The organism is Rhizobium acidisoli, assembly GCF_002531755.2.
In the GTDB taxonomy this organism is placed as follows: Bacteria; Pseudomonadota; Alphaproteobacteria; order Rhizobiales; family Rhizobiaceae; genus Rhizobium; species Rhizobium acidisoli.
In genome coordinates this window covers 2,712,432-2,822,981 of record NZ_CP034998.1, presented here as the reverse complement: position 1 = coordinate 2,822,981, position 110,550 = coordinate 2,712,432, and the positions used below count along the sequence as shown (strand labels likewise).

Here is a 110,550-nt window from a genome sequence, read left to right as displayed (position 1 = left end):
TGCTTTCCGACAATGCCGCTGGTGGCTTCGTCAGCGTCGCCAGTCTCTGGGAAGTTGCCATCAAGACGAGGCTTGGCAAATTGCAGCCGGGATTGCCTCTGGAGACCATTCCCATCTATCTGCGGGAAGTCGGGCTGACGATCCTGTCCGTCGATGTCCCGCACGTCGTCACCGCCGCCGACCCAGAGCCGGAGACGCGCGATCCCTTCGATCGCCTGCTGCTGGCGCAATGCAAGGTCGAGGGCTTGCAGCTCGCGACGGTCGATCGATTGCTCGTCGATCATCCCCTGGCGCTGCGACTCTGAATCAGGCTGACATCCCGATTCAAGATCTTGCGGCATTGATTCCGCTTTGGCTCGCAAGTCGTTGAATTCCGATTCAAATCGTGACGGGGAGCGTCGGTAGCGCGGGTGATCTCAGGTTGCGGGCAGCCTTCAAACCAACTAGATATCCGGCATCAAGTTCAAGTTGCCGCTTCGGGAGGCCGGATTTTGCAGAGTAGTGCCGTCATCGTATGTTCTGACGTCAACATGCTGCCGGCTGCCTGCTGCACGCTGCTATCCGTCAAGCGCAATCTCGACGGTCCTGGCGTGGAGTTCCTGCTTCTCGGCATCGACCTCAAGCCGAACGAGATCGCCGAGGTCGGCAATTTCGCGAAGCTGCACGACATGGCGATCACTGTGCTGCCCTATAATACCCCGGATACGGCAAAGCAGGCCCGGGGCCGCTGGTCGGGGGCGACACTGGCGCGGCTCTACATGGATCTGCATATTCCCGATCATATCGAGCGCCTGCTTTACCTCGACGCCGACGTGCTCGCGGTAGCGCCCGTCGACGAACTCTTCACCAGGGATCTCCGAGGCAAGGCGCTTGCTGCGGTCGACGATTATGTCATGGCCTTCCCAGAGAAAGCCGGAGCACGGCAGCGCAAGATTGGCATGGGCGAGGGCGGACGCTATTTCAATGCCGGCGTGCTGCTGTTCGACTGGTCGGCCTGCCGGGCGAAGGGGCTTTTCGCCAGAACCCGGGAAATCTTCGAGGAGCGGTCGCATCTTTTCGAAAATAACGACCAGGATGCGCTAAACGTCAGTTTCGACGGCGACTGGCTGGTGCTCGATCCGCGCTGGAACACGCAGACGGGGCTTTTACCTTTCGTCGATCGGCCGGCCATCTTTCACTTTACCGGCCGCAAGAAACCGTGGCAGGCGACCGTTCCCTGGGTGCATCGGCGGATGGCCAGGCAGTATGTCGAGGATCTCCGGAACACGCCCTGGGCCTCCTTTTGCAGGCAGCCGTCGGCTGCGGGCCGGATCGGTGGATTCTTCTCGCATGTAGGAAAGCAGATCGGCGGGCTGGCGCGGCTTGCACGGATGCGCGCCTATTTCAGCAACAGCTAGCAAGGCGCGTCCTTGGAAAGTGCATGTGAGCCGATATGGAATCGATCCCCAGTGATACGCAGAGGTTAGCCGCCGCCGATAGCGGCTTCAATTTCCTGACGCCGGAAGCGTGGAAGGCGCTGCTGTCGCGCTATTCCCACATCGTGCTGGTGGCAAACAGCGAAGCGGTCGATTTCGAGCGGCTGCGAAGCGAGCTGCCGGAGACAACGCTCTACGTCTTCTTCAACAATGTCTACAAGGTGCTCGACGAATCCTTCACCGGACATGCAGTGCTGGTTGCCCGCAGCGGCGTGATGGGTGCCAATATCGTCCACCGGCGCGAGGTGGCGGATGTCCTGCGCTTCTTTGCCGGCGATGATTTTCTGGGTGTGGTCAACATCCGCGTCTCGCCCGAGGAGAACTTCAGCGAGGAGAGCCGCTTCGATGGCACCGGCACCCGCCATCTCGATCTGACGCAAATGATCGGAGATCTCTATCCAACAGGCAAGATCGCGACGAGCGGCTTTGCGATGGCGCTCTGGCTTGCCGACCTGCAGCTGCCGGGCAAGATCCTGCTTGCCGGCTTTTCGGCAAAGAGAAGCGAGAAGTGGAAGGTCTTCGACGTGCACGATTGGACGTTCGAGCAAATCTTCCTGCGTCTCTTCGCCAGGATGGGTACGATCTCGATGATGGGCGGCGTCGATGCCAGCCCCTATGCGGCGCTCGCCAAACGCTTTCCCCAGGTGCCGCCGGTCGAAATAGCGATGACGGCGGCCGAAGTCCTGTCCGAGCGGCTTCACAATGCAAACAGCCAGATCGACAGGCTGATGTCCGTTACCAAATCCATCCGCGCCGTCGAAAACTTCTTCCGCCGTTTCAAACCGAAAACCCGTAAAGAGCGCTTCCTGGAAAAATCGAAAGAATGACTGTCGCAGGCTCCCGCCACCGGGCGTGACCTGCCGAGAGAACTCCTTTCGAGATCGAAAGCAGCGCCATCTTCAAAGCCCCAGCGCCGTCAGCATGACGAAAGTGGCAAAGAGGATGAAGTGCGTCATGCCTTCGATGGCGTTGGTCTCGCCGTCATTGAGGTTGATCGCTGCGGCAATCAGCGTAATCGTCACCATCACCGTCTGCACCGGGGTCATCGCCATGATGAAGGGTTGGCCGGTATAGAGCGCGATCGCCTCCATGACTGGCACCGTCAGGATCACGGTCGAGAGTGAGGCGCCCATGGCTATGTTGACGGTCGCCTGCATGCGGTTCTTGAGGGCCGCCTTCAAGGCGGTCAGGATCTCGGGGGCAGCTGAAATCGCCGCGACGACGACGGCGGTGACGGCGATCGGCGCGCCGCTGTCGCGCAGACCCTCGGTCATCAAGGCCGACATGAACTCGGCCAGCAGGCCGATGATGACGACGCCGACGAGAATGGTGGCGATCGATATCGCGGCCGGCTCGTCAGCGCCGTGCGCGTCCGGAGCCCCCTTCTTCCGTTCGGAGCGCGGGTAGCTGTAGCTGAAAAAATAGCTGTGCTGGCCGACCTGCATGCGCAGGAAGAGGCCGTAGAGCGCAATCATCGCGACGATGGTGAAGGCGGAATAATAGTGCCATTTGTCGCCGGGCACGAATTCCGGCACGATCATCGAGATGCCCATGGCGGTGAGGATCATCACGCCGTAGGTCTTGCCCGAATTGTCGTTGTAGGGCTGTTCGCCGTGCTTCAGGCCGCCGAGCAGGGCGGCGAGACCCAGTATGCCGTTGATATCGAGCATCAGGGCCGAATAGATCGTGTCGCGCACCAGTGTCGGCGAACTCTCTCCGCTCATCATGATGGCGAGGATGATGACCTCCACGGCAACAGCCGCCAGCGTCAGGATCATCGTGCCATAGGGGTCGCCGACCTTGACGGCGAGCAGTTCGGCGTGATGGGCAACGCGGATCGAGGCGAGAACGATGGTGCCGACCAGGGCGGCGGCGGCGATCAGCGCGACGCCGCGTCCCATCTCGATCACCGTGTGTTCCAAGAGATAGGCGATCGCTGCAACGGCAAGTGCGGCGACCAGAAACTTCTCTTCTTTTAAGCGTGATGCAATCGCCAAGTTTCAGCTCCTGTCCCGATTCATGCGTTTTATCTAAGTCACTGATTTCGCATATCAAGAAAGCCGCGGTCTGGTGCCATTTGCAGTCTTTGGCGTTTAATGGAATACTGAACGTCATCGGGGCCGGAAAGCAGATCGCGGCGTCCTCGAATTCTTGTCAAGCGGCCGCGATGATCCGGATCCTGTCCGGAAGCGTGCGAATGCGCAACAAGAAGATGAGGAGACGGATGCATGATCAAGGTGGTCTACGAAGTCGTGCCGCATGACGGCGGTTGGGCTTACAGGCTCGGAGGCGTCTATTCCGAGGCATTCCCGACTCATGCCGAGGCGCTCGAAGCTGCGCGCATCGTCGCGGCCGAACAGCAGGTCGGCGGCGATTCCGCCGAGATCAGTTGGCAGGACGAGAATGGCAAGTGGCATGAGGAATATGCCGAAGGCGGTGACCGGCCGGAAACCGAGGTGGTGGACGGTCAGTGGAAGGACCGCGGGGCCGGAGCCTCGCAAGGCATTTGAAGTCAGCGATCGTCCGCCAATGCCCGCGCGACGATCGCGTCGACGAATTCGCGCTTATGCGCGGTGTAACCGTTGCCATCCATCCTGAATTCGCCTGCAAGCCTGCGTTTAAGCGCGGCATATTCGGCCGCGGCCTCGGGATGCGCGATGAGATGATCCCGGAAAGCCAGCCTGTTTCGATGCGTGCCATTGCCGGCAGGACAAAGGTAGACCCGCTCCCGCGGCACCAAACCTCTCGATAAAAACGCCCAGACCTCGTCGTCATAACGATTGCCGCGCGGTTCGTAACCTTCGGCCAGAAGCACATCGGTGGCAGCCTCGATATGCCCGAGGCTGGGAAGAACGATGTCGATATCGATCAGCGGCTTGGCAGTCATGCCCGATATGGACGTGCTGCCAATGTGATCGATGGAGAGCGCCTGCGGCAGCAAGACGAGCAACCTGTCACGGATGCGCCTGAACGCCTGCGGCCATTGCGGATCGTAGGGCACGAGTTCAACCGGATCGTGGCTCATCATTTTCTCCCGCTGCAGCGCCGTGCATCCGACAGGACAGCTTTCGGGTGCTCTCTTGCGTTGAAATTTGCGCATGATTCTCTTCGGAAATCGATTCCCGATTCGAGGCTATGTGCCGGTCGAATATCGGTGATAGTCCTGAAGCCCTTTGACCAGTGCGTCGAAGGTGGCGCGGCAGCGTGGCGAGGTCTTCAGGCTCTCATGCATCGCCACCCACGTGGCGAGCGGGATGTTGAACGCATCGGGCAGGAGGTGCACCAGATCGGGATTATCACGTGCGAGCCCGATTTGGCAGAGACCGATGCCGACGCCGGCGCGGATCGCCGCAAGCTGGGCAAGATTGCTGTCGGTCCTGTAGGAGAAGTCGACGCCCGGCACTTCATAGCGTTTTGTTACCAGGCGGACATAGGCCGTCTGGCGGTCGAAGCCGATGAGCCGGTGGTCTGCGAGGTCAGCCAGGGTTTGCGGAATGCCGTGTCGTTCGAGGTAGCGGCGATGGGCGTGGAAACCAAGCGGGATATCGCCGATGCGGCGCACGACGAGCGCACCCTGCTGCGGCTCGGCCATGCGCACGGCGATATCGGCCTCGCGGTTCACCAGATCCTCAATCGCATCGGAGGCCGAGAGTTCGATCTGGAGTTCGGGGTAGGCGTCCTGCAGCGGTCCGAAAATCCCAGGCAGTACTTCGACGGCGATGACCTCGCTGGCGCTGACCCTGACGGTTCCGGCGACGCGCTCGCGCTCACCGGATGCGGTGCGCAAAAGCGCGGCGGTGGTTGCCGCCAGCGTCTCGGCATAGGGCTTCAGCGCCAATGCGGCATCGGTCGGCAGCAGCCCGTTCGGGGATCGGGTGAAGAGTTCGGCGCCGATTGCCGTTTCCAATGCGTCGACATGGCGGCCTATGGTCGGCTGCGTCAGCCCCAACTCGCGGGCGGCGGCCGAAAGCGACCCTTGCTGAAGCACGGTCAGGAAAGCGCGGTAGAAATCCCAGCTGGGTTCGGTACTCATATATTTTTGTATAGCAGATGCATTTATTTCGTCAATTTTGTTTATTTAGGGCCGGTGGCATAGTCCTTCCATTCAAGCGAAGGAGATGATTGTCATGAGCAACGAAATGAAGAAGACGGCCCTCGTTCTCGGCGCCACCGGCGGTATCGGCGGCGCGGTTGCCCGCAAGCTGCTTGCGCGCGGTTGGCGCATCCGGGCGCTCAACCGTGACGCCGCCAAGGTGTCGAGGCGTGAGCCGGCTTTCGAATGGGTGCAGGGCGATGCAATGAATGCCGGTGACGTCCTGAGGGCGGCTGAAGGCGTCAGCCTGATCGTCCACGCCGTCAATCCGCCCGGGTACCGCAACTGGGAAACGCTGGTGCTGCCGATGTTGGACAATACCATTGCCGCTGCCCGCACCGTCGGCGCCCGCATCGTACTGCCTGGAAACGTCTACAATTTCGGTCCGGACGCCCTGCCGGCGCCGACGGAGGAAAGCCCGCAGCATCCGCTGACGAAGAAGGGGGCGATCCGCGTCGAGATGGAGAAGCGGCTGGCAGCGGCATCTGAAGCTGGTGTTGGCGCGATCATCGTCAGGGCAGGGGATTTCTTCGGCCCGGGCACGACTGGAAACAGCTGGTTTTCATCGGGTCTGGTCACGCCGGGCAGACCCGTCGGCACGATCAAGAATCCGGGGCAGCGCGGCATCGGCCATCAGTGGGCCTATCTGCCCGATATGGCGGAAACCATGGCCCAGCTCATCGAGCGCGCCGATCGGCTGCCGCCCTTTGCCGTCTACCATATGGAGGGGTTCTGGGATGCAGACGGCATGCAGATGGCCGAAGCGATCAAGCGTGTGGCCGGCGGCAGGGCGAAGATCGGTAGCTTCCCCTGGTGGATCGTGCCGCTCGCTGCGCCCTTTATGCCGATCATGCGGGAGATCAAGGAGATGCGCTATCTGTGGAAGGTGCCGCTCAGGATGCGGAACAGCAGGTTGACGGCCGAACTCGGCAAGGAGCCGCAGACGCCGATCGATGATGCGGTGAGGGCCTCACTCGTGGCACTCGGCTGCCTGCCGGAACCGCATCGTGACATGGCGGCGGCCTTGATCGTACCTTGGTCCGAGAGTGCAGGTTAAGCCTCGAGTTCGGCCAGCGCGATCCGGGCGACCGTCAAGGCGGTCTCGGCCTGCTTTATGTTCGGGTCGCCGAGGAACCAGGCGGCGGAAAGGCCGGAATAGGCGGCGATCCATTGTAGCAGCCGCTTCGGCTCGATCCCGGCTTCGGCCGAGACGATGGCGAGCTGGCGGCGGAAACGAGCGGGGTCAGTGTTAACAGGCAGTTCCGCGTTGGCGAAGATGTTGGCGAAATCGAAGCCGCGCTCGCCATGCAGCCGCTTCGGATCGATCGCCAGCCAGCCGCGCGCCTCGAAATCGAGGATATTGCCGTGGTGGATGTCGCCGTGGAGGACGGTGAGGTCACGCGGATCGGCAAGCAGCGCATTGGCAATCGCCGAGCATTCGGCCAGCGTGCCGCCATGTTTGCCTGCCGCCGGCTCGAGATCGCGGAACCAGCGGGTGAGGGGGATGGGATCGGGAAGCGGTTTTTCGCGCGGCGCATGCAGCCGTGCCGCCGTTCGGCAAAGGATGCGGCTTGCCTCGTCGTCCTCGCCGTTCATCGCCATGGCAAGCAGCGAGCGTTCTCCCATCGCCCGTTCCAGGAGCACCGCGTCGCCCTCATGAGCATAGACATGGGCTGCGCCGTCGCCATCCCACCATTGCATCAACAGCGCGCCGTATCGTTCGTCGACATCGACGGCCACTTTCAGCATGGCAGGTTTCTCCTGCCAGAGGACCGGCAGCAGTCGGCTTGAATGGGTGATGATGGGCTCGCCGTCCGATATCAGCGACCAGCGATCAAGATGGGCAGCGAACATAGGCACACCCTACAAAGATGCGCGGGAAATGAAAATCCCGCCTTCAGGCGGGATTCGCAATGTGTATTCGAAAGGTTCAGGCGACCTTTTCGAGAGCGGGATAGTCGACGTAGCCCTTGGCGGTGCCGCCATAGAAGGTCGACTGGTCAGGCGTGTTGAGCGGCAGGTTCTTCGCCAGCCGTTCGACGAGATCGGGATTGGCGATGAAAGGCTTGCCGAAGGCGACGAGGTCGACGCGGCCGCTTTCGACGGCGTCGATCGCCAGATCGCGGTCATAACCGTTATTGACCATCCAGTCGGCCTTGCCGCCGGCAGTTTCATAAGCCTGGCGCAACGCCTTGTAATCGAAGGAAGGATTGTCGCCCTGGCGGTAGTCGCGATCACCGCCGGTCTGGCCTTCGATCACATGGATATAGGCGAGATCGTATCTGGCCAGCCCCTCGACGACATGGGTGAAAGTCGCCTGCGGATTGGAATCGTAGCTTTCGCCCGACGGTGTCACCGGCGAGATGCGGATCGCGGTGCGGCCTGCGCCGATTTCGCTGACGACGGCATCGACGACATCGAAGGTCAGGCGCGCGCGGTTTTCGATCGAGCCGCCATATTGATCGGTGCGGTCGTTGACGCCGTCGCGGATGAACTGGTCGAGCAGGTAGCCGTTGGCGCCATGGATCTCGACGCCGTCGAAGCCGGCGTCGATCGCCGCACGCGCGGCCTTGCGGTAATCTTCGATGATACCGGGGATTTCAGCGGTTTCTAGGGCGCGCGGCTCGGAGGTGTCGGCAAAGCTGCCGGTGCCGTCGCCATTGACCAGGTAGGTCTTGGCCTTGGCGACCCGGTCGGTCGAGGAGACGGGTTTGCCGCCATCCGGCTGCAGCGTCGTGTGCGAGATGCGGCCGACATGCCACATCTGGACGACGATCTTGCCGCCGGCCGCGTGAACGGCTTCGGTGACGCGCTTCCAGCCGTCGAGAGCCTCTTTGCTGTAGAGACCGGGGACGTTGGCGTAACCCTGGCCCTGATGGGTGATCGCGGTCGCTTCGGTAATGATCAGGCCTGCCGTGGCGCGCTGGCGATAATATTCGACATTGAGGTCGTTCGGGATGGCGCCCGGCGAGCGGTTGCGGGTGAGCGGCGCCATGACGATGCGGTTCTTGACTGTAATGTCGCCAACCTTGGTGGGTTCGAAAAGCTTGGCCATGATGGTCCTTTCTTTTGCGGGAGGATCACTCGGCAGGGGCGAGGGCGGCTCGGCCCCTGGCGGAGAGATAGGTGAGCGCCGTCGCGCCGAGGCCGATCAGGGCCATCAAGGCTGCGGCGAGCGGGACGCGGGTAAGATCGAAGCCGGCATCGATGACCAGACCGCCAACCCAGGCGCCGAGCGCGTTGCCGGTGTTGAAGGCGCCGATATTGATGGTCGAGACGAGGTTCGGGGCGTCCTTGCCGAAGCCGACGACGCCGACCTGGAGCGCCGGCACGGCGGCAAAGCTTGCTAGGGCCCAGAGGAAGAGCATGATCTCAGCCGGGATGAAGAAGCGGCTGGTATAGCTGAAGGCGATCGACGTGACGGCGATGGCGGCGAAGACGCCGGCGAGCGTCGCGCCAAGCCGCCAGTCCGCCAGTTTGCCGCCGATGAGATTGCCGATGGTCAGCCCGAGGCCGATCAGGAACAGCGTCCAGGTGACGCCTTCCGGCGAAACGCCGGTGACGTCACGCAGCAGCGGGGCGATATAGGTGAAGAGGGCAAACATCGAGGCGGCGAAGAAGACGGTGGTGGACAGCGCCAGCCACAGGCCGCCATTCCGGAGTGCGGCGATCTCGCGCAGGATACTGCCGTTTTCCTGCTGCCTGTCCCTGGGCAGGATGGCGATCAAGCCTGATATGGTGACGACGCCGATGACGGTGACGATACCGAAGGTGGCGCGCCAGCCATAGGCCTGGCCGATGGCGGTGCCGAGCGGCACGCCAAGAACATTGGCGAGCGTCAGGCCGGTAAACATCAGGGCGACGGCGCGGGCCTTGCGGTCTTCGGCGACCAGGCCGGCGGCGACGACCGAACCGATGCCGAAGAAGGCGCCGTGGCAAAGCGCGGTCACGATACGGGCGATCATCAGTACCCAGTAGTCGCTTGCCAGCGCGCAAAGCAGGTTGCCGGCAATGAAGAAGGCCATCAGCGCGATCAGGGCGGTGCGGCGCTTCAACTTGGCCGTCGAAATAGCCATCACCGGGGCGCCGATTGCGACCGCCAGTGCATAACCGGTTACCAGCCACCCGGCCTGGGGGATCGTCACCGAGAGATCGGCGGCGACCTCGGGCAGAAGACCCATGATGACGAATTCGGTGGTGCCTATCGCAAACGAGCTCAAGGCAAGGACGAGAAGGGCGAGGGGCATTTTAAAGATCCTGCGTCAGCTGCTTGAGGAATGCAGCGATCGTTTCTTCGTTGCGCTTGTAGAAGATCCACTGTCCCACGCGTTTGGTGGTGACGAGGCCGGCGCGATGCAGCGTTCCCAAATGAGCCGAGACCGTCGACTGCGACAGGCCGCAGCGCTCGAACTGGCTGGCACAGACACCCATTTCGAACGGATGCTCCTGCGAGGGGAAATGCTGCTCGGGATTTTTCAGCCAGTTCAGAATGTCCATCCGGGTGGGATGGGCGAGTGCCTTGATAATCTCGTCTTTGTCCATCGTCGCTCGCCGAACTATAAATCGTGTTTGTTCGATATATTGATCGTCAGGCGTCGATATGCAAATCACGGAGGCGTGAGGCCGTGCGTTTTATTGAGTGAGCAAAATTTGGGCAAAAAAAGAGGGCCACCGGAAAACCAGGGCCCTTGTAATTGTGAAGGTCAAAAACCTCCAGAGGGGAACAGCTAATGCGGTGGTACTGGGAGAGAAACCACAAGATGCATCAGCTGAGATAGATATGGTGCTTCCTTGGGCAGGTTTCAATGCTTTTTTGTGCATGCCTGCTATGCGCCGCACAATTTTTTTGCGGCGCAGCATTCTCCGGGCGCGTAAGGCAAAAAAAGAGGGCCACTGGAAAACCAGGGCCCTTATAAGTGTGAAGGTCAAAAACCTCCAGAGGGGAACAGCTAATGCGGTGGAACTGGGAGGAAAAGCCACCATGTGCATCAGCTATGTGCGATATGGTGGTTTAATGGGCAAACGGCAACCCTTATTTGTGCATGCCAGTCATGCGTTCAATGCATAGTATGGAAAACATTCCATAAATCTGGCCTAGGTGCGGATGATCTAAGGCCGATCCGGCCGAAAATCATCCGGATCTAATCAGAGCAGGTGAGCATGATGTCGTCCGACAACCGCTCACACTTTTCGGCATGATGTTTTAGAAATTCCAGTTTCTGGCCTTGCTGACGATGAAATCACGGAAGGCCTTCAGCTTGGCGGCGTTCTTGATCTCATCGGGATAGCAGAAATAGGTGTCGAAGGAGGGAACGTCGGCATTGATCGCCAGCTGAATCAGCCCGGGATCGCGGCCGACGATGTAATCCGGCAGGCAGGCGACGCCGATGCCGAGCAGGGCGGCGCGCTTGATCGAGGTCTGGCTGTTGATCTGCAGATGCGGGATGCGCTTGTTGTCCGACGAGCGGCCGGCGACCTCAAGCCAGTTGACGTCGAGCAGGTAGCTCGGCGCCGGCTCGCCGAAGGTGATGATGCGGTGATTGTCGAGATCCTCGATCTTCTGCGGCTCGCCATGGCGGTTGATGTAAGAGGGAGCGGCATAGACGTGCATGTGCACGGTGAAGAGCTTGCGCTGGATGAGGTCGGATTGCTGCGGCTGGCGCAGGCGGATCGCGCAGTCGGCATGGCGCATGTTCACATCCACTTCCTCATTGTCGAGGATCAGCTGGATCTGCACATCGGGATAAAGCTGCAGGAATTCCTGGATCTTGTCGGTCAGCCAGCCCTGGCCGAGGCCGACTGTGGTGGTGACGCGCAGCTTGCCGGACGGTGTTTCGTTGGTTTCCGTCAACTGCATCTTCACGGTTTCGAGCTTCAGCAGCACGTCATGGGCGGTGCGGTACAGCAGCTCGCCCTGTTCCGTCAGGATCAGGCCGCGCGCATGGCGGTGAAACAGCTTGGTGCCGACATCCTGCTCCAGCGCGCTCACCTGGCGGCTGATGGCGGACTGGGACAAATGGAGTTTATCCGCCGCATGGGTGAACGAACCCGCTTCGGCAGCTGCGTGAAAAATACGCAGCTTATCCCAATCCAATGGCATTCCCCCACCCCTCATGCCGATCTTACTCCGCGGCTACGGCGACGGGCATGTGACCCGTCAGATAGCGCTCGGCTTCAAGCGCTGCCATGCATCCAAGACCGGCGGCAGTGATTGCCTGACGGAAGGTGTCGTCGGTCACGTCGCCGGCGGCATAGACCCCTTCCAGGCTGGTCGCGGTCGAGTCCGGCGCCGTCCAGAGATAGCCGTTGTCCTTCAGCTTCAGTTTGTCCTTGAAGAGCTCGGTTGCCGGCGCATGGCCGATGGCGACGAAAACGCCATCGATTGCCATCTCGGTGATCGCGCCGGTTTTGACGTCGCGCAGTCGTGCGCCGGAGACGGATTGCGGCATCGGAGGCTTGGCCGGCGTGCCGGTGATTTCGGCCACTTCGGTGTTCCACAACACCTTGACGTTCTCCTTGGAGAACAAGCGTTCCTGCAGGATCTTTTCTGCCCGGAAGAAGTCGCGGCGGTGGACCAATGTCACCGACTTGGCGATGTTGGAGAGGTAGAGCGCCTCCTCGACGGCGCTGTTGCCGCCGCCGACCACGATCACATTCTTGTTGCGATAGAAGAAACCGTCGCAGGTGGCGCAGGCCGAAACGCCGAAGCCCTGGAAATGCTGCTCGCTCTCGATGCCGAGCCACTTGGCCTTGGCGCCGGTGGCGATGATCAGCGTATCGGCAGTCCAGACCTGGCCGCTGTCGGTGCGGGCGACGAAGGGGCGCTGGTTCATGTCGACTTCGGTCACCAGATCGTTGACGATCTCGGCGCCGACATGTTTTGCCTGCTGCAGCATCTGTTCCATCAGCCAGGGGCCCTGGATGGGATCGGCAAAGCCCGGATAATTCTCCACATCGGTGGTGATCATCAGCTGGCCGCCCTGTTCGAGACCGGCGATCAAAACCGGCTTCAGCATGGCGCGCGCGGCATAGACCGCGGCGGTATAGCCTGCGGGTCCGGAACCGATGATGAGCACCTTGGTATGGCGGGCGGGCATGTCATTTCCTTTCGACTGGCAGGAGGGCGGCGGCTAAGTGGCGATTACGGCCGTTTCGCGGTCCCTGCGCCATTTATGAACGTCCAATGCTTTTATTCAAGGGCAGCCTTGCGTTACCAACAAGGCAAATCGGCCGGATGTGCAAGAATCCGTCATCGGCGTGAAACATTCTTGCGTATTCCGCGGCTTTATATAGAAGCTCCCCGCGGAGAATTAAAGAAAGGCCATGATGTGGGTCGCGCCGAACTCGACGTCATCGACATAAAGATCCTCCGGGAATTGCAGGCCGACGGCCGCATGACCAATGTGGAGCTGGCCGACCGCGTCGGCATCTCGGCACCGCCATGCCTGCGCCGGGTGCGCAAGCTCGAGGAAGCGGGCATCATCGAGGGCTACCATGCGATGCTGAACAGCCCGAGGCTCGGCTTCGACCTCGTCGCTTTCTGCATGGTCGGCCTCAAGCATCAGTCGGAAGGCAATCTCAAGTCCTTTGCCGCCGCCACCGCCGAATGGCCGCTGGTGCGCCAGGCCTGGATGGTTTCGGGCGACAGCGATTTCCTGCTGCATTGCGTGGCTGAAAATCTCACCCACTTCCAGGATTTCGTCATCGAGGTGCTGACGGCGAACGAACATGTCGATACCGTGCGCACCATGCTGACGATCCGGCAGGTGAAGAAGCTGGGACTGGTCGAAGTCTGAAGCTGTCTAAAGCGCGTCGCGATCTTTCACATTCGCTCGTTGCGCTTTAGGTTTTTTACGCATGTCGTTGCCGCAAAACCGCTGCACACTTTTGCGCGACATGCGTTATTTGCGCGCGGAATAGCCGCCGCGGTTGATGCCGTGGCGCTGGAGCTTGTCGTAAAACGTCTTTCTCGGAATGCCGAGCGCCTCGATGGTGCTGCGCACGTCGCCGTCATTGGCCGTGAGCGCGTCGCGGATGATCTCCGCCTCGTAACGCTCAAGCCGTTCGGGCAGTGTGCCGCCGGTCGGCTGGGCAGGGACGGGTGCGGCTGCGCCGCCTTCGACACCCAGGACCACGCGTTCGGCATAATGCGAGAGCTCGCGGACATTGCCCGGCCATGCATGCGCGGCAAAGTGGCGGCGCACCTCGGGCGAAAGCTCCGGAACATCGCGGCGGAAGCGCTCGGCGGCGCGGGCGGCGAAATGGGAAAACAGCAGCGGAATATCGTCGCGGCGCTCCCTCAGCGGCGGAATGGAGATCGTCACCACATTCAGCCTGTAATAGAGGTCCTCGCGAAAATCGCCGCGCAGGTCGGGATCGCCGAGATCGATCTTGGCGGCTGCGACGACGCGCAGATCGACCGGGCGTACTTCATTGGTGCCGAGCGGGGTGATTTCACGCATCTCCAGCACCCGCAGCATCTTGACCTGGGTGGCAACCGGCATGCTCTCGATCTCGTCGAGGAAAAGCGTGCCGCCGCTTGCATGTTCGATGCGGCCGGTGCGGCGCTTCTGGGCGCCGGTAAAGGCGCCGGCCTCGTGGCCGAACAGCTCGCTTTCGATGACGGTTTCGGGGAGCGCGCCGCAGTTCAGCGCCACGAAATTGCCCTTCCGGCGGTGGCTCCACTGATGCAGGATCTGGGCGACGACTTCCTTACCGCTGCCGGTTTCGCCGGCAACGAGCACGTCGACATCGGTATCGGCGATATGGCGAAGAATCTTCCGCAAATTTTCCATGACCGGCGTCTGGCCGATCAACGGTGAATTCTCCTGCGCATCCTCGGCAGCTTTGCGCAGCAAGCGGTTTTCCAGGATTAGCCGCCGCTTCTCGCTGGCGCGACGCACGCTCTGGACGAGCCGGTCGGCGGCAAAAGGTTTGGCAATGAAATCATAGGCGCCGTCCTGGATTGCCTGAACCGCCATCGGAATATCGCCATGACCGGTCATCAGGATCACCGGCAGGTCGGCGTCCATGCCCTTGAGCATGGCGAACAACTGCAGCCCGTCGATCTCCGGCATGCGGATATCGGTGACGATGGGGCCGGCAAAGTCGGCTGAAAGGTCGGCAAGCGCGGCCTTCGCTCCCTCATAGGCGAAAACCGAGAATCCGGCGAGTTCGAGCGTCTGGGCGGTGGCGCGGCGCAAATCCTTGTCGTCGTCGATCAGCGCAACGGGCATCGGTGTGGCCATGATCTCAAGCCTTCCTCAGATGAACGACGAACCGGGTCCCGCCGCCGTCGCTGTCAACCTCCATCCGCCCGCCGTAATCGCCGACGATGTCCTTGGAGATGACCAGCCCGAGGCCGAGGCCGCTTTCCTTCGAGGTGTTGAACGGCGTGAACAAGCCCTTGCGGATTTCAGGTGAAATGCCGGGGCCGTTATCGGCGACCGTCAACGTCACCATGTCCCCTTCGCTTGACGTCCTGACCTCGACACGCGCCTCGTCGGCCTTCGGCGCCACCGCTTCCAGCGCGTTCTGAAGCAGGTTGATCAGCACCTGTTCGAGGCGGATCCTGTTGCCCATGACCTGCAGGTCGGGCGGCGGCAGGTCGATGTCGAGCGTGTCCATGCGGCCGGCAAAGCGGCTGCGCAACAGCATCACCGCCCCTTCGATCACATCCTTCAAGCCTGTCGGCTCAGCGCTGCCGCGGCCTTTGCGGGCAAAGCTCTTCAGCTCCTCGGTGATCGAGCCGATGCGTTCCGTCAGCGCCGCGATGCTTTCGAGATTTTCACCGGCCGGCGCCGTCTGGCCGCGGTCGAGAAAGGTGCGGGCATTATCGGCATAGGCGCGGATGGTGGCCACCGGCTGGTTGATCTCATGGGCGACGCCGGCGGCCACCTGGCCGAGGATTGCCAGCCGGTTGGCCTGCACCAGATCCTGCTGCACCGCCTGCAATTTCTGCTCGGTGCTCCTGTGGCCGACGATTTCGGCCTGCAGCCGATCCCGCGCCTGGCTGAGATCCTGTGTCCGTTCGGCGACACGCCGTTCCAGTTCCTCCCGCGCCTGCTGTTCGCTCAATATCCTGAGAGTGACAGCCTGGCGGCGGCGCAGCAGGAAGGCGGCGCCGGCCAACAGCGGCAAGAGCGTCAGCAGCGCCAGCATGCGGGCCTCGCGAATGCCGGCATCGACGGACGGACCCAGCGCCACGAGATGCTGCAAATGCCAGGCGGTCGCGGGAACCGGCATTCCGACATCGAGAAAGCTGGTTTTCCCGGCGCCGCCCGGCATGACGATTTCGACGACGTCGAGGTTCTCGCCCAGACTTCGCCCGGTATCGAGCGGCAGCGGCTGCAGCGGCGCGTCGCCGAATTGCAGGCTTTCGCGGATCGCCGTCAACTTGTCGTCGGCAATCCGCCCGATCGTCATAAATCGCCAGGAGGGAATGCTGGTGATGAGGACGATACCGCGGTCGTCGATCACATAGGAGGGGGCGTCCGTGGCGCTCCAATCCGCCTCGACGTCGTCGAACTCGACCTTAACCACGACGACCCCGAGCAGCCCGGTGCTGCCTGATATCCGCTCGGAGATATAAAGGCCGGGTTTCTTGCTGACGGTGCCGAGCGCGAAGTGCTCGGCCTGTCCTTCAGCGACCGCACCCTGAAAATATTCCCGAAAACGATAGTCGTTGCCGACAAAGCTCGTCGGTTCGCGCCAGTTGCTGGCCGCAACCGCCATGCCGTCCTTGTCGATGACGTAGATGACCGCCGCCTTGGTGCCCGCCGCCAGCATCTCCAGCTTCTGGCTGAGCCGCTCGAAGGTGCCGGCATCGTTTCCCGCAAGCGCTGCGGCGAGTGCCGTATCCTGCGACAGCACGAAGGGTAGCGCCCGGTATTTTTCGAGAACCGTGCGCAGCAATGCCGCATTCAGCCTGGCATCGGTGCGGGCCTGTTCTTCGAGAGCCGCCTCGGCATGGCGCCGGCCGATCTCGCCGCTTGCCCACAGGCCGAGGGCGGCGGCAACAAGCGCGATCACCGCATAAGCCCACCACATCCGGCGGATGCGGTGCCGCAGGGGCAGGGAAGGCCACAGCGATGACAGAGACAGGGACATGGCGGATTTGTGCATTTTTCTGCACTGGTTGCAAATAGATTTGTGCGGATTTCCGCATTTCTTAATGGGCTGTCAGCGGCCTTAAAAATTTTTATTGAATAAAATCAATATTTTGGATGCGGACGCCAAAACTGGCACGGTGATTGCGAAGGAGATGGCAACAACGGCTGAGCTGTTGGATTGAAGCGAACGGCTCGGGAGGCCGGAGTTCGTTCCGGACGAGCCTTAAGGAGGACATCATGATCGCAGCACCATTCGATGCAGTCGCAGACAGCACGGGCAAGAAGCCCTTTTATTCCCATCTCTACGTTCAGGTTCTCGCCGCCATCGCCGCGGGTATCCTTCTCGGCCATTTCTATCCCGAGCTCGGCGCGCAGCTGAAGCCGCTCGGCGATGCCTTCATCAAGCTCGTCAAGATGATCATCGCTCCGGTGATCTTCCTGACGGTGGCGACCGGCATTGCCGGCATGAGCGACCTGAAGAAGGTCGGCCGCGTCGCCGGCAAGGCGATGCTGTACTTCCTGACCTTCTCGACCTTGGCGCTAGTCATCGGCATGGTCGTTGCCAACGTCGTCCAGCCCGGCGCCGGCATGAATATCGATCCGGCGTCGCTCGATCCGACCGCCGTCGCCACCTACGCTTCGAAGGCGCATGAGCAGAGCATCGTCGGCTTCCTCACCAATATCATTCCGACGACGATCGTCGGTGCCTTTGCCGATGGCGACATTCTGCAGGTGCTGTTCTTCTCGGTGCTCTTCGGCATCGCGCTTGCCATGGTCGGCGAAAAGGGTGAGCAGGTCGTCAATTTCCTCAACGCCCTGACGGCTCCGGTCTTCAAGCTCGTCGCCATCCTGATGAAGGCTGCCCCGATCGGCGCTTTCGGCGCCATGGCCTTCACCATCGGCAAGTACGGCATCGGATCGATCGCCAATCTCGCCATGCTGATCGGCACTTTCTACCTCACCTCGCTGCTCTTCGTTCTCGTCGTTCTCGGCGCCGTCGCCCGCTATAACGGCTTCTCGATCCTGGCGCTGCTGCGCTACATCAAGGAAGAGCTGCTGCTGGTTCTCGGCACCTCGTCGTCGGAGGCCGCACTTCCGGGCCTGATGAACAAGATGGAAAAGGCCGGCTGCAAGCGTTCGGTCGTCGGCCTCGTCATCCCGACAGGCTATTCCTTCAATCTCGACGGCACCAACATCTACATGACGCTGGCAGCGCTGTTCATCGCCCAGGCAACCGGCATCAACCTCTCCTGGGGTGACCAGATCCTGCTGCTCCTGGTGGCGATGCTGAGCTCGAAGGGTGCCGCCGGCATCACCGGCGCCGGCTTCATCACCCTTGCCGCCACGCTCTCCGTCGTGCCGTCCGTGCCGGTCGCCGGCATGGCGCTGATCCTCGGCATCGACCGCTTCATGTCGGAATGCCGGGCGCTGACCAACCTCGTCGGCAATGCCGTGGCGACGATCGTCGTGGCACGCTGGGAAAACGAACTGGATACCGCGCAGCTCGCCAGAGCCCTGGGCGGCCAGGCAGAAGAGAGCGCTCCGGCCGGACTGCAGCCTGCGGAATAATCAGCGATTGCTGGCAATCTTTGCAGCGGCCCGTTATCTGACGGGCCGTTCGCTTGTTTATAAACTCGATCTCTACTCGACGTCATCCTGGGCGTTGTGCCGCTGCTGACCGGGAGTATGTCATTGCTTGGGGACACGAGCAGGGGCACAACGTCTACCCAACATCACGGCCTAGGAGATCGGTGAGGGCCGCCCCTCATCCGGCTGCCGCCACCTTCTCCCCGTAAACGGGGCGAAGGGGACAAGCCGCGACCTCGGCCTCATCGGCCCGGACGGCCGCTTCCGTCGCTTCGCTCCGCCGCGTCCGTCCAGGCCGATGAGGCCCGAAGCAGCACACACGACAGAATGAAAACTGTCAGGCATCATCCCGGTCCAAAGTGTCGACCATCAATCCGGTCGTTCAATCAGCATCAACCGGACAGCCGCGGGACAAGCTCGAGTATGACTGCTGCTCAACGGGCTGTTTTAGCCGCGGTTGTCACCGAGAAGGCGATCGTAGACTGCGCCGATCGCGTTTGCTTCCTTCTCCAGCGCAAAATTCGCTCTGACATGGCGCAGCGCATTCTCGCCATGGGCAATCGCCAAAGCGGGATCGGCGATATAGGGGGCGATCGCCTGTGTCAGTGCTTCACTGTTGCCGGCAGCCACCACCGAGCCGGTCTCACCTTCGGCAATGAGTTCGGCATAGGCGCCGGCGTCGGATGCCACCACCGCCGTTCGCGACGCCATGGCCTCGAGCGGGGTCAGGCCGAAACCTTCGTTGCGGGAGGGGGCGACATAAAGCGTCAGGCGGCGGTACCACACCTTGATATCGGGCACTTCGCCGAGGAAGAGGATACGGTCGCTGAGGCCGGCGGCGGCGACATCCGCTTTGAGCTTGTCTGCGAAGGCGGTGTGCTCGGCCGTCACCCGGCCGGAGACGACCGCCGTCCATTCCGGGTGCTGCGGCAGGAGTTCGATCATTGCCCGGACGAAAAGATCGGTGCCCTTCTGATGGCGCACGCGGCCGAAACAGCCGACCAGATGGCGGCCGGGCAGGCCGGTGGCGGCAATGCCGTCTTCCGCCGTTTCCGGCGGATGGAACAGCGAAAGGTCGACGCCGTGCTGGATGACCGTGTGGGGCACCTCGAGGAACGAGCCGGAGCGGTCACTGGTCGCGATCACTGCGTCCATGCGGCGGATCAGCCATTTCGTATAGGCGGTATGGCGGCGCTGCGCGGCCGAAGTGAAGAGGAGCTTCAGCGGCATGCGCAGGAGATAGCGAAGCAGGATGCCGACGGCCATCTCGTTGTTGCGGCGGGCGTGCCAGACACGCCGCCGCCGGCGCGCCGGCGGGCGCCAGAGGCCAAGGAGCTGCGACCATCTCAGCTTCGCCAAGCCTTCCGGCAGGCCGGGGCCGAGCGTTGCGATCCTCATGCCGAGCCGGATCTGGCAGGGGATGAGCTGGACGATGGTCGACGTGACGCCGGAGAGCCGGCGCTTGAAATTGGGCGCGATGATCTCGACGTCACGCAAATCAGGCAAGGGAGGGGTCTCGTCTGTGGCGGGCGATCAGCCCCAGGAAACCTGGAGGATTTCGTAGGCCTTGGAGCCACCGGGCGCATTGACCTCGATGGAATCGCCGACTTCCTTGCCGATCAGCGCGCGGGCGATCGGCGAGGAGATGGAGATGCGGCCGGCTTTGACGTCGGCTTCCTGATCGCCGACGATCTGGTAGGTCTTTTCTTCTTCGGTATCTTCGTCGACGAGCTTCACCTTGGCGCCGAACTTGATCTTGTCGCCGGACATTTTCGTCAGGTCGATGACCTCGGCGCGCGCCGTCAAATCTTCCAGCTCGCTGATGCGGCCTTCATTGTGACTCTGGGCTTCCTTGGCGGCGTGATATTCGGCGTTTTCAGAAAGGTCGCCATGGGCACGGGCTTCGGCGATCGCCTCAATGATTCGAGGGCGCTCCTCCTGCTGACGCCAGCGCAGTTCTTCCTGCAGCTTGACGAAACCACCCGGTGTCATTGGTACCTTTTCAACCATTTTTCTGTCCTTCACTCCTTGTATCCACGCAGTAGGCGCGAACACAAAAGAAAACAGGTCCCGAAGGGGAGCTTCGGAACCGTGCCACAATCCTAGTTAAGTGCTTATAGCAGATCGCCAAGGCCGATTTCCAGAAAATTCGCATGAACGGAAAAGCGAGCCACCGCGATACCGGGTCATCAGGCCCAAAAACGCGGTTGAGGCAGGATCGCCGCGATTGACTTTGTCCGCAAGAACATATAGTGAACATACTAATGAAGAAATCGCTAACAGAACGCTTGGCCATCCTTTCCGATGCCGCCAAATATGATGCTTCCTGCGCTTCCAGCGGCACGGTGAAACGCGATTCGGCGGCAAGCGGCGGGCTCGGCTCGACCGAGGGGTCCGGCATCTGTCATGCCTATGCCCCGGATGGGCGATGCATTTCGCTTCTGAAAATACTGCTGACCAATTTCTGCATCTACGACTGCGCCTATTGCATCAATCGCTCGTCGAGCAATGTCGAACGGGCGCGCTTCACGCCCGAGGAAGTGATCTGGCTGACGCTGGAATTCTACCGCCGCAATTATATCGAGGGCCTGTTCCTTTCCTCGGGCATTATCCGCTCGTCCGATTACACGATGGAAGAGATGGTCCGCATCGTCCGCGAACTGCGCGTGACGCATAATTTTCGCGGTTATATCCATCTGAAATCGATCCCGGAGGCATCGCCGCGGCTGATCGAAGAGGCGGGGCTTTTTGCCGACAGGCTGTCGCTCAATATCGAGTTGCCGACGGATAACGGCATCAGCCGCTTTGCGCCGGAAAAGAAGCCCGCCAATATTCGCCGATCGATGGGCGATCTGAGGCTGAAGATCGAGGCCGCCGGCGAGCCGACGCTGCGCACGAAGAAGCGTCAGCGCTTCGTGCCGGCCGGCCAGAGCACGCAGATGATCGTCGGTGCGGACGGCGCGAATGATGCGACGATCCTTGCGACCAGCGGCCGGCTTTACAGCAGCTACGGCCTGAAGCGTGTCTATTATTCCGCCTTCAGCCCGATCCCGGATTCATCGAAAAACCTGCCGCTGATCAAGCCGCCGCTGATGCGCGAACACCGGCTCTATCAGGCAGACTGGCTCTATCGGTTCTATGGGTTCGGCATCGACGAAATTACTGCCAGCCAGACCGGCGGCATGCTCGACCTCAACCTCGACCCGAAGCTTGCCTGGGCGCTGGCGAACCGGGCCGAATTTCCCGTCGATATCAACAAAGCCGAACGTGAACGCCTACTGCGCGTTCCCGGTCTCGGCACGAAGACGGTCAAATCAATCGTTTCGGCTCGACGCTTTCGCCGGCTGCGGCTCGACGATCTGTCGCGGCTCGGCATCTCGATCAAGAAGGTTCAGTCCTTCATCTCGGCGGAAGGCTGGTCGCCGCGCCGGCTGATCGACCGCCCGGACCTTCGCGCCATGTTCGAGCCGAAACCTGAACAATTGTCGCTGCTATGATGCGCCGGGTCGTGCTTGCGGGACGGGGCGATCTTGCCGAATGGCGCGATGCCGCGCGCGCCTTCGCGGCCGCCGGCATTTTGCCTGAGGAGATCGACTGGCGGGAAAGAAGCGCAGAGGCGGATCTTGCCTTTCAACGCGACGCCATGCCGCCGGCGCCGGTGACACGCAAGCCGATGACGGTGCCGCCCGCCTTTATCGAGCTTGCCGAGACGGTTCTCTGCCACTCCGACCCGGCGCGCTTCTCCTTGCTTTACCGCCTGCTCTGGCGGCTGCAGCTGGACCGGCAACTGCTCGAAGTGGCCTCCGACGAGGATGTCGTGCGGGCTCGCCTGATGGCAAAAAATGTCCGGCGCGACGCCCACAAGATGACGGCTTTCGTCCGTTTCAAAGAGGTTGGTGCGGCAGCGGCGGGCCGTCGAAAATTCATCGCCTGGTTCGAGCCGGACCATCATATCGTCAGGCGCACGGCGCCATTTTTCCAACGGCGCTTCACCGATATGGACTGGCTGATCGCCACGCCCAAGGGGTCGGCGGCCTGGGACGGTGCGCGGCTGACGCTCAGCGACGCGCCCTGCGAGAAGCCCAATCTCACCGATGCCACCGATGATCTCTGGCGCACCTACTATGTCAGCATCTTCAACCCGGCGCGGCTGAAGCTGAAGGCGATGCAGGCGGAAATGCCGAAAAAATACTGGAAGAACCTGCCGGAAGCCGATCTTATCCCTGGGCTGATCGCATCCGCCGAGAGCCAGGTGCGGGCCATGGCCGCGCGCGAGGCGACGCAATCGCTTCCCTTTCACGACCGGCTTCAGGAGGCCGCCCGCAACCTTCCCATAGAACCTGAAGCGCCGGCCGGCACGCTTGAAGCGCTAAGCGCCGAAGCTGGCGCCTGCACCCGCTGTCCGCTTCATGCCAAGGCGACACAGACCGTCTTCGGGGAGGGGCCGCGCGATGCGGAGGTGATGTTCGTCGGCGAGCAGCCGGGCGATCAGGAGGATATCGCCGGGCGCCCCTTCGTCGGCCCGGCCGGCAAGCTGCTCGACCAGGTGATCGCGGACGTCGGCATCGACCGTTCGGCGCTCTATGTCACCAATGCCGTCAAGCATTTCAAATATGAGCCGCGCGGCAAACGCCGCATCCATCAGAAGCCCAATATGGGGGAGGTGAAGCATTGTCGCTGGTGGCTGGATCTGGAACTGGCGCTCGTTAAGCCGAAGCTGATCGTTGCCATGGGGGCGACCGCGCTTGCGGCGCTGACCGATGTGAAAGAGCGCCTGCAGGACGTCAGGGGAAAGGCAATGGCGATCGAAGGAGGACGCACGCTCTTCGTGACGGTGCATCCCTCCTATCTGCTGCGCATTCCCGACGAGCGGTTGAAAGCGGAGGAGATGGTGCGATTTCGCAACGATATGCTGGAGATTCAGCGGCTTATGGCGTCCGCCGGATAAAGTGATTCCGGTGAAGCGGCGCCACCGCTCACCGAGCGATGGCGCCGCTGGAATTGCTCTATCTCAAGCGAAGTAGCTCTGCAGCGGCCGCACTTCGAGATTGCCCGCCTTCAGCGCCTTGATCGCCTGGGCCGCGGCTTCGGCGCCTGCCATGGTGGTGTAATAAGGCACCTTTTGCATCAGCGTCGCGCGGCGCAGCGACTTCGAGTCCGAGATCGCCTTGTTGCCGTCGGTGGTGTTGATGACCAGCTGGACCTGGCGGTTGCGGATGGCGTCCTCGATATGCGGACGGCCTTCCAGCACCTTGTTGATCTTGGTGGCGGTGATGCCGTTTTCGCCGAGGAAGCGGGCCGTGCCGCCGGTCGCCAGCACCTTGAAGCCCTGTTCGACGAGGATGCGGATCGCCGGCAGCACGCGCGGCTTGTCCTCGTCGCGCACCGAGACGAACACCGTTCCGTCACGCGGCAGCTCGACGCCAGCGCCGAGCTGCGACTTGGCGAAGGCCAGCGCAAAATCGGTGTCGAGGCCGATGACTTCGCCGGTCGAGCGCATTTCCGGGCCGAGCAGCGTGTCGACGCCGGGGAAGCGGGCGAAGGGGAAGACCGCTTCCTTGACGGCGATATGCGTGAGCTTGCGCGGATCGGGCTTTTCGCCATAGGCGGCGAAGGTCGCGTCGAGTTTTTCGCCGGCCATGACGCGGGCGGCGATCTTGGCGATCGGTGCGCCGATGGTCTTGGCGACGAAGGGTACGGTGCGCGAGGCGCGTGGATTGACTTCGAGAACGTAGACGGTGCCATCCTTGATTGCGAACTGGACATTCATCAGGCCGCCGACATTGAGCGCCTTGGCCATCGCCTTTGCCTGGCGCTCCAACTCGTCGAGCAGTTCGACGGGTAGCGAGCGCGGCGGCAGCGAGCAGGCGCTATCGCCGGAATGGATGCCGGCTTCCTCGATATGCTCCATGATGCCGGCGACATAGACGTCGGTTCCATCGCAGAGGCAGTCGACGTCGACTTCGATGGCGTGGCTGAGGTAGCTGTCGAAGAGCAGCGGGTTCTTGCCGAGCAGAGTGTTGATCTGGCCGGTCTTGTCGTTGGGATAACGCTGCTTGATGTCTTCGGGCACCAGTTCCGGAACCGTGTCGAGCAGGTATGTCTGCAGCTGGCCTTCCGAATGCAGGATCTGCATGGCGCGGCCGCCGAGCACGTAGGACGGGCGCACGACCAGCGGGAAGGCGATTTCGGCGGCGACCAGGCGGGCCTGCTCGACCGAGTAGGCGATGCCGTTGTTCGGCTGGTTGAGATCGAGCTTCATCAGAAGCTTCTGGAAACGGTCGCGGTCCTCGGCAAGATCGATCATGTCGGGTGCCGTGCCGAGGATCGGGATGCCGTTCTTCTCGAGCGCCTCGGCAAGCTTCAGCGGCGTCTGGCCGCCGAACTGGACGATGACGCCGACGACTTCGCCCTTTTCCTGCTCGGCCCGCAGGATCTCGATCACGTCCTCGGCCGTCAGCGGCTCGAAATACAGGCGATCGGACGTGTCGTAGTCGGTCGAGACGGTTTCCGGGTTGCAGTTGATCATGATCGCTTCATAACCGGCATCCTTCAGCGCGAAGGCGGCATGGCAGCAGCAATAATCGAACTCGATGCCCTGGCCGATGCGGTTCGGGCCGCCGCCGAGGATGACGACCTTCTTGCGGTCGGAAACCTCAGCTTCGGAGCGGGCGACGCCGACGAAGGGCGTCTCGTAGGTCGAATACATATAGGCGGTCGGCGAAGCGAATTCGGCGGCACAGGTATCGATACGCTTGAAGACCGGGCGGACGTTGAGGCTGTTGCGAAGTTCGGCGACCTGCTTGGGGCGCTTGCCGGTCAGCGTCGCCAGACGCGCGTCGGAAAAGCCCATGGCCTTCAGCATGCGCAGGTTCGCGGCATCCTCGGGCAGGCCGTGCTCGCGGATGCGCGCTTCCGTGTCGATGATATTCTTGAGCTCGGCGATGAACCAGGGGTCGATCTTGCAGCCCTCGTGCACCTCTTCGATGCTGAGGCCCATGCGCAGCGCCTGGGCGACCATGCGCAGGCGATCCGGCGTCGGCGTGCCGATGGCGGCGCGGATGGCGTTGTGGCTGGATTCGCCTTCCTCGGAATCGGGGATCTCGATCTCGTCGAGGCCGGTCAGGCCGGTTTCGAGGCCGCGCAGCGCTTTCTGCAGCGATTCGGCGAAGGTGCGGCCGATCGCCATGACTTCACCGACAGACTTCATCGCGGTCGTCAGCACCGGCGAGGCGCCGGGGAATTTCTCGAAAGCGAAACGCGGGATCTTGGTGACGACATAGTCGATCGACGGTTCGAAGGAGGCAGGCGTTGCGCCGCCGGTGATGTCGTTGTCCAGCTCGTCGAGCGTATAACCGATGGCGAGCTTGGCGGCGACCTTGGCGATCGGAAAGCCGGTGGCCTTGGAGGCGAGCGCCGAGGAGCGCGAGACGCGCGGGTTCATTTCGATGACGACCAGGCGGCCGTCCTTCGGATTGACGGCGAACTGGACGTTCGAGCCGCCGGTTTCGACGCCGATCTCGCGCAATACCGCGATCGAGGCGTTGCGCATGATCTGGAATTCCTTATCGGTCAGCGTCAGCGCTGGCGCGACGGTGATCGAATCGCCGGTGTGGACGCCCATTGGATCGATGTTTTCGATCGAGCAGATGATGATGCAATTGTCCGCCTTGTCGCGGACGACTTCCATTTCATATTCCTTCCAGCCGAGCACCGATTCCTCGACCAGCACTTCGGTGGTCGGCGAGGCGTCGAGGCCACCGCCGACGATCTCGAAGAATTCCGAGCGGTTGTAGGCGATGCCGCCGCCGGTGCCGCCCATGGTGAAGGAGGGGCGGATGATGGCGGGCAGGCCGACGTGGTCGATCGCCTGGGCGGCAATCGCCATGGCGTGGCTGATGTAACGCTGCTTGCGATCGCTCTCGCCGAGGTTCCACTGGTTTTCCAGTTCGTCCAGTGCCTTGTCGAGATCGGATCCGGAGAGGCTGTCGCGCAGTTTGTTGCGCTCGGCCTCGTGCGTCTTGCGGTCGAGGTCCTTGATGTCGGTGGCGTTCGCCAGCATCGAGCGCGGCGTTTCAAGCCCGATACGGGCCATCGCCTCGCGAAACAGCGCCCGGTCCTCGGCCATGTCGATGGCGGCGGGCTTGGCGCCGATCATCTCGACATTGTAGCGGTCGAGCACGCCCATGCGCTTTAGCGAAAGCGCGGTATTCAGCGCCGTCTGGCCGCCCATGGTCGGCAGCAGCGCATCCGGGCGCTCCTTGGCAATGATCTTGGCGACGACCTCGGGGGTGATCGGCTCGACGTAAGTTGCATCAGCAAGGCCCGGATCGGTCATGATCGTCGCCGGGTTGGAGTTGACGAGGATGACGCGATAGCCTTCCTCCCGCAGCGCCTTGCAGGCCTGGGTGCCGGAATAGTCGAACTCGCAAGCCTGGCCAATGACGATCGGTCCCGCGCCGATGATGAGGATCGATTTGATGTCTTGGCGCTTCGGCATGGGCGATATCCATTGTCTGGCTGCGCAAAAAGCCGGCCAGGGTGGGAGATCACCGGGTCGGGTCGCGCATTGAAGGTCTTTTCAGGCTAGAAGCGGCTTATAGGCAAATGTATTTGCAAACGGAACCCCATAAATCGCGGAATCGACAGGAATCCAACACGGCGTGACAGCCTATCTCCGCCCGGGCACGACGAGCACCCGTATTTCGCCGACGCGCGTCGGACCGGCGAGGGCGACCGTTGTCGCCTGAAGCCCGATCCGCCTCTATATCAGCGGCTCAATCTTGCACTCGCGGCCGGCGGTGTTGCGGCGCTTCACGGCCCTGGCGCAGGCTGGGGCCTCAGCTGCCCGATGAAGCCGCTGGAATTCCCTTCGCCGACGGATATATAGATTCGTTAAGGTGCAAGCACAGGCATTGCCGGGGAGAGCGAAGATGGAATGGAGAGGCCGGCGTCAGTCCGACAATATCGAGGATCGCCGCGGCGATCCGGGCAGCGGCGGTTTCGGCCGCGGCGGTGGCTTCAACTTTCCCTCCGGCGGCGGCGTTCGCCGCGCCGGCGGCGGCTTGAGCATCGGCACGATCATCTTCCTCGTCGTCATCTATTTCATCTTCAAGATGATGGGCGTCGACCTGCTGCAGGTGCTCGAGGGCGGCGGCATGACGAGCGGCCCCGGCTACGAACAGAGCCAGTCGGAAGGCACGCGGACGCCCGCCAATGATGAGATGACCGCCTTTATGCGGACCGTTCTTGCCGAAACCGAGGATACCTGGACGGGCATCTTCCAGGCGCAAGGCCAGACTTACGAGGAGCCGCGCCTCGTGCTGTTTTCGGGCTCGACGGCATCGGCCTGCGGCTCCGCATCGGCGGCAACCGGACCGTTCTACTGCCCCGGTGACCACAAGCTCTATCTCGACACGGATTTCTTCCAGGAGCTTTCCAACCGGTTCGGCGCGTCTGGCGATTTCGCCGAGGCCTATGTCGTCGCTCACGAGGTCGGCCATCACGTGCAGAACCTGCTCGGCATCCTGCCGAAGTTCAACCAGGCCCGCCAGCGCATGAGCGAGGAAGAGGCCAACAAGATGTCGGTGCGCGTCGAGCTGCAGGCCGATTGCTTCGCCGGCATCTGGGGCAAATATACCCAGCAGAAGGGCTTGCTGGAGTCCGGCGACCTCGAGGAGGCGCTCAACGCCGCCCAGCAGATCGGCGACGACACGCTGCAGAAGCGGTCCCAGGGTTACGTCGTGCCCGAGAGTTTCAACCACGGCACTTCGGCGCAGCGCGTCAGATGGTTCAAGCGCGGCTTCGACAGCGGGCAACTGTCGGCTTGCGATACGTTCTCCGGGCCGGTTTGAGGTTGCTTAGCTAAGGTTTTCGTGTGTCGCCCCCTCATCCGCCTGCCGGCACCTTCTCCCCGCTGGGGCGAAGGGAGTCGGTCGCCGCAGCGTCTCGACTCCCTCTTCTCCCCTCGGGGAGAAGGTGCCCGTAGGGCGGATGAGGGGGCTGCACGGCAGGACGTTTCAGTACCTTTGACCTAACCTTATCTCTCACTATCCATATGCTGCAGCATATGTTCGGGATAACGCCCGCCGGCAGCCGCATCCTTCGGGACGGCGCGTTCGATCGCGGCGAAATCGTCTGCCGACAGATCCACCGCGCGTGAGCCGAGAGCCTCGGTCAGCCGGTCGCGGCGGCGGGCGCCGATGATCGGGACGATATCCTTGCCCTTGGCGGCGACCCAGGCGATGGCGATCTGGGCGACCGAGACGCTCTTTGCCTCCGCGATCTCCCGCAGTTTTTCCACCAAAGCGAGGTTCTGCTCGATATTGCTCGCTTGGAAGCGTGGGCTATGGGTGCGGAAGTCTCCGGCCGCGGCCTGGCCCTTTTGCCAATGGCCGCTGATCAGGCCGCGCGAGAGCACGCCGTAGGCGGTGATCGAGATGCCGAGTTCGCGTGTCGTCGGCAGGATCTTCTCTTCGATGCCGCGCGAGATCAGCGAATATTCGATTTGCAGGTCGACGATCGGGGCAACGGCGGCGGCGCGGCGGATGGTGTCGGCGCCGACTTCGGACAGGCCGATATGCCTGACATAACCCGCTTTGACCATGTCGGCGATCGCGCCAACCGTATCCTCGATCGGCACGTTCGGATCGAGGCGGGCCGGGCGGTAGATGTCGATATAGTCGACGCCGAGACGCTGCAGCGTGTAAGCGAGGAAGTTCTTCACCGCGCCTGGGCGGGCGTCGATGCCGCTCCAGCCGCTGGCGGGATCGCGGAGCGCGCCGAATTTGACGCTGATGACGGCATCCTCGCGCCTGCGACCCTTCAACGCCTCCCCAATCAGCATCTCATTATGGCCCATGCCGTAGAAATCGCCGGTGTCCAGCAGATTGACGCCGGCATCGAGCGCGGCATGGATCGTCGCGATACTTTCGGCGCGGTCGGCAGGGCCGTACATGCCCGACATGCCCATGCAGCCGAGGCCGATGGCCGAAACATCGGGTCCGGTCTTTCCCAAACGATAGGTCAGCATTGTCTTCTCCCTGATCCGCGCCCGAGCGGCGCTGCCGGATGCCGCTTTTACAGCCTTCGCCCCTGCGCGATAATCCGGATGGTCTCGAACGGGCCGTGCGGAGAGGCGCACAATGAATGTTCATTCCCCGAATGATCTGGACGTCGTCAATGCGATTGCAAGGGAGCCAACGATCACGTTGCCGCGCCCAACGGTTGAGACGGTTCACAAATTTCCCGGTCAGAATTATCAAAAACTTTGAAATGTTCACGGATTGTTTCGGTTTCTTTTCTGGGCTATGTCAGTTTCTCGGCGACGAAATCGTCTTTTCAGAAGCAACCGCTGTAGAGATGCCTCATGCTTGACCCCAAATTCGTCCGTCGCGGCCTTTTCCTGGTCTTCATCATCCTCTTCCTCGACATTATCGGCATCGCCATCATCATGCCGGTGCTGCCCGCTTATCTGGAGCAGTTGACCGGCGGCGGCGTCAGCGATGCGGCGATCGATGGCGGCTGGCTGATGCTCGTCTATGCCGGCATGCAATTCCTGTTCGCGCCGCTGCTCGGAAACCTGTCCGACCGGTTCGGCCGCCGGCCGATCCTTCTGCTGTCGGTGTTGACCTTTGCGATCGACAATTTCATCTGCGGCATCGCCACCAGCTTCTGGATGCTGTTCGTTGGCCGCGTGCTTGCCGGCATCAGCGGCGGCAGCTTTGCCACGTGCTCGGCCTATATCGCCGATATCAGCACCGAGGAGAACCGGGCGAAGAATTTCGGGCTGATCGGCATCGCCTTCGGCGTCGGCTTCACGATTGGCCCCGTCATCGGCGGTGTCCTCGGCGAATTCGGCCCGCGTGTGCCGTTTCTCGGTGCGGCCGCACTCTCGTTCGTCAATTTCATCGCCGCCTGCTTCCTGCTGCCGGAAACGCTGGAGGCCAGGAATCGCCGCCGCTTCGAGTGGAAACGCGCCAATCCGCTCGGCGCGCTGCGGCAGATGCGTCACTACCCGGGCATCGGTTGGGTCAGCCTCGTCATGTTCCTGTTTTTCCTCGCGCATGCCGTCTATCCGTCGGTCTGGTCCTTCGTCTCGACTTATCGCTACGGCTGGAGCGAGGGACAGATCGGCCTGTCGCTCGGTATCTACGGCATCGGCGCGGCACTGGTGATGGGACTGGTATTGCCGCGTGTCGTGCCTCTGCTCGGCGAATGGAAGACGGCGCTTCTCGGCCTCTGTTTTTCGGCTGCGGGGCTCACCGGCTATGCCTTCGCCTGGGAGGGCTGGGTGGTCTATGTGGTGATTATTGCGACCGTCATGGAAAACGTCGCCGATCCGCCGCTGCGCAGCATCGCCGCCGGCAAGGTGCCGCCCTCAGCGCAGGGCGAGCTGCAAGGGGCGCTGACCAGTCTCAGCAGCATCACCACCATCATCGGGCCGCTGATCTTCACGCAGTTGTTCAGCTATTTCACCCGGCCAGAGGCGCCCGTCACCTTTGCCGGGGCGCCCTATCTGACTGCTGCCCTGTTCATCCTGGTGGCCGCCGGCGTGTTCCTCGTGCTGGTTCGGGTCCGTCAGCCGGCGGAGGCGCTGGAGGCGGCGGGTTGATCGATCAGAAACGGTGATACGATGATGAATTTTTCATCATCTGCCTGTTTAGGGTGGTTCTTTGCTGGGGTTTGATCTAAATCCCGATGATATTTCTCCGCAGATTGCGCGGCGACCCATATTTCAATCACAGGACTAGGTGTCATGGACACGCCGATCGACGCGCGCAGGCTTGCGCCGACAACCGATAATCGTTGGGGCGCACATTTCCGTGCAACGCTGGCGCTCGGCATTCCGCTGATCGGCGCGCAGCTCGCCCAGCTCGGCATCAACACCACCGATGTGATGATCGTCGGCCGCCTCGGCGCCGAGCATCTGGCGGCGATGGTGCTGTCCGCACAGTTCCTGTTCACCATCCTGATCTTCGGTTCGGGCTTTGCCATCGCCGTCATCCCGATGGTGGCGCAGGCCTATGGCCGCGGCGACGTCGTCTCCGTGCGCCGGGCGCTGCGCATGGGTCTCTGGGTGGTGATCGCATATTGGGTCATCATGCAGCCCGCCTTCTTCAATTCGGAGCAGATCCTTCTCTTTGCGCAGCAGAAGCCCGAGGTGGCCAAGCTCGCCCATGGCTACATCATGATCGGCCAGTTCGGCGTGCTGCCGGCGCTGCTCTTCAACGTCATGCGCGCGCTGGTCAGCGCCATCGGCAAGGCGGGCATCATCCTCAACGTCACCATCGCCACGCTGGTGCTGAACGCGATCTTCGCCTATGCCCTGGTGCTCGGCCATTTCGGCTTTCCGGCGATGGGGCTCGAGGGTGCTGCGATCGTGTCGGTCGTCGTACAGACGGCAGGCTTCCTCTTCATCCTGGCCTTCGTGCAGCGGCGGGAGGAGACACGGCGCTACGAGATCTTCGTGCGGTTCTGGAGGCCCGACTGGCATGCGCTGCTGGAGGTCCTCCGGCTCGGTTTTCCGATCAGCGTCACCGTGCTTGCCGAGGTCAGCCTGTTTACGGTGGCCTCGTTGCTGATGGGTTATATCGGCACCATCGAGCTCGCCGCTCACGGCATTGCCCTGCAATGGGCTTCGATCGCCTTCATGATCCCGCTCGGCCTCAGCCAGGCGGCGACGGTGCGCGTCGGGATCGCCCACGGGCAGGGCGATTACCGCGGGCTGGTGCGGGCTTCGATCATGGTGCTCATCCTTGCCTGCGCCATTTCGGCGGTGGGCTCGGTGCTGTTTGCCACCATGCCGCAATTCCTCGGCAGCTGGTTCCTCGACGTCAATTCGCCGGAGGCGCCCGCCGTGCTTGCCTATGCCGGGCCGCTGATCGTCGTCGCCGGGCTTTTCCAGCTGGTCGACGGGTTGCAGGTGGTCGCCAACGGATTGCTGCGCGGCCTGAAAGACGCACGTGTGCCGATGATCATGGCACTGATTGCCTATTGGCCGATCGGCTTCTTCCTTGCCTGGGCCTTTGCCTTCCCGCTGGGCTTCGGCGGCATCGGCATCTGGTTCGGTTTCCTCGTCGGGCTGGCGGCGGCCGCCGTCATGCTCTGCTGGCGGTTCTATCTTCTGCTTCGCCGGGAAGGAGCGATGGCCGGCGCCTGAGCCGGCCATCCTTATCCTCAAGCCGCGACAGGCTTGTAGCTCGCCATGTCGGCGCGAATGCCGAGACGCGCGAACATTTCCTGCGGGTCGAAATTGGCGGCCTTGTGGGCGGCTGCGACAGTTGCCCGCACACGCTCGACGACCTCGGCGCTTTCCCATTGGGCAATGGTCACGAAGTTGAACTCGCCGGGACCGGCGACCTGTTCCAGCACCTTGTGATCGATGAAGCCGTCCTGTGCCTCCAGCAGTTTGTGGGTCATCATCACATTGACGAGAAATTCCTCGCGCGCCGCGGCCGGCACAACGAACTTATCGACTCGAAAGAAAGCTCCGCTCATCCATTTTCTCCTGCATCAGATATCTGCGGGCAATTCTGTAATTCCTTAACTTAAGTTGAGGTCAATATGCGGAGCAAAGAAAAGGCCCGGTCGACGGGCCTTTCTTGAAATCGATGTTGGCTGAAATCAGCGTTCGGCGAGCGCCGGTTCGCCCTTCTTCTCGCGCACCATGTTGATGAAGCGGCGGAAGAGATAGTGGCTGTCCTGCGGGCCGGGAGAGGCTTCCGGATGGTGCTGGACGGAGAAGACCTGCTTGCCGAGCACGCGCAGGCCGCAATTGGTGCCGTCGAAAAGCGAAATATGAGTCTCTTCAACGCCATCGGGCAGCGACTTCGAGTCGACTGCGAAGCCATGATTCATCGAGACGATCTCGACCTTGCCGGTCGTATGATCCTTGACGGGGTGGTTGGCGCCGTGATGGCCCTGGTGCATCTTCTCGGTCTTGGCGCCGAGGGCAAGGCCGAGCATCTGATGGCCGAGGCAGATGCCGAAGACGGGGATATCGGTTTTAACCAGAGTCTTGATCACGGGCACGGCATATTCGCCGGTCGCCGCCGGATCGCCCGGGCCGTTCGACAGGAAGATGCCGTCCGGCTGCATGGCGAGCACGTCTTCGGCGCTCGTTGCCGCCGGCACGACGGTCACCTTGCAGTCGAGACCGGCGAACAGACGCAGGATGTTGCGCTTGACGCCGTAATCGAGGCAGACGACGTGGTATTTCGCGTCCGCTGCGGCGAGTTCGCCATACCCTTCATTCCAGACCCACGGCGTCTCGGTCCATTGCGAGGATTGGCCCGACGAGGCGATCTTGGCAAGGTCGAGACCTTCGAGGCCGCTCCAGGCCTTGGCTTCGGTCTTCAGCGCCTCGATATCGAAGACGCCGTTCGGATCGTGAGCGATCACCGCGTTCGGGGCGCCATTCTCGCGGATCCAGGCGGTCAGCGCGCGCGTGTCGATGCCGCAGAGACCGATGACGCCGCGCGCCTTCAGCCATTGGTCGAGATGTTTGGCGGCGCGGTAGTTCGAAGGGTCGGTGATGTCGGCCTTGAAGATGACGCCGACGGCGCCGTGGCGGGCAGCAGGCGTCAGATCCTCGATGTCTTCATCATTGGTGCCGATATTGCCGATATGCGGAAAGGTGAAGGTGACGATCTGGCCGAGATAGGAGGGGTCCGTCAGGATCTCCTCGTAGCCGGTCAGCGCCGTGTTGAAAACCACTTCGGCCTGGACCTTGCCGGTGGCACCGATGCCCTTGCCTTCGATGACCGTGCCATCGGCAAGAACGAGGAGGGCGGTCGGCTTTTCGATTGTCCAGGGTGCTGTCGCGGTCATCTTCATCCCGTTTCCGGCGGCCGGCGCGCGTTGCCGCGCTCGTCGCCATTTGATCTCGCAGGCGTGTGGACACGGCAATGCCGCGCGCTTCAGGCCTGATCACGAATTTTGGTGCAGGTGGCGGTAAATAGCCACGCAATCGCGTAGCGTCAATCTTTGTTGCGGAGATTGCCGCCGTTTTCCTGCGCTTTATCGCGACGACCGCGCAATTTATTTGATCCGCCGCATCAGCGTGGTTTATGAAGCGGCATCAAAACAGGAGTGAAGACCATGCTGCGCGATCAACTCGCCACCCAGCTGAAAGAGGCGATGAAGGCCAAGAATGCGGAGCGGCTTTCCACCGTCCGGCTGATTCAGGCCGCGGTCAAGGATCGCGATATCGCCAATCGCGGCACCGGCAAGGAGCAGGCGAGCGACGACGAGATCCTGCAGATTCTGGCCAAGATGGTGAAACAGCGCGACGAATCGGCAAAGATCTACGAGGAGAATTCCCGGCCGGAGCTTGCCGCCAAGGAGCGCGCCGAAATCACCGTCATCCAGGATTTCATGCCGAAGCAGCTTTCGGATAGTGAGGTGCGCGCCAATGTGTCGGCGATCATCGCCGAGACCGGCGCTGCCGGCGCCAAAGACATGGGCAAGGTGATGGCCGCGCTCAAGGAGCGTTATGCCGGCCAAATGGATTTCGCCAAGGCGTCGGCGACCGTCAAAGAACTTCTGAGTTAATGCATGCCGCCCGGAAGCGTGCAGCGGTTCCGGACAACGACATGCATCAAAATAAAGGGCTAAAGCGCAAGGAGCGAATCTGAAAATCGCGACGCGCTTTAAGCCGGCTCAGACCATTCGTCTTGCCTGCGGTTCATCAAGGACCGCAGGCCCGAGCACCGCTTCAGCCGCGGCATCGATGATGGCGAATTTCGCCGCCTGATAATTCCAGTATTCGAGAATGAAGCGGCGCGACAGCCAGAAGTCGCCCTTGCGGGAGGGTTCTGTCCAGCCGACGCTTTCCATGGTTGCGGCTTGCGTCAGAAGCCGCTTCAAGTGGGTGTTTGAGATCATGAACTGTTCGCGGATTTCTCTCAGCGACAGAGGGCCGACCACGACACGTTCGGCCGTGCGGGGAAATTCCGGAAGGCGCGAGATCAGGTAGTCCATCACCAGCCCGCCGGTATTTGCCCAGTTGAAGAGGTTGAAGGTGGGGCCGGGATTGCGCACCGCTTCGCTCCCGATGATCGCCCTGGCGATGCGCGGCTGGATCGCTGCCATCATCGCCGAGGGGTCGGCGCTGACCTTGCCGGCGCGTTCGCCGCCATCGAGGCTGTCGAGGATCATCAGATGGGCGACGAGCCATCGGGTGAAATGCTGCTCGGCGGTTTCCGTGGGCTCCAGATAGCGCGTGCGCTTGTCGGGGCCGGGAACCGGACGCAGGAAACGATAGGCCAGCATTTCCTGCATGAAGGCCGCGGCCGTATTGCGGCTGGCGATGTCATTCCTGACCGCGAAATCGATGAAGCGGCCGGAATAGAGACCGCTCTTGCCGTCGTCGGGATGGCCGTAATGAAGCGCAAAGCCGGCATGGGCCATCAGCCAGCGCTGCTGTGCGGCGAAAATCGAGGCGATGCGCGGGCTCTCACGATAGATCGTGAGCATCTGATCGGCGCAATGCAGGATCGCAGCGAGAAAACGATCGTCTGCTGCAAGAGTTTCAGCGGTAGAGGCCATATGGAAGGGTCCAGGGAATTCGGCGCATACTTCTTTCACGCAAGCGCCGCCTGTCAACGGTTTTGTCAATAATCGGTTAATTTCAAAAGGGAATTTGTATCAGGGGAAGCCAAAATTTAAGAAGGCAGGAGCTGGGGGCGCTCCTGCCTTCTTGCTCTTTGCTTCCGCCGGCAAACGCAGGGCCGAGGCCCAAGCCGGAGGGTATTTGCAAAGGCACCCTTGCGAAGCGGCGCCGGGGGTAGGGATGGTGCTTCGCTCGGGGATCGCTTTGTTGAGATCGAACCTATTGCGGTGCGGCGGCTTATTCAAATTACAAAAAAATAATGATTGCCGAAAACGTCGTTTTTGGCGGCTTCGAAGCGAAGGCTCGCGGGGCGGCGCCGGGATAAGGCTGCGCCATCAACGCAGGTGATAAGCACCTGTTTTGAAACGATTTAACTTGGCTCCCTCAAAGGCCGCCACTCTTGCCGAGACGTTTGCGATGGTGGAATTTCAGCGCTTGAAAGACAATAATGTCGCACCCTGTCGCAGGGGGCGATAACGCGTTTTTGATTGGATAACTGACGCCATCGAGGACGGCTGCACTTGCCTGTGAATAGCGGGTTTTCATGACAAGTTTCGTGGCATGACGCGGCAAAGCAGCTTATATGGAGGCTGGCCAAGAGGTATAAATGCGCTTTTCCAACACTTTTCTCGATGATATTCGCGACCGCGTTCCGATTTCGAACGTGATTGCGCGCCGTGTCAGCTGGGATAAGCGCAAGACCAATGTGTCGCGCGGCGACTACTGGGCCTGCTGCCCGTTCCACGGTGAGAAATCCCCGAGCTTCCACTGCGAGGACCGGAAGGGCCGCTATCATTGCTTCGGCTGCGGCGTCACCGGCGACCATTTCCGCTTCCTCACCGAGCTGGAGGGCTTGAGCTTTCCCGAGGCGGTGCAGCAGATCGCCGATATGGCCGGCGTTCCGATGCCGCTTGCCGACCCTGTGATGGAGAAGCGCGAGAAGGAACGGGGCTCGCTGATCGACGTCATGGAAATGGCGACACAATTTTTCCAGGATCAATTGCAGACGGCGAATGGGGCGAGGGCGCGCGCCTATCTGCGCGACCGCAGCCTGACCGGGCGCACCATCGAGACCTTCCGTCTCGGCTATGCGCCTGACAGCCGCAATGCGCTGAAGGAATTTCTCGCCGGCAAGGGCGTCACCAAAGAGCAGATCGAGGCCTGCGGCCTGGTCGTTCATGAAAACGTGCCGGTGTCCTACGATCGCTTCCGCGACCGCATCATGTTCCCGATCCTCTCGTCGCGGGAAAAGGTGATCGCCTTCGGCGGCCGCGCCATGTCATCAGATGCGCCGGCGAAATATCTGAACTCCAACGAGACGGAGCTCTTCCACAAGGGCAATGTCCTTTATAATTTCGCCCGCGCGCGCCGCGCCATCCAGGGGCCGGGCCGCAGCGATGCCCAGGACGACAATGCGAGCGGCACCATCATCGCCGTCGAAGGCTATATGGACGTGATCGCGCTCTATCAGGCGGGCATCGAGAATGCCGTCGCGCCGCTCGGCACGGCGCTGACCGAAAACCAGCTCGAGCTGCTCTGGAAGATGGTGCCACAGCCGGTGCTCTGCTTCGACGGCGACGGCGCCGGTATCCGCGCCGCCAACCGTGCCGCCGAATTGGCGCTGCCGCATCTGAAGCCCGGCCGTTCCGTCCGCTTCGCGCTTCTGCCGGATGGCAAGGACCCCGACGATCTCGTGCGCGACGATGGCCGCGCCCCCTTCGACAAGGTGATGAGCCAGGCCAAGCCGCTGTCGGAGATGCTGTGGAGCCGGGAGGTCAATACCGGCAAGTTCGACACGCCCGAGGCGCGCGCCGAACTCGAGGCGCGGCTGAAGCAGCTGGTCGCCGTCATCGCCGACGAGAATGTGCGCCGTCATTACCAGCAGGATATTCGCGACCGGTTGAACGCCTTCTTCCAGCCGCAGTTTCAGAACCGCAACAATGGCGAGCGCCGCGGTTTCAGCGGCAATTCCCGCACCGGCCGCGACAATACGGGTAAGGCAGGGCCGAAAAGCCCCAGCCTCATTTCCGACCGGCTCGCTCGCTCAGGCCCGGTGCGCGGCCACCGGGACAATACAGCGCTGCGCGAAAGCGTGCTGGCGCTCACTATCGTCAATCATCCATCGCTGATGATCGACGATTATGACGAGATCGCCGCGATCGATTATGACAGCCGTGAGTTGAAGCAGCTCTGGTCGGCTGTGCTTGGGGCAGCGGCTGCCGTCGCCGGCCCACATCTGACGCGCGAATATCTGACCGAAAGGTTGGAATTTGAAGGCTTCGGTCCGCTGATCAAGAGCCTCGACCAGCAGGTGCGCAATGCCAGACTCTGGACGGCGACCGAGGAGGCGGCGATGGAGGATGCGCGTGAGGGGTATCGCCAGGCGCTCGCCTTCCACAAACGGGCAAAGGCGCTGCGCCGGCAGAAAATGGAACTCGAACGCGAGATTGCGCTGGCGACGGAAGCCGGCGACGGCGAGGCGATCGTTCAACTGATGCGAGCGCAACAGGAAGTGCATTTCGAAGGTGTGCGGCTTGAGAACCAGGAGGCGATCATCGACGGCTTCGGCGTGCTCTCCGGCCGCGTCAAAGGGGCGGCGAACCACTGATGCCGCAGACCGAACGGAACGAACCGGGCTTTTCCGCCTCCGATGCGCTGTTTTCCGCCGGCCGTGCGCCGCTCGATATTCTCAAGCAGGTCTATGGCTATTCCTCCTTCCGCGGCAAGCAGCAGCTGGTGGTCGAACATGTAGTCGCCGGCGGCGATGCTGTGGTGCTCTTCCCCACAGGCGCGGGCAAATCGCTGTGCTTCCAGATCCCGGCGCTCTGCCGTGACGGCGTCGGCATTGTCGTTTCGCCGCTGATTGCGCTGATGCGCGATCAGGTCGAGGCGATGAAGCAGCTAGGCATCCGCGCCGCCGCGCTCAATTCGTCGCTGTCGCGCGAAGAGTTCGTCGAAGTCCGCCGCGCGCTTTCGGCAGGAAAGCTCGACCTTCTCTACGTTACACCCGAGCGCATTCTGACCGATGGCTTCCGCGAGCTGATTGCCAACGAGAAGATCGCGCTGTTTGCCATCGACGAGGCGCATTGCGTTTCGCAATGGGGTCATGATTTCCGGCCGGAATATCGCGCGCTCGGCCAGCTTGGCGAACAATATCCCGGCGTGCCGAGGGTGGCGTTGACGGCGACGGCCGATCCGCATACACGCGACGACATCATCGAGCGGCTGGGGCTCGACGCTGCCGAGATCTTCACCACCAGCTTCGACCGGCCGAACATCGCTTACGAAATCGTCGAGCGCGACCAGCCGCGCCAGCAGCTGTTGCGCTTCCTGTCCGGCCACAAGGGAAACAGCGGCATCGTCTATTGCCTGTCGCGCGCAAAGGTCGAGGATACGGCGGAGTGGCTGAATGGGCAGGGCGTGCGCGCGCTTGCCTATCATGCCGGCATGGACCGGGCGGTTCGCGACGCCAATCAAGATGCCTTCCTGAAAGAGGAAAACCTCTGCCTGGTCGCCACCGTCGCCTTCGGCATGGGCATCGACAAGCCGAATGTGCGGTATGTCGCCCATCTCGACCTGCCGGGCTCGGTCGAGGCCTATTATCAGGAGACCGGGCGCGCCGGCCGTGACGGCCTGCCGTCGGAGGTCTGGATGGCCTATGGCATGGCCGACGTCATCCAGCGCGGCCGGATGATCGACGAGGGCAGTGCTGCTGCGGAGATCAAGCGGGTCGAGCGCGCCAAGCTCAATGCATTGCTGGCGATTTGCGAGACCGCCTCCTGCCGCCGCCAGGCGATCCTTGCACATTTCGGCGAGGCGCATGCCGGACAATGCGGCAATTGCGACACCTGCCTGAAGCCGGTCGAGACCTGGGAGGGCACGGAAGCGGCGATCAAGGCGCTGGCCGCGATCTACCGTACCGGCGAACGTTTCGGCGCCGGCCACGTCATCGATGTGCTTGTCGGCAACGTCAACGAAAAGACCGAGCGTTTCGGCCATGTCGATATGCCTGTTTTTGGCGCCGGCAAGGATATTCCATCGCGCACCTGGCAATCCGTCTACCGCCAGCTGCTCGCCATGGGGTTGATCCGTGTCGATCACGAAGCCTATGGCGCGCTGAAGCTGGAGCCGGAGGCGCGCGCCGTCTTCAAGCAAGAGCGGCAGGTGTTCTTCCGCAAGGACCGCCCGGCCTCGGAACGGCGCGCCAAGAAGGCTGAACGCAGCGAGCGCAAATCGGGATTGTCAGGCGCCGACGGCACCCTCTTCGACGCGCTGCGGGCCGAGCGCATGGCGATCGCCAAATCGCTCGGCGTGCCGCCCTATGTGGTCTTTCCCGATACGACGCTGATCGCCTTTGCGACGGAACGGCCGAGGAGCCGCAAGGAACTGCTTGCCATATCGGGCGTCGGCCAGGCGAAGCTCGAGCGTTACGGCGATGCGTTCCTGGAAATCATCCTGGCGCAGGACGGCTGAACGGGCCGGCCGATGTTCCTGCTGATCTCGGCCCAGCGGTGAAGAAGACAAGCCGGCGGCGATATGCTAACCCGAGTGCTATAAAAAACATCAGGAAGGGCCGCCCATGACCTCGCCATTTCTCTCCCATCTCAGGGCCGAAATTTCGGCGCTGAAGGATGCCGGCCTCTATAAATCCGAACGGGTGATCAGCTCCAAGCAGGCAGGCGAGATTGCGATTTCGACCGGCGAGCGGGTGCTGAATTTCTGCGCCAACAACTATCTCGGCCTTGCCGACAATGAGGAGCTGGCCGCCGCCGGCAAACAGGCGCTCGACCGTTATGGCTACGGCATGGCCTCGGTGCGCTTCATCTGCGGCACGCAAGAGGAGCATAAGCAGCTCGAAGCGCGCATTTCCGCCTTTCTCGGCATGGAGGACACGATCCTCTATTCCTCCTGCTTCGACGCCAATGGCGGCCTGTTCGAAACGCTGCTCTCCGAGGAAGACGCGATCATCTCGGATGCGCTGAACCACGCCTCGATCATCGACGGCGTCAGGCTGTCGAAGGCCAAGCGCTTCCGTTATGCCAACAACGATATGGCAGCCCTCGAAGAGGAGCTGAAGAAGGCCGAAGGCAGCCGCTTCAAGCTGATCGCCACCGACGGCGTCTTCTCGATGGATGGCATCATCGCCAATCTCAGTGGGGTCTGCGATCTCGCCGAGAAATATGGCGCCATGGTCATGGTCGATGACAGCCATGCGGTCGGCTTCGTCGGCAAAAACGGCCGCGGCTCGCCCGAATATTGCGGCGTCGAAGGCCGGATCGACATCATCACCGGCACGCTCGGCAAGGCGCTCGGCGGCGCCTCGGGCGGGTATACCTCGGCAAAGGCAGAGGTCGTCGAATGGCTGCGGCAGCGCTCGCGGCCCTATCTGTTTTCGAACACGCTGGCACCAGTCATCGCCGCCGCCTCATTGAAAGTGTTCGACCTCATCGAAAACGGCGATGCCTTGCGCCAGCGCCTGTCCGACAATGCCGATCTTTTCCGCACCGAGATGACCAAGCTCGGATTCACGCTCGCCGGCGAAGGCCATCCGATCATCCCGGTCATGCTCGGCGACGCCAAGCTTGCACAGGATATGGCGGGGCTGATGCTGAAGAAGGGCATTTACGTGATCGGCTTCTCCTTCCCCGTCGTGCCGAAGGGCCAGGCCCGCATCCGCACGCAAATGTCGGCTGCGCATTCCAGGGCGGATGTGGAGCGGGCGATTGCGGCCTTTGCGGAAGCGGGGCGGGAACTGGGTGTGATTTGAGAATGAGGCTGCCCCTCACCCTAACCCTCTCCCCGTAAACGGGGCACGTGCCCTGCGAGATGATGGTGGGGACGGAGAGGTCGCCGCTTGTCTCCTTCGCCCCGCCTGCGGGGAGAAGGTGCCGGCAGGCGGATGAGGGGCCGAAACAGGCACTGACCAAGGGATACAGATATGTCGAACATGATGAAGGCGCTGGTCAAGTCGAAGCCGGAAGTCGGGCTCTGGATGGAGAATGTGCCGGTGCCCGAGGTTGGGCCGAACGATGTGCTGATCCGGGTTAGGAAGTCGGCGATCTGCGGCACCGACGTCCATATCTGGAACTGGGATCAGTGGGCGCAGAAGACCATTCCGGTGCCGATGGTCGTCGGCCATGAATTCTCCGGCGAGATCGCCGAGATCGGTTCGGCGGTCACCCGCTATCATGTCGGCGAGCGGGTTTCCGGCGAGGGCCATATCGTCTGCGGCAAGTGCCGCAACTGCCGGGCGGGCAGGGGGCATCTCTGCCGCAACACGCTCGGCGTCGGCGTCAACCGGCCGGGTTCGTTCGGGGAGTTCGTCTGCATTCCCGAAAGCAATGTCGTGGCGATCCCGGAGGATATTTCCGATGAGATCGCCGCGATCTTCGATCCGTTCGGTAATGCCGTGCACACCGCACTCTCCTTCGATCTCGTCGGCGAGGACGTTCTCGTGACCGGCGCCGGCCCGATCGGCATCATGGGGGCGCTCGTCGCCAAACGGTCCGGCGCCCGCAAGGTCGTCATCACCGATATCAATCCGCACCGGCTGGCGTTGGCGCGCAAGCTTGGCATCGACCACGTCGTCGACGCTTCGAGCGAAAACCTGGCCGACGTGATGAAGTCGATCGGCATGACGGAGGGTTTCGACGTCGGGCTCGAAATGTCCGGGGCCGCACCCGCCTTCCGCGACATGATCGACAAGATGAACAATGGCGGCAAGATCGCCATTCTCGGCATCGCGCCGGCGGGTTTCGAGATCGACTGGAACAAGGTGATTTTCAAGATGCTCAATCTGAAGGGCATCTATGGCCGCGAGATGTTTGAGACCTGGTACAAGATGATCGCCTTCGTCCAGGGCGGCCTTGACCTTGCGCCGATCATCACCCACCGCATAGGGATCGATGAGTTTCGCGACGGCTTCGAGGCGATGCGGTCGGGCAATTCCGGCAAGGTCATAATGGATTGGATGTGAGGAGAAAGACATGCTTTATGAGGGAAGCTGCCATTGCGGCAAGGTCGCATTCGAGGTCGAAGGCGAATTTACCGAGGCGCTGGACTGCAACTGTTCGCTCTGCCGCCGGCGAGGCGGGCTTCTCGCCTTCGTGCCGCGCGACAAGCTGGTGCTGAAGACACCCGAAGACGATCTCTCCACTTATACTTTCAACAGGCATGTCATCCGGCATCACTTCTGCGCCAACTGCGGCATCGCGCCGTTCGGCGAAGGGGTGGGCCCGAATGGTGCAGCCATGGCCTCGGTCAATCTGCGCTGCATTCCCGCAGTCGATCTCGGCGCGCTGAAGGTGACGGCCTATGATGGCGAGGCAAAGTAGCCAATATTCGTCCGGACAGAGGCGAATAGACCAACCATAGGACCGCAAAAATGCCGCGAACAACTGGCATGGCGGCCAATATCCATGCTGCCCTTGTCTTTTGTTCGCCGCATCTTAAATAAGGGTTCGCAATCGCTGCCGCGGTTCAAAGCCTGTGGATAAGGCTTTTTCCGATCTTTCGTGAGCTTTTTTTGTAGAAAAGCTTGACGAGAACAAAAAATGTGGGAATCACCGTTCGACTTGTTGAAACGGTGAACTGGGTCAAGGCGGATCGCGCAACCATGGCCGGAAATCCAAAAGCAAAAAAGCTTTGCTGTCCGGTGCCGGCGATCGTGGTTAATCAGGCTTTAAATGTCATCCCGTTAGGTGGGCAAAGGTGATTCTAGGGCGGCGCGAGCGACGTGTCAGGCCCTGAGACGGCCCATTCACCGTAGCGAGATTGGATAGCGTCAGGAAGGCGACGATATAAATGGCAACCAAGGTCAAAGAGAACGAAGACGCGGAAGTCGAACGCGACGGCGCAAGCGACGGCCCTCTTCTCGATCTTTCCGACGACGCGGTCAAGAAGATGATCAAGGCCGCCAAGAAGCGCGGCTATGTGACGATGGACGAGCTCAACGCGGTCCTGCCGTCTGAAGAAGTGACGTCCGAGCAGATCGAAGACACGATGTCGATGCTGTCGGATATGGGCATCAACGTCATCGAAGATGAAGAAGCTGAGGAAGCCGGTGCTTCCGGCGGCGGCGATGACGACGATGCCGGTTCCGACGAGGAGAGCGAAGGCGGCGAACTCGCACCTTCGAGCGGCACCGCGCTTGCGACCGCCAAAAAGAAAGAACCGACCGACCGTACCGATGACCCGGTGCGCATGTATCTGCGCGAGATGGGCTCGGTGGAGCTGCTTTCCCGCGAGGGCGAAATCGCTATCGCCAAGCGTATCGAGGCCGGCCGCGAGACGATGATCGCAGGTCTCTGCGAGAGCCCGCTGACCTTCCAGGCGATCATCATCTGGCGCGACGAACTTAACGAAGGCACGACGCTGCTGCGCGAGATCATCGATCTCGAAACCACCTATTCCGGTCCTGAAGCCAAGGCTGCGCCGCAGTTCCAGAGCCCCGAGAAGATCGAGGCCGACCGCAAGGCCGCCGAAGAAAAGGAAAAGACCCGCCGCGCCCGCTCCGGCGACGACGACATCACCGATGTCGGCGGCGAAGGCCTGCCTCCCGAGGAGGAGGAAGAGGACGAGGACGAATCCAACCTTTCGCTGGCCGCGATGGAAGCCGAGCTTCGCCCGCAGGTGATGGAGACGCTGGATACGATCGCCGAGACCTACAAGAAGCTGCGCAAGCTGCAGGACCAGCAGGTCGAGCAGCGCCTGTCGGCGTCCGGTACACTGTCTTCAGCCCAGGAGCGCCGCTATAAGGAGCTCAAGGATGAACTCATCAAGGCCGTCAAGTCTCTGTCCTTGAACCAGAACCGCATCGACGCCCTGGTCGAACAGCTTTACGACATCAACAAGCGCCTCGTTTCCAACGAGGGCCGCCTGCTGCGTCTGGCCGAATCCTACGGCGTCAAGCGCGATAGCTTCCTGGAGCAGTATCAGGGCGCCGAGCTCGATCCGAACTGGATGAAGTCGATCGGCAATCTAGCCGCCCGCGGCTGGAAGGAATTCGCCCGCGGCGAAAACACGACGATCCGGGATATCCGCCAGGAGATCCAGAATCTCGCGACCGAGACCGGCATTTCGATTTCGGAATTCCGCCGCATCGTCCACATGGTGCAGAAGGGCGAGCGCGAAGCGCGCATCGCTAAGAAGGAAATGGTCGAAGCGAACCTTCGCCTCGTCATCTCCATCGCCAAGAAATATACGAACCGAGGCCTGCAGTTCCTCGACCTCATTCAGGAAGGCAATATCGGCCTGATGAAGGCGGTCGACAAGTTCGAATATCGCCGCGGCTACAAGTTCTCGACCTATGCGACTTGGTGGATCCGCCAGGCGATCACCCGTTCGATCGCCGACCAGGCCCGCACGATCCGCATTCCGGTGCACATGATCGAGACGATCAACAAGATCGTCCGCACCTCGCGCCAGATGCTGCACGAAATCGGCCGTGAACCGACGCCGGAAGAACTGGCCGAAAAGCTCGCCATGCCGCTCGAAAAGGTCCGCAAGGTCCTGAAGATCGCCAAGGAGCCGATCTCGCTCGAAACCCCGGTTGGCGACGAAGAGGATTCGCATCTCGGCGATTTCATCGAGGACAAGAACGCGCTGCTGCCGATCGACGCCGCCATCCAGGCGAACCTGCGGGAAACGACGACCCGCGTTCTCGCCTCGCTGACGCCGCGCGAGGAACGCGTGCTCCGCATGCGCTTCGGCATCGGCATGAACACCGACCATACGCTCGAAGAAGTCGGTCAGCAGTTCTCGGTCACCCGCGAACGTATCCGCCAGATCGAGGCGAAGGCGCTGCGCAAGCTGAAGCATCCGAGCCGCTCCAGGAAGCTGCGCTCCTTCCTCGACAGCTGAGGCTTCGATACCGTACTGATTGGAAAAGCCGGGCCTTGCGCCCGGCTTTTGCTTTTGTGATTAACACCAATGAGTGTTGCGGTTTTCTTGTCCCCTCATGGTGACAGGGTTATAATCCGGCCACGGGGGAAGGGACCGATCGCGACGCGCGAGAGAGGTCGATATAGCCTTGCGTAGGCGGATCCTCCGGTAGGAGGTGCGACATGACCACTTACATTCTTTTGATCGATTGGACGGATCAGGGCATCCGCAATGTTCGCGACTCGGCCAAGAGGCTGGACGCGGCGAAGAAATTGCTCGCCGGCGTCGGCGGTTCCTTCAACCAGTTCTATCTGACGATGGGCGGGCATGACATGGTCGCCGTCTGCGAAGCGCCGGATGACGCGGTGATGGCGCATTTCACGCTGTCGCTGGCCATGGGCGGCAATGTCCGGACCGAGACGCTGAAGGCCTTTCCGGAGGCCGCCTATCGGGATCTTATCGGTTCGCTCGGCTGAATGCAATTTTAGATTGCGTATTTTATGTGTTGCAGAGCTTCGGCTGTGCTGGCACTGTCGCGCCGTGCTTCAATTTCCGCGGCAGGGCTCCCGGCCCGATTTTTCCGGCAAGTTCCATGATGAAAGCGCGCCTCAGTTTCATGATCTCCGCCGATCGTCCGACAGCGGCTTTCTGACCGATGGAACTGGCGGCGGGCAAATGGGATGACGGGATCCAGTGGGGCGCGGCGGCGTCCTTCGCCTTGCATGTCGCGGCGATCCTGGCGCTCCTGCTGTTGTTGCCGAAGGCCGAGCCGCTGCTGACATTGCCCGATGACGGTCTCTCGGTGGAGATCGTTCCGCAGCCCGCGGGACCACCGACAACGCCAGAGCCGGCCAGGACGCCATCGGCAGAGCCGGCAAAGCCAGAAGCCGTAGCGCCCCAGGCCGAAAGGCCTGCGCCAGCTGCCGATAATGCGCCTGCTGCGGCAATGCCGTCTGTGATGCCGATCGCTCCACTGGTGCCAAGGCCGGCCGAATTCGCCACGGCAAGCCGGCTGTTCTCCGACAAGGTGCTGGCCGATCCGCGCAGCCGGGGCGCCCGCCAAGCGCTGCGCGGCCTTGCCGGCAGCGAGCGCAATCTGCAGCTTTGCGACCTCGAGGCGCTGGAGCAGGCCCGCCGCGCGCGGCCGGATATGCGGCCCGATGCGCTCGCCCCCTATGCGATGGCGCCGGAGAAGGTCGGCGGTAATAGCGTCGAGGTCAGGGGCGGCGCCTTCCGCAGCAAAGGCAAGTGGTACAACATCCAGTTCAAATGCGGGCTCGATGCCGGATCCGGCAAGGTCATGTCCTTCGCCTTTCTCGTCGGCGATGCCATTCCTCAAGGCGAATGGCAGGCGCATGACCTGGTGGCCGATGACGGGGCATCCGACCAATGACGCCAATCGCTGCGGCGATCACGCGGTTTTTTTCTTTTGTGGCTTGATGCTGCCGGTTTTAAAGGCCACATCGCTGCTGTGACGGAAGAAGACGTGGCACCAGCGGAAACGCAGCACGAAACGGGAAAACAGTGGCCTGAAATCCGCTGGGGTGTTGTCGTGTCCGTGCTTCTGCATGTCCCCCTTGTCGCGCTTCTGATCTTCGGGCTGCCGAAGATCGAGCCGAAACCCGCCGAAGACGAGAGCGTCAAGGTCGAACTCGTTCCGCCGCCGGAAGAGAAGAAGCCGGAGCCCAAGCCCGAGGAAAAACCGCCGGAGCCGAAGCCGCCGGAACAGGCGAAGAAGGCGCCGCCTCCACCGCCACCACCTCCGCCTCCACCGCCGCGCCCCGCTGAAAATAAGCCATCGGAGCAAGCCAAGTCCGCGGCCCCCATGCCGAGCCTGAATCCTGTCTTCGAGTTCGGCGACAGGGACAGCGGACCGAAAAAATCGACGTCGGGGAATTCTTCGCAGGGTGAGGTAAAGTCCGCGACGACGGCGCCCCAGCACGGCGCAAAGCCGGAACAGGCGCCTGCGGAGGCCTCTGGAGAAAAGCCGCAGACCGAAACGCCTCCGGCACGGCCGGTTCCCGATGATATACAGCTTCCCGAGGTTGCTGCGACCGACGTCTCTCCCGAGCGCAATGCGCCTCTTGCAGAAGCGACGGGTGAAGCCAAGACCGATATCGAGGCGCTCAAGCCGCCCGAACAGAAGCCTCCTGAGCCGACGAAGACGGACGCAGCAAAGGACGATCTCGTGAAGGCAAAAACCTTGTTTTCGCAGGCTTCCGATGACGATCCCGTGGCGAAAATCGCGATGAATGGCGTGCCACGCCCTAAACGTGTTGCCCAGCTTTGCAGTAACGAACTTCAGCAACAGCTGATTCACGCTTCGCCAAGCTTTCAGCCAATTATTGTACCCAGACAGGATTTGTCACGCGGCACCGTTCTCGACCTTCGAGCCGCCTTCCGCACAGCTGAAGGCTGGTACGATGTGCACTTTCGTTGCGAAGTGGATGAGGACGCTACGAAAGTTGTCTCTTTTGCTTTTGATGTCAGCGGAGCCATTCCGCGCAGCCAATGGAAAAGTCGGGGGCTTCCTGGGAATTGAATTTGGAAACTCGATGCCAACAAGCCACACGCAAGGAACCGCATCTAGCCTCTCCTCATGGCCGTGATGATACGGTGAGAGAGGACAATGATATGTCGAACGAGATCGAGCATTTTCTTGAGCGTCAGGACGAAGCCGTGAGCGCGCTGTTCCTGGAACACAAGGGCGACGAGCTGACCGATATTCTGGTTGCGGCCCTGGAAGAAGCGTTCGAAATCCTGCTCGAAGCCGCGCCGGCCGAAACCGTTCATTGACTTAGCGACGCGAGGTCTGTTGCATAATTTTCCTGCAGTCGGAATGCGATTTCCCGCCCGTCGGAACGAGGCGCCCAGATGTCCCAACAGGATCAACCGCTGCCGGCGGGTGCGCTCGATGCGCGTCTTGCCGGTTACCGGTTCGAACGCGATGCGCTGGGCCGTTCGGCTGCGAACGTCTTCCGGCTGGAAGCGGGCGGATTGCCGACGCTTTATCTGAAGGTCGAAGAGGCCGGCGCTTTCGGCGAGCTTGCCGATGAAGCAGCGAGGCTTGACTGGCTCAAGGCTTCCGGTCTGCCCTGTCCCGAGGTCATTGCGCGGGAAAGCGACGGCGGGCGCAACCGGCTGCTGATCAGCGCCCTGCCAGGTGCTGATCTCGCCAGCGCGTCGACGCTGACGCCGCTTCTGCGGGTCGAATTGCTGGCTGCGGCGCTTCTCGAGCTGCATCGACTGCCCATCGCATCCTGCCCCTTCGATCACCGGCTGGAGAAGCGCATGGCGGTCGCCAAAGCGCGGATGCAGGCTGGCATCATCGACGAGACCGATTTCGACGAGACGCGGCTTGGCAAAAGTGCCGAGGCGCTGTTTGCCGAACTCGAAAGCAGAAGGCCGGGCCGCGAGGACCTCGTCGTCACCCATGGCGATGCCTGCCTGCCGAATTTCATCGCCTGCGAAGACGGGTTCTCCGGCTATATCGATTGCAGCCGGCTCGGCGTCGCCGACCGCTATCAGGATATCGCGCTCGCCTGCCGCAGCATCACCTATAATTTCGGCGAGGCGCTGGTGCAGCCCTTCCTCGATCGTTACGGGCTGACGGCTCTGGATCCGGCAAAGCTCGATTATTTCCAGCTGCTCGACGAATTCTTCTAGCCGTTGCGCCATCTCCCTCCGGCTGGCAGAGTGGCCGCAATCGAACCTGCGGACGGACGATGGCGAAGAACCAGATCAGGATGCTGCGCTCGGCGCTGGCCGGCGTCGAGGCGGTGGAAGCGGAAACGCATCACAGCTTTTCCCGGCACACGCATGAGCAGTTCGGCATTGGCCTCGTCTCATCAGGGGCGCAGAAATCGCTGAGCGGGCGCGGCATGGTGGAGGCCGAGGCCGGCGATATCATCACGGTCAATCCGAACGAGGTGCATGACGGCGCGCCGATCGGCGAAGAGCGATCGTGGCGCATCCTCTATTTCGATCCCGAGATCGTCGCCGGCCTGTCGCGAGAGATCGGCGAGGGTGGGGCAGGGCGGCAGGAAATCCCCCATCCCGTCATCCGCAACAGGGCGATCGCCGCCCGCTTCGAAACATTGTTTGGCGCGGTGACCGAGGCCAAGACGGCGGACGGGCTGCTCCGCGAGCAACTGCTGCTGCAGCTTGTGGCCGATGTCATGCGGGAGCGCGGCGGCAGCGACGAGCGGCCGCCGGTGCCGGCGTCGATCCGCGCGGCCCGGAATCTGATCGACGACGATCCGCTCGCCGCCGTCTCGCTCGCCGATCTCGCCGGGCAAAGCGGGCTCAGCCGCTTCCAGGTGCTGCGCGGTTTTGCCAAGGCGACGGGCCTGACGCCGCATGCCTATCTCGTCCAGGCCCGCATCCATATCGCACGGCGGCTGATCGCTCAGGGCATGCCGCTTGCCGAAGCCGCCTTCGCCAGCGGCTTTGCCGACCAGAGCCACATGACGCGGGTCTTCGTGCGCAAATATGGCCTGTCGCCGCGGCTCTATGCCGGTGCCTTTCTCTAAAGACCCGGCGCCTGCAATTTCGTTCAAGACCGCGAGACGCCCCTGTTGTTTCCTCGGCGTTCCAACAGGAGGCGTTGAATGTCGAGGCAGGTTCAAGGGTATGTCTATCTGGCGCTGGCCATGCTGACGGTCGGAAGCACCGTCATCGCAAGCAAGCTCATCGCATCGGGCCTGCCGCCATTTACCGCAACCGCCCTGCGCTTCGCGCTGGCTTTTCCGGTCTTGCTGGTGCTGATGCGGGCAAGCGGCGTCCGGCTGCCGAAGCTCTCCGGGCACGATCGCCTGATCCTCGCCGTTCAGGCGGGCGCCGGCAGCGTCGGTTATACGACGCTGCTGATCTCCGGCCTCAGCCTCACTTCGGCCGCCGATGCCGGCGTGGTCATCGGCACGCTGCCGGTGGTCTCGGCTGGTATTTCCATCCTGCTGCTACGCGAAAGGCCTGGGCGCGGCCTGCTTATTGCCGTGGCGCTTGCGACGGCGGGCGTGCTTTCGATCGCTGTCACGCCGGGTGCGGCCGGCGGGTCGCTCACCGGCAATGGCCTGATCTTCTGCGCCGTCGTCTGCGAGGGGCTGTTCATCCTGCTGAACAAAAGGCTTCGGGCAGAGATCCCGCCGCTTGCCCAGTCGACGCTGATGGCAGGCATCGGCTTCGCCGTCGCCGTCATCCCGGCGGTTTTCGAGGCGCCCCTCGCACAGGATATGTCCACAAGCGCCGTCGTTGCCGTCGTCTATTATGCGCTGGTGCCGACCGTCGGCGGCTTCCTGCTCTGGTATGCGGGGGCGGCACGGGTGAGCGGCACGGAGGCTGCACTCTTCACCGCGGTCGCTCCCGTCTCCGCCGTCATGCTTGCTTTCCTGATCCTCGGCGAACCGATCGGGCTCAACCAGATCGCCGGCATTGCCTGCGTGCTGGCGGCCATGCTCGGGCTTGCCTTTGCCGGCAGCCGGGTGGCGCTAAATATATCCGGAGGCAGATAGGCCATGCAGTTCCGTCATTCCGATGCGATATGGCAGGCGTTTCCGGAGCTTCGCGCCGGAGCGCTTTACCTGGACGCTATCCATGCGGATGCCGATGTCGAGACGGCGATTGCGGCCTTCAGCACGATTGCCGAGGCCCGGCTGTCCCTAGCGCAAGAGGGCGAATTTCCCGAAATCCAGGCGTGGCGGCGCGGCTTTTCCCGCATGGGGCTGAAGCCGACGCAATATCGCTCAGCTTCCGAGGCGCTGTTGCGCCGCTTCCGCCAGGAGCATGGCCTGCCGCGCCTGCATCCGCTCGTCGATCTCTGCAATGCGATTTCGCTCGCCTTCGCCATTCCGATTGCCGCCTTCGACACCGAACAGATCACAGGCGATCTCGAGGTTCGGCGGGCCGGCGGCCACGAGACCTATCTGACCTTCGGCGGCGAAATCGAGCATCCGGAAGTAAACGAGGTGATCTTCGCCGACGGTGCGGAGAGGGCGCATGCGCGGCGCTGGACGAACCGGCAGAGCGGGCTTTCGGCGGTGCGGCAGCAGACGCGCTCGGTGCTGATCGTCGCCGAGGCGCTGCATGCTACTGCCGGCGAGGATATCGGCAGGCTGGTCGCAACACTTTCGGAGGCGCTGGCGCATCACTGGGCGGTTCAGCCGAAAACCGCCATGCTGAGCCTGGCATCGCCGCGTTTCGAATTCTAATGCATGTCGTCCGAAAGGCCTTGGGTCGGCGGCATGCCCGACCTATCTCAGTGAGATCGATATCTCATGGAGACGAACCTCATGTCAGACAAATCGATCAAGATCCCGGGCCCGGACCATCCGATCACCGTCGAGCACAATCCCTGCCGCGTCGTCGTCACGCTGGATGGCAAGGTGATTGCCGACAGCCGCGATGCTCTGACGCTGCGCGAGGCCTCCTATCCGCCGGTGCAATATATTCCGCGCAGGGACGTCGACATGTCGCTGCTGCAGCGCACCGATCATACCAGCCATTGCCCCTATAAGGGCGACGCCGCCTGTTACAGCATCATTGCGGGCGGCGAGCGCTCTAGGAATGCCGTCTGGACTTACGAGGCGCCGAATGCCGCCGTCAGCAACATCAAGAACCATCTCGCCTTCTATCCCGACCGTGTCGACGGCATCGAGGAAATGGCCTCTCCTGAGGCCGGCACCTTCTGACCAAGGCAGATAGGACATATCTGCGGCCGGGAACATGTTGCCTGCGGGATCGTTAGACTGATCTAGCGGGGGATGTGTCGTGCCGAAATTCTACTTTCAGCTCCTCGACCGTGATGGCGTCGGGGCGACCGAGACGGGATATGAATTCGCCTCCGTCGACGCCGCGAAAGCGGAGGCCCGGCGCGTGCTGGCGGAGATGGCCGCCGAAGGTCTGCCGGCGGAACCTCTGAACATGCTGTCGGTGGAGCTCTTCGACGAAAGCCGGCAGCCGCTTGCGGAAATCCGGCTGATCCTCGAGGAAATCCCCAAATAGCCGCAGCCGGCAAGCCGCCTGCGATGTTGCTCCAAGCAATGGCGAGTATGTCAAATTTAATTGCCGGCTATGAAGGCGGGTCTTAATGCATAGCGCCCGGAAGCGTGCAGCGGTTCCGGGATGACGACATGCATAAAAAGAGCTTAAGCGTCGCGGCGACCGAGTCGGATTCATACGGCAGAGACCGGCGGCAAACCTTGAACGGCGGCCTATCGGAAAACGTCGAGCCATTCATTGTTGAAGACGAGGCTGGCAACCGTAATCGGGTCGCCGCTTTCGTCGCGAACGGTGACGGCGATGATGGTGCGATCTCCCGCCGGCAGTTCGTCACGGGCCACATCCAGCAGGATGCGGGTCACCTCTTTCGGAATGTCCGCGCGCGATCTGAGCTCGGTGCCGTGCTCATCGCGTGTGGGACCTTCGCCGTTATGCAGATCGAAAAAGTAGCGAGCCATGTTTTTTCCTGTGCGTCACAGGGGGAAATTACAGATGAAGACAATTGTTCCCGAGGCTAGGCATTGATTCTTATAGAAAATACAGGTCGCATCGTCATGATCTCCCCTTGCGCTATCGGTGGAAAAGCCCGTGATTGAAGCCCTGCTGCTCAATCTTGGAAGCCGCGATGTGCTTTCGGCGGAGGAGGAGAACCTTCTCAGGTCGATTTTGGTCAAGGACAGGCATTTTGTTGCCGGAGAGGATATCGTCCTCGAAGGCAGCCGGCCGCCCTACAGCACGCTGCTGCTCGATGGTTTCGCGGCGCGCTACAAGGTGATGGCCGATGGCAGCCGGCAGATTACCGCGCTGCATGTCGCCGGCGATTTCGTCGACCTGCATGCCTTTCCCGTCAAGAAGATGGATCACGGCATCGTTGCGCTGTCGACCTGTCATGTCGCCTTCGCCGATCATGCCGATCTCAGGGCGATCACCGAGCGCATGCCGCATCTGACCCGGCTGCTCTGGCTCGATACGCTGGTCGATGGCGCCATTCACCGCGAGTGGATCGTCGCCATGGGCCGGCGCTCCAAACGCGCCCATATCGCCCACCTCGTCTGCGAGCTTTTCGTGCGGCTGCAGGTCGTCAAACGGACGCGCGGCGCCAGCTTCCAGTTTCCGTTGACGCAGATCGAGATGGCCGATGTGCTCGGCGTTTCCGTCGTCCACCTGAACAAGACGCTGCAGGCCCTCAGGCGCGAGGGCGTCTTCACCTGGGAAAACCGGACGATCACCATCGTCGACTGGGAGCGCCTGCAGGAAATCGCGGAATTCGACCCCGCCTATCTGAACATCTTCAAGGAGCCGCGCTGACGCCAGACACGCGGGGCCAGACACGCGAAACCTGACACGCGATGCCGGAAGGCGCGACATCATATCCGCTCGCTGCAATTGACAAACCGCTCATCGGAGCAGAACACCGTTCTGACATTCACGAAAACCTTCTGAAGGCCGCGGCCTCCCATCGCCGGCCGGTGACATCGCAAATGGACATATCCCAAGGCCCGCGGAGCGTTCTTCGCCACCCCGGCTATCTGAACTTCGCTGCCTCCCGCGTCTTTTCCTCGCTTGCCTTCCAGTCCATCAGCATCGCCATGGGCTGGATGATCTATGATCAGACGCACAGCGCCTTTGCGCTCGGCCTTGTCGGCCTCTGCCAGTTCCTGCCGATGGCGGTTCTGACCTTTGTCGTCGGCCATGTCGCCGACCGGTTCGACCGGCGGCGTATCGGCCTCATCTGCCAGCTGATCGAGGCGGTGACGGCGCTGGTGCTGGCGGTTGCCACCTGGCAGCAATGGCTGACGCCTTCAGGTATCCTTGTCGCCGTCACGGTGCTTGGCGCCGTTGTCGCCTTCGAGCGGCCGACCATGGCGGCTCTGCTGCCGAACATCGTGCCGGCTTCGATGCTGCAGAAGGTGGTCGCCACCTCCACCTCGCTGATGCAGACAGCGCTGATCATCGGCCCTTCGCTCGGCGGCTTGCTCTACGGTCTCAATCCTGTGGCGCCCTTCGCCGTGTCGGCACTGCTCTTTGCCGTCGCGAGCTTCAACGTCATTTCGATCCGCATGCAGTGGGCGCCTTCCAAACGCGAGCCGGTGACGCTAGCCTCGGTTTTTGCCGGCGTCTCCTTCATCCGCAGCCGGCCCGTGATGCTCGGCACGATCTCGCTCGATCTCTTCGCGGTGCTGCTCGGCGGCGCCACCGCGCTGTTGCCGATGTTTGCCCGCGATATCCTGAATGCCGGCCCGTGGGAGCTCGGCCTGTTGCGCGCCGCACCGGCGATCGGCGCGCTTGCCATGTCGATCGTGCTCGCCCGCCGGCCGCTCGAGAGCAATGTCGGCCGCAAGATGCTTGCCGCCGTCGCCGTGTTCGGCCTCGCCACCATCGTCTTTTCGCTGTCCACCAATATCGTGCTTTCGGTCGCCGCCCTGCTTGTTGTCGGCGCGTCGGATACGGTCAGCGTCGTCGTGCGCAGCTCGCTGGTGCAGCTTCTGACGCCGGATGAGATGCGGGGTCGCGTCAGCGCGGTCAATTCGCTGTTCATCGGCACCTCCAACCAACTCGGTGAATTCGAATCCGGCATGATGGCGGCCGCACTCGGCCCGGTCGCCACCGGCATTGTCGGCGGGCTCGGCACTGTTATCGTCGTGCTTCTGTGGATGCGGCTCTTCCCCGATCTTACCAAGGTCAAGACGCTGCAGGGCTGAAACATGCAAGGTGCGTTGAAAGTGGGAGGCGGTCCCGTTAGGGTCCGCGCCGCGCCAACGATTATTCGGCGGGGGCCGCGTGACGAAAACTTTTCTATCCTATGTCCTGGCGGCGATTTTCGCCTTGTCGCCAGCCGCCGCACGGGCCGAATGGCAGGCTGTGGAAGAAGTGCGGCCCTATTCGATATCCGGCAAGACCGGCGCCGAACTCTACGAATCGATCGGGGCGCGGGGGCCTGAAGTCGGCGAGGGCCGGGTGATCGCGCATACGACCTTCAAGCTGACCTGGACGCGGAAATACGAAGCGCAAGGCGCCGCCTGCGTGATCACCACCAACCGGCCGAAACTGATCATCACCTATACGCTGCCGAAACCCTCGACGGCGCTGCCGCCGGCCGTCCAGACCAGTTGGGAGAGCTTTATCACGGGCGTGCAGGCGCATGAGCGGGTGCATGGCGCGACCATCAAGGAGATGGTTAGGGAAATCGAGACGATGAGCATCGGCCTCACCGTTGCCGACGATCCCGATTGCAAGAAGATCCGCATCGAACTGACGCGGCGCCTCGGCGAGATCTCGGCAAAACAGCGTCAGCGTGGCCGCGACTTCGACAAGATCGAAATGGGCGGCGGCGGCAATATCCAGCAGCTCATCCTCAAGCTGGTCAACGGACCCTGATTGCCGCTGTCGGCGCCTCATCCCTGGACCTGCCCGGCCTGTTTCCTATCTCTCCCCCCCACGCGAGAATGTGGAGGAGGCGTATTATGTCCTATATCGACGGTTTCATCGTGGCAGTGCCGAAGGAGAATATCGAGGCCTATAAGAAATTCTCGACCTTCGCCGGCTCGATCTGGAAGGAATATGGCGCGCTCGAATATGTCGAATGCATCGGCGACGACGTGCCCTATGGCGAGCTGACCTCCTTTCCCCGCGCCGTGCAGGCCACGGAGGACGAGGTGGTGATGTTTGCCTGGATCGTCTACCGGTCGCGGCAGGGGCGCGACGATATCAATGCCAAGGTGATGGCCGATCCGAGGCTCAAGGGCGACCAATGGCAGATGCCCTTCGATGGCAAGCGGATGATCTATGGCGGCTTCGAGACGCTGATCAAACTCTGAACTCATCCAGGTATTGACTTGCCCGTCATGACGCGCCACCTCGCGGCGATAACATTCCGAGACGGGAGAGCGCCTTGCCCCAGACGATCCTGAGCCTGTCCACACGCGGACAGGGCCTTTACGAATTCACCGATCAGGCGGACGCCTTCGTGCACCAATCGGGGCGGGAGGAGGGGCTTCTCACCGTCTTCGTGCGCCACACATCCTGCTCGCTGCTGATCCAGGAAAATGCCGATCCCGACGTGCAAACCGACCTGCTTTCCTTCTTCCGCCGCCTCGTGCCGCCGGCCTCCGACCCGTCAATGGGCTGGGTCGTGCATCGCGCCGAGGGGCCGGACGACATGCCGGCGCATATCAAGGCGGCGCTGACGCAGGTCTCGATCGGCATTCCCGTCGCCCGGGGCCGGCTGGTGCTCGGCACCTGGCAGGGTCTTTATCTCTTCGAGCATCGCGACCGGCCGCACCGGCGGGAAATCGTTCTGCATCTTGGCTCGTGAAATGATTAATCCTTCTGAATGAAAACTGAATGGCTGGTTCGAACACCATTCAGTTTGCAGCGTTTACTGTCGGGACAATCCCTGAAGGGAGAACCCAGCATGTCGCGCGATAACGACATGCGTAAAGACCAATCGACGGAGACGCCCCATGACACATTTTCTCGCTAAGGCCTCGCTTGCCGCATTGCTCGCCCTCTGCGCCGTCCCGGCCACTGTCACCACCGCGGCAGCCGCTGGACCGCAGACGAATTTCGTCGTCGAGGCGCAATATCATCGCCCGATCCGCGCCTGCTCGCCGATGCATGCGGTGCGCAAGGCACGTGATTTCGGCCTGCGCGATGCCCGCATCACCCGCATGTCGCCGCGCGTCGTCGTCGTTGCCGGCCGCGACCGCCGCGGGTGGGACAGGATCACCTTCGCGAATGTCCGCGGCTGCCCGCTGATCCGGCGCTGAGGACTGCGCCGGCAAGCGCCCACCGGCCGCTTTTGCCTTGACGGCGACACTTTCAGCCGTTTCTTCTCTGACCCGTATGGGTGATTCCCGCATGACGCTTCGGCGGAGGGCGGAGTAACAAGGCAGGCCGCTCGGCCGCACCGACTTTGAAACGAAAGGTTTTTCGATGATGCAGTTTTTGGCAAAGGCGGGTCTTGCCGTCATGCTGACCGCCGGCACCCTTGCCGGCACGGTGGCGCCCGCCGCCGCGCAGTTGAATATCATTATCGGCGATCAGGACCGTGACGCGCCGCGGGATTACCGCCGTCCGCCTCCGGGCTACGACCGTCCGCCTCAGGGCTACGATGGCCGCCGTCCGCGCGGCTGCGATCCGCGTCTGGCCCAAGATATGGCCCGCGATTACGGCTTCCGCCGCGCCCGCGTCGTCGACATCACGCCCCGCCGCGTCATCGTCCAGGGTTGGACGCGCCGCGGCCCCGACGAAATGAGCTTCGGCAACGTCCGCGGCTGCCCGGCGCTGCGCCGCTGATATAGATTAGAATACCGCCACGTCTCCCCGATGCGGCGGCCAGAACCGCCTTTTGCCAGTCTCCCCGGATCGGCAGGGGCGGTTTTCTTTTTGTAGGATTTTCTGCGCTCGGCAGACCCCTCCCCAACCCCTCCCCACAAGGGACTCTTGTGGGGAGGGGTTTTCGCTGCCGCCGGCGTGATTTCACTGCTCAATCGCAAAAGTCACCGTCACGCTGACAGTGTAATTGTTCTCGCCGCTCTGGACGGGAACGGCCGCATCGGCCTCCTTCATCATCGTGGCGCGATAGGCCGGCTGCGGCATCGGACGAGGCACATTCTCGTTGATCTCGATGATGCGTCCGAGCTTGACGCCGGCGGCTTCGCTCAGCGTCTTCGCCTTCTTCACCGCCTCGGCAACGGCATTCTTGCGTGCCTCTTCGAGGGCTGCTTGCGGCTTGTTGTTGGTGAACTGGATGTCGCCGCCCTGGTTGATGCCGAGGGTGACGGACTGGTCGATCACCTGGCCGAGCTTGGCGAGATCGCGCAGCCTGATGGTGATGGAATTGATGGTCTGGTAGCCGATCAGCTGCGGCTGCTGCTGCTGACCATCGACCGGCTGCGGATAATTATATTGCGGCTGGATGGAGAAGCCGGAGGTCTGCAGATCGCGCTCGGCGATGCCGCCGTCCTTCAGCGCCTTCAGCACCTCGTTCATCGCCTTGTTGTTCTCGTCGAGCGCTTCGCGGGCGGTCTTTGCCTGCTTGACGACGGCGAGATTGACGACGGCCATATCGGGCGCGAGGGCCGATTCACCATCCCCCGTCACCGAAATCACCGCCTCACGCGGCTTTGTCTCCTGCGCCAACACTGGCGCTGCGCTGCCGAGCGGCAGGGCCAGAAGGGCAGTCATCAGAAGAGTCTTGGAGAGAATCGGCGCCATGTTTCATTCCCTAGTTGTCGTTTCCCGGATGAACTTTCTGTCGGTTGATTGTGAAGCTATTGCGGCGGAAGAGAAGGGCGAGTGCGTGCGGAGAGAAAAATGTGAAGGTGCCGGTGTGGAACCAGCATGGAGAGGCTGTGCCGTGGCCGCCCCCCTCTGCCCTGCCGGGCATCTCCCCCACAGGTGGGGAGATTGGCTGGGCGCGCTGGCTTCCCCAAACAATTGACGTCACAGCACGACGAAACGCTCGACGGACGCGAAGGTTTGGCCACTTGCGATCTCCCCACCTATGGGGGGTCCGAAGGGCGGGCGAGACCCGTGGCTCGCCCCGGGCCCGGCAGGGCAGAGGGGGCTGGCACGGTACAATCTCTCCACTCCTGCGTGTTCGTGATCGTAAAGCCCACCACCTTCCCAAATCCCGCAAACCTGATAGCAAAGACGGCGGGTTAAGAAACAGGGGCGGGCACGCCGTGCCCGGCAACGGGGCAGCATGCGCTTCATAACAATTCTTTCGATCAGCCTTGCTATCGGCCTGGCGGGCTGCTCTCAGGTGGCGGAAAAGGCTGAAAGTGCCGCCAACCGGTCCTACACCAGCTATGCGCTGGGCAAACCCTATACGCAGATCGCCAACCTCGGCCAGTCGCCGATGGCGCAGCTTTCCGGCTCCGACGCGACCTATGGGCCGATGATCGGCGCGACGCCGTTGAAGAGGCATGACGATCTATCGGCATATGACGCCCGCCGCCAAGACGGAGACCGGCACGAATTTCGTCGGCCTGGTCGGCAGCTCCACGGTGTCGCAGAACAACCGGCTGTCCTATTTCCTGGTGGGCGCCGATGGGATCGTCAAGGATTGGGCGACGGGCTCGGTGCAGGGCAGCGCCAGCGACTGCGTGCAATATATCGGCGGCATCATCAACCGCTGCAACGACATGCGGCAGCTTGAGGCTTCGCTCGCGCTCTATGATGTGAGGGTGGCAACCAAGGCCGGTCAGCCCATATCGAGTTGGGGAGAGCCGGCAGCGCCCGCAGTGAACTGAGGGCGCGCGCCAGCCAGGATAAGGTCGTTTGCCTTACCTGCGGCCAGCGGACACATTGCAGATTTAAGCGCCGAAATCATCCATAAAAGACGGATGGATCGCCGGCTTGCGCTCTTCGCGCGCGTCGCGAAAACGCTGGGGAACCGCGCCGAGACCAGTCACGAAACGGGTTAGGAGGTTGCGGTTGAAAAGTCTATGCAGGGCCCTCATGGCAGTTCACTCATTCTTTTTTTTGTTAGCCGGCAGCATATATTTTGCCCAGGCTGCCATCGCAATGGGCAATTTTACATGACAGTTATGCGACAGTGCATGGCTTGGGAGATCACATTGGCGTTATGAGGACCGCCCAAGGGCACTCTCACACCATAAATCCTCGCGAACATACGGGATCGCGTGGTAAATTCTCCGTTCGGGCCAAGCCAAGGCCCTCCGAAGGAGAAGCTCAGATGAACCGATTTTTCGCATTTATCGCGACCGGAACGCTGATCAGCCTTGCCACGATCACGTCGGCCTGCACCTCATCCGGAAATCTCGATCAGACTTCGTCGATCGGCGGCGGTTATTATCGGGAAGAGCTGCCGCTCAACCCGGCCTGCGGCGGCGGGTTCAGACCCAGCGACGGTCGTTCCTGCAGCTATTAAAGGCCGGCTCGAGCATTGGCAGAAAACAACCAAGCCCGGAACCGAGATAGTCGGTTTTCCGGCTTGTGACGTGCCGCAATGCACATCACCGCTTTGGACCCCTGCCTGGCGTTCAAGCGTATCACTCAGTGAAGCCCTTGCAGTCTGTTCCGCCGCTCTGCCAGCAGTTCATTTTGAACCAAATTCCTGGCATTGTCCGAAAGACCATTCGGCCCCAGCAGACCAAGTTCGGTAAACCGCGCTTCGATTTCTTTCGGAATGCTATCCGCTTCGTGTTGGCAAAGGCGCACAAGCCACTTCCATTCGTCGCTCGTCATATCCCTGTGCACGACCATGAATTGCTATCCCTCCCGACAACAACGACATCCACTAAAAAGTACCACAACTTCTATCGAAACGCAGGTGGTTTGACGGTTGGGCCGATCATGCATGTGCCAGTGAAGATATCCTAGTGATTCCCGATCGCTCAAGGCGGCGGGACCCTGCATGGCTATGGCATTAAGCCTGACCGCAAGAGTTGGTTGAAAAGCACCCGGGCAACGGTCTAATCTCCAGACAACTGGGGATATACTGATGGCAGCCGTGTTTCGCGTAATCTTGAGCGCTCTGTTTTCCACAGTCCTTGCTTCCACATGTCTTGCCGACGGCCCGACGTCATCAGGGACCGGCTTCGCAGTAACCACGGATGGATGGCTGCTGACCAATGCGCACGTCGTCCAAGCTTGCAAGCGCATCGAGGTGAAAGGCAAGGGAGACGCCACCGATCCCCGCATCGACGCCACGAATGATTTGGCGTTGGTGAAGGTCAACGCCGTGGAGCCGTTGAAGCCTCTTGTCTTCCGCCACGCTCCAACGCGGGTCGGCGAGGACATCGTTGCCATAGGCTACCCGCTGGCGACGTTGCTGTCGGATTCGGTCAAGGTCACCACAGGCAACGTGAACGCGCTGGCGGGGCTTCGAAATGACACCCGGTACATACAGATTTCCACACCGATCCAGCCCGGCAATTCGGGTGGCCCGGTCGTTGACCGCGACGGCTTTCTTATGGGCATCACCAGTGCGACGCTGTCGAAAGGCATCGCGGATGAGATCGGCATCACGGCGCAGAACGTGAACTTCGCTATCCGTGCCTCGGTTGCCGACCTCTTTCTGCAGTCTCAGAGCATCACAGGGCAATCCGGCGACAAGGCAGCAGACCAGCAGCTGATCTCGACAGCCGACTTGGCGGACAAAATCACGCCCTCAGTGTTCCAGATTCTCTGCTACGGCGAGGAGCAGGAGCAGGAACAGACCGCCACGCCAAGCGCTACGACCAATCTGCCTGCGCAACCAACCGCTTCGTTCATGGATGCTCGTGGCTACGACGCGATCGGCTTCGACTACCGAGCCGTCAAGAACGTTACATATTCGGGGTGCCGCGAGATTTGCGAAGGCGATAGCCAATGTAAGGCGATTACCTACAACACCAAGCACAGCGTTTGCTTTCTGAAGGATAATGTTGTCGCCCTGATACGGAATTCGGATGCGGTCGCGGCCTATACATCGTCAAAGGCAGCCGATGTGATCGTGTCTGATTTCACGAGCTATTCGGGCATCGATCTTCCCGGCGGCGACTACAAACGCCTAAGAGGCAGCAACTATTTGCAGTGTTTCACCGCTTGTATCGGCGACAATGCTTGTAAGGCTTTTTCCTATGTTCCTAAGAAAACCGAATGCTGGCTCAAGGACACGATCGGTCAGCCTAAGGTGACTAAAGGTGTGGAGTTAGGGATTAAGTAAAACGGTGAACGCCCTTACTGAGCAAAACTCGCGCGCAACGCGATGACGAAGTTGCCGCGATAATTGTCTATCAAGATTGTTGTCGGACACAGTAACCGAAAAATGTGGGAATCTCCGGGATTAACTGGGAGTGATAGGCGATCTAGACGCTGCTTCCGACGAGACAAAACTGTCGCCAAGTAATCGGCTACGGAGGACAGTAACTATGCCCGAGACGGCGGTCCGGCCATTTAAGCTTCTTGACTGATATGTTCGCGAAGTGCGCTCTCCAAGTCCACCGGGAGCGACATTGGAAAGGTGACGCGGGGTGCTTCCCCTATCACCTCGAAATCGTATTCATCCGGGATCCGATCGAACACCGAAGACCTATTGCCAGTATAGTGCGTTAAAACCTCCAATACCTGATCTACCCCGCACCAGGAGGTTTCACCCAGTGAAGGCAACTGATCGTCAAATGGCCGAGGCGCGGCAAACATTTTGTGTGATCCGGGAAACCAGCGATCAACGACCAGTGTATCGTCGATGTGGCTCACGTAGTAGGCAGCGTCAATTTTGCTAAAAGTGTTGCCGACAAGCGAAACATTGTCCACATCCTTACGAACGTCATTTTGCTCGCCGACATCCCAATAGTCGCGAAATACGATTAGCACACGATCCAAATTGACGAATGAACCATTCTCGCTTCCTATGAATTCGAATGCGCCTCCAAACGCATGGTCGAGATGTCGGCCTTGGCGTTGTTGCCCAAGGAGGAAGCGCGCTTGAGCGGCTATTGTGCGTTTAAAAAAGGTTAAACCGTCCGTCTCGGCGGCGCTGTCCAAATTCAACATCTCTCGGAATGTTCGCGCCCCGGAACCAGCAACTAGAATGCCACCGCTCTCTTCCTGGGCCACTCTCTTCATATTGTGGCTAAATTCCACCAACCCTCGATCACTCGTAAACGCGTCGATGAACCAAGCTGAATCCTGATCACGCGGAAGGCCCGCTTCACTCAAGATATTCTGCAATTCCGGCAGCGATCGATGATCATAAAGCCCAGATGCGTAAAGATACCGAAGTGCATGTTCAAAATTTGCCATCGGCCCGCTCCACCCGAAGACGATATGAGGACCGATTGTGAAAACCTTCCTCGCTAGGCCAGCAACCCAGCGACCACTTCCATCCAGTTGCTCGGTTTCATTGGGGAGGTCTCGTGTGGGTATGGGGGTATCTTCGTATGTTTTCTTCGGGGTGGTGACCAACGTGTCTCCAAACGCAAAGTAGGTCTGCCTCCACTTGAAGCTCGCGATCAACGTCATCGTTCATACACCCCAGTGATATTGCGGATTGCCTCTCTGGCCATTCCGTTTCGAGTGGCGATCTATAAAGGAAATTGCTGTCTGTGACGATCACTACATGGTCAAACGACCATCGCAATTTTTCGGGGCGGAATGACATTGAGGATGGTTTGAGGCAGCTTCAAACGAGCTTTGAGAGGGCCTCAAGAGATTTCCAACAATTCCGGAACCTCGTGACAAAATTCCGGATTTTCGCGTCCGGCTATACCTCTTGAAATATATGGTGGGCCCGGAGGGACTCGAACCCCCAACCAAGCGGTTATGAGCCGTAGGTGGTTCTGTTTCTTCATGTAGCACCGCGTTTCATTCTTCGCAACATCCCGCTGAAAAGCTTGATTTATTCGCGCTCCGATGTTTCACTGCGTATCGCGATGTTTCACCAGATCCCGCGCATTCTGTTGCCCCGACGTTGCCCAATGGAGATTGCCGTTGCCCCGCGAAAATCTGACCGATAAGCGGCTTCAAGCCCTCAAGGCTGCACCCAAGGGAGAGCGGTACGACATCACCGACGGCATAACGCCCGGTCTCGCGGTCCGTGTGACCGACAAGGGAACGAAGACATTCGTGCTGGTTGCCCGATTTCCGGGCAGCTCGAATCCGACGCGGAGGGCGATCGGCGAATATGGTGCACTGACACTCGAAGGCGCGCGTGAAACTGCCCGGAAGTGGTTGCAGCTCATTCACCGCGGCCTCGACCCCAAGGTGGAAGAGCAGAAGGAGAGGGAGGAGGCCGCCCGCAAGCGCGAGAACACTTTTGAGGCGGTGGTGGGGGACTACCTCACAGACATTCCCACGCGCAAACGCAACCGCCATGTGGAGCAGGATGAGCGCGAGGTCCGGCGCGAGCTGCTACAGCGTGTCGACAAAGATGGCAAAGTGGTTTGGCGGAACAAATGGGCAAAAAAGCCGATAACTGATGTGACCGATGCTGATATCGCCGAGCTCATCGGAGAGATCCGCGATCGGCCGGCGCCGGGTATGGCCTACAATGCTTGGGGTCATGTGAAGGCGATCTTTTCCTGGGCGATGTGGCCCGAGCGCCGGCAGGGATATGGGCTGACCGTCAATCCGACAGCACACCTTCAGCCGAAGCACTTCAAGCTCACGAAGACGGTCAGCACACGCGTTCTGACCGACGATGAGATCCGCGCCTATTGGGCGGCGGCGGACGCAACGCCTTATCCTCTTGGCCCATTCTACAAGATGCTCATTCTGACAGGGCAGCGGAAGGCTGAGGTGGCCGAAGCGGAGTGGCCGGAATTTGCGGGGGCAAATAGGGCCCTCTGGACGGTTCCTGAGGAGCGTTTCAAATCCGGTCAGTCGCACATCGTCCCCATCGCCGATGATGTTCAGGCGATCCTGGATTCCTTGCCTCGATACAAAGGCGAGAAAACGGGCAAGTTTCTCTTCAGCACCACATTGGGATCGAAGCCGATCAACGGCTTCAGTCGAGCGAAAGAAGCTTTGGACACTGCGATGCTTGCCGAGCTGCGCAAGGCCGACCCGGATGCGGAGCTTCCTGAGTGGGTTTTTCACGATATCCGCCGGACGGTGCGCACGCGCCTCTCTGGTCTCCGTGTGAATTCGGATGTTGCCGAGATGGTGATCGGCCACGGAAAGACCGGCCTACGGCGGGTCTATGATCAATACGAGTTCGAACCGGAGATGCGTGAGGCTCTTCAGCGCTGGGCTGTGGCCTTGAAGCAGATAGTCGCGCCAACTGGTCCTGAAAATGTCGTCACATTCGAGAAAAGAGCCGGTTGACGAAGTGTGATTTTCAGGGCTGATGCTTCACACGATCTCACTGCGTTTCAGAGAAGTTCAAAATAGGAGGTGCCCGCGGAGTTTGGCTTGAGCGCGATGCCTGTCGCATTGCGCAGCAAAAGTTGAGGCAAGCAATGCGGTTCATCTCTTCGGAAGAGCTGAAGGCGAAGGGCGTGACGATCTCGCGCGCCACCCTTTGGCGGCTGATCAAGAAGGGTCAGTTCCCCAAACCTATAAAGCAGTCACCATCCCGTAACGCCTGGCTTGAAAGCGAGGTGGATGAGTGGATGCGGTCCCGTGTGGATGCGCGTGACAGGGTTGCGCAATGACCCGGCGCGACTTCTCTAAGCTCAAGAGCCGGGAGAACGTTGCGAGGCGAGGGCATGAGCACGTTCAAGGCGGGTTGCCGATTGATGGCTCGCCAAGGCGCCCGCGCCCGTCGCGGGCCGATCTCCGACTGGAAACCAGCAATCTACTGGACGCCGCGACGTTGATCACCCGCGTGTTCCATTGCTCGCGTTGCCGGCTCCAATTTCATGCTCGGCAAGCGATCGTGCCGACCGACCCGATGCTGTGCATCCGCTGCGGGAGGCCGGTATGACGACTGAGGCGCCGGAAAAGGTGCCGGTTTCTGAACGGTTTTTCGCGATAGACCGCAATGTCTGGGCTCGCGTTTGCGATCTGGGTCTCAATGAGGCGGTCTCTTATGTCGTGATCGCGGCCGGAACCGGGAAGAGCCACACCGTGTCGAATTGGTCGGCCGAGGCGATCGAGAAGCGCACCGGCATGCATCATACTCGTGCGAAAGACGCTATCGGTAGGCTTGTCGAGCACGGGCTTATGACAGTCACGCCGAAGGGCAAATTGCGCCGATATGACCTGAACATAAGCGAGGAGCCGGCCTTTATTTGGCTGCCACTTTCTATTGTCGAAGGGATTGCCGGCCAGAGGTCTCCTCTTAAACTCCTCCGAAAGGCTCAATGTATCAGCGCTGTTCGGCTGTTCATTGACCTCTACTTCTTCCACGATCTCGCGGGAAATGGCGGCTGTGAATGGAGGCGGGGCATTGGTATCAGGATCCCGTTCGAACGGCGCTCAGAAGGCAGTCAGGGTTGTCACAATGTGTGGAGTTTTTCTCCGCAGCTGCGGCCCGATGGCGGCATCAAAATAGAAACTTGGGAACAAGCTGAATTTGTTTTCCCAGACATCTTTCAAGGGTTTTCAATTCTCCAGCGAGCGGGCTTGATCGAGTTCGTGGAGCATCTGGTTGATAGCGACACAAGAGAGGGCGAAATCATTCATCCGCTACCGATTGGGGATAAGGGTGAGCCCGGCGAGAGAGCGATCACGAGAGCTGCCTGCGCCGCTGGCTGGAAGATGGCTCCTTCGTGGACGCCAGCAAGACCTGAAACCGTCATCGTGCCGGTTGAGGCGATAGCCCAAAATGTCCAGCTCATCGGCATAGCTCGCCTGCTGTTCAAGCCGCATGTGAAGCAGACGAAAGCTTGGATCGCGCAATCCTCAGAGTGGGCAAACCTCGCGTGCGGTTTCATGGATCTGGCTTCCGGTATCAAGAGGGCGACGAATTCCGGTATCAAGGATATCTCAAGGAAGGATCAAGGATAGTTCAAGGAGGGATCAAGTTCTTGCTCCCCGTTACTATCACGCGCTCATTGCCGCGCAGCTAGTCCTCATTGCCGGACCGGCTAGTCCGACCTTCGTTCGGCCACCGATTTTCGAATAAACAACTCTCAAGCGATGGAGAAAACGAAATGACCAGATTTGAAGATTGCTTTCCACCCGACATCGTGAGGGCGGTCTATTCCCGTCTCGAGCGCAAGGAGACGAGCAGGGATGACGAACAGCGACCAGTCAGCAGCAACGTGATCTCCTTCCATGAATACCGTCGTAAGGCGATGGTTGAAGAGCATCAGGTGGTGTCTTAAGCGGGCAGGGGAGCGAGCCCCAGCATTTCGCGAGAGCGGCCGTGGATGCATCGTGAATGACCAAGCGGTTGTTAGCCGTGTGGTCAATGTGTCGATTTCTCTTGAATGTCGTTGAAATATAAGGGATATGAAGAGTCGCGTGGTGCAATGAAACGGCGTCGATACTGCTTCTGGGCAACGCCAGGGCAACGTGAGGCGCCGTTTCAGCTACGATTTTGCCGGAGCGATGGCCGGAGAGACCGAGAAAACTACAACCGGAGCCTCTCAAATGCTGCCCAAAGTGCCCGCATATCATCGTAATGGTGACGTCGCCGATCTTCCCGAAATCGATGCGAAAGCCGCCGCGACCAATCACCCCGACGAATGGTCTCTTGAGCCGTGGAGCGCCGGGCAACGGCGTGCCTACGACCTGCAGAAGGCGGAAGAGCGCCAGGCGGCATCGGCAGCCGTGAGAGAGCGCGCCGCCGATCAGGTGAATGGGAAACTGCTCATCCGGTCGCCGGGTTAGCCATCGTGTCGCTTGCTGTGGCGGACTGGTGTCCGTCGAGCGGCCCCCACCCCCTTCTTCCTGTCATCGCTCCACAGCGAGGGGGGTGGGGGCAAAACTCGGCGGTAAATTCCCAGTTCCACCCTCACACGCGCCTCGCACTATCCGGAAGACCCGGCTTGAATTTTTTCACCATCACGAGGAATTCCCGATGCCCCTATCGAACCCTTCGCCCCTCCCGTCGGTCCTGCCGCACCGGGCGGTTCCGCTCGATGTTGCCACGGCCTTTGCGGTAAGCCCGCAGACGCTGACCGCCAGTGGCTACGTGAACAGCCAGCAGGCTCAGGTCGATATCGGCAACGGCTTGTGGGAGGGCCGGCTCACGCTCGAATTGTCCGCCCTCGATCTTTCGTCGAATGATGAGACATATCGGCTGATGCTACTCGGCTCGAACGACGCGGCGTTTGGGAACGGCAACGTGGACATTCTGGCGACCCAGGACTTCGCCGCGGCGTCGGCCGGCCGACTGCTGCCGACGGTGGCGCCGGCTTCGAGCTCCGTTCCGCCGGCGGGCCGGCAGTCCGGCCGCTTCGTGGTGCCGGTGACGAATTTGCGCGGGCAGTTCCTGTTCCGCTATTTGCAGCTCTATGCGCTGCTTGGGGGCACCACTCCCTCGATCACGTTGTCGGCCTGGCTGGCAGCGGATGAGGGCTGACGATGGCGGCGCGGCACGATCAAAACCCATTAGCATTGCTGAAGGCTCAGGAGTTGAGGGCTCCGAAGCCGAAGCCGAACCACGGTTTGACGCCGCGCATCCGCAAAGCCGTCGACTTCATGGTTTTCGGACATCCGGAGCGGCCCGGCGAAAACTTGACCGGCCAGCAGGTTGCCGGACTTGTTGGGCTGACCTGGCGCACGCTACGCGAGGCATTGGCGAAGCCGGTGGTCAAACGATATTTCAACGACTGCTATAACTCGCTGCGCGAGGCGGAGAAGCCAGCGAGTGTGCGCGTCGCGGCCAACGTCCGTGATGATAAGACCCTCAACGGAAACGCCGCCGGCCGGCGAACGCAGCTCGAGGCTGCGAAGCTCCTTCTTCATGAGCCTGCAAACACTTCTGTGCAGGTGAACCAGCAGTTCAACACGATTACCGGGCAGCCGATCGTGCCGGGCTACACCATCGATCTCCGCAAGGATAAGTCGAGGCTGGGCGTCCAGCGCGGCGCTGCGCTTGTCGACGATGGCCCGGTGATTGATCACAATTCAACGGAAGGTGTTTCATGAGCATACAGAATTGCCTCGCGCGTCTCGTCCAGGCAAACCGGATCAGCCAGAAGGCGGCGGATGACGCCCTCGCGCTGCACGAAGGCATTCAGGGCCGGCTCTATCCGTCGATGGGGCCCGCCTCTGCTGACGCAGCCGGCGCGCTCGAGGCGGCCCGGGTGATGATGCAGGCGGCGCAAGAGCGGAAGCTGATGGCGGCGAAGATGGCAATTCGCCAATCTGAAATCCGGCAGCGGATGGAGCTTCACAGCAAGGGTAAGGTTTCGGGTCTCTTTTCTGCTCTGACACGCGATATCTGGGACGACCCAAACTTACCGGACCGGATCAACGTCGAATCCCACGGTGAGGCGATCACCAAGGAACTGATGAAACGAGCCTATGGCTTGGTCGAGGCCTACGGATCGAAGCACGCGGGATTGAGCCAGGACACCGTATCTGTCTGGAACGTCGTCGATGAGCTCTATGGCGTCGACACCGGTGACGATGTTGCCAAGGCGGCGGCGAAGGGTTGGCAGGACGCTGTGACCTATGCCGTCGATCGCATAAAGCGTGAGGGCAAGCCGCTCTCTGTGAAAGATGACTGGCGCCTGCCGCAGTTCTGGGACACCGCACGCGTGCGTCAGTTCAGCCAAGCAGAATTCACCAACGACCTTATGGCTGAGTATCAGGCGGGCAATATGCGTGTGCTTGACACCGCCGGCAATGGCGAGGCGCCCGTTGCCGCTGTCCCTGGTATCATCGCCAACGCCCATCGTGATATCAGTCTCGGAATGGGTCAGGGAGCCGGAGGCGGCTTCGCGAGCCAGCTTCGAGTGTTCAATTTCGAAAACCCGGACACCTACAAGCGGCTCATGCAGAAGTATGGCGCCGGGTCCGGTGGGCTTCACAAGATGCTCGTCGGCCACCTGTCGTCGATGTCCCGCGAGATCGCATTCACCGAAGTTTTCGGGCCGAACTACGACGCGACATTCAAGAAGCTGCTCGTCGAGGCGCGCGAGGACGACATCGCCCGTCGCATCAACGAGACCAAGGGCCAGAAGGTCAAGAACATCGTCGTCCGTCCTATCAACTCGCCTGCGGCGCTCGATCGCGCATACCGATACATGACGGGCCAGCTCGGCATCGTCGAGAGCGATACCATGGCTGGGTTCTTCGGTGCGCTGCGCAATATCCAGACCGGCGCCCGGCTCGGCAGCGCGATTGTGTCTGCGATCCCTGGGGACAGCGTGACCGCCGCGCTCGCCTCAAATGCCAACGGCATTCCTGCAGTCGCAGTGCTGGCTCGTGCCGCTCGCGATCTGGTCGGGGATAAAGAGTCCGAGGCGATTGCCCGGCAACTCAATCTCACCGCTCACGCCGTGATGGATTCGGCACTCGGAGCGAAGCGGTTCGAAGATGACATCCTCGGCCCCAACATCACCGGCCGCATCGCGGAAACCGTTATCCGGGCTCAGGGACTTCAGGCATGGACGGAAGGTCTCAAGCGTGCGTTCTCGATGGAATTCATGGGGCTGGCGGCTCGTCAGGCCGAACATCAATTTGACGCGCTAGACCCGACGTTCCGTGGATTCCTGCAGCGATATGGTTTCACGCCGGCGCAATGGGACAGCCTGCGCTCAACACCTCAGCTCGAACATGATGGCGCCCGCTTCTTCGATGTGTCGGCGGTGGAAGATCGCCGGCTGGGCGATCGGCTAATGTCTGCGATCCTCGACGAACGTCAGTTCGCCGTCATCGAGCCGAATGCCCGGATCAAGGCGATCACCACCGGTGGGTTGCCGCGCGGCACGCTCTGGGGCGAACTCGCGCGATCGACGATGATGTTCAAGTCCTTCTCGATGTCGATCATGGCAACCCATATGCTGCGAGCGGCGACGCAGGGAACCGTCGGGCAGCGTGCGACACGTCTCGGCGGGTTCGTGCTGTTGTCGACGATCGCTGGCGCCGTGACAGCCCAGATGCAGACGATCATCGCGGGCAAAGATCCGCAGCCGATGGATACCCCGCAATTCTGGGGTCAGGCGCTGATCCGTGGTGGTGGTCTGGGGATGTACGGCGACCTTGTCTATTCCGGCCGCACGCGCGGCGGCGAAGGGCTCGGCGAGCTGTTCGGTGGTCCGGTGTTAGGCGGACTTGTCAGCGGAGCTGGGTTCGTTCTGGGCGGCGAGAAGGTGACCGGCAAAAACCTTGCGCAGTATGTGAAGGGTTGGACCCCTGGCTCCACACTCTGGTATGCGCGCACTGCTGCGGACCGGCTGATTTTCGATCAGATCCAGACGCTGGTCGATCCGAACTATCGAGCCTCATTCGCCCGCTACGAGCGTCGGATCACGAAAGAATTCGGCCAGTCGTTCTGGTGGGCGCCCGGTGATGGGCTGCCCAAGCGTGCTCCGGATTTTGGGAACGCCGCGACCAAGCGCTAATAGTCGTCCATCTGCAGCAAAACCATGTGCACAGGCTCGACCGTTGTCTCGACGGATCAATCGTCGCGTGCAATTCTCGCGCGATTCTTTGTTGTTGCCGCACTCATGGAGGTTTGATGGGCCAGCATCAGATTACCGTTCACAAGGTATCAGACCAGCTATTACTCAATTTCTTCAAGGAAGCCGCCGAAGCGATCGGCTCCACCACGATTTCGGTAAATGTAGTCGGCAATACACAGCCTATTCAGATGAATTGGAGCGAGCAAGCTTGGTCGATTCAGAAAGAATTTAGTTGGCTCCTCAAATCGGACGATTACTCGATTGAGTATGTTTCGACAGCAAGACCCGGAATCCAGGTGAACGGTGACCGCCGGACGTTTTCAGGGAATGTTCTCTACGACCAGTTGACAATAAGTAGCGACGTCAACCAGACCGGTGGGCAGCCTCCGCTGTCTGGCGATCGCATCCAATTACTCAACGATCTGGTGTCGACATATCTGATGGCGAACCTGAGCGCAGCCTCACTTGCCTTCAACAGCCCACAGACCGTTCAAAGCCTACTCAAATCTCACCAAACGATGGTAACGAGACTTGAAGGAATGGTCGTGGATATCGGAGAGCGGGCAACACGCGCGCGGATCGAGCTCGATGAAGAGTTTAACGCGCGCAAGAGTGAGCTGGAACGTCAGTTCGCTGAGCGGCAGACCGACGCTCAGCGCACTATTGAAGAGCAGAAGCGGATACTCAACGAACAAGACGAAGAGCTCCGCACACGCGCGAAACTCCTTGATGACCGTAACAACACTCATGCCCGCCGCGCGTTGCATGAGCAGTTAAAAAATCGTCTCGCGGACCGCTTTAAGAATCTTGATCTGACGCCTCAAACGAAGTCCTCCCGCACTCCAATCCATACGGCTGTCGTTCTCGCATCGATCATCCTTGGGATCCTGATTGCCGCATTTACCTATGAAGCGATCACTATATTGGGAAGCGCGGAGAGCACGTTATCTGAGCGGTTACTCGTCATCGCCAAATCAGCGACTGCCTCGCTGGGATTTCTCGGAATCATCACTTGGTATTTGAGATGGCTGAACAGGTGGTTCGAGCGTCTGGCAGATGCCGAATTCCAGTTGAAGCAATTTGAGTTGGATATCAATCGAGCGCAGTGGGTCGTTGAAACCGCATTCGAGTGGAAGATCACCCAGAACGCGCCAATACCGGATCCCTTGCTCGAGAACATATCCCGTAACCTATTCTCGAAATCGGAGAAGGACGAGAATGCTGACATGCATCCTGCAGATTTTCTTGCGTCTGCGATCCTCGGCCGTGCTTCCGCAGTCAATCTGAAGATTCCTGGCGGCGGCGAAATCTCACTGGATAACCGAGGCATTCGGAAGTTGCAGAACGGAGGGGCAGCCGAGTAATAGAGCCAGTGCTTTGTGGCTGGAAAAGATGCCGGGGATACTCCCCGGCATGAGCACGGCCACGCCCGACGATCGCATCTCGACCTATAACCCTGTCGTCGCGACCACGCAGTTCGCGGCGGGTTTCCCAGTTTTTGACAATGCAGATATCGGCGTCACGGTCGATGGCGTCGAGCGCTTCGATTTCACCGTTACCGCGACCTATACCGCCGGGATCTCGACCGACGCGAAAGCTGTTTTCTCGCCCGGCATCGTCGGCGACGTTGTTGTGTTCGGCAAGCGAGCACCTCGCCGATCCTCTCGCTTTATAAACGGCAGCCCGCTATCAATCCCGGATCAAAACCTGGCGCTCGATACTCTCGAAGCCGAGGCGCAGGAAGCCGCGCGTGAAAACCGCCGCGCGCACAAAGCTCCCTATGGCGAGGAAGGCGGCGTGTTTACCGCATCAGATGTGGGGAACGCGCAAGCCAATGCGGCGAGTGCTGCGGCATCGGCTGCTCTGGCGGCGAAGTGGGCGGAGAACGGTGACCTCGATGTCACGCCTGGAAAACGCGCCTCTGAATATTGGGCCCGCAAGGCGCAGGAATGGGCTATCGGTGGTGTTGCCGGCGTCGGCTCATTCAACAGCCGCACCGGGCCGGTCACGGCACAGAGCGGCGATTATTCGTCAGCTCAGATTTCCCGAGGCGGCGGCAGCGTCGAAACTGCGCTCGCTGCGATCGAGGCCGACATCACGGCCACCAAGGGATTGCTGCTTTCCGGTATCGAAGACCTTCTCTTAAGCAACAACTCCGGCAATCCAAACACCCATATCGATATCGGAACGGGCAAGGCGCGCGTCGGATCTGTGGTTGTCGCCAACCTGGCAACGCTGACCAAGCGCATCAACGCCACTTGGGTTGCCGGCAGCGGAAACGGCGGTCTCGACACCGGTGCCGTCGCGGCAAACGGCACCTATTTCCTTTATGCGCTGCGCAAGGTTTCCGATGGGAGCTTTGAGGCTGTCTTCTCAACCTCGGCAACGATCGCCGGCGTCAATGTCTCGCTGCTGGCTGGTTATACCATCGTGAAATGCATCGGCGTGGTGCTCACCAACGCGAGTTCGGTTATCCGGCCTTTCATCATGTACCCGCGGGATGAATATGCCTTTGTTGGGCCAATCGCAGAGGTCACCAACACCACTATTACGACGACCTCGGCACTGCTGGCGATCACTGTGCCGAACGGGGTGAGGGTCAAGGCAAACTTGCGGTTTATGTTTTCATCTAGCGCAACGACTGCTTCCGCTCTTTTCTCTGACCCGGCACAAGGGGTTCTCGTTGCCGGTGGCAACAATGAGGGCGGCAACGTTGGAACTATACAAGTAGCGAGCGGCTTCGCATGCGGGAGCGACGAAATCTGGACTAACACCAGCAAGCAAATCCGCCGAGTGTCTGGCGCCACTGGCAATATGTGGGTTTGGAACGATGGTTTCCATTTCCCATGCGGGAGGAACGCATAATGCCTTATGTATCTCGATCAAACGGCGCCATCGATGGCGTGTTCGAGCAGCTGCAGGAGGGCCTTGCAGAAGAATTCCTGCCCGACACCAATTCTGCCGTCGTCGCGTTCCTCGACGCCCCGCCAAAGGTGTCGTCGGTGTCGGCTCGCCAATTTCGGCTGATGCTGCGGCGTGCCGGCCTGCTCGACCAGGTGAAGGCATGGGTAGCGCAGCAGGATGGCGAAACCCAAGATGCCTTCGAATACAGCGGTACCTTCGTCAAAGACAGTCCGATGATGACCGCCGGCTTTGCGGCAATGGGCTTCACCTCGCCGCAGATCGACGCCTTCTTTTCGGCCGCGGCAAAACTCTAACGGATATCAGACATGACCGAGAAACTCGCAGCGCTGCAGAAACGTGAGTCGTCAATCCAAGCCGAAGTCGATGCACTGGTGGCGGCGGACGTCGAGGCGGTAACCGCTGGCGCCGAACCGGCGAACAGTGACAAGATCCTTCGGCTCACCCAGGATATCAACATCATCAGCACTGCACGCGAGCGCCTCCGCTCCGCCGACTGACCTGTGCTTTGTCTGCCGATGGCAACTCATGGCAACTGATGCCCGGTCTCAACATCGCACGTCAGAGGAAAAAAATGCAGTCGAAGCGCGAACGCCATCAAGCCCTTCTCAAGAGCAGGGAAGCCCTCATTGAAAACCTTGCCGGCCTGCGGGCTGAGCAGTCCATCGCCCTGATCGACGGGATGGAGTTTACCCGTGGCGCCGACATCCGCGCGCTCACGGATGACCTCCAGGCGCTCGACGCGGCGATCGATGTTGCATCGGCCGCTGCGGATGCGGAAGAGGAGCGGCAGCGAGCCACTTCAAACGTCGAGCGCCGGCAGCAGGACCTTCAACAGTTCGATGGGAACTCCGAGCGCTGGCTGACGATCGTCGCTCATATCGAAGCTGCCGTCGGTTCCGTTGTTGCATGGCTAGCCGAGCTTCACACCCTTGCTTCTGAAATGGAATCCTTCGCCCTGCCGGTGAGTGGCGAGCGAGTGCTTCCGTCCCTCAACCATCAGAACATCGGGATCCGAATGTCGGAGCGCATAGCCCGCGCACTTGCACCCCTCGATCCTGCATCAGTCGGCGCGTTCGGCATCATCCGCTGGCAGCCGCAACCGGGTCGGAAAGAGGATTGGGTCGCTGAAGAGCGCGCGCAACTCGATGGCCTCATCGGTCATCTCCGGCGCGTGAGCGAGCAATACATCGCTGAGCAGTCAGCGATTGCGAAGGAGGAATAGAGCATGCCAGCGATGGGCAGCCCTTATCTCGATAGCCAGGAAGTTTGCGAGCGGTATCGGATCTCGGAGCGGACGCTTCACCGGTGGGCGCGCAACAAGTCCTTGGAATTCCCTCAGCCGTTCCGGATTAACCGACGGTTCTACTTCAAGCTGGGCGAGCTCGACGCGTGGGATGCGAAGCAAGGCGCCCCCGCTGAGGCTCCGGAGACGGCAAAGGGCATGCCGATCGTGTCCGAGGTGATCAGAACCTACGGCGACTTCGTGAAGGCCATGACTGCGCGACGCGCCGAACTGAATATGACCGCCATCGAGCTCGACGCCAGATCGGGAATGCAGGAAGGTTACTCGAACAAGCTTGAGCACTGGCAGAAATCCGTCCATGGCCGCGGCATGGGCGCCGACACCTTCCCGCTGTGGCTGGGCGGTCTTCGTGTCGGGATCATCCTCGTCGATCTGCCTCGACGCCCCTACGTCAAACGCAAGGCTCGGCGGGTTGACGATGCTGCAGCAGCATGAATGATGACCCCGCCAACGAGCGGGGTTTTCTTATGGCAAGATCAGATACTCTTTTCATCACAGACGGCGAGCTCTCCAGGCGCCTCGGCCTTACGCTCGACCAGTTGAAGATCGCGCTCCCGGGCGCGATGAAGGCCGGCTTTCCGGCGCCGGATGAACTGTTTGCCAACCGTCGCTATTGGCCGGCGTGCGTTGCCTGGCTGGATCGTCGCTACGGCCTTCGCGCGGATGGCGCCGGCGGGCCGTATGTGCCAGATGGTCAAGAGAACTGGAACAACTGAGCTTCAGCCGTGCTTATATGCGGTGAACTTGTGGTCTAAGAGGAGGATGTGGAAGGTGCGTCCGTCTCGATAGCCGATCATGGCTTTTTTGCCATTGAACCGAAGCACCAGAAACGTGACGTCCTCCGTCACCGACGCTGGTAAAGGTGCCTTAATGCTTCCCCGCTCCATCTTTTCCGTGCCAAGCCCGTGCCGGTGGGCGGACTTGATATCTCTCCACGACAAACGAGATAGTGCGAAAAGCTGCCGAGCAAGGGCGGCTTGATCGTCATTCTGGCAGCAATTCACGCTGTAGCCCGTATCAGCAACCATCATCTCGAAAGAAAAGATCGGCGGTTGCGCATCTGTGTTTTCACTGGTAGCGGCGCCCAGACGAGCCTTAAATGGGCTTTTCGAGTCCTTCCTATCGGGCTTCATGATAGGATTTCACGTAATCCTGGTCGATCTCGCTCATGAAGAATTCTTTGAGTTCGGCAGTGGTGATGACCTTGTTATCGCGCGCGAACGCGGCTTTCCAAGGCGCCTCATCGTGCGTCATATTGCGAAGCTTCCAAGCGGAATACTGACCATAAAAGTCATAGACATTATCGAGCACCATGCGGTCGCGAGCTTCAATCTGGTCCGTGTTGAAATCCTCAACAGGGGGTATTGCATCAGCTCCAAGGTGTTTGAAGCGGCCGTACTGAGCCGGAACAACAGGGCCATGTGTCCATGCTTCGATACGGTCAGAGAAAAGCGGCCGCCCATCGTCCTGGCGTACTGCGGCCATAATGCCGGCGCCGTAATAGCACAGCTTCTGCAGCTTCAGATTGGAGAGAATATCCCCGACATCTGGATTTGCGCGAGACCGAAAGAAGTCCGCGATGACGTTAGATTGATAGATTTGCATTCTTCACCCCTAGAACGCGATTGTGGTCATCGTATAGCGCGAGTCTTTCGAAACGAATAATCACATTATCTACTGAGACAGGCGACAATCCCATTTTTGCCTCTTATCTTCATAGCTGAGCCTGATACGATTTCGCTCATCGAACCATTCCCCGAAGCTCCTGACGCGCCTATCGTTCATGAGCATGTACGGCTTGAACAGGTCGGCGATCGACTGGCGTTCCAAGCTCAGGGCCTTCACACCGTCCCATTTTTCTTTCACTAGTCGAGGGTGGTCTTCGGAGATTGTTTCCATCTCCGCCTCTGCCGTCTCGATCTTGATGATCACAGCCAAAAGCTCGTCGAGACGCCCGGCAACCTCGGCGCCGAAAAGAAACTGTGACTCTCGCCAAGCCTCGAACATGTTCTTGAAAGCGGCGGTGCCCTTCGATCCGCCATGCGCGGCTATGAGAACGAGTGAGGCTTGAACGTTCTGATACACGGCATAACGCTTTTCGAAGAGATCAAGGTTAAGTTTCGACCTCGCTGTGCGCCACTGTTGAAATGAAATCCAGGCGACCGCCAAGGCAATCGTTGGGGTTAGAAGCGCGGCCAGGACCTCAATCATCGCTTCAGCCTCACGCCGATCCCACCGTCTACCGTGGCACCATCAGCCAGGAAGCTTATGCCGGCTGCATCGAATGCCTCAGTTATGGCTGCGATCGTCCGCTCCTGCGCAGAAAGGGCGCCAGGCTGCCCCTCCAATCGTTTGATCGAAGGCAGTGACACCCTTGATGCCTCTGCCAGATCCTTTTGCTCCCACCGAAGGAGAGCGCGTGCTGCACGTATTTGCTCACTTGTGATCATAAAAGTGTTCCAAAATGATACTTGGGGTATTGAATATTCCTGTGGTATCATATAATACGTAAGGTATCGAATAACACAAGATGGAGAAGTGAAATGCCGAACACATCAGTTCCGGCCGCCGCCGAAGGTGCGCCTATATTCCAGGATCCACTTCTGATCCTCATTCGCGAGTACCGGCTCGCTCTCGCCGACTTCGAGCGGAACCATCCTCGCGAAGATGTTGCAGGGGCGGATGCTTACGCCGATGCGACGTACGGGCCCTTCCTTGCTCGGCTGCAACAGTGGTGTGGGCCGGCAACCAGTATGGAAGGCGCCATCGAAGCCCTTCGGCTATGTATGGAAGATGAGTTTGCCATCAGAAGGACGGACACCGTTGACCGGATGGTAGCCGCAGCTCTCGCATTCTTAGAGAAGCAGGCGACACGGCATGGTGACCAAGCCAAGCAGCCGATGACGTACGGAGACCTGGAGAACCCGATCTGTGAATTGGTCAGTATGGCGCGTGTCGCCGAAGAACTTCTCGACCAGGTGTTCGAAGCGGCGCCACCAAAAGGGGGTTTCATTACGGTGAGCCTCAATCGAGATCAGATCGACGCATATTCGTTCGCTTACAAAAACGTCTTGGATCGAGCGATCGACCTTAAGCAGGCCTTCTATGCGGCTGCCTATGCTCGCCATTGGTCATGAGCGAGCTATTCGATCACCTCAATTAGCTCGGCTATTCGCTTATCGGTCACGACGATCGAACTGTTAACGGCGTGTCGAAAGCGGAAGACGGCGCGCCGCTCCGCCTCTCCCTCGAAGGATTTGGGCTTACAAAAAACAGAAGGAAGCTCCGCCAGTTTAAGTAACTCCTCGGAGTGCTTATCAAATAGGGTAACCAACCCTTTTGGATCCAGGTTCCCATCGTCCTTGCCAATAATAAGATCGGCGATTTCGGAAGCGATGGCCGTCTCATGAGAGTAGACTTTGACGTCTGAGTACTGAACATCCTTCAGTTCGTAATCTACTACATCCAGGTGACGAGCTATGACTTGCAAAAGAGCGTGGGTATCGGGAAAACGAACAAGCCTCTCTCCAAATTTCCCCTTCATTTCAGCTCGATTCTCGGATGGGCTTGCACCAGTGAAGCACATCACGCCGCAGTTCACACCCGCCCCAGCCGCAAAGTAAGCAGCCGTCCGTCCGTCGTGGAGGTAAAAGGCTCCGAGACCCTCTTGTTCATCTCGGGCGAATGCATTCTCCATCTGTCGATATACTGACACCGGCGAAATCTGCGCTCGGCCCGCCAGCCAGTGCGAGAGCGCGGTGTCGGACATGTACTTGTAGACGGCGCCAGTGTCGTAAGACTGCGGCACGTCCATGATTCTCGAGCGGCTTTTCCAATCCTCGAATCGCCGATTGAGCTCTTCCTCCGACAGTTCCGGCAACCCTGCGTTTTCCTCTTCCAGTGATAAAAGGTAATCCTTCAATGCGGCCCCGATCGTGACAAGTTGCTCATCCGTCAGGCCCTCTTTGAATATGGCGATGTTGTTGATCGTTATCTGTTGTCCATCCTTGGTGAGCCGCCATCCGCTGAAAGGGAGATATTCGTATTCGGTCATTCAAGCACTCTACTGCTGGAAGCTTCGTCAATGTGTTTGAGCAGGCAGTCTATGAGATTCCGCGCAATCAACAACGCGAATCCCACGCTCTCAAAAAATTCTGGACCTGGTGTCAAAATCCCGGTTCGCGCGGGCGGACTAAAGTTGCCCCAAATGTTGCCCGGAAATGCGAAAGGGCTTAGCCGACCAATGAAAGTATCGACTAAGCCATTGAAATCTTTGGTGGGCCCGGAGGGACTCGAACCCCCAACCAAGCGGTTATGAGCCGCCGGCTCTAACCATTGAGCTACAGGCCCTTGACGCCGATGGTGGGCGCCTTGGCGCCGGAGACCGGCACCGTGATGCCGGGGCAATGGTTCCCGCAGCATCGGTTCGCTCTAACGCAAATTGCAGGGAGCCACAAGCGCAGAGCGCAAGCATCTGTGGACGATGCATATTTCATCGGTTCCTGCACTGGAACCTTCTCGCGCGGACGACAATTACAGAGATTGGATTCGATGAAAGAGGGCGATCGCAGATGGTGGCGTTGAACAGTGCCGTGGTGCTTATCGTCGAGGATGAGCCGCTGATCCGGTTCAATGTCCTCGATGTGCTTGAAGAGGTCGGCCATGTGGCGCTGGAGGCGGCGAATGCCGACGAGGCGATGGTGGTGCTGAAGGGCCGGCAGGATGTCGATATCCTGTTCACCGACGTCAATATGGCGGGTACGATGGACGGGATCCAGCTTGCCAAGCGGGTGAGGGCGATGCGGCCGAATATCGGCATCATCATCACCTCGGGCATGGTGCGGCTCGACCCCATGGCGCTGCCCGCCAACACCGCCTTCCTGCCGAAACCCTATATGCACGACGCGCTGATCTCGACGATCGATTCCCTGATGACGTGACGGCAATCCCCTGATGACATGAAGGGGCGCGCAGCCGCAAAACGGGGACAGGTTTTGCGGCTGCGCGCGAGGCGCCGGGAGACATGCTCGTCTTCAGGCGTGCGGAGGGGGTCGCGCCCTCAGCTGAAGCTGCTCTTCAGCGCCTCGTTCTCGTGATGAGCCTTCTTCTCGTAGATCGTGAACAGCGCCATCGAGAGGAGATAGGAGAGGAAGGGATCCCCGATCTGCGTGGCGATGTCGCGGGAGGCGAGCACGTGGCGCTCCAGGGCGCCGATATCTTTCTGTATTGCGGTTTCAGCGAGGCGGTTCATGCTGCCATCTCCAGGAATTGGGTCACGACCGAGCGGGCCGGAACATGTCTGATATAGAGGGGTAGGGTCAGGCCGAGGGCGGTGCGCATCTTGCGCAGCACGCGGTCAGACACTTCGAAGGCGCCGCAGCAGACGGGGTATTTGCCGTAGCCGTCTGCGCGGCCGAGTTCTTCCACTTCGGCGCCTGCGCGCTTGTAGACGCGCTTGAGATAGGGCTCGTAGTTGGAAATCATCGTATGAATGCCGTGATCGAGCGCGCATTCGCAAAGCGCAAGCAGCATCATCGAAAAGGCGCGGCCGGCATCGATCTGGGGGAAATCCCTGGCGATCGCCTCTTCGTCGATGCACATGCGCGTGCCCTCCCAGATGCCCGGCGCGATGAGATCGGCGGCATCCGGAAACGTCTCACGGAAGACATCGTAGAGAAGGGTCGGGCCGGTCGTCGGCATCAGGCGCATGCCGCCGTAAAGACGTGTGCGGCTGTCGTTACACCAGACGAGGTAGGCAGGAGCCAGCGCATCGTAGCTGTCGCGTTCGTAAGGGCCGATGACGGGAACGTCCCAGCCGAGCGTATCGGCGAACACCTTCTTGCGCAGGCGAAACATCTGGTCGAGTACGGCAGCGTATTTCTGATACTCATGTGCCTGAATGATAACGAACATTTTGCCCTCCAGCGTTTACAAGTTCGTGGAGAGCAGAATGGTTCAGGCAGGCCCGATCGGAAATTCCCTCAGATGGGCCCCCTCAGATGAGGGGATTAGCCCAAAAGTATGACGACCGACGTCACGAGATGCGCCGGCCGAAGACTATGGATTGATGATGCGCAATTGCACGGCCCGCGAGGCGGCGGCCGAGATCGTGGCGCAGCCGAGCTTGAAGCGGGCAGTCTTCAGATAATCGCGCGTGGTGTGCTCTGATATGCCGAGGATGACCGAGATATCCTTGTAATCCTTGCCGAGTGCCGTCCAGTGCAGGCACTCGATCTCGCGCGGCGACAGGGCCGGCACGGGGTCGTTCTCGCCATGCAGCTCGTAGACGGCCTTGCGATGGATCAGATGGGCGATTTCGATCCATTCGTTGCGGCAGCGGCGGACAAGCTCGGTCCATTCCTCGACCGGGATGCGGGCATTCACCGACAGCAGCGCGCGGCGCTGTGCCTTGTCGGCGACCGGAATGGAGTAGCCGTTGCCGCCGATGCCGTGCTTCTGGGCGTCGACCAGCATGGCATAGGCCTCGGGCGTCGGCTCGACCTCGCTCCAGTCGAAAGGCAGCTGGCGCTCGAAGCCCTGTTTGACGATCGGGTCGACCTTCACATAGCTGTTCAGCAGGTAGCGGGAGACCCAGGCATCCGGATAGGTGGTGCGCACGAAGGGCGAATCGATCTTGCTGGCGATCGTCTGGGCGAGATGGTAGGTGACGAAATCGAGGCCATATTCCGCCTGCAGAATGCGGATGGCCGCATCCACATTGGCCGCCGCCTTGATCTGTTCGAAGGCGGGTTCGAACTTATCGCTATAGGTATTCTCGATCATTTCCACTGCCCCAATTCCCTCAATCCTACCGTGAGGACCGTCACAAATACAAGGCATCCCCACATATGCGGGGAATGACAATCCCGGCGCCGCCTGCTAGCGCCTTTCCACGAGGAGACCTCATATGGACAGCAAGCGACCCTTCGAGATTGCCGAATGCCAACAGGCCGCCAAGGGCCTGAAATCCAGCTGGCAGGACATGGCAGGCTCCGAAGCGCTGATCCGCGCGCTCGTTGCCGAACGCAACGGCGACACCCCGCTGGCACTGTTCTGGACCGAGGTCCACAGGGCGCTTAGCGTTGATAATAACGTTTTCTGACACGGCCCGCCCCGGCGGGGCTTTCAGGCTTTTCCCGATATTATAGCACCGACCGGGACATCGGGATCGGCCACGACGAGATGAAATCCGCGTCCTGCGACCGACCACGTTTTCATTCTCATCCGTTTCCGATTTTGCGAAGAAAGTGTCGAGCGGCAATGTCACGGGCCGGCAGACGGAAAGCCGGTACTCCATGGGTTTGTGCCAATATGCTTGATGAATGGTTTCCAGCGGCGGCGCTGGTGTCTCAGGAAACGGCTAGACTGTGCCATTGCTGACGCTCCTCTTCTCTCCACCTCATCCTGAGGTGCCCCGTAGGGGCCTCGAAGGACGAGGTGGCCACCGCTATCTCCTCCGGCAATGGGGGCTGAGGCTATCACCCGCCCCCGTCCTTCGAGGCTCCGGCCTTTGGCCTACGCACCTCAGGATGAGGGCTGATCGTGGTGCCGTGTGGCTGGTGGCGGATGTTATACCGTATGGCTTGGAGGCGATCGATGTGTCGGGTCGCGGTGTGGGAGATCTGGGTGCCGTGCCATGCGGAGCGCGCTATTGGCTTGCCCCTCCGCTCTCCGGTGCCACAAGCGGGACCCTCTCTCCGACCTCATCCTGAGGTGCCCCACAGGGGCCTCGAAGGACGGGGTCGGCCACCGGTGTCTCCTCGGTAAATGGATGGAGCGGTAGGCGCCCATCACCCGCCCCCGTCCTTCGAGGCTTCGGCCGTTGGCCTACGCACCTCAGGATGAGGGCTGATCGGTGTGCCGTGTGGCTGGTGGCTGATCGTTTGCCGTATGACTGGGGAGCGATTGGTGTGCCGGGCGGCTGGTGGGAGATCGGGTGCCGTGCCATGCGGAGCGGCTGAGCGGCACCGGATAATCTGACCGTTGGCTGCCGTTCCGCTCTCCAGTGAGCCACAAGCCGCACCCTCTGTCCGACCTCATCCTGAGGTGCCCCGCAGGGGCCTCGAAGGACGGGTCGGCCACCCGGCCACCCGCGATCACTCCACCTCGATCGGCCCGCGCTTCGACAACTCCGGTAAGGCCTCGTAGTCCAGGGCAATCAACGCCTCCTTCTTGCGGCGTGACCAACCCTTGATCTGGCGCTCGCGGGCGATGGCGTCGATGATGCGGTCGTAGGTTTCGGTGAAGACGAGTTCGACGGGAAGGCGCTTGGCGGTGTAGCCGTCATAGGTGCCGGCATTGTGCTCCCAGACACGCGCCTCGATCTCCTGCTTGGTCAGCCCGGTAGAATAAGAGCCGTCGCTGCAGCGGAGGATGTAGACGGTGACTTCCATGGCAGGAGGCTAGCATGGGGAGCGAGCGGGCGGCAATTGTGCAGCGCTGGAGCGTTCCAGCCACCCGCCCTCGTGGTTCGAGACGGCCCTGCAGGCCTCCTCACCATGAGGGCTAGTTGTTGTGCCGCGTGGCTGGTGGGCTGAGCGGTGGGCCGTGTTTTGCAATTGGGCTCCGACGTGCCGTTCCACTCTGTGATGAGGCAAGCCGAGCCTTCTCTCCGCCATGAGGGCTAGTTATTGAGCCCAGCGGCTAGGTTATCGGCGTCACGGCACTCCGCTCTCTGCTGAGCCACAAGCCGCAACCTCCCTCCGCCCTCATCCTGAGGTGCCGCGCAGAGGCCTCGAAGGACGAGGCCGGCCACCCGAGATTGGGATTACCCAACCTTCGTCGAAGGGTTGAGCCAATCCTGGAGCGGCAGTTCGGGCCGTGGCTGTTTCGGGCGGAATTTCACCAGCACCTCGCGGCCGTCGACAGAGGCTTGCGTGCGTTCCAGGGCGTTGCGCTCGGCCACTGCCTGGCGCCAGTGCTCGTCACCGCGCCCGTCGGGACGGCCCTGTTCTTCCCAGATCGCGTAAGCTCTTTTGCTGATCCATTCGTGGCGTCTGTCGCTCATCTATCTATTCCATTCGGTGTTATTCGGCAATCCTGTCCTGCTGAACCGGCCCGTCGTGTCGAACCGGCAGGCGCCGCTTGGCAGCCATCAGCAGGTCGAGTTCGATCGAGGAGGGCCCAAAACGGGTGAAAAGACTTTCGGCCTGCTCGCCGCCAAGACCATATTTGGAAGCGAATTCATCAAGGCTGTAGGGGCGGCCGCGCAGGATTCTGCTTCGGCGCTCCGGTTCATGGATTTGCGTCATTGGTGATTACCCCAGACTGTTTTTCGAAGTGTGAGAACAAAACAAATTACAGCGGCAAAAGTTCCGTGAATTTGCAGGGTTTTTTCGCCCCGTCGTGCCATTGCGGGGCGATTTGCAGCCGCTGGCATGGATTTTCAGGAAGGGGCGTGGCTTTAGAAAATTTCCACTAAAACACGCAGGAAAATCAGCGCGTTATGGAATTGGCTTCCGCGTGGGCGCAGAATTGGGCTTTACCCCAGCGCGTTACTCTATAGAATCAATAGTGTTATTCGGTTCGCAGGGGCAGCAAAACCTGCCATTCCCCGCGTTGGCGCGACCGAGACCGGAGGACTTTGGCCTCAACCCATCAAGAGGAGACAGACATGATGAATGCCCTGCCGCCACTTCATGACGGCCACGCGCCGTTTACCCTCCAGCAGCTGTTCCGCGAAGCGCTTTACGCCTTCGAGGAATGGGACAGCGAATTGACCGAACCGATCGTAACCTACGAAGGACGGGTCATCCCCATCGGCTTTGTTTTCGAAGCCATGCGCGAATGCACCGACATCGTGCCGATGAACATTGTCGGCGCCGTCACCGAGCGGCTGACCAAGCCGTGGGAGGGCGAAGGCCCGCTCGACCAGATGACCTTCTCGACGGCGGCGCGCGTCATGCGCGTGCTGGTGCGCAAGCGCCTGCTTGCCAACGGCACGGTCGATCTCGTCGCCGTTTCGGCCCACGCGGCCGAAGATCAGAACCGCGACTGACAGGATGAGGATCGCGGCCCTGGCTGCGATCCTTTTCCGCTTCTCGGCGGAACCTCGCCCATTGCCAGCCGTTTACTGGCATGCCCGCCGCCAGTGCGGGTGAGGAATAAGCACCATGCTGAAATCCATCGTTCATGAAATCATCGGCACGCCGCGGCGTGAGCCGGAACTTCCGCAGTCGCTTGAGCAGTTTCGCGACAGGAAGCGGGTGCTGATCATCTTTGCTGATGCCCAGGACGATCGCGCCGTCATCCAGGACGAATGGCTGCGGAACGCGCATATGCGTCTCATCGAGGAAGACGTCGAGGTTTTCATCATCGCCGGCGGCGGCGCTTTCTCGCTGTTCGACGACGGCTCCGACCTCGATGCCGACGATGTCAGAGAGCGGCTGCAGGGCCCGCCATCCGGCGAGTTCGGGCTGATCCTGATCGGGCGCGACGGGACGGTCAAGCTGCGCTCCACCGAGCCGAGGACTGCCGAGGATATCTTCGCGGCCTTCGAGATGCTGCCGAAGCAGACGCCTTGGTAGGCGTGTCGGATTGCGCTTGACGGACGGCGGGCGTGGCGAAGCCACGCCCCCGGCGCCTTCGCATGCCGATCGTCTGAAGGACGGTTCTAAAGCTCGAAGGCTTCCTTGAGGCCGAGGCTCTTGCGTTCGCGCAGGTCGAGATCGGTCTCGATATGGGTGATGTGATGCAGCATCAGCTGGCAGGCGCGGTCGAGCTCGTTGTTTTCGATCGCTGTGATGATCTCGCCATGTTCGGAATGACCGCAGCTTGAGGCGGTGGACTGGCCGTAAAGGGCAATCACCAGCGACGAGCGGGCGACAAGCTCTTCCATGAAGCGCTGCATGATCGCATTGCCGGAAATCTCCGCCAGCCTCAGATGAAAATCGCCCGACGCCTTGATCTCGGCGCGCCGCGCCGTCTGGCCGCGCTCGCTCATCAGGCGGCCTTCCTCCAGCAGAAGCTGTTTCAGCTGGCTGATGTCCCCGGCCGTGATCCGTGCCGCCGCCTCGCGCAATATGCCGGGCTCGACCAGGCGGCGGGCGGCAAAGATCTGCCGGGCCTCGTCGGGCGAGGGATAGGCGACAAAGGCGCCGCGGTTCTTCTCGACGCTGACCAGGCCTTCATAGGAGAGCGCCTGCAGTGCCGCGCGGGCAAGCGTGCGGCTGACGCTGAAGAGATTGCCGACATCTTTTTCGGAGAGCTTGGTGCCGGGTGAAAGCCTGCGCTCGACGATTGCTTCGCGAATAGAATCACGGATCAGTTGTGTGCTTGTTTCGGCGGAGTCTTCGGCCTGCATGGCCTTGGCAGCGGATTTCATGAAAATCGATTTCCTGATGATGGGCAAACCATATCCGGCTTCTCGGCAAAAGTTAAACGGAATTTGTGCTCGAAGCGTCGAGCAAATTGTATACGATCATCTGCATAAATTGAGGACGATAGCCTAAATCCTGTGCAGGTATTGTTTTGCTCATATTTTATCTCCATCCGATCTACAGCAGATAAAACCCATGATTCACAATGGGTTGAGAAGTCGTCGGCGAATTGGCACGGCAAGTGCATCGTCTTTTCCAAACAGGGGAAGGCATGATGTCGAAAGCGGCAGAGATCGATATAGTATCCGTTTCGAAGGTCTACGGGGCGACGACCGCGGTAGAGGCGATCAGCCTGAAGATTCCGGCTGGCTCCTATTGCTGCTTCCTCGGCCCGTCCGGCTGCGGCAAGACCTCGACGCTGCGCATGATCGCCGGCCATGAGAGCATCTCGTCGGGCGATATCCGGCTCGGCAATACAGTCGTCACCGATTTTCCGCCGGCCCGGCGCGGTACTGCGATGATGTTCCAGTCCTATGCGCTGTTTCCGCATCTCGATCTCATCGACAATGTCGCCTTCAGCTTGAAAATGAAGGGCGTCGACAAGGCGGAGCGGCGGGCCAAGGCGCTCGACATGCTGAAGCTGATGCAGATGGAGCCCTATGCTATCAGGCGCCCGGCCCAGCTTTCCGGCGGTCAGCAGCAGCGCGTGGCGCTGGCGCGCGCGCTGATCACCGATCCGGAGGCGCTGCTGCTCGACGAGCCGCTGTCGGCGCTCGACCCGTTCCTGAAGATCCGCATGCGCGCCGAACTCAAGAAGCTGCAGAAGTCGCTCGGCATCACCTTTGTGCATGTCACCCACAGCCAGGAAGAGGCGATGGCGCTCGCCGATATCATGGTCATCATGAATGACGGCCGGATCGAGCAGGCGGCTGCGCCCCGCGAAGTATTCGAAAAGCCGGCGACCGCTTTCGTCGCCCGCTTCATGGGCGACCACAACGTGCTCACCGGACGGGTGACCTCAAGCGAAAACGGCGTGATCGTCATGACCGTGCCGGAGGGGCAGAGCTTTTCCGTGCGCGGGGCGGGCAGGGAGGTCGGCCAACCGGTCGATATCGGCATCCGCACCGACCGCGTGCGCCTGCAGGTGGCGTCCGAATGGACGCTCGGCTTCAATGCCATCGTCTCCAATGTCGAATATCGCGGCTCTTCGGTGAAGATCACCGCACACGGGGCCGGCAGCGACGACTTCACCGTCATATCAGACGATAGCGATTATTTCGCCCGGCCGGTCGCCGTCGGTGATGCCGTCTCGCTCAGCTGGACGCTCGACGATGCCGTACTTCTCGGCCGCTCATCCGCATGAACCATTGCCAACCATCCTTCCGCATCAACAAAAAGGGGAACTGACATGACGACTGAAACCACATCGACAAAGGCTGCGAAGGGTCTTTCCCGCCGCACGCTCTTAAAGACGGGTGCTGCTGCCGTCGGCGCCATCGCCGGCTCCGGCGCGATCACCGGCTTTCCCACCATCTGGGCGAAGACGAACATCACGCTTCGCCAGTTCGGCACCGGCGTTTCCAACATTAATGCCATCGCCGAGAAGTGCAAAGCCGATCTCGGCATCACGCTGGAGATGACGGCGACCGATTCCGACGCCGCCGCCCAGCGCGCCGTCACCCAGCCCGACAGCTACGACATTGCCGATATCGAATACTGGATCGCCAAGAAGGTGTTCCCGACAGGCGTTCTGCAGCCGATGGACGTCAAGAAGCTGAAATATTACGACAAGATCGTGCCGCTGTTCATCAACGGCAAGCTGAAGGCAGACAGCGTCATCGCCCAGGGCACGGCGCCGCACACCGTCGGCTTCGTCGAGGCGCAAGGCTCCAAGAAGTTCGCCAAGGAACCGACACAGTGGATGACGATGGTTCCCACCATCTATAACGCCGACACGCTCGGCATCCGCCCCGACCTTACCGGCCGTCCGATCACAAGCTGGGCTGATATTCTCGATCCGGCCTTCAAGGGCAAGACGGCGATCCTCAACATTCCGTCGATCGGCATCATGGATGCGGCGATGATCATGGAAGCCGCCGGCAAGATCAAATATGCCGACAAGGGCAACATGACCAAGGAAGAGATCGACAAGACGATCGAATTCCTGATCAAGACCAAGGGCGACGGCCAGTTCCGCGCCTTCTGGAAGAGCTTCGACGAGTCGGTCAACCTGATGGCCTCGGGCGAAGTCGTCATCCAGTCCATGTGGTCGCCGGCCGTCGCTGCCGTCCGCTCCAAGGGCATCGCCTGCACCTTCCAGCCTCTCAAGGAAGGCTACCGGGCATGGGGCGGCGGTCTCGGTCTTGCCGCGCATCTGAGGGGCGCCGAGCTCGACGCGGCCTATGAATATATCAACTGGTACACGTCGGGCTGGGTCGGCGGCTACCTCAACCGCCAAGGCTATTACTCCGCCTGCATGGACACCGCCAAGAACTTCATGTCGGCTGACGAGTGGGGCTACTGGATCGAGGGCAAACCGGCGCAGGGCGATATCCTGTCGCCCGAAGGCAAGGTCATGGAAAAGGCCGGTGCTGTCCGCGACGGCGGCGCCTTCGAAGCCCGCATGGGTGCGGTCGCCTGCTGGAACTCGGTGATGGACGAAGACCGCTACATGGTCCGCCGCTGGAACGAGTTTATCGCTGCCTAAGCATTAGCCGCTTTTCCCCTCCCCAACCCTCCCCACAAGGGGGAGGGAGCCCGGCGAGGTTGCGGCAAAAAACTCCTGCCCCTTGTAGGAAGGGAGCCCGGTGAGGGCGCGGCACAGTAACTCCCTCCCCCTTGTGGGGAGGGTTGGGGAGGGGTCTTTTGAATCTTCCCTATCCCAAAGCAAGGTTCGCGGTGGCCGAGACGTTGCCGCGGTTCCTCTTCTCCCCAGCGGGGGTCCGAAGGACGGGTCGAGACCAGTGGCTCGACCCAGGTAAGGGTGCCGGCAGGCGAATGAGGGGGCTCCTTGCCCGACCTGCATAATGAGGAAACGGAGAACCGATCATGGCGATCATCGCAGCGGCAACGGAGGAAGGCAAACACGGTGCGCGAGTCCGCACTTTCCGCCTCTCCCCCTCAACCATCTCCTATCTCCAGGCGACGCCGCTGATCGCCATTCTCGGCTTCTTCTTCCTGCTGCCGATCGCCATGATCGCGGTTGTCAGTTTCTGGGATTATGACTTCGCCGGCCTCTATCCCGATTTCCTCACCATGAATTACACCGATACGCTCGGTTCGTGGGTGACGTGGAAGACCTATCTCAACACGCTGAAATTCACCGCGATCGTCTGGTCATTGACGCTCGTTATCGGTTTCTGGGTCGCCTATTTCCTGGCCTTCCACATCCGCAAGACCTCGACGCAGATGATCCTCTTTCTCGTCTGCACCGTGCCGTTCATGACCTCGAACATCATCCGCATGATCTCGTGGATTCCGGTGCTGGGGCGCAACGGGCTGGTCAATTCGACGCTGATCGAGATGGGCATCATTCCGCAGCCGATCGAATGGCTGCTCTATTCCGATTTCGCCGTCGTGCTCGCCATGGTGCATCTCTATACGCTGTTCATGGTGACGCCGATCTTCAACACGCTGATGCGCATCGACCGGTCGCTGTTCGAAGCGGCGCGCGATGCCGGCGCCTCCGGCTGGCAGGTGCTGTGGAATGTCGTCATTCCCTTAGCAAAACCCGGCATGGCGATCGGCACGATCTTCGTCGTCACCCTCGTCATGGCGGATTTTTCGACGGTGCAGGTGATGTCCGGCGGCCAGAGCGCCTCGGTGGCGCTGATGATGAAGAACCAGATGTCGCTGCTGCAATATCCGGCGGCGGCCGCCAATGCGGTGGTGCTGCTGGCGGTGGTTCTGCTGATGGTCGCGGCGATCCTGCGCGTCGTCGACATCCGCAAGGAGCTTTGAGATGAACCACGAAAAACGCGGTCTCGAATTCTATCTGCTGGCGATCTTCTTCGCCGTCTTCGTGCTGTTCCTCTACGGTCCGCTCTCGGCGGTGCTGATCCTCTCCTTCCAGGGGCCGGACGGCGGCCTGACCTTCCCGATGAATGGCGTTTCCACCCATTGGTTCTTCAACCTGTTCGAAAAGCAGGCGGTCGGCGATTTCGGCGCCTCCTTCCGGCGCTCCTTCAGCCTCGGGCTGATGGTGATGGTCGTGACCGTCACCGTGTCGCTGCTCGCCGGTCTTGCCTTCCGCCGCCGCTTCCGTGGTTCGACCGTGCTGTTCTATGCGACGGTCGCCAGCCTCGTCGTGCCGTCGATCATCGTCTCGCTCGGTATCGGCGTCGTCTTCCAGGAGGGCGGGCTGAAGCCCGCCTGGTATTCCTCGGCCTTCGGCGCCCATCTCACCTGGACGCTGCCATTCGGCGTGCTGATCATGTTTGCCGTCTTCAACCGCTTCTCGCCGGCCTATGAAGAGGCAGCGCGCGACCTCGGCGCCTCCGCCTGGCAGACGTTCCGCCATGTCGTGTTGCCGATGATCGCCCCGAGCCTGATCGGCGTCGGCCTATTCGGTTTCACGCTTTCCTACGACGAATTCGCTCGCACGTTGATGACGTCGGGCACCTACAATACGCTGCCGCTCGAAATCTACGGCATGACGACCAACGTCACGACGCCGGTGCTCTATGCGCTCGGCACGGTGACGACACTGTTTTCCTTCACCATCATTCTCGTCGCGCTCGCCATCATGACGATGCTCAGCCGGCGGCAGGCAAAGATCAACTGACATCATGCGCATCCTCATCGTCAATCCCAATACCACGGCCTCCATGACCGAGAAGGCCGCCAACGCCGCGCGTGCGGTGGCCGCTTCCGGCACGGAAATCATCGCCGCCACATCCAGCATGGGGCCTGTCTCCATCGAGGGCCACTACGACGGGGCACTGGCGATCCCCGGACTGCTTTCCGAACTGAAGGAGCGGCAGACGGCGGGTTATGACGCGGCCGTCATCGCCTGCTTCGACGATACCGGGCTGGAGGCGGCACGCAGCTTCGCCGATGTGCCGATCCTCGGGCTCTGCGAATCCGCAGTCGCAACGGCGGGTTTCCTGGGGCAGCGTTTCACCGTGGTGACGACGCTTGAGCGGTCGCGGGTGCTGATCGACAATCTGGTGCGCCGCTACGGCATGGGCGAGCGCGCCAGGGTGCGCGCCTCCGATATCCCGGTGCTGGAGCTCGAAGATCCGGCCTCGGGCGCGATCGGCAAGCTCAGGGCCGAGATCGAACGGGCGCTTGCCGAAGACGGCGCCGAGGCGATTGTGCTCGGCTGTGCCGGCATGACGGATCTGGCGAGGGAACTGCAGGCAATTTATGGCGTGCCCGTCATCGACGGTGTCTCGGCCGCCGTCAAGCAGGCCGAGGCGTTGGTTTCGCTCGGGCTTTCCACCAGCAAGCGCGGCTCCTATGCCTCGCCGCTGCCGAAAGCCTTTACCGGAGCGATGAGCGCCTTTTCGCCGGCCGGGAAGCTCGGCTGAGCCATGGCCATCTCCTTCGACTTCAAAGAGCTCAGTGAGCGCGAGCGCTACAAGCTGATGATCGGCACGATCATTCCGCGGCCGATCGCGCTGGTGACGACGGTCGACGAACACGGGCGGATCAACGCAGCCCCCTTCAGCTTCTTCAACTGCCTTTCGGCCGATCCCCCAATCTGGCGATCGGGGTCGAAAACAATGCCGACATGTCGTTCAAGGATACCGGCCACAATATCCGCATGACCGAGGTCTTCACGGTCAACATCGTCTCCTTCGCCATCGCCGAGGCCATGCATGTCTGCGGCGCCCGTTATCCCCGAGGGGTCGACGAGTTGAAAGAAGCGGGATTGACGGCAATGCCGGGCGCGAAGGTGGCCTCGCCCTGGATCGCCGAAGCGCCGGCCGCGTTCGAATGCCGGCGGCATGTGACGCTGGAGCTGGGGCGCTCGCGGCAGATCGTCATGGGCGAGATCGTCTATGCGCATTATCAGGACGGCGTCGTCGATCCGGAACGGCTGCATGTCGATCCGGCCGCCGTCGATGCCATTGCCCGGCTCGGCGGCGATACTTGCGCCACCATCCGCGACCGCTTCGAGATGCTGACGCCGAAGCTCTGAGGCTTTGGTAGCTCCAAGTTTTTGCTTTACTTTTTTGCTCCCCGCAAGAATGGTCGCAGCGGATCATCACGGCAGAGGAGTGCTTGGCCATGACAATCGAACAGGATCTCAGCCGGATCGCAGAGCAGGAGAAGGCCCTGAGCTTCGACGCCTTCGACCTGACGACGGCATGGCAGCTCGGCAAACTCCTGCAGGAACTTGCCACCGAGCGCGGCCTCGGCATCGCGATCGATGTGACCCTGCATTCGATGCCGGTCTTCTATGCCGCACTGCCTGGCGTGACGCCCGATAACGTCAACTGGGTCCGCCGCAAGCGCAACATGGTGCTGCGTTATTTCCGCAGCAGCTATGCCTCCGGCCTGAAGCTCAGCAAAGATGGCAAGACCGTCGAGGATAACGGGCTTTCCGGCGCCGATTATGCGCCGCATGGCGGCAGCTTCCCGATCAACGTCAAGGGCACCGGCTGCATCGGCGCGGTCACCGTCTCCGGCCTGCCGCAGCGCGACGACCACAATCTCGCGGTCGAGGCCTTGGCGCTGATGCTGGCAAAGGATCTGGATACGCTGCGGCTCGACCCGCCGCTCTGAGCGGGCCGTTTGCTGAGCCGGCGGGCGCGGGGTACTGAACCTCAGAGCCTGCCGCCGGCCTCGGTAATGCCCTTGGTCAGGCTGCCGGTTGCCGGGAAGAGCGGGATCAGGCAGGCTTGCAGGGCGTGGTAGATGTCGCCCTTGCCGGGGAAGAGCGAATGGGCGGGAACGAGATCCTCCGTCAGTTCCTCATGCCAGCCGCCGTTCCGGTGGTCGATGAAGGCGCGTTCGATCACGTTCCAGATCTTGCGATAACATTGCTCGTGATAGTCGCTCGGCAGGTGCTCGTTGAGGAAGTGGGCGGCGGCGGCACCCTCGCAGGCAGGCCACCAAAGTTTATTGCGCTTGGCGGGCTTGTCGTCCCAATCGAGCGTATAGAAAAAACCGCCCTTGTCGCTGTCCCAGCCGAGCGCCATGGATTGCTCGAAGAGCGCCTTGGCCGCGTCCGGCATCCACTCGATACGTTTGCCGCCGAGTGACCAGAGCTGCAAGATGAGACGGGTCCATTCCAGCCAATGGCCGGGCGTCGTGCCGGCCGGGCGGAACATTTCGTTCGGATGATAGTAGGTCTTGTCGAGCTTCCATTCGGCGTCGAAATGTTCTGCGACGCGCCAGTCGACCGAACCCGCCGCGCGCCGGATGACGAGATCGGCGATGCTTTCGGCCTTGGTCAGGTAGTCCCTGTCGCCGGTCGCTTCGAAGGCGGCCATCAGCGCTTCGGTCAGGTGCATGTTGGAATTCTGGCCGCGATAGGCGCCGCCGTCGAGCGGCTGCCAGTCGGCGGTGAATTCCTCGGCGATGGCGCCGTGGCGCGGCTCCCAGAACTTGCTGTTCAGGACCTCGGTGATGTCGGCAAGCATGCCGTCGGCGAGCGGATGGCCGATCGTCTTAGCCGATGAGGCGGCGAGCAGCACGAAAGCATGGCCATAACCCTGCTTGTTGCTATCGACCGGACCGTTATTGTCGAGCGACCAGAAATAGCCGCCGTTTTTGCGGTCGCGATGATGGTTCCAGAGATAGTCCATGCCGTGGTCGACGAGGTCGCTGGCACCCGGGCGGCCGACCAGCGCGCCGATTGCGAAGCAATGCACGGCGCGCGCGGCGATATGAATGCTGCGGACCTGGCCTTCGGCGTCAAGCGGCTTGCCGCTATCGTCGAGATCATAGAAGCCGCCCTTGGGATTGACCGAATTGTGCTGGAAGAAATCGAAGAGGCCATTCGCCTGGGCAAGCAGCCAGTCGCGGTGATAGACGCGGCTCGTCCAGTTTCCAAGCAGGGGTGCCATGATAATCCTCCGATTTCGTGCGCGATGCTTTTGAAATGCCTATATAGAGGCCATTCGAGTCTGTCATGGGGCCAGGCTTGCAAAGCACGAAATCGACAGGCATATATTGACATAAAGATATCTTTATGTGATTTGAACTGTCTGGTCTTACGACGTCAAGGAGCCCTCCCGTGTTCGATACTCTCTTTGGTCCGGAAACGGGCAAACGTGACGGCAACGAAGTTTTCGCAGCGCTGCGCAAAGCTGCGAGCGAACGCATCCTCGTCCTCGACGGCGCCATGGGCACGCAGATCCAGGGGCTGGGCTATGACGAAGACCAGTTCCGCGGCACCCGCTTCATCGGCTGCGCCTGCCACCAGAAAGGCAATAACGACCTTCTGATCCTCACACAGCCGGATGCGATCGAAGAGATCCATTACAAATACGCCAAGGCCGGCGCCGATATTCTCGAGACCAATACCTTCTCCTCGACCCGCATCGCGCAGGCCGATTACGAGATGGAAGGGGCGGTCTACGACCTCAACAAGGAAGGCGCCGAGATCGTCCGCCGCGCGGCCCTGCGCGCCGAGCGCGAGGACGGCCGCCGCCGCTTCGTCGCCGGCGCCATCGGCCCGACCAACCGCACCGCCTCGATCTCGCCTGATGTCAATAATCCCGGTTTCCGCGCCGTCACCTTCGACGACCTGCGTTCGGCCTATGGCGAACAGATCGACGGTCTGATCGACGGTGGCGCCGACATCATCCTGATCGAGACGATTTTCGACACGCTGAACGCCAAGGCGGCAATCTTTGCCTGCGAGGAGCGCTTCGAGGCCAAGGGCGTGCGCCTGCCGGTGATGATCTCCGGCACGATCACCGACCTTTCCGGCCGCACGCTCTCCGGCCAGACGCCGTCGGCCTTCTGGAATTCGGTGCGCCACGCCAATCCCTTCACGATCGGGCTGAACTGCGCGCTCGGCGCCAATGCGATGCGCCCGCATCTGCAGGAGCTTTCGGGTGTCGCCGACACCTTCATCTGCGCCTATCCGAATGCCGGCCTGCCGAATGAATTCGGCCAGTATGACGAAACGCCGGAGCTGATGGCGGCGCAGATCGACAGTTTCGCCCGCGAGGGTCTGGTCAACATCGTCGGCGGCTGCTGCGGCTCGACGCCGGAACATATCCGGGCGATCGCCGAGACCGTCGCCAAGTACAAGCCGCGGCCGCTCCCCGAGCACCGTCCCTTCATGTCGCTGTCCGGCCTTGAACCCTTCGAGCTCACCAAGGACATTCCCTTCGTCAACGTCGGCGAGCGCACCAACGTCACCGGCTCGGCGAAGTTCCGCAAGCTGATCACCAATCACGACTACACCGCAGCACTCGATGTCGCTCGCGACCAGGTCGAGAACGGCGCGCAGGTGATCGACATCAATATGGACGAGGGCCTGATCGATTCCGAAAAGGCGATGGTCGAGTTTCTCAACCTGATCGCCGCCGAGCCCGATATCGCCCGTGTGCCTGTCATGATCGACAGTTCGAAATTCTCGATCATCGAATCCGGCCTGAAGCGCGTCCAGGGCAAGCCGATCGTCAACTCGATCTCGCTGAAGGAAGGCGAGGAGAATTTCCTCGCCCAGGCGCGGCTGTTGCACAATTACGGCGCCGCCGTCGTCGTCATGGCTTTCGACGAGACGGGGCAGGCCGACAGCTACGAGCGCAAGGTGGAAATCTGCACCCGCGCCTATAAGCTTCTGACCGAAAAGATCGGCTTCCCGCCTGAAGATATCATCTTCGATCCAAACATCTTCGCGGTCGCGACCGGCATCGAAGAGCACAATAATTACGGCGTCGATTTCATCGAGGCGACCCGGACGATCCGCGAGCGCATGCCGCTGGTGCATATATCGGGCGGCGTCTCCAACCTGTCCTTCTCGTTCCGCGGCAACGAGCCGGTGCGCGAGGCGATGCATGCCGTGTTCCTCTACCACGCCATCCAGGCGGGCATGGACATGGGCATCGTCAATGCCGGCCAGCTCGCCGTCTACGACAATATCGATCCGGAACTGCGCGAGGCCTGCGAAGACGTGGTGCTGAACCGCCGTCCCGACGGCACCGAGCGGCTGCTCGAAGTGGCGGAGCGTTTTCGCGGTGCCGGCGCCAGGGAAGGCCGGGTCCAGGATCTTTCCTGGCGCGAATGGAGCGTCGAGAAGCGTCTCGAACATGCGCTGGTCAACGGCATCACCGAATATATCGAAGCCGATACCGAGGAAGCGCGCCAGCAGGCCGCCCGGCCGCTGCACGTGATCGAAGGGCCGCTGATGGCCGGCATGAACGTCGTCGGCGATCTGTTCGGCTCGGGCAAGATGTTCCTGCCGCAAGTGGTTAAATCGGCGCGTGTCATGAAGCAGGCGGTCGCCGTGCTGCTGCCCTATATGGAAGAGGAAAAACGCCTGAACGGCGGCGAAGAACGTCGCTCGGCCGGCAAGATTCTGATGGCGACTGTTAAGGGCGACGTGCACGATATCGGCAAGAACATCGTCGGCGTCGTGCTGGCCTGCAACAATTATGAGATCGTCGACCTCGGCGTCATGGTGCCGGCGACGAAGATCCTCGACACGGCGATCGCCGAAAAGGTCGACATCATCGGCCTTTCCGGCCTGATCACGCCCTCGCTCGACGAGATGGTGCATGTCGCGGCCGAGATGGAGCGGCAGGGTTTCGACATCCCGCTCTTGATCGGCGGGGCGACGACCAGCCGTGTGCATACGGCGGTGAAGATCCATCCCGGCTATAACAAGGGACAGGCGATCTACGTCACCGATGCGAGCCGCGCCGTCGGCGTCGTCTCGGCGCTGCTGTCGCCGGAGACGCGCCAGGGCTATGTCGACGATACAAGGGCCGAATATGCCAAGGTAGCGGCCGCCCATGCGCGCAGCGAGGCCGAGAAAGTGCGCCTGCCATTGCCGCGGGCCCGCGAGAATGCGCATAAGGTCGACTGGTCGGCCTACCAGCCGACGAAGCCGGAATTCTTCGGCACGCGGGTGTTCGAAGATTACGATCTGGCCGAGCTTGCCAGATATATCGACTGGACGCCGTTCTTCCAGACCTGGGAACTGCGCGGCCGTTACCCCGCCATTCTCGAGGACGAGAAGCAGGGCGAGGCGGCGCGTGCCCTCTGGGCCGATGCGCAGTCGATGCTCAAGAAGATCATCGACGAAAAGTGGTTCCGTCCGCGCGCCGTCATCGGCTTCTGGCCGGCCGGCGCCGTCGGCGACGATATCCGCCTGTTTACCGATGAGAGCCGCAGCCAAGAGCTCGCCACCTTCTATACGCTGCGCCAGCAGCTTTCGAAGCGGGACGGGCGGGCAAACGTGGCGCTCTCCGATTTCGTCGCGCCTGTCACAAGCGGTGTGCACGATTATGTCGGCGGCTTCGTGGTGACGGCTGGTATCGAGGAAATCGCCATCGCCGAGCGTTTCGAACGCGCTAACGACGATTATTCCTCGATCCTCGTCAAGGCGCTGGCCGACCGCTTTGCCGAAGCCTTTGCCGAGCGCATGCACGAGCAGGTGCGGCGCGAATATTGGGGCTATGCAAAAGACGAGACGCTCAGCAATGAGGATCTGATCACCGAAGCCTATGCCGGCATCCGGCCTGCGCCCGGTTATCCCGCCCAGCCCGACCACACCGAAAAGGCAACGCTCTTCAAGCTGCTCGACGCGGAAAAGGCGGCGGGCGTCAAGCTGACGGAGAGCTATGCGATGTGGCCGGGCTCGTCGGTCTCCGGCCTCTATATCGGCCACCCCGACTCCTATTATTTCGGCGTCGCCAAGGTGGAGCGGGATCAGGTGGAAGACTATGCCAAGCGCAAGGGCATGGAGGTTTCCGAAGTCGAACGCTGGCTCGGGCCGGTGCTCAACTACGTGCCGCGCAAGACCAACGAGGAGATCGAAGACGCGGCATGATTTGCCGAGTCTTCTCGGTCGCTTAAGGCGGCGTGCTGAGAGATCGATTCAACGGATGGAGAGTGAACTTGCGCCGCAGCCCCGGTCGCTTTCGGGCAATAGGCATCAGCGGCGGACGGAGTCGCTTTTCCTTGCCTTGGCAAGATCGAGAAAATTCGCCTTGATCGTTGCGAAAAGTCCAGGCGGAATGAAGCCGTAGGCGAACATTCCCTCGCTGCCCGGCACGGGTGAAAGCCCGCCATTCGGCCATTCATCAATATTGTGTTCGGAGACGATGACCCAACTCGGGGCGTCGTCCAGACCGATCGCCTGCTTCACCTTCGGTGGGATCTCTATTCCCACGATTTCGCCGGACGGCGGCGTATGCGTGATCGGCAGCAGAACGACATAGCGGGGACTGGCTAGGCTGTCGCTCGCCGCAACAAGACAGGCGGGCCTATCCTTACCCTGGTCGCGACCCGCCAAGGCTTCGCGCGACCACAGGTAATCATAGCGCACGACAAGGCCGGGCTTCGGCTCGGGGATTGAGGCCATGACGCGTTATTTCAGCAACTCATCGAGAGAGGTGTGGGCAGCATCCATCTCCGCTCTCTCGACGGCATCGATGACGACGGACAAGGCATCGGCCGTCAAGTGCGTGCGTTGCGCGGCAGCCCTCAGCCAATCATAATGCTCGGCCGACATCAGCACGAATTCGCGGCGGCCATGCCGGGTGATCTCGACGGGCTCGCGCTGCGCCTGATGCTGAAACGCGCCGAATTTTCGCTGAAATTCCAGAGCCGTGGTCCGGGCCATGATAAGGTTCCAAACTTTGATATCCAGATTATACGTATAATCTGGATAAGCTCAAGGCATCAGGTTACCCCGATCGTCAGCTCGGCGACGAAATCATAGGCGTCGCCGCGATAGAGCGAGCGGGTGAATTCCACGGCGCGGCCGGAGCCGAGATAGGAGATACGTTCGATCGACAGGCCGGCGGCGCCGACGGAGACGCCGAGAAGCTGGGCGTCGGCTTCCTTCATGTTGGTCGCCGAGATGCGCTGCACGGCGCGCACCGGGCGGACCTGGAGGCGTTCGAGTTCGGCATAGAGCGAATTGGTCACGGCCGAGGGATCGGGGAGAAACTCGCCGGAGACGCTGGCATTTTCGATTGCCAGCGGCTGGTCGTCGGCGATGCGCAGGCGGGAGAGGCGGGAAACCTTCACGTCGGTGCCGAGGCCGAGAATCATCATTTCGTCGGGCGAGGGGGTGTGGATGCCCTTGTGCAGCCATTCGGAGCGGGAGGACATGCCGCGGCGCGCCATGTCCTCGGTGAAGGAGGTAAGCTGCGACAGGCGCTGCTCGACCCTGGAGACCGGTTTGGCGACGAAGGTGCCCGAACCGTGACGGCGTACCAGCAGGCCGTCGGCGACGAGTTCGTCGATCGCCTTGCGGACGGTAACGCGGCTGACGGCGGCGAATTCGGCGATATCGCGTTCCGGCGGCAGCGCATCGCCATGGCCGAGCGTGCCGGTGCGCACGGCCTCTTCGAGCGTGCGGCGCAGCTTGACGTAGAGCGGGCCGGTGCCGGCTGCCTGCAGACGCTCCAGGGACAGAAGGGTGGCGAGATCGTCGGTCATGCCGCACCTCTCTGTCCGTCGTGCAGGAGCTTGACGGCAAGTTCCACCGCACCCTGCAGGGCATCGCCCTTCGGCCTGGCAAGCCGTGATCTGTAGCGTTCGGAAAGCCACGGCTCATAGGCTCCTGCAAGGCCGCCGAGCAGGCAGATCGACGGGCATTCAGGCCAGAGCAGCGCTTCGAGGCTTTCACCGATTGCCGTTGCCGCGTCCGTGACGATGCCGACCGCGACGGCATCGCCCTTGGCTGCATGTTCGAAGACGACGGGCGCATAACGGGCAAAATCCGTCGGTCTTGCCGAATGTGCGAATTCGACGACGCGCTCAGGATCGTTGCCGTATTCGGCCATGATCGCTTCGGTCACGGGGGACGTCGGGCGCACGCCGTCATGGGCAAGCAGCGATCGCTCCATCAGGTCGCGGCCAAGCCGGGCGCCGCTTGCCTGGTCGCCGACGATAAAGCCCCAGCCGCCAATGCCGTTCAGCCGGCCGTTCCTGCGGGCGTTATAGACCGAGCCGGTGCCGAAGGCGCCGACGATGCCGTCGCCATCGCCGAGCGCGCCCTGCAGGGCAATCAGCGCGTCGGTGACGACGCGGCCTTCGGCAAAGGGCAGGGCCTTTTCGATGCGCTGGCCGTAGTCCGTGACATTGGCGCCGGCAACGCCGACCACTGACGCAGCGGAGGCGATGGTTTCAGCGGCAAGCCCTGCATCGATCAGCGCCTGCCGGGCAGATTCGACGATGTTGAGAAGAGAGTTTTCCAGATCGGACAGGATATTGGCCGGACCTGCTTTGCCACGGCCGATGACATTGCCGTGTCTGTCCGCGACCGCGGCTCGGCAGCTCGTTCCACCGCCGTCTATGCCGATTGCAAACTCCGTCATCGGGCCTCCGAATACGCCGTTCCCTATGTTTTTAAATACAATACCAAAAAAATACCATTTACCAAGTGGGAATGATGGAGAAAATCGATCTTTTTATCTTGTTGATTTCATTGATTAAAATTTTTTAACGAATTTTTGGCGACCGAAAAGTTAAATTCGGCTGGACAATTGGTATTTTTTTGGCATTAATTTGGCAAAAGGGAACAGCACATCGAAGCCCACGAAAACCGGCAGCAAAGCCAAGCCGGAACTGCTTCGAGGATGATCGAGAGAACGACCCGCCGCCTGTTAGGCTGGCGGTGAAGCTCAGCATCCATCGGCTTTTCCCGTCAAATTTTTGCCGTGCTCGATGCAGGTCATGGGCAAGGCGCAGTCCGGCCGCAGGCGATCCGCCTTCGTGTCCGTCGAGCTTTCGGGGCCGGCAGTCGCTGGCGGCCCTCAAGGGGCGTTGGGTGTTTCCTCAAGCACGCCAACCGCTTGTTTCAGATCGAAAACGGCGCCTTTCGGCGCCTGAAAACAGGAGAGGGAAATGAAAAACACTGCTCTGAAAAGCTTCCTGCTTGCCTCCAGCCTGCTGACATCGGCTGGTCTCGTCCATGCCGCCGACGTCACGCTGACTGTGGAAAGCTGGCGTAACGACGACCTGCAGATCTGGCAGGAGAAGATCATCCCGGCTTTCGAAGCCAAGAACCCGGGCATCAAGATCGTCTTCTCGCCGACCGCGCCGACCGAATACAACGCGTCGCTGAACGCCAAGCTCGATGCCGGCTCCGCGGGCGATATCATCACCTGCCGTCCGTTCGACGCCTCGCTCGAACTCTTCAACAAGAAGCAACTCGTCGACATCACCAGCCTGCCCGGTATGGAGAACTTCTCGCCGGTCGCCAAGGCCGCCTGGTCGACCGACGACGGCAAGTCGACCTTCTGCGTGCCGATGGCTTCGGTCATCCACGGTTTCATCTACAACAAGGATGCCTTCGACAAGCTCGGTATATCAGTGCCGAAGACGCAGGACGAATTCTACGCGGCGCTCGACAAGATCAAGGCCGACGGCACCTATATCCCGCTCGCCATGGGCACGAAGGACCTCTGGGAAGCCGCAACCATGGGCTACCAGAACATCGGCCCGAATTACTGGAAGGGCGAGGACGGCCGCGACGCCCTGATCGCCGGCAAGCAGAAGCTGACCGATGCCGACTGGGTCAAGCCCTATGAAGAGCTTGCCAAGTGGAAGCCCTATCTCGGCGACGGTTTCGAAGCCCAGACCTATTCGGACAGTCAGAACCTCTTCACCCTCGGACGCGCCGCCATCTATCCGGCCGGTTCCTGGGAAATCGCGCTCTTCAACACGCAGGCGCAGTTCAAGATGGGCGCCTTCCCGCCGCCGGTTCCGAAGTCCGGCGACCAGGGCTACATCTCCGACCATCCGGATATCGGCGTCGCCCTGAATGCCAAGAGCAAGCATGCCGAGGAAGCCAAGAAGTTCCTCAGCTGGGTCGCTTCGCCCGAGTTCGCCGACATTTACGCCAACTCCCTGCCGGGCTTCTTCAGCCTGAACTCCAACCCGGTCAAGATGTCCGATCCGCTTGCTCAGGAATTCGTTTCCTGGCGCGGCCCGTACAAGTCGACCGTGCGCTCGACCTACCAGATCCTGTCGCGTGGCACGCCGAACCTTGAAAACGAGACCTGGGTCGAGTCGGCCAACGTGATCAACGGCACCGATACGCCGAAGGTCGCTGCCGAAAAGCTCCAGAAGGGCCTCGACAGCTGGTACAAGCCGGCCAAGTGATGTGATCGGGGGCTGCGTTTGCGGCCCCTCATCCGGCCTGCCGGCCACCTTCTCCCCGCGAGCGGGGAGAAGGAGACTCGCAGCGACCTCCCAGCCCGATCTGATCAGGGCGCGTTCCCTCTCTTCCCAGGTGGGTAGAGGGTCAGGGTGGGAGCATGTTTTCCATCTGCGCTGCGCCTCGCAGCCAGTCGACAAGAACAGGCAAAAGCCATGAGCGAAACCGACAACGCGATCGATATCGTCCCGATCAAGCGCCCGGTGCGCTGGCACATTTTCGTCTTCATGCTGCCCGCGGTGATCGTCTATTCCGCCGTCATGGTGCTGCCGCTCATCGAAACGCTTCGGCTTTCGCTCTACAATATCGTCGACGGTCAGCCGGCCTTCGTCGGACTTGCGAATTTCCAGGTGCTGTTCGGCGATCCGCGCTGGGCGCATGATTTCTGGAATGCGCTCGTCAACAACCTGATCTTCTTCGCCATCCACATGTGCGTGCAGAACCCGATCGGCGTCGCGCTTGCCGCCCTGCTTTCGGTACCGAAGCTGCGCGGTGTCGCCTTCTACCGCGCGGCGATCTTCCTGCCGACGCTGCTCTCCTTCGTCATCGTCGGCTTTATCTGGAAGCTGATCCTTTCGCCGATCTGGGGCGTGGCGCCCTGGATGCTCGATCTCATCGGCTTGAAATTCCTGTTCGCGCCCTGGCTCGGCAAGCCCGGCTCGGCGCTGATCGCCGTGTCGCTGATCTCCAACTGGCAATATATCGGCATTCCGATGATGCTGATCTATGCCGCCTTGCTCAGCATCCCCGAAGAGGTGATCGAGGCGGCCGAATGCGACGGCATCACCGGCTGGGCCCAGTTCTGGAAGATCAAGCTGCCGCTCATCCTGCCGGCGATCGGCATCATCTCGATCCTGACATTCGTCGGCAATTTCAATGCCTTCGACCTGATCTACACGGTTCAGGGCGCGCTCGCCGGACCCGACATGTCGACCGATATTCTCGGCACGCTGCTCTACCGCACCTTCTTCGGTTTCCAGCTTCAGCTCGGCGACCGCTCGATGGGCGCGACGATCGCAACGGTGATGTTCCTCATCATTCTGGCCGGCGTCTCGCTTTATCTTTTCGTCATCCAGCGGCGCATGCGTCGCTACCAGTTCTGAGGAGCGCGCATGTCCAAGGCACGCACATCTCCGATCCGCACCGGCCTCGTACATCTGGCGCTTGGCGCCTATACGCTGGTCGCGCTGTTTCCGGTTTTCCTGACCGTCGTCAACTCGTTCAAGGATCGCGCCTCGATCTTCCGTGAGCCGCTGATGGTGCCGACGCCGTCGACCTTCAGTCTGGTCGGCTATCAGACGGTGCTGGGGCAGGGGGATTTCGCCACCTATTTCCAGAACAGCTTCATCGTGACGATCGTCTCGATCCTGCTGGTGCTGCTCTTCGGCGCCATGGCGGCTTTTGCGCTCTCGGAATACCGTTTCCGCGGCAACACGCTGCTCGGGCTCTATATGGCGATCGGCATCATGATCCCGATCCGTCTCGGTACGGTGGCAATCCTGCAGGGCATGGTGGCGGCAGGCCTCGTCAATACGCTGACGGCGCTGGTCCTCGTCTACACCGCGCAGGGCATACCGCTGGCAATCTTCATCCTGTCGGAATTCATGCGCACGGTTTCGGACGATCTGAAGAATGCCGGGCGCATCGACGGGCTTTCCGAATATGCGATCTTCTTCCGCCTGGTGCTGCCGCTGGTGCGCCCCGCCATGGCGACGGTCGCCGTCTTCACGATGATCCCGATCTGGAACGATCTCTGGTTCCCGCTGATCCTGGCGCCCTCCGAGGCCACGAAGACCGTGACGCTCGGCTCGCAGATCTTCATCGGCCAGTTCGTCACCAACTGGAACGCGGTGCTGGCGGCGCTGTCGCTGGCGATCCTGCCGATCCTCGTCCTCTACGTCATCTTCTCGCGGCAGCTGATCCGCGGCATTACGTCAGGAGCCGTCAAGTGAGCCCCGAGAAACCCATCCGCGTCCTCGTTGCCGGCCTCGGCAACATGGGCCGCAGCCATGCGCTCGCCTATCACGACAATCCAGGCTTCGAGATCGTCGGTCTCGTCAACCGCTCGACGCCGAAGCTGGAGCCCGAGCTGCAGGCCTATACGATCCATCCCGATTTCCTGACGGCACTCGCCGAGCTGAAGCCGGACCTCTGCTCGATCAACACCTATTCCGACAGCCATGCCGATTACGCCGTCGCCGCCTTCGAGGCCGGCTGCGACGTCTTCGTCGAAAAGCCGCTGGCGACAACCGTCGCCGACGCCGAACGGGTCGTCGCTGCGGCGAAGAAGGCAGGCCGCAAGCTGGTGATCGGCTATATCCTTCGCCATCACCCGTCATGGACGAAGCTGATCGAAGAAGCACGCAAGCTCGGTCCGCCTTACGTCTTCCGCATGAACCTCAATCAGCAGTCCAGCGGCCCGACCTGGGCGACGCACAAGTCGCTGATGCAAACCACCTCGCCGATCGTCGATTGCGGCGTGCATTATGTCGACGTCATGTGCCAGATCACCGACGCCAGGGCGGTCGAGGTGCGCGGCATGGGGCTGCGGCTCTCTGACGAGATCGCCGCCGACATGTATAATTACGGCCAGTTGCAAGTGCTCTTCGAGGACGGTTCGGTCGGCTGGTACGAGGCGGGCTGGGGGCCGATGATCTCCGAGACCGCCTTCTTCGTGAAGGATGTGATGTCGCCGAAGGGCGCGGTGTCGATCGTCATGGATCCGAACGCTAAGTCAGACGATATCGACACGCACACCAAGACCTCGGTGATCCGTCTGCATACGGCCGAAACCGGCCCGGACGGCAAGTTCATCCGGCCCGACCAGGACATGCGGATGACGGGCGAGCCCGGTCATCAGGCGCTCTGCGACCTGGAACAGGCCTTCATGCTGAGGGCGATCCGCGAGGATCTCGACCTCAATCGCCATATGGCGGATGCCGTGGCGTCGCTGCGCATCTGCCTTGCCGCCGACGAGAGCGTGCGCACCGGCCAGCCGGTCAGATTATAAGGAAAAATCAGTGGGATCACTTCAACTCAAATCCATCCGCAAGACCTATGGCACGCATGAGGTGCTGAAGGGCATCGACCTCGAGGTGAGGGATGGCGAATTCGTCATCTTTGTCGGGCCATCGGGCTGCGGGAAGTCGACGCTGTTGCGCAGCATTGCCGGCCTCGAGGACGTCACGTCGGGCGCCGTCGTCATCAATGGCCGCGACGAGACGCTGACGCCGCCGGCCAAACGCGGCATCGCCATGGTGTTCCAGTCCTATGCGCTCTATCCGCACCTGACGGTCAAGGATAATATGGGGCTTGGTCTCAAGCAGGCCGGCACGCCCAAGGACGAAATCGACAGCCGTGTCAGCAAGGCATCCGGCATGCTGTCGCTTGCCCCCTATCTGGCGCGGCGGCCGGCCGAACTATCAGGCGGCCAGCGCCAGCGCGTTGCGATCGGCCGCGCCATCGTGCGCGAACCGGAACTCTTCCTGTTCGACGAGCCGCTGTCGAACCTCGATGCGGCGCTGCGTGTGCAGACCCGCCTCGAGATCGCCCGGCTGCACCGCAGCCTGAAGGCAACGATGATCTATGTCACCCACGACCAGGTCGAGGCGATGACGCTTGCTGACAAGATCGTCGTGCTGAATGCCGGCGCGATCGAACAGATCGGCTCGCCGATGGAACTTTACAATCGCCCGGCTAATGTCTTCGTCGCCGGCTTCATCGGCTCGCCGCAGATGAATTTCATCGCGGCCGAAAAGGTCGGCGATCACAGCGCCAAGACGATCGGCGTGCGTCCCGAACACATGACGCTGTCGCGCGAGCAGGGGAGCTGGGCGGCGAAGGTCGTGCATGTCGAGCATCTCGGCGCCGACACGATCATCTATCTGGAATCCGATCAGTGCGGCTTGCTGACGGCGCGTCTGTTCGGTGAACACCAATATGAACCTGATGAGATCGTTTATGCGACACCGGATCAGGCCCGTGTGCACCGGTTCGATGTGGACGACCAGGCGATCCGCTGAGCGTATCACAGAAAGAAAAGCCCGCCGGTGAACTGACCCTATAAAGTCGGACAGTTTACAGTGCGGGGCTTTTATTTCAGCCTGTTGCGCCAGTTCGATCAGCCGAGAACCGGCCGCATGAAGCTGCGCTCATAGCTGATGATGCTGCGGTTGCGTTTGTCGAGTTCGAAAGCGGCCTGACATTCCGGATCGCTTGCCATGCGCGTGCGATAGTCCTCGTAGGCGGCAAGGCTCGGGAATGAAAACAGCGCAATGGCAACGTTGTTGGCGCCTTCGGATGGCAGGAAATAACCGTGATGGGTGCCGCCCATCCTGTTGACGATCGGAATCCAGAGCCGGGCATATTCCTCGAATTCGGCAAGCTTGTAGGGATCGATCACATAACGCAGGTGGCAGGTAATCATTGACATATCTCATCGTGTAAAATACCAGGCGGACGGTCGCAATGCTCACCTTCTGGCACCGAGTTCAGAGAGTTCAAGTGCTTTGCCGTGATGGCTGCATCACGATTGGTGATAGGTCGGTCGGCCTGAAATGAAAAGGGCGCCGTTTCGCGGTGCCTTTTGCGTGAGCGGTATTGTCAAACTCAGTCGCGGATGACCAGCAGATCGGCCGCCATGAAGCGCAGCGTGACGGTTTCGCCGGCCTGCGGCGGGGTGACGCCCGGGCTATTGAACATGTCGAAGGAGATGACGTTGCCGCCGACATTCGTGCGGGTGCGGATGGCCGACCCCAGGAGGTGGGCTGAAACGACTTGGCCGGTGAGCGCGATATCGCTTCTGGCGGTGTCGGAGAGCGAGCCTGCTTCCGGGCGTAGCGCCAGCGAGATGGTTTCGCCGGCCTTGTGGGCTGCGCCGACTGCTTCAGCATGATGTTCTTATCGCCGATCTGGATGCGGTTGGCGTCGGGGTCGACGACCTTGGCTTTAATGAAGTTCAGCGTGCCGACGAAAGAGGCGACAAAACGCGTTGCCGGCGTATTGTAGATCTCGAAAGGCGAGCCAATCTGGTCGGCTTTGCCGGCATTCATCACGACGATGCGGTCGGAGATCGACAGCGCCTCTTCCTGATCGTGGGTGACAAGCAACGAAGACCAGCGGCAGCGTCTGCTCCCGGGCGTCACGAGCGTCGACAGCGCACGTCGCGAACTTGCCGGGGCACATTGCCTGAGATGGAAGACGCAGATCTCATCATTGTCTGAGTGTTCCCATCGCGCTTCCCGCATCCCCAAGATCGCGCGATGCTCGTCGTCCGCGGCCTGGAGACAGGTGAAACCCTGTCGTCGGCGAAGCGGATCGTGGTCAGGATCATACCTTCGCTGGCGCCGGAATATCGTCGTCGCTGCTTACCGCAGCGCAATCTCCTTTCTGCTCGCGTTCTGCCGTCGCCCTGAGGTCGCTCTCACTTGACTTTCTTATCGTATATCGTATACGTTATTTCAAGTTGAAGGGTGTGGCCTCCACGGATTAGCTTTCCTGCAATTTCGGCCGCGAGATTGCTGTACGGTTTTGTCGGACGGCTCCAACTTCGAAGAACAGATGCGGGGAACATCAAATGCGTACCTCCAAGATCGTGCATATCGTCAGCTGCCATGCGGAAGGTGAGGTCGGCGACGTCATCGTTGGCGGCGTTGCCCCGCCTCCGGGCGCAACGGTGTGGGAGCAGTCGCGGTGGATTGCCGAGGATGAGACGCTTCGAAATTTCGTGCTGAACGAACCCCGCGGCGGCGTGTTCCGCCATGTCAACCTGCTTGTCCCGCCGAAGAACCCCAAGGCGCAGATGGGCTGGATCATCATGGAGCCGGCCGACACCCCTCCGATGTCGGGTTCAAACTCCATGTGCGTGTCGACCGTGCTGCTCGATACCGGGATCATCCCGATGCAGGAGCCAATCACCCGCATGATCCTCGAGCCGCCGGGCGGCCTGATCGAGGTCGAGGCCGAGTGCCGCAACGGCAAGGCAGAACGCATCCGCGTCCGTAACGTCCCTTCCTTTGCCGACAAGCTCGATGCCAGGATTGAGGTCGAAGGTATTGGTACGGTCACGGTCGATACGGCCTACGGTGGGGACAGTTTCGTCATCGTCGATGCGGCGTCCATCGGGTTCAGCCTTCGACCGGACCACGCCCGCGATATCGCTCGCATGGGCGTCAAGATCACCGAAGCCGCAAACGAGCAGCTCGGCTTCAAGCACCCCGCCAATGATTGGGGCCATATCTCCTTCTGCCAGATCACCGATCCGGTCGAGATGAGGGATGGCGTGTTCTGGGGTAAGAACGCGGTCGCCATCCGTCCGGGCAAGATAGACCGTTCTCCCTGTGGCACGGGATGTTCGGCTCGCATGGCCGTGCTCCACGCCAAGGGCCAGATGAAGGCAGGCGAAAAGTTCGTCGGCACCTCGCTGCTGGACACGGAATTTCACTGCAGCATCGATAGCGAAGTCGACATCAACGGCAAGCCCGGCATCATCCCGATTATCTCGGGTCGCGCATGGGTCATCGGCACGAAGCAGCTCATGGTCGATCCGGCCGATCCGTTCCAGGCCGGCTACCGCCTCTCCGACACCTGGCCGATGGACCTTTAAAGAGGCGACTATACCGCTAAGCAACGAAAAAGGCGCCGTTTTTTGCGGCGCCTTTTGCATGGGTGGTTCGTCAAGCTCAGTCGCGGATAACCAGCAGATCGGCCGCCATGAAACGCAGCGTCACCGTTTCGCCGGCCTGCGGCGGGGTGACGCCGGGGCTGTTGAACATGTCAAAGGAAATGACGTTGCCGCCGACATTCATGCGGGTGCGGATGACCGACCCCAGGAAGTGGGCCGAGACGACCTGACCGGTGAGCGCAGTATCGCTTCTGACGCTGTCGGAGAGCGAGCCTGCTTCCGGGCGCAGCGCCAGCGAGATGGTCTCGCCGGCCTTGTGGGCTGCGACCGACTGCTTC

The 110,550-nt window shown here is 61.0% G+C and carries 115 protein-coding genes, 1 tRNA gene and 2 pseudogenes (2 of these 118 running past the window's edge); 74 read left to right on the top strand and 44 right to left on the bottom strand.

From position 1 onward, the window contains the following. The 3 genes from CO657_RS13990 to CO657_RS13980 all read left to right on the top strand — a co-directional run. Positions 1–305 carry the 3' portion of a type II toxin-antitoxin system VapC family toxin gene (locus CO657_RS13990; protein ID WP_054182593.1) on the top strand. It extends 82 nt beyond the left edge of the window, so 305 of the gene's 387 nt are visible here — the last part of the coding sequence; the start codon falls outside the window, past its left edge; it ends in the stop codon at positions 303–305. A gap of 186 nt (positions 306–491) precedes the next feature. After that, the gene (locus CO657_RS13985; protein ID WP_012558474.1) at positions 492–1,397 is read left to right on the top strand and encodes a glycosyltransferase family 8 protein; all 906 of its coding nucleotides are present in this window, start codon (positions 492–494) and stop codon (positions 1,395–1,397) included. Positions 1,398–1,432: 35 nt separating this feature from the next. After that, positions 1,433–2,302 carry a hypothetical protein gene (locus CO657_RS13980; protein WP_003593119.1) on the top strand — a complete coding sequence of 290 codons (870 nt, stop codon included), beginning with the start codon at positions 1,433–1,435 and terminating at the stop codon, positions 2,300–2,302. 72 nt (positions 2,303–2,374) lie between these two features. Here CO657_RS13980 and CO657_RS13975 read toward each other — a convergent pair whose 3' ends face one another. Then, positions 2,375–3,472, bottom strand: a complete 1,098-nt coding sequence (locus CO657_RS13975) for a calcium:cation antiporter (protein ID WP_054182594.1) — start codon at positions 3,470–3,472, stop codon at positions 2,375–2,377. 231 nt (positions 3,473–3,703) lie between these two features. On the opposite strand from CO657_RS13975, the gene CO657_RS13970 reads away from it, so the two are divergent. Beyond that, positions 3,704–3,985 carry a DUF2188 domain-containing protein gene (locus CO657_RS13970; protein ID WP_003593123.1) on the top strand — a complete coding sequence of 94 codons (282 nt, stop codon included), beginning with the start codon at positions 3,704–3,706 and terminating at the stop codon, positions 3,983–3,985. A 2-nt stretch (positions 3,986–3,987) separates the two neighbouring features. Here CO657_RS13970 and CO657_RS13965 read toward each other — a convergent pair whose 3' ends face one another. Both CO657_RS13965 and CO657_RS13960 read right to left on the bottom strand, forming a co-directional pair. Then, positions 3,988–4,503 carry a GrpB family protein gene (locus tag CO657_RS13965; protein ID WP_054182595.1) on the bottom strand — a complete coding sequence of 172 codons (516 nt, stop codon included), beginning with the start codon at positions 4,501–4,503 and terminating at the stop codon, positions 3,988–3,990. A 105-nt stretch (positions 4,504–4,608) separates the two neighbouring features. Further along, complete coding sequence (locus CO657_RS13960; protein WP_054182596.1) at positions 4,609–5,508, bottom strand: LysR family transcriptional regulator; 900 nt, start codon at positions 5,506–5,508, stop codon at positions 4,609–4,611. Positions 5,509–5,602: 94 nt separating this feature from the next. Between CO657_RS13960 and CO657_RS13955 the strand changes: the two genes are divergently transcribed. Beyond that, a complete protein-coding gene (locus CO657_RS13955) occupies positions 5,603–6,625 on the top strand; it encodes an NAD-dependent epimerase/dehydratase family protein (RefSeq protein WP_012558469.1) in 1,023 nt (340 codons plus the stop codon). Here CO657_RS13955 and CO657_RS13950 read toward each other — a convergent pair. From CO657_RS13950 to CO657_RS13935, 4 genes are all read right to left on the bottom strand, one after another. After that, positions 6,622–7,422 carry an aminoglycoside phosphotransferase family protein gene (locus CO657_RS13950; protein WP_012558468.1) on the bottom strand — a complete coding sequence of 267 codons (801 nt, stop codon included), beginning with the start codon at positions 7,420–7,422 and terminating at the stop codon, positions 6,622–6,624. The two genes, CO657_RS13955 and CO657_RS13950, sit on opposite strands and share 4 nt — an antisense overlap. 76 nt (positions 7,423–7,498) lie before the next feature. Further along, the gene (locus tag CO657_RS13945; protein ID WP_012558467.1) at positions 7,499–8,623 is read right to left on the bottom strand and encodes an alkene reductase; all 1,125 of its coding nucleotides are present in this window, start codon (positions 8,621–8,623) and stop codon (positions 7,499–7,501) included. A gap of 25 nt (positions 8,624–8,648) precedes the next feature. Then, a complete protein-coding gene (locus tag CO657_RS13940; RefSeq protein WP_054182597.1) occupies positions 8,649–9,815 on the bottom strand; it encodes an MFS transporter in 1,167 nt (388 codons plus the stop codon). 1 nt (position 9,816) lies between these two features. After that, on the bottom strand, positions 9,817–10,110 hold the full coding sequence (locus CO657_RS13935; RefSeq protein ID WP_003593135.1) for an ArsR/SmtB family transcription factor: 294 nt from the start codon (positions 10,108–10,110) through the stop codon (positions 9,817–9,819). 97 nt (positions 10,111–10,207) lie between these two features. Between CO657_RS13935 and CO657_RS13930 the strand changes: the two genes are divergently transcribed. Beyond that, positions 10,208–10,636 (top strand): hypothetical protein, encoded by a 429-nt coding sequence (locus CO657_RS13930; RefSeq protein WP_128715557.1) that lies wholly within the window; start codon positions 10,208–10,210, stop codon positions 10,634–10,636. Positions 10,637–10,771: 135 nt separating this feature from the next. Here CO657_RS13930 and CO657_RS13925 read toward each other — a convergent pair whose 3' ends face one another. Together CO657_RS13925 and trxB are read right to left on the bottom strand one after the other, a co-directional pair. Then, a complete protein-coding gene (locus CO657_RS13925; RefSeq protein WP_003593139.1) occupies positions 10,772–11,668 on the bottom strand; it encodes a LysR family transcriptional regulator VtlR in 897 nt (298 codons plus the stop codon). A gap of 22 nt (positions 11,669–11,690) precedes the next feature. Further along, complete coding sequence (gene trxB / locus CO657_RS13920; protein WP_012558464.1) at positions 11,691–12,665, bottom strand: thioredoxin-disulfide reductase; 975 nt, start codon at positions 12,663–12,665, stop codon at positions 11,691–11,693. A gap of 231 nt (positions 12,666–12,896) precedes the next feature. On the opposite strand from trxB, the gene CO657_RS13915 reads away from it, so the two are divergent. Further along, a complete protein-coding gene (locus tag CO657_RS13915) occupies positions 12,897–13,364 on the top strand; it encodes an Lrp/AsnC family transcriptional regulator (protein ID WP_003593144.1) in 468 nt (155 codons plus the stop codon). A gap of 105 nt (positions 13,365–13,469) precedes the next feature. Here CO657_RS13915 and CO657_RS13910 read toward each other — a convergent pair whose 3' ends face one another. Then, complete coding sequence (locus tag CO657_RS13910; RefSeq protein WP_012558463.1) at positions 13,470–14,816, bottom strand: sigma-54-dependent transcriptional regulator; 1,347 nt, start codon at positions 14,814–14,816, stop codon at positions 13,470–13,472. Positions 14,817–14,820: 4 nt separating this feature from the next. Beyond that, positions 14,821–16,692, bottom strand: coding sequence for a sensor histidine kinase (locus CO657_RS13905; RefSeq protein WP_012558462.1), 1,872 nt, complete (start codon positions 16,690–16,692; stop codon positions 14,821–14,823). Positions 16,693–16,916: 224 nt separating this feature from the next. On the opposite strand from CO657_RS13905, the gene CO657_RS13900 reads away from it, so the two are divergent. Continuing rightward, a complete protein-coding gene (locus tag CO657_RS13900; RefSeq protein WP_012558461.1) occupies positions 16,917–18,248 on the top strand; it encodes a dicarboxylate/amino acid:cation symporter in 1,332 nt (443 codons plus the stop codon). A 465-nt stretch (positions 18,249–18,713) separates the two neighbouring features. On the opposite strand, the gene CO657_RS13895 is transcribed toward CO657_RS13900, so the two are convergent. Together CO657_RS13895 and greA are read right to left on the bottom strand one after the other, a co-directional pair. Next, entirely contained in the window at positions 18,714–19,772 is a 1,059-nt protein-coding gene (locus CO657_RS13895; RefSeq protein ID WP_054182598.1) for a glycosyltransferase family 4 protein, read from the bottom strand. Between the two features lie 27 nt (positions 19,773–19,799). Beyond that, positions 19,800–20,276 carry a transcription elongation factor GreA gene (greA, locus tag CO657_RS13890; protein ID WP_003565408.1) on the bottom strand — a complete coding sequence of 159 codons (477 nt, stop codon included), beginning with the start codon at positions 20,274–20,276 and terminating at the stop codon, positions 19,800–19,802. Positions 20,277–20,530: 254 nt separating this feature from the next. On the opposite strand from greA, the gene CO657_RS13885 reads away from it, so the two are divergent. Further along, positions 20,531–21,763 (top strand): putative DNA modification/repair radical SAM protein, encoded by a 1,233-nt coding sequence (locus tag CO657_RS13885; protein WP_041671488.1) that lies wholly within the window; start codon positions 20,531–20,533, stop codon positions 21,761–21,763. Then, positions 21,763–23,214: a UdgX family uracil-DNA binding protein gene (locus CO657_RS13880; protein WP_041671746.1), complete on the top strand. Its 1,452-nt coding sequence runs from the start codon at positions 21,763–21,765 to the stop codon at positions 23,212–23,214. The genes CO657_RS13885 and CO657_RS13880 overlap by 1 nt, the downstream gene beginning before the upstream one ends. A 63-nt stretch (positions 23,215–23,277) precedes the next feature. Here the strand turns inward: CO657_RS13880 and carB are convergent, their stop codons facing one another. Next, positions 23,278–26,766, bottom strand: coding sequence for a carbamoyl-phosphate synthase large subunit (carB, locus tag CO657_RS13875; protein WP_054182599.1), 3,489 nt, complete (start codon positions 26,764–26,766; stop codon positions 23,278–23,280). 433 nt (positions 26,767–27,199) lie between these two features. Between carB and ypfJ the strand changes: the two genes are divergently transcribed. Next, positions 27,200–28,120, top strand: coding sequence for a KPN_02809 family neutral zinc metallopeptidase (gene ypfJ, locus CO657_RS13870; protein ID WP_003593152.1), 921 nt, complete (start codon positions 27,200–27,202; stop codon positions 28,118–28,120). 185 nt (positions 28,121–28,305) lie between these two features. On the opposite strand, the gene CO657_RS13865 is transcribed toward ypfJ, so the two are convergent. Continuing rightward, positions 28,306–29,298, bottom strand: a complete 993-nt coding sequence (locus tag CO657_RS13865) for an aldo/keto reductase (RefSeq protein ID WP_054182600.1) — start codon at positions 29,296–29,298, stop codon at positions 28,306–28,308. A gap of 336 nt (positions 29,299–29,634) precedes the next feature. Here CO657_RS13865 and CO657_RS13860 point away from each other — a divergent pair, with 336 nt between their 5' ends. Then, complete coding sequence (locus CO657_RS13860) at positions 29,635–30,879, top strand: TCR/Tet family MFS transporter (RefSeq protein ID WP_054182601.1); 1,245 nt, start codon at positions 29,635–29,637, stop codon at positions 30,877–30,879. Here the strand turns inward: CO657_RS13860 and CO657_RS13855 are convergent. After that, entirely contained in the window at positions 30,846–31,025 is a 180-nt protein-coding gene (locus tag CO657_RS13855) for a hypothetical protein (protein ID WP_128715556.1), read from the bottom strand. The two genes, CO657_RS13860 and CO657_RS13855, sit on opposite strands and share 34 nt — an antisense overlap. Here CO657_RS13855 and CO657_RS13850 point away from each other — a divergent pair. Next, entirely contained in the window at positions 31,024–32,427 is a 1,404-nt protein-coding gene (locus CO657_RS13850) for an MATE family efflux transporter (protein WP_054182602.1), read from the top strand. The genes CO657_RS13855 and CO657_RS13850 overlap by 2 nt on opposite strands. 17 nt (positions 32,428–32,444) lie before the next feature. Here the strand turns inward: CO657_RS13850 and CO657_RS13845 are convergent, their stop codons facing one another. Next, positions 32,445–32,765 (bottom strand): antibiotic biosynthesis monooxygenase family protein, encoded by a 321-nt coding sequence (locus tag CO657_RS13845; protein ID WP_054182603.1) that lies wholly within the window; start codon positions 32,763–32,765, stop codon positions 32,445–32,447. Positions 32,766–32,891: 126 nt separating this feature from the next. After that, positions 32,892–34,097, bottom strand: a complete 1,206-nt coding sequence (gene carA, locus CO657_RS13840; protein ID WP_041671741.1) for a glutamine-hydrolyzing carbamoyl-phosphate synthase small subunit — start codon at positions 34,095–34,097, stop codon at positions 32,892–32,894. Positions 34,098–34,367: 270 nt separating this feature from the next. Here carA and CO657_RS13835 point away from each other — a divergent pair, with 270 nt between their 5' ends. After that, positions 34,368–34,820 carry a GatB/YqeY domain-containing protein gene (locus CO657_RS13835; RefSeq protein WP_049736298.1) on the top strand — a complete coding sequence of 151 codons (453 nt, stop codon included), beginning with the start codon at positions 34,368–34,370 and terminating at the stop codon, positions 34,818–34,820. 108 nt (positions 34,821–34,928) lie between these two features. Here CO657_RS13835 and CO657_RS13830 read toward each other — a convergent pair whose 3' ends face one another. Next, positions 34,929–35,816, bottom strand: a complete 888-nt coding sequence (locus CO657_RS13830) for a hypothetical protein (RefSeq protein WP_054182604.1) — start codon at positions 35,814–35,816, stop codon at positions 34,929–34,931. A gap of 448 nt (positions 35,817–36,264) precedes the next feature. Then, on the bottom strand, positions 36,265–36,426 hold the full coding sequence (locus CO657_RS36750) for a hypothetical protein (protein ID WP_156339779.1): 162 nt from the start codon (positions 36,424–36,426) through the stop codon (positions 36,265–36,267). A gap of 61 nt (positions 36,427–36,487) precedes the next feature. Between CO657_RS36750 and dnaG the strand changes: the two genes are divergently transcribed. The 16 genes from dnaG to CO657_RS13745 all read left to right on the top strand — a co-directional run bounded on the left by dnaG (position 36,488) and on the right by CO657_RS13745 (position 52,761). Continuing rightward, positions 36,488–38,488, top strand: coding sequence for a DNA primase (dnaG, locus tag CO657_RS13820; protein WP_054182605.1), 2,001 nt, complete (start codon positions 36,488–36,490; stop codon positions 38,486–38,488). Next, on the top strand, positions 38,488–40,353 hold the full coding sequence (gene recQ, locus CO657_RS13815; RefSeq protein ID WP_054182606.1) for a DNA helicase RecQ: 1,866 nt from the start codon (positions 38,488–38,490) through the stop codon (positions 40,351–40,353). The genes dnaG and recQ overlap by 1 nt, the downstream gene beginning before the upstream one ends. A 106-nt stretch (positions 40,354–40,459) precedes the next feature. Beyond that, positions 40,460–41,647 carry a glycine C-acetyltransferase gene (locus CO657_RS13810; protein ID WP_054182607.1) on the top strand — a complete coding sequence of 396 codons (1,188 nt, stop codon included), beginning with the start codon at positions 40,460–40,462 and terminating at the stop codon, positions 41,645–41,647. A 171-nt stretch (positions 41,648–41,818) separates the two neighbouring features. After that, on the top strand, positions 41,819–42,856 hold the full coding sequence (gene tdh, locus CO657_RS13800) for an L-threonine 3-dehydrogenase (RefSeq protein WP_054182608.1): 1,038 nt from the start codon (positions 41,819–41,821) through the stop codon (positions 42,854–42,856). 10 nt (positions 42,857–42,866) lie between these two features. Next, positions 42,867–43,214: a GFA family protein gene (locus CO657_RS13795; RefSeq protein ID WP_003565374.1), complete on the top strand. Its 348-nt coding sequence runs from the start codon at positions 42,867–42,869 to the stop codon at positions 43,212–43,214. A 469-nt stretch (positions 43,215–43,683) separates the two neighbouring features. After that, on the top strand, positions 43,684–45,741 hold the full coding sequence (gene rpoD, locus CO657_RS13790) for an RNA polymerase sigma factor RpoD (protein WP_003593178.1): 2,058 nt from the start codon (positions 43,684–43,686) through the stop codon (positions 45,739–45,741). A 203-nt stretch (positions 45,742–45,944) separates the two neighbouring features. Further along, positions 45,945–46,238, top strand: a complete 294-nt coding sequence (locus CO657_RS13785) for a GYD domain-containing protein (protein WP_003593180.1) — start codon at positions 45,945–45,947, stop codon at positions 46,236–46,238. 179 nt (positions 46,239–46,417) lie between these two features. Further along, complete coding sequence (locus tag CO657_RS13780) at positions 46,418–47,155, top strand: DUF930 domain-containing protein (RefSeq protein ID WP_054182609.1); 738 nt, start codon at positions 46,418–46,420, stop codon at positions 47,153–47,155. A gap of 36 nt (positions 47,156–47,191) precedes the next feature. After that, positions 47,192–48,304, top strand: coding sequence for a DUF930 domain-containing protein (locus CO657_RS13775; protein WP_041671487.1), 1,113 nt, complete (start codon positions 47,192–47,194; stop codon positions 48,302–48,304). 92 nt (positions 48,305–48,396) lie between these two features. Next, on the top strand, positions 48,397–48,558 hold the full coding sequence (locus CO657_RS36745) for a hypothetical protein (RefSeq protein WP_003593186.1): 162 nt from the start codon (positions 48,397–48,399) through the stop codon (positions 48,556–48,558). Positions 48,559–48,636: 78 nt separating this feature from the next. Next, positions 48,637–49,428, top strand: a complete 792-nt coding sequence (locus tag CO657_RS13770) for an APH(3')-II family aminoglycoside O-phosphotransferase (protein ID WP_012558443.1) — start codon at positions 48,637–48,639, stop codon at positions 49,426–49,428. A 59-nt stretch (positions 49,429–49,487) separates the two neighbouring features. After that, complete coding sequence (locus tag CO657_RS13765; protein ID WP_054182610.1) at positions 49,488–50,294, top strand: AraC family transcriptional regulator; 807 nt, start codon at positions 49,488–49,490, stop codon at positions 50,292–50,294. 78 nt (positions 50,295–50,372) lie between these two features. After that, on the top strand, positions 50,373–51,272 hold the full coding sequence (locus CO657_RS13760; RefSeq protein ID WP_054182611.1) for a DMT family transporter: 900 nt from the start codon (positions 50,373–50,375) through the stop codon (positions 51,270–51,272). Between the two features lie 3 nt (positions 51,273–51,275). Then, complete coding sequence (locus CO657_RS13755; RefSeq protein ID WP_054182612.1) at positions 51,276–51,968, top strand: B3/B4 domain-containing protein; 693 nt, start codon at positions 51,276–51,278, stop codon at positions 51,966–51,968. Positions 51,969–52,049: 81 nt separating this feature from the next. Next, a complete protein-coding gene (locus CO657_RS13750) occupies positions 52,050–52,448 on the top strand; it encodes a DUF427 domain-containing protein (protein WP_054182749.1) in 399 nt (132 codons plus the stop codon). 79 nt (positions 52,449–52,527) lie between these two features. Then, entirely contained in the window at positions 52,528–52,761 is a 234-nt protein-coding gene (locus CO657_RS13745; protein WP_054182613.1) for a DUF6894 family protein, read from the top strand. A 209-nt stretch (positions 52,762–52,970) separates the two neighbouring features. Here CO657_RS13745 and CO657_RS13740 read toward each other — a convergent pair whose 3' ends face one another. Next, the gene (locus CO657_RS13740) at positions 52,971–53,216 is read right to left on the bottom strand and encodes a DUF6894 family protein (RefSeq protein WP_003593195.1); all 246 of its coding nucleotides are present in this window, start codon (positions 53,214–53,216) and stop codon (positions 52,971–52,973) included. Between the two features lie 130 nt (positions 53,217–53,346). Here CO657_RS13740 and CO657_RS13735 point away from each other — a divergent pair, with 130 nt between their 5' ends. From CO657_RS13735 to CO657_RS13705, 7 genes are all read left to right on the top strand, one after another. Further along, positions 53,347–54,066, top strand: a complete 720-nt coding sequence (locus tag CO657_RS13735) for a Crp/Fnr family transcriptional regulator (protein WP_003593196.1) — start codon at positions 53,347–53,349, stop codon at positions 54,064–54,066. A 173-nt stretch (positions 54,067–54,239) separates the two neighbouring features. Then, positions 54,240–55,460, top strand: a complete 1,221-nt coding sequence (locus CO657_RS13730) for an MFS transporter (protein ID WP_054182750.1) — start codon at positions 54,240–54,242, stop codon at positions 55,458–55,460. A gap of 79 nt (positions 55,461–55,539) precedes the next feature. Then, positions 55,540–56,136, top strand: a complete 597-nt coding sequence (locus CO657_RS13725) for a DUF922 domain-containing Zn-dependent protease (protein WP_054182614.1) — start codon at positions 55,540–55,542, stop codon at positions 56,134–56,136. A gap of 86 nt (positions 56,137–56,222) precedes the next feature. Then, entirely contained in the window at positions 56,223–56,576 is a 354-nt protein-coding gene (locus CO657_RS13720; protein WP_054182615.1) for a DUF1428 domain-containing protein, read from the top strand. 74 nt (positions 56,577–56,650) lie between these two features. Beyond that, a complete protein-coding gene (locus tag CO657_RS13715) occupies positions 56,651–57,073 on the top strand; it encodes a secondary thiamine-phosphate synthase enzyme YjbQ (protein ID WP_054182616.1) in 423 nt (140 codons plus the stop codon). Between the two features lie 148 nt (positions 57,074–57,221). Further along, positions 57,222–57,527, top strand: a complete 306-nt coding sequence (locus CO657_RS13710) for a hypothetical protein (protein WP_003593208.1) — start codon at positions 57,222–57,224, stop codon at positions 57,525–57,527. 166 nt (positions 57,528–57,693) lie between these two features. Further along, positions 57,694–58,056: a hypothetical protein gene (locus tag CO657_RS13705; RefSeq protein WP_003593210.1), complete on the top strand. Its 363-nt coding sequence runs from the start codon at positions 57,694–57,696 to the stop codon at positions 58,054–58,056. 183 nt (positions 58,057–58,239) lie between these two features. Here CO657_RS13705 and CO657_RS13700 read toward each other — a convergent pair whose 3' ends face one another. After that, positions 58,240–58,977, bottom strand: a complete 738-nt coding sequence (locus tag CO657_RS13700; protein ID WP_054182617.1) for an SIMPL domain-containing protein — start codon at positions 58,975–58,977, stop codon at positions 58,240–58,242. A gap of 713 nt (positions 58,978–59,690) precedes the next feature. On the opposite strand from CO657_RS13700, the gene CO657_RS37285 reads away from it, so the two are divergent. Both CO657_RS37285 and CO657_RS13685 read left to right on the top strand, forming a co-directional pair. Then, the gene (locus tag CO657_RS37285) at positions 59,691–60,017 is read left to right on the top strand and encodes a hypothetical protein (RefSeq protein ID WP_245292952.1); all 327 of its coding nucleotides are present in this window, start codon (positions 59,691–59,693) and stop codon (positions 60,015–60,017) included. A 446-nt stretch (positions 60,018–60,463) separates the two neighbouring features. Continuing rightward, entirely contained in the window at positions 60,464–60,658 is a 195-nt protein-coding gene (locus CO657_RS13685) for a hypothetical protein (RefSeq protein ID WP_012558430.1), read from the top strand. 125 nt (positions 60,659–60,783) lie between these two features. Here CO657_RS13685 and CO657_RS13680 read toward each other — a convergent pair whose 3' ends face one another. Continuing rightward, on the bottom strand, positions 60,784–60,993 hold the full coding sequence (locus CO657_RS13680) for a hypothetical protein (protein WP_012558428.1): 210 nt from the start codon (positions 60,991–60,993) through the stop codon (positions 60,784–60,786). Positions 60,994–61,231: 238 nt separating this feature from the next. Between CO657_RS13680 and CO657_RS13675 the strand changes: the two genes are divergently transcribed. Then, complete coding sequence (locus CO657_RS13675; protein ID WP_054182618.1) at positions 61,232–62,437, top strand: trypsin-like peptidase domain-containing protein; 1,206 nt, start codon at positions 61,232–61,234, stop codon at positions 62,435–62,437. Between the two features lie 230 nt (positions 62,438–62,667). On the opposite strand, the gene CO657_RS13670 is transcribed toward CO657_RS13675, so the two are convergent. Further along, positions 62,668–63,735, bottom strand: coding sequence for a hypothetical protein (locus tag CO657_RS13670; RefSeq protein ID WP_054182619.1), 1,068 nt, complete (start codon positions 63,733–63,735; stop codon positions 62,668–62,670). A gap of 468 nt (positions 63,736–64,203) precedes the next feature. On the opposite strand from CO657_RS13670, the gene CO657_RS13665 reads away from it, so the two are divergent. The 15 genes from CO657_RS13665 to CO657_RS13600 all read left to right on the top strand — a co-directional run bounded on the left by CO657_RS13665 (position 64,204) and on the right by CO657_RS13600 (position 76,682). Beyond that, positions 64,204–65,538, top strand: a complete 1,335-nt coding sequence (locus CO657_RS13665; RefSeq protein WP_054182620.1) for a tyrosine-type recombinase/integrase — start codon at positions 64,204–64,206, stop codon at positions 65,536–65,538. A 134-nt stretch (positions 65,539–65,672) separates the two neighbouring features. Continuing rightward, the gene (locus CO657_RS13660; protein ID WP_054182621.1) at positions 65,673–65,867 is read left to right on the top strand and encodes a helix-turn-helix transcriptional regulator; all 195 of its coding nucleotides are present in this window, start codon (positions 65,673–65,675) and stop codon (positions 65,865–65,867) included. A 268-nt stretch (positions 65,868–66,135) separates the two neighbouring features. Further along, a complete protein-coding gene (locus tag CO657_RS13655) occupies positions 66,136–67,164 on the top strand; it encodes a hypothetical protein (protein WP_054182622.1) in 1,029 nt (342 codons plus the stop codon). Positions 67,165–67,310: 146 nt separating this feature from the next. Beyond that, complete coding sequence (locus tag CO657_RS36740; protein WP_156339780.1) at positions 67,311–67,484, top strand: hypothetical protein; 174 nt, start codon at positions 67,311–67,313, stop codon at positions 67,482–67,484. A gap of 268 nt (positions 67,485–67,752) precedes the next feature. Beyond that, positions 67,753–67,992 (top strand): hypothetical protein, encoded by a 240-nt coding sequence (locus tag CO657_RS13650; protein WP_054182623.1) that lies wholly within the window; start codon positions 67,753–67,755, stop codon positions 67,990–67,992. Between the two features lie 190 nt (positions 67,993–68,182). Beyond that, positions 68,183–68,686: a hypothetical protein gene (locus CO657_RS13645; RefSeq protein WP_054182624.1), complete on the top strand. Its 504-nt coding sequence runs from the start codon at positions 68,183–68,185 to the stop codon at positions 68,684–68,686. A gap of 2 nt (positions 68,687–68,688) precedes the next feature. After that, positions 68,689–69,255, top strand: a complete 567-nt coding sequence (locus CO657_RS13640) for a hypothetical protein (RefSeq protein WP_197283879.1) — start codon at positions 68,689–68,691, stop codon at positions 69,253–69,255. Then, entirely contained in the window at positions 69,252–71,678 is a 2,427-nt protein-coding gene (locus tag CO657_RS13635; RefSeq protein ID WP_054182625.1) for a hypothetical protein, read from the top strand. The genes CO657_RS13640 and CO657_RS13635 overlap by 4 nt, the downstream gene beginning before the upstream one ends. A gap of 116 nt (positions 71,679–71,794) precedes the next feature. Beyond that, the gene (locus tag CO657_RS13630) at positions 71,795–73,102 is read left to right on the top strand and encodes a V-type ATP synthase subunit E family protein (protein ID WP_054182626.1); all 1,308 of its coding nucleotides are present in this window, start codon (positions 71,795–71,797) and stop codon (positions 73,100–73,102) included. A gap of 49 nt (positions 73,103–73,151) precedes the next feature. Continuing rightward, the gene (locus tag CO657_RS13625; protein ID WP_054182627.1) at positions 73,152–74,603 is read left to right on the top strand and encodes a hypothetical protein; all 1,452 of its coding nucleotides are present in this window, start codon (positions 73,152–73,154) and stop codon (positions 74,601–74,603) included. Then, complete coding sequence (locus CO657_RS13620) at positions 74,603–74,956, top strand: hypothetical protein (RefSeq protein WP_054182628.1); 354 nt, start codon at positions 74,603–74,605, stop codon at positions 74,954–74,956. The genes CO657_RS13625 and CO657_RS13620 overlap by 1 nt, the downstream gene beginning before the upstream one ends. 12 nt (positions 74,957–74,968) lie before the next feature. Then, a complete protein-coding gene (locus tag CO657_RS13615; protein WP_054182629.1) occupies positions 74,969–75,160 on the top strand; it encodes a hypothetical protein in 192 nt (63 codons plus the stop codon). A gap of 74 nt (positions 75,161–75,234) precedes the next feature. After that, positions 75,235–75,885 (top strand): hypothetical protein, encoded by a 651-nt coding sequence (locus CO657_RS13610; RefSeq protein WP_054182630.1) that lies wholly within the window; start codon positions 75,235–75,237, stop codon positions 75,883–75,885. Positions 75,886–75,888: 3 nt separating this feature from the next. Further along, complete coding sequence (locus CO657_RS13605; protein WP_063856432.1) at positions 75,889–76,401, top strand: helix-turn-helix transcriptional regulator; 513 nt, start codon at positions 75,889–75,891, stop codon at positions 76,399–76,401. Then, complete coding sequence (locus CO657_RS13600; RefSeq protein WP_342585708.1) at positions 76,398–76,682, top strand: winged helix-turn-helix domain-containing protein; 285 nt, start codon at positions 76,398–76,400, stop codon at positions 76,680–76,682. The genes CO657_RS13605 and CO657_RS13600 overlap by 4 nt, the downstream gene beginning before the upstream one ends. A gap of 3 nt (positions 76,683–76,685) precedes the next feature. Here the strand turns inward: CO657_RS13600 and CO657_RS13595 are convergent, their stop codons facing one another. From CO657_RS13595 to CO657_RS13585, 3 genes are all read right to left on the bottom strand, one after another. After that, positions 76,686–77,099 carry a hypothetical protein gene (locus tag CO657_RS13595; RefSeq protein ID WP_063856433.1) on the bottom strand — a complete coding sequence of 138 codons (414 nt, stop codon included), beginning with the start codon at positions 77,097–77,099 and terminating at the stop codon, positions 76,686–76,688. Beyond that, on the bottom strand, positions 77,086–77,571 hold the full coding sequence (locus tag CO657_RS13590; RefSeq protein WP_054182632.1) for a Panacea domain-containing protein: 486 nt from the start codon (positions 77,569–77,571) through the stop codon (positions 77,086–77,088). Before CO657_RS13590 ends, CO657_RS13595 begins: the two co-directional genes overlap by 14 nt. Before the next feature lie 69 nt (positions 77,572–77,640). Next, positions 77,641–78,177, bottom strand: a complete 537-nt coding sequence (locus tag CO657_RS13585) for a hypothetical protein (RefSeq protein ID WP_054182633.1) — start codon at positions 78,175–78,177, stop codon at positions 77,641–77,643. A gap of 332 nt (positions 78,178–78,509) precedes the next feature. Between CO657_RS13585 and CO657_RS13575 the strand changes: the two genes are divergently transcribed. After that, entirely contained in the window at positions 78,510–79,103 is a 594-nt protein-coding gene (locus CO657_RS13575; protein ID WP_054182635.1) for a hypothetical protein, read from the top strand. A 5-nt stretch (positions 79,104–79,108) separates the two neighbouring features. Here the strand turns inward: CO657_RS13575 and CO657_RS13570 are convergent, their stop codons facing one another. Together CO657_RS13570 and CO657_RS13565 are read right to left on the bottom strand one after the other, a co-directional pair. After that, positions 79,109–80,020, bottom strand: a complete 912-nt coding sequence (locus CO657_RS13570; RefSeq protein ID WP_054182636.1) for a hypothetical protein — start codon at positions 80,018–80,020, stop codon at positions 79,109–79,111. A 220-nt stretch (positions 80,021–80,240) separates the two neighbouring features. Beyond that, positions 80,241–80,316: transfer RNA gene (locus tag CO657_RS13565), tRNA-Ile, on the bottom strand. A gap of 221 nt (positions 80,317–80,537) precedes the next feature. On the opposite strand from CO657_RS13565, the gene CO657_RS13560 reads away from it, so the two are divergent. After that, positions 80,538–80,906 carry a response regulator gene (locus CO657_RS13560; protein WP_012558426.1) on the top strand — a complete coding sequence of 123 codons (369 nt, stop codon included), beginning with the start codon at positions 80,538–80,540 and terminating at the stop codon, positions 80,904–80,906. Positions 80,907–81,025: 119 nt separating this feature from the next. On the opposite strand, the gene CO657_RS13555 is transcribed toward CO657_RS13560, so the two are convergent. From CO657_RS13555 to CO657_RS13545, 3 genes are all read right to left on the bottom strand, one after another. Continuing rightward, the gene (locus CO657_RS13555; protein WP_003593249.1) at positions 81,026–81,217 is read right to left on the bottom strand and encodes a hypothetical protein; all 192 of its coding nucleotides are present in this window, start codon (positions 81,215–81,217) and stop codon (positions 81,026–81,028) included. Continuing rightward, complete coding sequence (locus CO657_RS13550; RefSeq protein WP_054182637.1) at positions 81,214–81,879, bottom strand: acyl-homoserine-lactone synthase; 666 nt, start codon at positions 81,877–81,879, stop codon at positions 81,214–81,216. The genes CO657_RS13555 and CO657_RS13550 overlap by 4 nt, the downstream gene beginning before the upstream one ends. A gap of 144 nt (positions 81,880–82,023) precedes the next feature. Beyond that, a complete protein-coding gene (locus CO657_RS13545) occupies positions 82,024–82,749 on the bottom strand; it encodes a LuxR family transcriptional regulator (RefSeq protein WP_054182638.1) in 726 nt (241 codons plus the stop codon). Positions 82,750–82,873: 124 nt separating this feature from the next. Here CO657_RS13545 and CO657_RS13540 point away from each other — a divergent pair, with 124 nt between their 5' ends. Next, a complete protein-coding gene (locus CO657_RS13540) occupies positions 82,874–83,068 on the top strand; it encodes a hypothetical protein (RefSeq protein WP_003593254.1) in 195 nt (64 codons plus the stop codon). Positions 83,069–84,062: 994 nt separating this feature from the next. Here CO657_RS13540 and CO657_RS13535 read toward each other — a convergent pair. The 3 genes from CO657_RS13535 to CO657_RS13525 form a co-directional block, all read right to left on the bottom strand. Further along, positions 84,063–84,359 (bottom strand): GIY-YIG nuclease family protein, encoded by a 297-nt coding sequence (locus tag CO657_RS13535; RefSeq protein WP_012558423.1) that lies wholly within the window; start codon positions 84,357–84,359, stop codon positions 84,063–84,065. A gap of 374 nt (positions 84,360–84,733) precedes the next feature. Continuing rightward, entirely contained in the window at positions 84,734–84,973 is a 240-nt protein-coding gene (locus CO657_RS13530) for a DUF2934 domain-containing protein (protein WP_054182639.1), read from the bottom strand. 19 nt (positions 84,974–84,992) lie between these two features. Beyond that, a complete protein-coding gene (locus CO657_RS13525; RefSeq protein ID WP_054182640.1) occupies positions 84,993–85,217 on the bottom strand; it encodes a hypothetical protein in 225 nt (74 codons plus the stop codon). A 362-nt stretch (positions 85,218–85,579) separates the two neighbouring features. On the opposite strand from CO657_RS13525, the gene CO657_RS13520 reads away from it, so the two are divergent. Together CO657_RS13520 and CO657_RS13515 are read left to right on the top strand one after the other, a co-directional pair. Continuing rightward, positions 85,580–85,963 (top strand): BRA0787 family protein, encoded by a 384-nt coding sequence (locus CO657_RS13520; protein ID WP_003593258.1) that lies wholly within the window; start codon positions 85,580–85,582, stop codon positions 85,961–85,963. Positions 85,964–86,078: 115 nt separating this feature from the next. Further along, positions 86,079–86,492 (top strand): DUF4174 domain-containing protein, encoded by a 414-nt coding sequence (locus CO657_RS13515; RefSeq protein WP_054182641.1) that lies wholly within the window; start codon positions 86,079–86,081, stop codon positions 86,490–86,492. Positions 86,493–86,578: 86 nt separating this feature from the next. Here the strand turns inward: CO657_RS13515 and CO657_RS13510 are convergent, their stop codons facing one another. Then, on the bottom strand, positions 86,579–87,289 hold the full coding sequence (locus tag CO657_RS13510) for a GntR family transcriptional regulator (protein WP_054182642.1): 711 nt from the start codon (positions 87,287–87,289) through the stop codon (positions 86,579–86,581). A 269-nt stretch (positions 87,290–87,558) separates the two neighbouring features. Between CO657_RS13510 and CO657_RS13505 the strand changes: the two genes are divergently transcribed. From CO657_RS13505 to CO657_RS13475, 7 genes and pseudogenes are all read left to right on the top strand, one after another. Then, entirely contained in the window at positions 87,559–88,647 is a 1,089-nt protein-coding gene (locus tag CO657_RS13505; RefSeq protein WP_054182643.1) for an ABC transporter ATP-binding protein, read from the top strand. 45 nt (positions 88,648–88,692) lie between these two features. After that, positions 88,693–89,991, top strand: coding sequence for an ABC transporter substrate-binding protein (locus CO657_RS13500; protein WP_054182644.1), 1,299 nt, complete (start codon positions 88,693–88,695; stop codon positions 89,989–89,991). A gap of 341 nt (positions 89,992–90,332) precedes the next feature. After that, positions 90,333–91,244 carry an ABC transporter permease gene (locus CO657_RS13495; RefSeq protein ID WP_054182645.1) on the top strand — a complete coding sequence of 304 codons (912 nt, stop codon included), beginning with the start codon at positions 90,333–90,335 and terminating at the stop codon, positions 91,242–91,244. Between the two features lies 1 nt (position 91,245). Further along, positions 91,246–92,067, top strand: coding sequence for an ABC transporter permease (locus tag CO657_RS13490; protein ID WP_003593266.1), 822 nt, complete (start codon positions 91,246–91,248; stop codon positions 92,065–92,067). A gap of 4 nt (positions 92,068–92,071) precedes the next feature. Continuing rightward, positions 92,072–92,815: an aspartate/glutamate racemase family protein gene (locus CO657_RS13485; RefSeq protein WP_054182646.1), complete on the top strand. Its 744-nt coding sequence runs from the start codon at positions 92,072–92,074 to the stop codon at positions 92,813–92,815. A 3-nt stretch (positions 92,816–92,818) separates the two neighbouring features. After that, positions 92,819–93,429, top strand: a pseudogene (locus tag CO657_RS13480) (flavin reductase family protein). A gap of 89 nt (positions 93,430–93,518) precedes the next feature. Beyond that, entirely contained in the window at positions 93,519–94,016 is a 498-nt protein-coding gene (locus CO657_RS13475; protein ID WP_003593272.1) for a heme-degrading domain-containing protein, read from the top strand. A gap of 41 nt (positions 94,017–94,057) precedes the next feature. On the opposite strand, the gene CO657_RS13470 is transcribed toward CO657_RS13475, so the two are convergent. Further along, positions 94,058–95,302 (bottom strand): AGE family epimerase/isomerase, encoded by a 1,245-nt coding sequence (locus CO657_RS13470; RefSeq protein WP_054182647.1) that lies wholly within the window; start codon positions 95,300–95,302, stop codon positions 94,058–94,060. A 170-nt stretch (positions 95,303–95,472) separates the two neighbouring features. Here CO657_RS13470 and metH point away from each other — a divergent pair, with 170 nt between their 5' ends. Next, on the top strand, positions 95,473–99,246 hold the full coding sequence (gene metH / locus CO657_RS13465) for a methionine synthase (protein WP_054182648.1): 3,774 nt from the start codon (positions 95,473–95,475) through the stop codon (positions 99,244–99,246). Positions 99,247–99,351: 105 nt separating this feature from the next. Here metH and CO657_RS13460 read toward each other — a convergent pair whose 3' ends face one another. From CO657_RS13460 to CO657_RS13445, 4 genes are read right to left on the bottom strand one after another with little or no spacing between them, the layout of a single operon-like run. Continuing rightward, complete coding sequence (locus CO657_RS13460; protein ID WP_054182649.1) at positions 99,352–99,780, bottom strand: hypothetical protein; 429 nt, start codon at positions 99,778–99,780, stop codon at positions 99,352–99,354. Between the two features lie 6 nt (positions 99,781–99,786). Then, positions 99,787–100,041: a type II toxin-antitoxin system prevent-host-death family antitoxin gene (locus tag CO657_RS13455; protein ID WP_054182650.1), complete on the bottom strand. Its 255-nt coding sequence runs from the start codon at positions 100,039–100,041 to the stop codon at positions 99,787–99,789. Positions 100,042–100,100: 59 nt separating this feature from the next. After that, positions 100,101–100,865, bottom strand: a complete 765-nt coding sequence (locus tag CO657_RS13450) for a GntR family transcriptional regulator (RefSeq protein ID WP_012558410.1) — start codon at positions 100,863–100,865, stop codon at positions 100,101–100,103. Then, positions 100,862–101,746 (bottom strand): glucosamine kinase nucleotide-binding domain-containing protein, encoded by an 885-nt coding sequence (locus CO657_RS13445; RefSeq protein WP_054182651.1) that lies wholly within the window; start codon positions 101,744–101,746, stop codon positions 100,862–100,864. The genes CO657_RS13450 and CO657_RS13445 overlap by 4 nt, the downstream gene beginning before the upstream one ends. 529 nt (positions 101,747–102,275) lie before the next feature. Between CO657_RS13445 and CO657_RS13440 the strand changes: the two genes are divergently transcribed. The 5 genes from CO657_RS13440 to CO657_RS13420 all read left to right on the top strand — a co-directional run bounded on the left by CO657_RS13440 (position 102,276) and on the right by CO657_RS13420 (position 107,612). Continuing rightward, positions 102,276–103,535 carry an ABC transporter substrate-binding protein gene (locus CO657_RS13440; protein ID WP_054182652.1) on the top strand — a complete coding sequence of 420 codons (1,260 nt, stop codon included), beginning with the start codon at positions 102,276–102,278 and terminating at the stop codon, positions 103,533–103,535. Between the two features lie 210 nt (positions 103,536–103,745). Further along, a complete protein-coding gene (locus CO657_RS13435) occupies positions 103,746–104,693 on the top strand; it encodes a carbohydrate ABC transporter permease (protein WP_054182653.1) in 948 nt (315 codons plus the stop codon). Positions 104,694–104,702: 9 nt separating this feature from the next. Next, positions 104,703–105,542: a carbohydrate ABC transporter permease gene (locus tag CO657_RS13430; protein ID WP_012558407.1), complete on the top strand. Its 840-nt coding sequence runs from the start codon at positions 104,703–104,705 to the stop codon at positions 105,540–105,542. Between the two features lie 44 nt (positions 105,543–105,586). Continuing rightward, positions 105,587–106,600 (top strand): Gfo/Idh/MocA family protein, encoded by a 1,014-nt coding sequence (locus CO657_RS13425; RefSeq protein ID WP_054182753.1) that lies wholly within the window; start codon positions 105,587–105,589, stop codon positions 106,598–106,600. A 10-nt stretch (positions 106,601–106,610) separates the two neighbouring features. After that, the gene (locus CO657_RS13420; RefSeq protein WP_054182654.1) at positions 106,611–107,612 is read left to right on the top strand and encodes an ABC transporter ATP-binding protein; all 1,002 of its coding nucleotides are present in this window, start codon (positions 106,611–106,613) and stop codon (positions 107,610–107,612) included. Between the two features lie 98 nt (positions 107,613–107,710). Here CO657_RS13420 and CO657_RS13415 read toward each other — a convergent pair whose 3' ends face one another. Both CO657_RS13415 and CO657_RS13410 read right to left on the bottom strand, forming a co-directional pair. Then, complete coding sequence (locus CO657_RS13415; protein WP_054182655.1) at positions 107,711–108,016, bottom strand: NIPSNAP family protein; 306 nt, start codon at positions 108,014–108,016, stop codon at positions 107,711–107,713. A gap of 182 nt (positions 108,017–108,198) precedes the next feature. Next, positions 108,199–108,704: pseudogene (locus CO657_RS13410) on the bottom strand (TOBE domain-containing protein); the annotation flags it as partial. A gap of 461 nt (positions 108,705–109,165) precedes the next feature. On the opposite strand from CO657_RS13410, the gene CO657_RS13405 reads away from it, so the two are divergent. Next, on the top strand, positions 109,166–110,194 hold the full coding sequence (locus CO657_RS13405) for a trans-3-hydroxy-L-proline dehydratase (RefSeq protein ID WP_054182656.1): 1,029 nt from the start codon (positions 109,166–109,168) through the stop codon (positions 110,192–110,194). A 76-nt stretch (positions 110,195–110,270) separates the two neighbouring features. Here CO657_RS13405 and CO657_RS13400 read toward each other — a convergent pair whose 3' ends face one another. After that, on the bottom strand, positions 110,271–110,550 hold the end of the coding sequence (locus CO657_RS13400) for an ABC transporter ATP-binding protein (RefSeq protein WP_003593295.1). The gene runs 782 nt beyond the window's last position; 280 of the gene's 1,062 nt are visible here — the last part of the coding sequence; its start codon lies beyond the right edge, outside the window — the gene reads right to left on this strand; its stop codon occupies positions 110,271–110,273.

Excerpts from the sequence above, each read along its gene's own strand:
- CO657_RS13980 (WP_003593119.1), top strand. The coding sequence starts at position 1,433 with ATGGAATCGATCCCCAGTGATACGCAGAGGTTAGCCGCCGCCGATAGC.
- CO657_RS13970 (WP_003593123.1), top strand. The coding sequence starts at position 3,704 with ATGATCAAGGTGGTCTACGAAGTCGTGCCGCATGACGGCGGTTGGGCT.
- CO657_RS13965 (WP_054182595.1), bottom strand. The coding sequence starts at position 4,503 with ATGATGAGCCACGATCCGGTTGAACTCGTGCCCTACGATCCGCAATGG.
- CO657_RS13960 (WP_054182596.1), bottom strand. The coding sequence starts at position 5,508 with ATGAGTACCGAACCCAGCTGGGATTTCTACCGCGCTTTCCTGACCGTG.
- CO657_RS13955 (WP_012558469.1), top strand. The coding sequence starts at position 5,603 with ATGAGCAACGAAATGAAGAAGACGGCCCTCGTTCTCGGCGCCACCGGC.
- CO657_RS13950 (WP_012558468.1), bottom strand. The coding sequence starts at position 7,422 with ATGTTCGCTGCCCATCTTGATCGCTGGTCGCTGATATCGGACGGCGAG.
- CO657_RS13945 (WP_012558467.1), bottom strand. The coding sequence starts at position 8,623 with ATGGCCAAGCTTTTCGAACCCACCAAGGTTGGCGACATTACAGTCAAG.
- CO657_RS13940 (WP_054182597.1), bottom strand. The coding sequence starts at position 9,815 with ATGCCCCTCGCCCTTCTCGTCCTTGCCTTGAGCTCGTTTGCGATAGGC.
- CO657_RS13935 (WP_003593135.1), bottom strand. The coding sequence starts at position 10,110 with ATGGACAAAGACGAGATTATCAAGGCACTCGCCCATCCCACCCGGATG.
- CO657_RS13925 (WP_003593139.1), bottom strand. The coding sequence starts at position 11,668 with ATGCCATTGGATTGGGATAAGCTGCGTATTTTTCACGCAGCTGCCGAA.
- trxB (WP_012558464.1), bottom strand. The coding sequence starts at position 12,665 with ATGCCCGCCCGCCATACCAAGGTGCTCATCATCGGTTCCGGACCCGCA.
- CO657_RS13910 (WP_012558463.1), bottom strand. The coding sequence starts at position 14,816 with ATGGCCACACCGATGCCCGTTGCGCTGATCGACGACGACAAGGATTTG.
- CO657_RS13905 (WP_012558462.1), bottom strand. The coding sequence starts at position 16,692 with ATGCACAAATCCGCCATGTCCCTGTCTCTGTCATCGCTGTGGCCTTCC.
- CO657_RS13900 (WP_012558461.1), top strand. The coding sequence starts at position 16,917 with ATGATCGCAGCACCATTCGATGCAGTCGCAGACAGCACGGGCAAGAAG.
- greA (WP_003565408.1), bottom strand. The coding sequence starts at position 20,276 with ATGGTTGAAAAGGTACCAATGACACCGGGTGGTTTCGTCAAGCTGCAG.
- CO657_RS13885 (WP_041671488.1), top strand. The coding sequence starts at position 20,531 with ATGAAGAAATCGCTAACAGAACGCTTGGCCATCCTTTCCGATGCCGCC.
- CO657_RS13880 (WP_041671746.1), top strand. The coding sequence starts at position 21,763 with ATGCGCCGGGTCGTGCTTGCGGGACGGGGCGATCTTGCCGAATGGCGC.
- carB (WP_054182599.1), bottom strand. The coding sequence starts at position 26,766 with ATGCCGAAGCGCCAAGACATCAAATCGATCCTCATCATCGGCGCGGGA.
- ypfJ (WP_003593152.1), top strand. The coding sequence starts at position 27,200 with ATGGAATGGAGAGGCCGGCGTCAGTCCGACAATATCGAGGATCGCCGC.
- CO657_RS13865 (WP_054182600.1), bottom strand. The coding sequence starts at position 29,298 with ATGCTGACCTATCGTTTGGGAAAGACCGGACCCGATGTTTCGGCCATC.
- CO657_RS13860 (WP_054182601.1), top strand. The coding sequence starts at position 29,635 with ATGCTTGACCCCAAATTCGTCCGTCGCGGCCTTTTCCTGGTCTTCATC.
- CO657_RS13850 (WP_054182602.1), top strand. The coding sequence starts at position 31,024 with ATGGACACGCCGATCGACGCGCGCAGGCTTGCGCCGACAACCGATAAT.
- CO657_RS13855 (WP_128715556.1), bottom strand. The coding sequence starts at position 31,025 with ATGACACCTAGTCCTGTGATTGAAATATGGGTCGCCGCGCAATCTGCG.
- CO657_RS13845 (WP_054182603.1), bottom strand. The coding sequence starts at position 32,765 with ATGAGCGGAGCTTTCTTTCGAGTCGATAAGTTCGTTGTGCCGGCCGCG.
- carA (WP_041671741.1), bottom strand. The coding sequence starts at position 34,097 with ATGACCGCGACAGCACCCTGGACAATCGAAAAGCCGACCGCCCTCCTC.
- CO657_RS13835 (WP_049736298.1), top strand. The coding sequence starts at position 34,368 with ATGCTGCGCGATCAACTCGCCACCCAGCTGAAAGAGGCGATGAAGGCC.
- CO657_RS13830 (WP_054182604.1), bottom strand. The coding sequence starts at position 35,816 with ATGGCCTCTACCGCTGAAACTCTTGCAGCAGACGATCGTTTTCTCGCT.
- CO657_RS36750 (WP_156339779.1), bottom strand. The coding sequence starts at position 36,426 with ATGAAAACCCGCTATTCACAGGCAAGTGCAGCCGTCCTCGATGGCGTC.
- dnaG (WP_054182605.1), top strand. The coding sequence starts at position 36,488 with ATGCGCTTTTCCAACACTTTTCTCGATGATATTCGCGACCGCGTTCCG.
- recQ (WP_054182606.1), top strand. The coding sequence starts at position 38,488 with ATGCCGCAGACCGAACGGAACGAACCGGGCTTTTCCGCCTCCGATGCG.
- CO657_RS13810 (WP_054182607.1), top strand. The coding sequence starts at position 40,460 with ATGACCTCGCCATTTCTCTCCCATCTCAGGGCCGAAATTTCGGCGCTG.
- tdh (WP_054182608.1), top strand. The coding sequence starts at position 41,819 with ATGTCGAACATGATGAAGGCGCTGGTCAAGTCGAAGCCGGAAGTCGGG.
- CO657_RS13795 (WP_003565374.1), top strand. The coding sequence starts at position 42,867 with ATGCTTTATGAGGGAAGCTGCCATTGCGGCAAGGTCGCATTCGAGGTC.
- rpoD (WP_003593178.1), top strand. The coding sequence starts at position 43,684 with ATGGCAACCAAGGTCAAAGAGAACGAAGACGCGGAAGTCGAACGCGAC.
- CO657_RS13785 (WP_003593180.1), top strand. The coding sequence starts at position 45,945 with ATGACCACTTACATTCTTTTGATCGATTGGACGGATCAGGGCATCCGC.
- CO657_RS13780 (WP_054182609.1), top strand. The coding sequence starts at position 46,418 with ATGGAACTGGCGGCGGGCAAATGGGATGACGGGATCCAGTGGGGCGCG.
- CO657_RS36745 (WP_003593186.1), top strand. The coding sequence starts at position 48,397 with ATGTCGAACGAGATCGAGCATTTTCTTGAGCGTCAGGACGAAGCCGTG.
- CO657_RS13770 (WP_012558443.1), top strand. The coding sequence starts at position 48,637 with ATGTCCCAACAGGATCAACCGCTGCCGGCGGGTGCGCTCGATGCGCGT.
- CO657_RS13765 (WP_054182610.1), top strand. The coding sequence starts at position 49,488 with ATGGCGAAGAACCAGATCAGGATGCTGCGCTCGGCGCTGGCCGGCGTC.
- CO657_RS13760 (WP_054182611.1), top strand. The coding sequence starts at position 50,373 with ATGTCGAGGCAGGTTCAAGGGTATGTCTATCTGGCGCTGGCCATGCTG.
- CO657_RS13755 (WP_054182612.1), top strand. The coding sequence starts at position 51,276 with ATGCAGTTCCGTCATTCCGATGCGATATGGCAGGCGTTTCCGGAGCTT.
- CO657_RS13750 (WP_054182749.1), top strand. The coding sequence starts at position 52,050 with ATGTCAGACAAATCGATCAAGATCCCGGGCCCGGACCATCCGATCACC.
- CO657_RS13740 (WP_003593195.1), bottom strand. The coding sequence starts at position 53,216 with ATGGCTCGCTACTTTTTCGATCTGCATAACGGCGAAGGTCCCACACGC.
- CO657_RS13730 (WP_054182750.1), top strand. The coding sequence starts at position 54,240 with ATGGACATATCCCAAGGCCCGCGGAGCGTTCTTCGCCACCCCGGCTAT.
- CO657_RS13720 (WP_054182615.1), top strand. The coding sequence starts at position 56,223 with ATGTCCTATATCGACGGTTTCATCGTGGCAGTGCCGAAGGAGAATATC.
- CO657_RS13710 (WP_003593208.1), top strand. The coding sequence starts at position 57,222 with ATGACACATTTTCTCGCTAAGGCCTCGCTTGCCGCATTGCTCGCCCTC.
- CO657_RS13705 (WP_003593210.1), top strand. The coding sequence starts at position 57,694 with ATGATGCAGTTTTTGGCAAAGGCGGGTCTTGCCGTCATGCTGACCGCC.
- CO657_RS13700 (WP_054182617.1), bottom strand. The coding sequence starts at position 58,977 with ATGGCGCCGATTCTCTCCAAGACTCTTCTGATGACTGCCCTTCTGGCC.
- CO657_RS37285 (WP_245292952.1), top strand. The coding sequence starts at position 59,691 with ATGACGATCTATCGGCATATGACGCCCGCCGCCAAGACGGAGACCGGC.
- CO657_RS13685 (WP_012558430.1), top strand. The coding sequence starts at position 60,464 with ATGAACCGATTTTTCGCATTTATCGCGACCGGAACGCTGATCAGCCTT.
- CO657_RS13680 (WP_012558428.1), bottom strand. The coding sequence starts at position 60,993 with ATGGTCGTGCACAGGGATATGACGAGCGACGAATGGAAGTGGCTTGTG.
- CO657_RS13675 (WP_054182618.1), top strand. The coding sequence starts at position 61,232 with ATGGCAGCCGTGTTTCGCGTAATCTTGAGCGCTCTGTTTTCCACAGTC.
- CO657_RS13670 (WP_054182619.1), bottom strand. The coding sequence starts at position 63,735 with ATGACGTTGATCGCGAGCTTCAAGTGGAGGCAGACCTACTTTGCGTTT.
- CO657_RS13660 (WP_054182621.1), top strand. The coding sequence starts at position 65,673 with ATGCGGTTCATCTCTTCGGAAGAGCTGAAGGCGAAGGGCGTGACGATC.
- CO657_RS13655 (WP_054182622.1), top strand. The coding sequence starts at position 66,136 with ATGACGACTGAGGCGCCGGAAAAGGTGCCGGTTTCTGAACGGTTTTTC.
- CO657_RS36740 (WP_156339780.1), top strand. The coding sequence starts at position 67,311 with ATGACCAGATTTGAAGATTGCTTTCCACCCGACATCGTGAGGGCGGTC.
- CO657_RS13650 (WP_054182623.1), top strand. The coding sequence starts at position 67,753 with ATGCTGCCCAAAGTGCCCGCATATCATCGTAATGGTGACGTCGCCGAT.
- CO657_RS13645 (WP_054182624.1), top strand. The coding sequence starts at position 68,183 with ATGCCCCTATCGAACCCTTCGCCCCTCCCGTCGGTCCTGCCGCACCGG.
- CO657_RS13640 (WP_197283879.1), top strand. The coding sequence starts at position 68,689 with ATGGCGGCGCGGCACGATCAAAACCCATTAGCATTGCTGAAGGCTCAG.
- CO657_RS13635 (WP_054182625.1), top strand. The coding sequence starts at position 69,252 with ATGAGCATACAGAATTGCCTCGCGCGTCTCGTCCAGGCAAACCGGATC.
- CO657_RS13630 (WP_054182626.1), top strand. The coding sequence starts at position 71,795 with ATGGGCCAGCATCAGATTACCGTTCACAAGGTATCAGACCAGCTATTA.
- CO657_RS13625 (WP_054182627.1), top strand. The coding sequence starts at position 73,152 with ATGAGCACGGCCACGCCCGACGATCGCATCTCGACCTATAACCCTGTC.
- CO657_RS13620 (WP_054182628.1), top strand. The coding sequence starts at position 74,603 with ATGCCTTATGTATCTCGATCAAACGGCGCCATCGATGGCGTGTTCGAG.
- CO657_RS13615 (WP_054182629.1), top strand. The coding sequence starts at position 74,969 with ATGACCGAGAAACTCGCAGCGCTGCAGAAACGTGAGTCGTCAATCCAA.
- CO657_RS13610 (WP_054182630.1), top strand. The coding sequence starts at position 75,235 with ATGCAGTCGAAGCGCGAACGCCATCAAGCCCTTCTCAAGAGCAGGGAA.
- CO657_RS13605 (WP_063856432.1), top strand. The coding sequence starts at position 75,889 with ATGCCAGCGATGGGCAGCCCTTATCTCGATAGCCAGGAAGTTTGCGAG.
- CO657_RS13600 (WP_342585708.1), top strand. The coding sequence starts at position 76,398 with ATGAATGATGACCCCGCCAACGAGCGGGGTTTTCTTATGGCAAGATCA.
- CO657_RS13595 (WP_063856433.1), bottom strand. The coding sequence starts at position 77,099 with ATGAAGCCCGATAGGAAGGACTCGAAAAGCCCATTTAAGGCTCGTCTG.
- CO657_RS13590 (WP_054182632.1), bottom strand. The coding sequence starts at position 77,571 with ATGCAAATCTATCAATCTAACGTCATCGCGGACTTCTTTCGGTCTCGC.
- CO657_RS13585 (WP_054182633.1), bottom strand. The coding sequence starts at position 78,177 with ATGATTGAGGTCCTGGCCGCGCTTCTAACCCCAACGATTGCCTTGGCG.
- CO657_RS13575 (WP_054182635.1), top strand. The coding sequence starts at position 78,510 with ATGCCGAACACATCAGTTCCGGCCGCCGCCGAAGGTGCGCCTATATTC.
- CO657_RS13570 (WP_054182636.1), bottom strand. The coding sequence starts at position 80,020 with ATGACCGAATACGAATATCTCCCTTTCAGCGGATGGCGGCTCACCAAG.
- CO657_RS13560 (WP_012558426.1), top strand. The coding sequence starts at position 80,538 with ATGGTGGCGTTGAACAGTGCCGTGGTGCTTATCGTCGAGGATGAGCCG.
- CO657_RS13555 (WP_003593249.1), bottom strand. The coding sequence starts at position 81,217 with ATGAACCGCCTCGCTGAAACCGCAATACAGAAAGATATCGGCGCCCTG.
- CO657_RS13550 (WP_054182637.1), bottom strand. The coding sequence starts at position 81,879 with ATGTTCGTTATCATTCAGGCACATGAGTATCAGAAATACGCTGCCGTA.
- CO657_RS13545 (WP_054182638.1), bottom strand. The coding sequence starts at position 82,749 with ATGATCGAGAATACCTATAGCGATAAGTTCGAACCCGCCTTCGAACAG.
- CO657_RS13540 (WP_003593254.1), top strand. The coding sequence starts at position 82,874 with ATGGACAGCAAGCGACCCTTCGAGATTGCCGAATGCCAACAGGCCGCC.
- CO657_RS13535 (WP_012558423.1), bottom strand. The coding sequence starts at position 84,359 with ATGGAAGTCACCGTCTACATCCTCCGCTGCAGCGACGGCTCTTATTCT.
- CO657_RS13530 (WP_054182639.1), bottom strand. The coding sequence starts at position 84,973 with ATGAGCGACAGACGCCACGAATGGATCAGCAAAAGAGCTTACGCGATC.
- CO657_RS13525 (WP_054182640.1), bottom strand. The coding sequence starts at position 85,217 with ATGACGCAAATCCATGAACCGGAGCGCCGAAGCAGAATCCTGCGCGGC.
- CO657_RS13520 (WP_003593258.1), top strand. The coding sequence starts at position 85,580 with ATGATGAATGCCCTGCCGCCACTTCATGACGGCCACGCGCCGTTTACC.
- CO657_RS13515 (WP_054182641.1), top strand. The coding sequence starts at position 86,079 with ATGCTGAAATCCATCGTTCATGAAATCATCGGCACGCCGCGGCGTGAG.
- CO657_RS13510 (WP_054182642.1), bottom strand. The coding sequence starts at position 87,289 with ATGAAATCCGCTGCCAAGGCCATGCAGGCCGAAGACTCCGCCGAAACA.
- CO657_RS13505 (WP_054182643.1), top strand. The coding sequence starts at position 87,559 with ATGTCGAAAGCGGCAGAGATCGATATAGTATCCGTTTCGAAGGTCTAC.
- CO657_RS13500 (WP_054182644.1), top strand. The coding sequence starts at position 88,693 with ATGACGACTGAAACCACATCGACAAAGGCTGCGAAGGGTCTTTCCCGC.
- CO657_RS13495 (WP_054182645.1), top strand. The coding sequence starts at position 90,333 with ATGGCGATCATCGCAGCGGCAACGGAGGAAGGCAAACACGGTGCGCGA.
- CO657_RS13490 (WP_003593266.1), top strand. The coding sequence starts at position 91,246 with ATGAACCACGAAAAACGCGGTCTCGAATTCTATCTGCTGGCGATCTTC.
- CO657_RS13485 (WP_054182646.1), top strand. The coding sequence starts at position 92,072 with ATGCGCATCCTCATCGTCAATCCCAATACCACGGCCTCCATGACCGAG.
- CO657_RS13475 (WP_003593272.1), top strand. The coding sequence starts at position 93,519 with ATGACAATCGAACAGGATCTCAGCCGGATCGCAGAGCAGGAGAAGGCC.
- CO657_RS13470 (WP_054182647.1), bottom strand. The coding sequence starts at position 95,302 with ATGGCACCCCTGCTTGGAAACTGGACGAGCCGCGTCTATCACCGCGAC.
- CO657_RS13460 (WP_054182649.1), bottom strand. The coding sequence starts at position 99,780 with ATGGCCTCAATCCCCGAGCCGAAGCCCGGCCTTGTCGTGCGCTATGAT.
- CO657_RS13455 (WP_054182650.1), bottom strand. The coding sequence starts at position 100,041 with ATGGCCCGGACCACGGCTCTGGAATTTCAGCGAAAATTCGGCGCGTTT.
- CO657_RS13450 (WP_012558410.1), bottom strand. The coding sequence starts at position 100,865 with ATGACCGACGATCTCGCCACCCTTCTGTCCCTGGAGCGTCTGCAGGCA.
- CO657_RS13445 (WP_054182651.1), bottom strand. The coding sequence starts at position 101,746 with ATGACGGAGTTTGCAATCGGCATAGACGGCGGTGGAACGAGCTGCCGA.
- CO657_RS13440 (WP_054182652.1), top strand. The coding sequence starts at position 102,276 with ATGAAAAACACTGCTCTGAAAAGCTTCCTGCTTGCCTCCAGCCTGCTG.
- CO657_RS13435 (WP_054182653.1), top strand. The coding sequence starts at position 103,746 with ATGAGCGAAACCGACAACGCGATCGATATCGTCCCGATCAAGCGCCCG.
- CO657_RS13430 (WP_012558407.1), top strand. The coding sequence starts at position 104,703 with ATGTCCAAGGCACGCACATCTCCGATCCGCACCGGCCTCGTACATCTG.
- CO657_RS13425 (WP_054182753.1), top strand. The coding sequence starts at position 105,587 with ATGGGCCGCAGCCATGCGCTCGCCTATCACGACAATCCAGGCTTCGAG.
- CO657_RS13415 (WP_054182655.1), bottom strand. The coding sequence starts at position 108,016 with ATGATTACCTGCCACCTGCGTTATGTGATCGATCCCTACAAGCTTGCC.
- CO657_RS13405 (WP_054182656.1), top strand. The coding sequence starts at position 109,166 with ATGCGTACCTCCAAGATCGTGCATATCGTCAGCTGCCATGCGGAAGGT.